This is a genomic window from Deltaproteobacteria bacterium (genome assembly GCA_005879795.1).
In the GTDB taxonomy this organism is placed as follows: Bacteria; Desulfobacterota; Binatia; order DP-6; family DP-6; genus DP-6.
This window is the reverse complement of record VBKJ01000127.1, coordinates 1-91,389: the sequence shown is the minus strand read 5'-3', so window position 1 is coordinate 91,389 and position 91,389 is coordinate 1. Positions and strand designations below refer to the sequence as shown.

Below are 91,389 nucleotides of genomic sequence, written 5' to 3'. Positions count from 1 at the left end.
GCCGCGCTCCTTGCCCGCGATGACCATCACGGTGTCGTCCTTGCGTAGCCGCTGGAGCGCCATGGCTCAGAGCACCTCCGGCGCGAGCGAGATGATCTTCATAAACTTCTTGGCGCGCAGCTCGCGCGCGACGGGGCCGAAGATGCGCGTCCCGACCGGCTCGCGCGCGTTGTCGATCAGCACCGCCGAGTTGGTGTCGAAGCGGATGTAGGAGCCGTCGGTGCGCCCGACCTCCTTGGCCGTGCGCACGATCACCGCCTTCATCACGTCGCCCTTCTTCACCTTGGCGTTGGGGATGGCTTCCTTGACCGACACGATGATCACGTCGCCGATCGAGGCGTACTTGCGCCGCGTGCCGCCCAGCACCTTGATGCAGAGCACCTTGCGCGCCCCGCTGTTGTCCGCCACGTCGAGGATGGTCTCGGCCTGGATCACGTCGGCACCTCGGTCCCGACCAGCGCCTCGCCCGCCCCCTCCTCGCGCCCGAGGATCGCCTGCACGGCCCAGCGCTTGTCGTGCGAGAGGGGGCGGGTCTCGATGATGCGCACCCGGTCGCCCACCTGGCACTGGTTCTTCTCGTCGTGCGCCTTGTAGCGCACGCGCTGGGTCAGGTACTTGCGGTACTTGCCGTGGCGGACGAGCCGGGCGACGACCACCACGACCGTCTTGTCCATCTTGTCGGACACGACCACGCCGTCGCGGACCTTGCGTCGGCCGGCGCTCATGGTTGCCCCCGCTCGTGGAGCAGGGTCTTGACGCGGGCCAGGTCACGCTTGGTCTGGCGCACCTTCATCGGGTTGGGGAGCTGCGACGTGGCCCGCTTGAGGCGCAGGTGGAAGAGCTCGTCGGCGAGCTCGCGCTCGCGGGCTTGCAGCTCGGCGTCACTCAGGTCACGTACGTCCTGGGCTTTCATCTAACTCTCCCGGGGGCCCGTCCAGTGCTCGGGCGCGGCGCGCCCTGCGCGCTTCCGCTGCCCCCGGGCCAACTCCCGTGCGGCTCCCGCCGCGCGCAGCCCGAGCGCGCGCGGGCTCGGCTCCCTCCCTTTCGCAGCTCTCTTCCCTTCATGCGGCGACTCCCGCGTGCCGCTCGCGCGGCTGGGTGGCGAGCGAAAGCTTGGCGGCCGCGAGGCGCAGCGCCTCTTTCGCGTTGGCCGGGTCCACCCCCTCCATCTCGAACAGCATGCGCCCGGGCTTCACCACCGCCACCCAGATCTCCGGCGAACCCTTGCCCTTGCCCATGCGGGTCTCGGCCGGCTTCTTGGTGAGCGGCTTGTCGGGGAAGACGCGCACCCACACGCGCCCACCACGTTTGATGTAGCGCGTGAGCGCGATGCGGGCCGCCTCGATCTCGCGCGCCGTGAGCCAGCCGCGCTCGACGGCCTGCAGGCCGTAGTCGCCGAAGGCGAGCGTGGCGCCGCGCCAGGCCGTGCCCTTGCGGCGCCCCTTCTGCATCTTGCGCCACTTGACCTTCTTGGGAGCGAGCATGACGGGTCCTCAGACGCCGAGGGCGGCGCGCTGCTCCTCCTCCTGCCGGGTCAGGACCTCGCCGCGGAAGATCCACACCTTGATGCCGATGACCCCGTAGGTGGTTCGCGCCTCGGCGACGCCGTAGTTCACGTCGGCGCGCAGCGTGTGCAGCGGCACACGGCCCTCCCGATACCACTCCGTGCGCGCGATCTCCGAGCCGCCCAGCCGCCCCGCCGACTGTATGCGGATGCCCTGCGCGCCCATGCGCATGGCGCGCGCCACCGCCTCCTTCATGGCGCGGCGGAACGCGACCCGCCGCTCGAGCTGGAGGGCGACGTTCTCCCCCACCAGCTGCGCGTCCAGGTCCGGCCGCCGCACCTCGTGGATGTTGAGGAAGCTCTCCTTGCGCGTCAGCTTGGAGAGCTCCTGCTTGAGCTTCTCGATCTCCGCGCCCTTCTTCCCGATCACGATGCCGGGGCGCGCGGTGTGGATGTTGATCTTCGCCTTGTTTGCCGCGCGCTCGATCTCGATCTTGGAGACGCCGGCGTGGTAGAGGCGCTTCTTCAAGAAGTTGCGGATCTTGGTGTCCTCGTGGAGCAGATCCGCGTACTCGCGCCGCGCGAACCAGCGCGAGTCCCAGTTCTCGATCACGCCCAGACGGAAGCCCTTGGGATGGACCTTCTGACCCACGCTCACGCCTCCTCGCCCGCGCCGCGGGCGTCCACGACCACGGTGATGTGGCTCGTGCGCTTGAAGATCTTGGTGGCCCGGCCGTGCGCCCGGGGCAGGAAGCGCTTGGCCGTCGGGCCCTCGTCGACGAAGGCGCGCTTCACGTAGAGCACGTCGACGTCGACCTTGTGCGCCACCTCGGCGTTGGCGACCGCCGAGCGCAGCGTCTTGAGCACCGTGCGCGCCCCGCGCTTGGGCGTGTACTCGAGGAGCGCAATCGCCTTCTCCACGGGCTTGCCGCGGATCAGATCGACCACCAGGCGCGCCTTCTGCGCGGTCAGGCGGACGAAGCGGCTGGTCGCGCGCGTCTCCACTCAGCAGCATCCTTCGCTTACGCTCATCAGTATTCTTCGCTCACGCTCATGCAGCTCCCGGAGCCTTGCGCGGCGGTGGCGCGGCGCCGGGGGCGGTGCGCGGCGCGGCGCCCGGGGCGCCCGGCGGCGCGCCCGCGGCGACACCCTCCACCCTGCCCTTGCGGTCGCCCGAGTGACCGTGGAAGGTGCGCGTGGGCGCGAACTCACCGAGCTTGTGGCCAACCGCGTTCTCCGTGATGAAGACGGGGATGAACTTCCGCCCGTTGTGCACCGCGAAGGTGAAGCCCACCATGTCGGGCGTGATGGTCGAGCGGCGCGACCAGGTCTTCACCACCTTCTTCTCGCCCGACTCGAGCATGGCGCGCACCTTCTTCATGAGATGCGCGTCGATGAACGGGCCCTTCTTTACCGAGCGTGCCATGGCCTAGCGCACCTTCCGTCGCTGCACGATCCAGCGCTCGGTGCGCTTGTTGTGCCGGGTCTTGTAGCCCTTGGCCGGCTGGCCCCAGGGCGACTGCGGGTGGTTGCCCTTCGAGCGTCCCTCGCCGCCGCCGTGCGGATGGTCGACCGGGTTCATCGCCATGCCGCGCACCTTCGAGCGCCGGCCGAGCCAACGGATGCGGCCGGCCTTGCCGAAGGAGATGTTCTCGTGCTCGAGGTTGCCGACCTGCCCGACGGTGGCGCGGCAGGCGAGGCGCACCCGTCGCAGCTCGCCCGAGGGGAGTTTCACGAGCGCGTAGTCACCCTCCTTCGCCATCAGCTGGATGGCGGCGCCCGCACTGCGGCCGAGCTGGCCCCCGCGCCCCTCGCGCAGCTCGACGTTGTGGACCATCGTGCCGAGCGGAATCAACGAGAGGGGCAGGCTGTTCCCGGGCTTGATGTCGGCCTTCGGCCCGGCCTCCACCCGATCCCCGACCCCGAGCCCGATCGGCGCCAGGATGTAGCGCTTCTCACCGTCGGCGTAGTGCAGGAGCGCGATACGCGCCGAGCGGTTCGGATCGTACTCGATGGCGGCCACCCTCGCCGGCACGCCCATCTTGTCGCGCTTGAAGTCGATCACCCGATAGAGGCGCTTGTGGCCGCCGCCACGATGGCGGATGGTCATGCGCCCGAGGTTGTTCCGCCCCCCGGATTTGCCGAGCGGCGCGGTCAGCGACGGCTCCGGCCGCGCCTTGGTGATCTCGGCGAAGTCGTAGCCGGTCTGGAAGCGGCGTCCGGGCGAGGTCGGGCGGTACTGGACGGTCGGCATCCCCTACGCTCCCTCGAAGAAGTCGATCCGGCTGCCCTCGGCCAGCGTGATGTAGGCCTTCTTCCAGTCGGGGCGCCGCCCCTGGTGCCGGCCGACGCGACGGACCTTCCCGAGCTGGCGGCTCGTCCGCACCTTCTCGACCTTCACCTTGAAGAGGGTCTCGATCGCATGGCGGATCTCGACCTTGTTGGCGTGCGGGTGGACGCGGAAGACGACCTGGTTCCCCTGCTCGTTCACCAGCGTGCCTTTCTCGGTGATGATCGGGCCCTGCACGACGTCGCCGGGGTTCACGCGCTCCCTCCGAGGCGGCCGGCGACCGCTTCCAGCGCCGCCCGCGTCAGCACGAGGTGGGTGTGCCCGAGCACGGAGTAGACGTTGAGCCCCTCGGCGACGAGCACCTTCACGTGCGGCAGGTTGCGTGCCGCGCGCTGGACCGCGGCGTCCGCCCGGGCGAGGACGATGAGGACGCTCGCGCCCTCGAGGCCGAGGCCGCGCAGGCACTCGACCATGCGCTTGGTCTTGGGCTCGGGCAGGCTGAGTCCGTCCACCACCAGCAGCGTCCCCGCCGCGTGCCGGCTCGCGAGGGCGGCGCGCAGCGCCGCCTTGCGCGCCGTCCTCGGCAGGCGGTAGGCCCAGTCGCGCGGCTGTGGGCCGAAGATGGTGCCGCCGCCCGCCCACAGCGGCGAGCGGATGCTGCCGGCGCGGGCGCGCCCGGTCCCCTTCTGCCGCCAGGGCTTCTTGCCCCCGCCGCTCACCAGCCCCTTCGTCTTGGTCGCCACCGTGCCCGCGCGGCGCGCCGCGAGCTGGCTCCGCACGGCCTCGTGCAGGAGGTGCTCGCGGACCGGCCCCGCCACCACCGCGGCCGGCACCTCGACCTGCCCGGCGGGGGCCCGGCTCTGCGAGACGACGGGAAGCGTCACCGTGCCCTCCGCCACGGCCTACGTCCGGACCCCGGGGCCCTTGCGGACCACGACCGTGCCGCCCCGCGCGCCCGGCACGGCGCCGCGCACGAGGAGGAGATGATCGTCCGGGCGCACCCCGATCACCTCCAGGTTGCGGGTCGTCACGCGCTCGGCCCCGTAGCGGCCGGCCATGCGCTTGCCCTTGAACACACGGCCGGGGAAAGAGCGGTTTCCGATCGAGCCGCCGTGGCGGAAGTACTCGTGCGTGCCGTGCGAGCCCGGGAAGCCGCTGAAGCCGTGGCGCTTGATGACGCCCGCCGTGCCGCGCCCCTTGCTCACGCCGGTGACGGCCACGCGCTCGCCCACCTTGAACACGTCGGCGACCTTGACCTCGCTCCCCACCGCGGGCGGCTCGCCGTCGCTCAGGCGGAACTCGCGCAGCGCCGCGAAGGCGCCGGTCCCCGCCTTGGCGAACTGCCCGGCGAGCGCCTTCGTGAGGCGCTGCGCCTTGGCGGGCGCGAAGCCGACCTGCGCAGCGACGTGGCCGTCACGCTCGGCGCTGCGCGTGGCGATCACCGCACACGGCCCCGCCTGGATGACGGTCACCGGCACGAGCCGGCCCTCCCGCGTGTAGACCTGCGTCATGCCGAGCTTCCGTCCGATGAGGCCGCCGATCACGATTGCTGTCCTTCGCCCGCGCTCACGCCCGCCTACTGGAGCTTGATCTCCACGTCGACGCCGGCGGCGAGGTCGAGCTTGCCGAGGGCGTCGATCGTCTGCTGCGTCGGCTCGAGGATGTCGAGCAGCCGCTTGTGGGTGCGGATCTCGAACTGCTCGCGCGACTTCTTGTCGACGTGCGGCGAGCGGTTGACGGTGAAGCGCTCGATGTGGGTGGGGAGCGGGATCGGGCCGGCGACCCGCCCCCCCGTCCGGCGTACGGTGTCGACGATCTCGCGCACCGACTGGTCGAGCAGCCGGTGGTCGTACGCCTTCAGGCGGATGCGGATCTTGTCGTTCATGCCGTCGCTTACTCGAAGATCTTGGTGACCACGCCCGCGCCGACCGTCTTCCCGCCCTCGCGGATGGCGAAGCGGAGCCCCTCGTCCATGGCGATGGGGGTGATGAGGTCGATCTTCAGCTGCACGCTGTCGCCCGGCATGACCATCTCGGTGCCCTCGGGCAGGGTGCACACCCCGGTCACGTCGGTGGTGCGGAAGTAGAACTGCGGCCGGTAGCCGTTGAAGAACGGGGTGTGGCGGCCGCCCTCCTCCTTGGTGAGGACGTAGGCCTCGGCCTGGAACTTGGTGTGGGGCGTGATCGAGCCGGGCCGGGCCAGCACCTGCCCGCGCTCGACCTCCTCGCGCTTGGTGCCGCGCAGGAGACAGCCGACGTTGTCGCCCGCGATGCCCTCGTCGAGGAGCTTGCGGAACATCTCGACGCCGGTCACGACCGTCTTCTGCGTCGGGCGGATGCCGACGATCTCGACCTCCTCGCCCACCTTGATCTTGCCCCGCTCGATCCGCCCGGTGGCGACCGTGCCGCGGCCGCTGATCGAGAAGACGTCCTCGACCGGCATGAGGAAGGGCTTGTCGACCTCGCGCTTCGGCTCCGGGATGGCCGTGTCGATCGCGGCCATGAGCTTGTCGATCGAGCCCTTGCCGAGCTCGCCCGGGTCGCCCTCGAGGGCCTTCAGCGCGCTGCCGCGGACGATCGGGATCTCGTCGCCCGGGAACTCGTACTTGGAGAGCAGCTCGCGCACCTCGAGCTCGACCAGGTCGAGGAGCTCCTTGTCCTCGACCGCGTCGACCTTGTTCATGTAGACGACGACGGCCGGCACCCCCACCTGGCGGGCGAGCAGGATGTGCTCGCGCGTCTGCGGCATGGGCCCGTCGGTGGCGGCGACCACCAGGATGGCGCCGTCCATCTGGGCCGCACCGGTGATCATGTTCTTGATGTAGTCGGCGTGGCCGGGGCAGTCGACGTGCGCGTAGTGGCGCTTCTCGGTCTCGTACTCGACGTGGGCGGTCGCGATGGTGATGCCGCGCTCGCGCTCCTCGGGCGCCTTGTCGATCTGGTCGAATGCCACGAACTGGCCGAGGCCCTTCGCGGCCTGGATCTTGGTGATGGCCGCGGTCAGCGTCGTCTTGCCGTGGTCGATGTGCCCGATCGTGCCCACGTTGACGTGCGGCTTCTTGCGCTCGAACCTTGCCTTAGCCATGGCGGTGGTCCCTCCGTCGCCCTCTTAGCCGGCCTGTGAAGCCTGCGCGAAGCGCTCGCCGCCCTGGCGAAGCGCCTCGGGCCCGATGCCCTTCGGCACCGGCTCGTAGTGCGAGAACTGCATCGTGAAGGTCGCGCGCCCCTGGCTGCGCGACCGGAGATCCGTGGCGTAGCCGAACATCTCGGCGAGCGGCACCACGGCGGCGATCACCTGCGTGGTGCCGCGCGGCTCCTGGCCGGCGATGCGGCCGCGGCGGCGGTTGATGTCGCTGATGACGTCGCCCATGAACTCCTCGGGGGTCACGACCTCGAGCGACATGATGGGCTCCAGGATGACCGGGGCGGCCTTCGCCATCGCCTCCTTGAACGCCATCGAGCCGGCGATCTTGAAGGCGATCTCCGAGGAGTCCACCTCGTGGTAGGAGCCGTAGATGACGGTCGCCTTCACGTCCACCACTGGGTAGCCGGCGAGCACGCCCGACCCCATCGCTTCCTTGACGCCCTTCTCGATCGCCGGGATGTACTCGCGCGGGATGACGCCGCCCTTGGTGCCGTCGACGAACTGGAAACCGCCGCCCCCCTTGAGCGGCTCGACCCGCAGCACGACGTGGCCGTACTGGCCGCGGCCGCCCGTCTGGCGGATGAACTTCGACTCCTGCTCGACCGCCTTGCGGATGGTCTCCTTGTAGGCGACCTGCGGCTTGCCGACGTTCGCGTCGACCTTGAACTCGCGCAGCAGGCGGTCGACGATGATCTCCAGGTGGAGCTCGCCCATGCCCGAGATGAGCGTCTGCCCGGTCTCGGGGTTGGCCGAGATGCGGAAGGACGGATCCTCGGTGGCGAGCTTGTGGAGCGAGCCGCCGAGGCGCTCCTGGTCGGCCTTGGTCTTGGGCTCGATCGCGATCGAGATGACGGGGTCGGGGACCTCCATGCGCTCGAGGACGATGGGCCTGCTCTCGTCGCAGAGGGTGTCGCCGGTGGTCGTGTCGCGCAGCCCGACCGCGGCGGCGATGTCGCCCGCGTAGACCTCCTTGATCTCCTCGCGCTTGTTGGCGTGCATCTTGAGGAGGCGCCCGACGCGCTCCTTCTTCCCCTTCACCGAGTTGTAGACGTAAGAGCCCGTCGTCATCACGCCGGCGTAGACGCGCAGGAACGTGAGCGTGCCGACGTACGGGTCGCTCATGATCTTGAAGGCGAGCGCCGTGAACGGCTCGCCGTCCGAGGCGAGGCGCTCCTCCTCGTGACCGCTGTTCGGGTTCGTGCCCCGCACCGGGGGCACGTCGAGCGGCGAGGGCAGGTAGTCGACCACGGCGTCGAGCAGGAGCTGCACGCCCTTGTTCTTGAAGGCGCTGCCGCACACCACCGGGACGACCTTCAAGTGCAGCGTCCCGGCGCGGATCGCGGCGCGCATCTCCTCCTCCGCGATCTCCTCGCCGTTCAGGTACTTCTCCATGAGCCGCTCGCTCACGTCGGCGAGCCCCTCGAGCAGGCGCTCGCGCGCAGCGTCGGCCGCCGCGCGCTCCTCGGCGGGGATCTCCTCCTGCCGGTAGCGGGCGCCGAGGCTCTCGTCCTCCCACACGATCGCCTTCATGCTGACCAGGTCGATCACGCCGCGGAACGCCTCCTCGCGCCCGAGCGGGAGCTGGAGAACGAGCGGGGTCGCGCGCAGGCGCTCGCGGATCTCCCGCACGACCCGGTCGAAGTCCGCCCCGACGCGGTCCATCTTGTTGACGAAGGCCACGCGCGGCACCCGGTAGCGGTCGGCCTGCCGCCAGACCGTCTCGGACTGCGGCTCGACGCCGCCCACGCCGCAGAAGACGGCGACCGCGCCGTCGAGCACGCGGAGGCTCCGCTCGACCTCGATGGTGAAGTCGACGTGCCCGGGCGTGTCGATGATGTTCACGCGGTGCTCGCGCCAGAAGCAGGTGGTCGCGGCCGAGGTGATGGTGATCCCGCGTTCCTGCTCCTGCACCATCCAGTCCATCACCGCGGTGCCCTCGTGCACCTCGCCGATCTTGTAGCTGATGCCCGTGTAGTAGAGGATGCGCTCGGTCGTGGTGGTCTTGCCGGCATCGATGTGCGCCATGATGCCGATGTTGCGCGTCTTCTCGAGAGCAACCGGGCGGGGCATGATGGGTGCGCGGGCCGGACTGCCTACCAGCGGTAGTGGGCGAAGGCTTTGTTGGCCTCGGCCATCCGGTGCGTGTCCTCCTTCTTCTTGATCGCCCCACCCCGGCCGCTGGCGGCGTCGTGAATCTCGCCCGCCAGCTTCTCGACCATCGACTTCTCGGGACGGGCGCGCGCGTTCTGCACAATCCAGCGCATGGCGAGCGAGACGCGGCGCAGCGGACGGACCTCGACCGGCACCTGGTAGGTGGCGCCGCCCACCCGGCGGGAGCGCACCTCGACCAGCGGCTTCACCTGCTCGAGGGCGCGCTTGAAGACGCCGAGGGCCTCCTCCTTGGCGCGCTCGGCGACCAGCTCGAGGGCGTCGTAGAAGATGCGCTCGGTCAGGCTCTTCTTACCGTCGTGCGTCATCGAGTTGATGAACTTGGTGACCATCCGATCGTGGAATTTCGGATCGGGCAGGATGTCCCGCCGCTTGACCTCACCCTTGCGTGGCATGCTGGTCCGTAGACGGGCCCGTCCGCGGCCGAGGCGCCGATCGGCCGCCCCCGCCGCGCCGGGCCCTCCTCACTTCGGTCTCTTGGCTCCGTACTTCGAGCGGCCCTGCCGGCGATCCTGCACCCCGATCGAGTCGAGCGTGCCGCGGATGATGTGGTAGCGCACCCCGGGGAGGTCCTTCACGCGCCCGCCGCGGATCAGCACCACGGAGTGCTCCTGGAGGTTGTGGCCGACGCCCGGGATGTAGGAGGTGACCTCGATGCCGTTGGTCAGCCGCACGCGCGCGACCTTCCGCAGGGCCGAGTTCGGCTTCTTCGGGGTCGTGGTGTAGACCCGGGTGCACACGCCGCGCTTCTGCGGCGAGCCCTGCAGGGCGGGCGCCGCCTGCTTGGCGCGCTGCCGCGCGCGTCCGTGCTTGACCAGCTGGTTGATGGTCGGCATGCGATGCTGTTCCCGAGTCCCCCTAAGCTGTTATCCCAGAAGCGAAATCGAACCTTCTACGCAGCTCGCTCACGAGTGTCAAACGACGCATCTCATCCGACCGCCTCCGGCGTCGCGCCCGGCGTGGCCTCCTCGGCCCCCTCCGGCTCGTCGGTGACCGCCTCCATCCCGCTGTACTTCGTCACCCCGCTGCCCGCCGGGATGAGCCGGCCCATGATGACGTTCTCCTTGAGCCCGACCAGGCGGTCGACCTTGCCGTTGATGGCGGCCTCGGTGAGGACCTTGGTGGTCTCCTGGAAGGAGGCCGCCGAGATGAAGCTCTCGGTCGACAGGCTCGCCTTGGTGATGCCGAGGAGCAGCGGCTCGGCCACCGCCGGCTGCCCGCCCTCCGCGGCCACCCGCTGGTTCTCGTCCTCGAAGCGCCACTTCTCCACCTGGTCGCCGATCAGGAAGTCGGTGTCGCCCACCTCCTTGATGCGCACGCGGCGGAGCATCTGGCGCACGATCACCTCGATGTGCTTGTCGTTGATGCGCACGCCCTGCAGGCGGTATATCTCCTGCACCTCGTCCACCAGGTACTTGGCGAGCGCCTTCTCGCCGAGGATGGTCAGGATGTCGTGCGGGTTCGAGCTGCCGTCCATGAGCGCCTCGCCCGCCTTCACGTAGTCGCCTTCGTGCACGCTGATGTGCTTGCCCTTGGGGATCAGGTACTCGCGTGCCTCGCCCACCTCGGGCGTGACCACCACCTTGCGCTTGCCCTTGGTGTCCTTGCCGAAGGAGACGATCCCGTCGATCTCGCTGATGACCGCGAACTCCTTCGGTTTGCGCGCCTCGAAGAGCTCGGCGACGCGCGGGAGGCCGCCGGTGATGTCCTTGGTCTTGGTAGTCTCGCGCGGCATCTTGGCGATCACGTCGCCCGCCGAGACCGTCTGCCCCTCGACGACGTTCAGGTGCGCGCCGACGGGCAGGAGGTAGCGCGCCTCGCCGGCGCCGATCCTCGCGGTCTGCCCGCTCTGGTCCTTGATCGACACGCGCGGCCGCTTGTCGACGTCCTTGGTGTCGACGATCACCTTGGTCGAGAGGCCCGTCCGCTCGTCGAGCTTCTCCTCCATGGTGACGCCTTCGAGGATGTCGCCGAACTTCACCGCGCCCGCCGACTCGGTGAGGATCGGGATGGTGTAAGGGTCCCACTCGGCGACCATCTCGCCGCTCTTCACCTTCTGGCCGTCGCGCTTCTTGAGCTTGGCGCCGTAGACGACGGGGTAGCGCTCACGCTCGCGCTCGCGGTTGGGCTCGGGGTAGTCGACGATCGCGATCTCGCCGTTGCGCTTGCTCATCACGATGAGATCGCCGTCCTTGCCCTCGACCGCCGCCAGGTTGATGAACTTGATGAAGCCCTCGTTGCGCGCCTCGAGCGTGGTCTGCTCGGCGCGCCGGCTCGCCGTGCCGCCGATGTGGAACGTCCGCATGGTCAGCTGCGTGCCCGGCTCGCCGATCGACTGCGCGGCAATCACGCCGATGGCCTCGCCCAGGTTCACCATGTGGCCGCGCGCCAGGTCGCGCCCGTAGCACTTGACGCACACGCCCTGGCGGGACTGGCAGGTGAGCACGGAGCGGATCTTCACGCGCTCGAGCCCGGCGTCCTCGATCTCGGCGACCTTCTCCTCGTCGATCTCCTCGTTCACCTGCACGATGACGCGGTTCGAGAACGGGTCGCGGATGTCCTCGAGCGCCACGCGGCCGAGCACGCGGTCGCCGATGCCCTCGATCACCTCGCCGCCCTCGACCAGCGGCGTCATCTCGATGCCGTCGAGCGTGCCGCAGTCCTCCTCCTGGATGATCGAGTCCTGCGCCACGTCGACCAGCCGGCGCGTCAAGTAGCCCGAGTTGGCGGTCTTGAGCGCCGTGTCGGCGAGCCCCTTGCGCGCGCCGTGGGTGGAGATGAAGTACTGCAGCACGGTGAGACCCTCGCGGAAGTTGGCGGTGATGGGGGTCTCGATGATCTCGCCCGAGGGCTTGGCCATGAGGCCACGCATGCCGGCCAGCTGGCGGATCTGCTGCGCGGAGCCGCGCGCGCCCGAGTCGGCCATCATGAAGATCGGGTTGAAGGACGGGATGCGGCGCACCTTGCCGGCCTGGTCGGGCACCTCCTGGGTGCCGAGCTCGCGCAGCATCTCGTCCGCGATCTGGTCCGTCACCTCGGCCCAGATGTCGACCACCTTGTTGTAGCGCTCGCCGTCGGTGATGAGGCCCTTGTTGTACTGGTCCTCGATCTCGCGCACGGCCGTGTGGGCCTCCTCGAGGAGCTGCTGCTTGCCGCCCGGGATGACCATGTCCTTGATGCCGATCGAGATGCCGGCCAGGGTGGCCTGTTCGTAGCCCAGGTCCTTCAGGCGGTCGGCGAAGATGACCGTCGCCTTGTTGCCGGCGCGCCGGTAGGCGAGGTCGATGAGCCACCCGAGCTCCTTCTTCTTCATCACCTTGTTGACTTCGGCGAAGGGGATCTCGTGGGGAACGATCTCGTAGAGGAGGACCCGGCCGACCGTCGACTCGACCAGCTGCCCGTTGCCGCCGGCGGCCGCCGGCACGCGCACCCGGATACGGGCCTGGAGCTCGAACTCGTCCTGGTCGTAGGCGATGCGGACCTCGTCGAAGTTGGAGAACGCCCGCCCCTCGCCCTTCGCGCCGAGCTTCTCGCGCGTCATGAAGTAGAGGCCGAGGACGATGTCCTGGGTGGGCACGATGATGGGCTTGCCGTGCGCCGGGGAGAGGATGTTGTTGGTCGACATCATGAGCGCACGCGCCTCGACCTGCGCCTCGACCGAGAGCGGCACGTGGACCGCCATCTGGTCGCCGTCGAAGTCGGCGTTGTAGGCGGCGCACACGAGCGGGTGGAGCTGGATCGCCTTGCCTTCGATCAGGATCGGCTCGAAGGCCTGGATGCCGAGCCGGTGGAGGGTGGGCGCGCGGTTCAGGAGGACCGGGTGCTCGCGGATCACCTCGTCCAGGATGTCCCACACCTCGGGCCGCTCCTTCTCGACCATCTTCTTCGCGCTCTTGATGGTCGTGACGAAGCCGCGCTCCTCGAGCTTGTTGTAGATGAAAGGCTTGAACAGCTCGAGCGCCATCTTCTTGGGGAGCCCGCACTGGTGGAGGCGGAGCTCCGGGCCGACCACGATCACCGACCGGCCCGAGTAGTCGACGCGCTTGCCGAGGAGGTTCTGGCGGAAGCGGCCCGACTTGCCCTTGAGCATGTCGGAGAGCGACTTGAGCGGGCGCTTGTTCGGACCGGTGATCGCCCGCCCGCGGCGCCCGTTGTCGAAGAGGGCGTCGACCGCCTCCTGCAGCATCCGCTTCTCGTTGCGGATGATGATGTCGGGGGCGTTGAGCTCCATCAGGCGCTTCAAGCGATTGTTGCGGTTGATGACGCGCCGGTAGAGGTCGTTCAGGTCCGAGGTGGCGAAGCGGCCGCCGTCGAGCGGGACGAGCGGCCGGAGATCGGGCGGGATCACCGGGATGACCTCGAGGATCAGCCACTCCGGCCGGTTCCCCGAGTTCTTGAAGGCCGAGATGACCTTCAAGCGCTTCGAGATCTTCTTCCGCCGCGCCTCGCTGGTCGCCTCCTTCATCTCGACGCGCAGGTCGACGAAGAGCTTGTCGACGTCGAGCTTCTTGAGCAGCTCGCGGATCGCCTCCGCGCCCATGCCGGACCGGAAGGCGTCGGGCCCGTGCTCCTCGACGAGTTTGCGGTAGCGGGCCTCGGAGAGGAGCTCGCGCTCCTGGAGGGGCGTCGTGCCCGGGTCGACCACGACGTAGGACTCGAAGTAGAGGATCTTCTCGAGCTCCTTGAGCGTCATGTCGAGCAGCGTGCCGATGCGCGACGGCAGGCTCTTCAGGAACCAGATGTGGGCGACGGGCGTGGCCAGGTCGATGTGGCCCATGCGCTCGCGCCGGACCTTCGACTGGATGACCTCAACGCCGCACTTCTCGCACACCACGCCGCGGTGACGCATGCGCTTGTACTTGCCGCAGTTGCACTCGTAGTCTTTGGTCGGGCCGAAGATCTTGGCGCAGAAGAGGCCGTCCCGCTCCGGCTTGAAGGTGCGGTAGTTGATGGTCTCGGGCTTCTTCACCTCGCCGTGCGACCAGGAGCGGATCTTGTCCGGCGACGCGAGCGAGATCCGGATGGCGTTGAAGCTGAGCGGGTTCTTCGGCTTCTCGAAGAGACTGAACAGATCTTCCATCATTGTTTGACTCCCCTGGGGGCCCGTCCAGTGCTCGCGTGACTGACGCCGCGCTGCGCGCTTCCGATGTCCCCAGACCGACTCCCGCGCGGCTCCCGCCGCAGGCAGCTCGAGCGCTCTCGGCTCGGCCTCCCCATCATTCCAATGTTCACGAGCCGCGGTCCTCGGGGCGGTCCTCGGTCAGCTCCATGTCGAGCGCCAGGCTCTGGAGTTCCTTCACCATGACGTTGAAGGACTCGGGCAGCCCCGGCTCGAGGACGTTCTCGCCCTTCACGATCGCCTCGTACATGCGCGTGCGGCCTGCCACGTCGTCGGACTTGACGGTCAGCATCTCCTGCAGCGAGTACGCGGAGCCGTAGGCCTCGAGCGCCCACACCTCCATCTCGCCGAGGCGCTGGCCGCCGAACTGGGCCTTGCCGCCGAGCGGCTGCTGGGTCACCAACGAGTAGGGGCCGGTCGAGCGCGCGTGGATCTTGTCGTCGACCAGGTGGTGCAGCTTCATCATGTACATCATGCCGACCGTCACCTCGTGCGCGAACGGCTGGCCGGTGCGGCCGTCGTAGAGGCGGGTCTGGCCGTTGGCGGGGAGGCTCGCACGCGCGAGGAGCTTGAAGATCTCCTCCTCGGAGGCGCCGTCGAACACGGGCGACGCGACGTGGATCCCCCGCGAGGCCTTGCGCGCCAGCTTGACGACGTCGTCGTCACCGAGCGCGTCGACGAAGTCGCTGGCCTCCCTCGCGCCGTAGAGCTCCTTCAGTTTCTTGCGCAGCGCCTCGACGTTCGGCCGCCCGTTCTCCTCGAGCTCCTGCGCGATCTGGCGCCCGAGCTCCCGCGCCGCCCAGCCGAGGTGGGTTTCGAGGATCTGGCCGACGTTCATCCGGCTCGGCACCCCGAGGGGATTGAGCACGATGTCGACCGGCGTCCCGTCCGTCAGGTACGGCATGTCCTCCTCGGGCAGCAGGCGCGAGAGGACGCCCTTGTTGCCGTGGCGGCCGGCCATCTTGTCGCCCACCTGGAGCTTGCGCTTGATGGCGACGAACACCTTCACCATCTTGATCACGCCCGGCGGGAGCTCGTCGCCGCCCTTGAGCCGCTCGATCTTCTCGCCGAAGGCAACCTTGATCAGATCGATCTGCTCCTGCATCCCCTCGACCAGGCGCGAGAGGTCGTCCTCCACGCGCTCGTCGCCGACCTTGATGTCGCCCCAGTAGTTGGGCGGCATCTGCGCCAGCACGTCGGCCGTGACCTCGACGCCCTTGTTCAGGAGGACCTTGCGCGAGTCGTCCGTGAGCCGCACCGCGGTCTGCTTCCCCTGGAGGAGCTCGAGCACCTTCCGGCCCGCGCTCTCGCGAATGATGCGGATCTCGTCCTGCTGGTCCTTGCGCAGCTTGGCGATCTCCTCCTCCTCGATCACGCGGGAGCGCTCGTCCTTCTGGATGCCCTTCCGGGAGAAGACCCGAGCATTGATGACCGTGCCCTCGACGCCGGGCGGGACGCGCAGACTCGTGTCGCGTACCTCGCCCGCCTTCTCGCCGAAGATGGCACGCAGGAGCTTCTCCTCGGGCGAGAGCTGCGTCTCGCCCTTGGGCGTGATCTTGCCGACCAGGATGTCGCCCGGCTTCACCTCCGCACCGATGCGGATGATGCCGGACTCGTCGAGGTCCTTGAGTGCCTCGTCGCCGACGTTCGGGATGTCGCGCGTGATCTCCTCGGGGCCGAGCTTGGTGTCGCGCGCCACGCACTCGAACTCCTCGATGTGGACCGAGGTGAAGAGGTCGTGCTTCACCACCCGCTCGGAGATGAGGATCGAGTCCTCGAAGTTGTAGCCGCCCCAGGGCATGAAGGCGACGAGCACGTTGCGCCCCAGGGCCAGGTCGCCGAGCTCGGTCGAGGGGCCGTCGGCGATCACGTCGCCCGCCCGCACATGGTCGCCCACCACCACGATCGGGCGCTGGTTCATGCAGGTGTTCTGGTTCGAGCGCTGGTACTTGACGAGGTTGTAGATGTCGACGCCGGGGTCGCGGCCGTCCTGGGCGGGCCGGTCGGCCTTGACCACGATGCGCGTCGAGTCGACCTGCTCGACGACGCCGTCGCGCCGGACGACGACCGTGACGCCGGAGTCGCGCGCCACCACCCGCTCCATCCCCGTGCCGACCAGCGGCGCGTCCGTGCGCAGGAGGGGCACCGCCTGGCGCTGCATGTTGGAGCCCATGAGGGCGCGGTTGGCGTCGTCGTTCTCGAGGAACGGGATGAGCGAGGCCGCCACCGACACGAGCTGGTTCGGCGACACGTCCATGAACTCGACCTGCTCCGGGCGCACCATGGTGAACTCGCCGCCGATGCGCGACGAGATCAGGTCGGCAGTGAAATGGCCCCGCGCGTCGAGCGGCGCGTTCGCCTGCGCGATCGTGTGCTCCTCCTCCTCGAGCGCCGAGAGGTAGACGATCTCGTCGGTCACCCGCCCTTCCTTGACGCGCCGGTACGGCGTCTCGACGAAGCCGAACTCGTTCACGCGCGCGTAGGTCGAGAGGGACGCGATGAGGCCGATGTTCGGGCCTTCCGGCGTCTCGATCGGGCACACGCGGCCGTAGTGGGTGGGGTGCACGTCGCGCACCTCGAACCCCGCGCGCTCGCGCGTGAGGCCCCCCGGGCCGAGGGCGGAGAGGCGGCGCTTGTGCGTGATCTCGGAGAGCGGGTTCGTCTGGTCCATGAACTGCGAGAGCTGCGAGGACCCGAAGAACTCCTTGATGACGGCCGATACCGGCTTGTAGTTGATGAGCTCCTGCGGCATCAGCGTCTCGATGTCCTGCAGGCTCATGCGCTCCTTGATGGCCCGCTCCATGCGCACCAGGCCGATGCGGTACTGGTTCTCGACCAGCTCGCCGACGGCGCGCACGCGGCGGTTGCCCAGGTGGTCGATGTCGTCGATCTGGCCGTTGCCGTTCTTGAGCTCGATGAGATAGCGAACGACCTCCAGGATGTCCTCGCGCCGGAGCGTGCCCTGGTCGAGGGGGACGTTCAGCTTGAGCTTGTGGTTGAGCTTCAGCCGGCCCACGCGCGAGAGGTCGTAGCGCTCGGGATTGAAGAAGAGGTTGTTGAAGAAGGCGGTTGCCGTCTCGGGGGTGGGCGGGTCGCCCGGGCGGAGCCGGCGGTAGATCTCGAGGATCGCGTCCTCGGGCTTCTCGATCTTGTCCTGGAGGAGCGTGTTGCGGAGCGAGGGGCCGATGTGGGTGTCGTCGAGGAAGAGGACCTCCACCTTGCTGATGCCGCGCTGGCGGAAGAGCTCGAGCTTCTCGTCGGTGATCTCCTCGTTGGTCGCGAGCAGGATCTCGTTCGTCTTCGGGTCCTTGACGTCGTGCGCCGCGACCCGACCGAGCACCTCCTCGAGGGCGATGGGAATCTGCTCGATGCCGGCCTGCTCCATCTGGCGGAGCGCCGCCCGGGTGAACTTGCGGCCCTCCTTGACGATGAGCTCGTTGCTCTGCGGGTTGCGGAGGTCGCGGGTCGCCTTCACGCCCACCAGATGGTCGGGCACGAAGCGCTTCGCGGCCTTGCGGCCGTCGAGGATGATGGTGTCCTTGCGGTAGAAGTAGTTGAGCAGGTCCTCGGCGGTCATACCGAGCGCGCGCAGGAGCACGGTGGCGTGGAACTTCCGCCGCCGGTCGATGCGCACGTAGAGGATGTCCTTGGGGTCGAACTCGAAGTCGATCCAGGAGCCGCGGTACGGGATGATGCGCGCCGAGTAGAGGAGCTTCCCGCTGGCGTGGGTCTTTCCCTTGTCGTGATCGAAGAAGACGCCCGGCGAGCGATGAAGCTGGGATACGATGACCCGTTCCGTGCCGTTGATCATGAACGTCCCGTGGCGGGTCATGAGCGGGATCTCGCCGAAGTAGACCTCCTGCTCCTTGACGTTCTTGATGGAGCGAACCCCGCTCTCCGGGTCGACGTCCCAGATGACGAGCTGAACCGTGACCTTGAGCGGGGCCGCGAACGTCATCCCCCGCTGGTGGCACTCCTCCACGTCGTACTTGGGCTCGGAGAGCGTGTAGCTCACGAACTCGAGGGAGGCGGTTTCGTTGAAGTCCTTGATCGGGAAGACCGACTTGAAGACCGCCTGCAGCCCCTGGTCCTTGCGGGCCTCGGGGGCCACGTCCTTTTGCAGGAACTCCTCGTAGGAGCGCTTCTGGATCTCGATCAGGTTCGGGATGTCGATGATCTTCTTGATGCGCCCGAACGTCCGCCGGAAACGGAGGTTGTTCGGAACGCGGGACACTGCCGACGCCGTCGTGCTCATCGCGTCTCCTGGCTCGCTCACTTCAGCTCCACGCTGCCGCCCGCGTCTTCGAGCTTCTTCTTGATCGCCTCGGCCTCGGCCTTCGGCACGCCCTCCTTGACCGGCTTGGGCACCCCGTCGACCAGGTCCTTTGCCTCCTTGAGGCCGAGCCCGGTGAGCTCGCGCACCACCTTGATGACCTGGATCTTCTTGTCGCCGGCCCCGGCGAGGACGACCGTGAAGTCCTCCTTCTCCGGCACGGCGGCCGCGGCGCCGCCGGCCGCGGCCGGCCCGCCCGCGGCCACCGCCACCGGGGCCGCCGCCGACACGCCGAGCTCGGACTCAAGCTCCTTCACGAGCGTAGCCGCGTCCATCAGGCTCATGTTCTTCAAGAAGTCCTTCACCTGCTCGCGCGTCACTTCCATCGATTTGCCCTTCCCTCCGGCTGGAGCCGTTCTCCGCGCCGCCCTACGAGGCCGCGCTTGCGTCGGACACGCCCGGCTGGGCGCGCTTGCCTATCCGATCCACGAGCCGCGCCAGGCGAGCCGCGGGCTCGTTCAGGGTGCGCAGGAGCTGGACCGCCGGCACCTGCAGGAGGCCCAGGAGCTGCGCCAGCACCACCTCGCGCGAGGGCAGCGTCGCGAGCGCCTTCACCTCGGACGGCGGCAGCACCAGACCGTCGAGCACCGCGCCTTTGATCGCGAGCTTGGGAGCCTCCTCCGCGAACCTGACCGTCAGCTTGGCGACCACGACCGGGTCCTTGAAGCCGAGGATCAGCGCCAGCGGGCCCTGCAGCATGGGCCCGAGCTTCTCGTAGCGCGACGCCTCGACCGCCCGCCTGGCGAGCGTGTTCTTCGCCACCCGACAGCGGCCCTCCGCCGCCCGCACCGCGCGCCGGAAGCGGTCGAGCTGCCCCGCCGTCAGCCCGCGGTACTCGGCCAACACGGCCACGGTCGCACGCCTGAGGTCGTCCTCCAGCTCGTGCACCCGGTCGATCTTCTCTGCCCTCTTCATGCTCCCGTCCTCACGCCGCGGCGCGCACGGTCGCGGGATCGATGCGGATGCCCGGCCCCATGGTGGTGGAGACCGCGACGGACTGCATGTAGTGACCCTTGGCGGCCGCCGGCTTGGCGCGCAGCAGGCTCGTGAGCAGCGCCTGCGCGTTCTCGAGCAGGCGCTCCGCGCCGAAACTGCGCTTGCCGATGGCCACGTGGACGATGCCCGCCTTCTCCACCCGGAACTCGACCTTACCCGCCTTGACCTCGCGCACCGCTCTTCCGATGTCGAAGGTGACGGTACCGACCTTGGGGTTGGGCATGAGACCGCGCGGGCCGAGGATCTTCCCGAGGCGGCCGACCACGCCCATCATGTCCGGGGTGGCGATGGCGGTGTCGAAGTCGAGCCACTGCTCGTCCTGGATCTTCTTGGCCAGGTTCTCGGCGCCGACGTGGTCCGCCCCGGCGGCCTCCGCCTCCTTGGCCTTGTCGCCCTTGGCGAACACCAGCACGCGGACGCTCTTCCCGGTGCCGTGCGGCAGGACGACCGTCCCGCGCACGTTCTGATCCGCCTGGCGCGGATCCACCCCGAGCTTCACCGCCAGCTCGACCGTCTCGTCGAACCTGGCCGCGCCCTCGGCCGCCAGCAGCGCGCGGATCGCCTCGTCGAGCGGATAGCGCCGCGCGCGGTCGATGCGCGCGGCGGCCGTCTGGTAGCGCTTGCTTCGCTTCGCCATCGTCGCCCCTAAACCACGTCGAGGCCGAGGCTGCGGGCGGTGCCCTCGACCGTCTTGATCGCCGCCTCCAGGCTGGCCGCCGTCAGGTCGGGCATCTTGATGCGCGCGATCTCCTCGACCTGCTGGCGGGTCACCTGGCCCACCTTCAGCTTCCCCGGCTCGCTGGAGCCCTTCTCGATCCCCGCCGCGCGCTTCAGGAGCACCGCCGCCGGCGGCGTCTTGGTGATGAAGGTGAAGGAGCGGTCGGCGTAGACCGTGATGATGACCGGGATGACGAGCCCCCCTTGGGCCTGCGTCTGAGCGTTGAACGCCTTGCAGAACTCCATGATGTTCACGCCGCGCTGCCCGAGCGCCGGCCCGACCGGCGGGCTCGGGTTCGCCTGCCCGGCCGGGATCTGGAGCTTGATCTCCGCGATGACCTTCTTGGCCATGGGTCGTTCTCAGGCCTTCTCCACCTGCACGAAGTCGAGCTCGACGGGCGTGGCGCGTCCGAAGATGCTGATCAGCACGCGCAGCTTCCCCTTGTCCGGCTTGACCTCCTCCACCACGCCGTTGAAGTCCTGGAAGGGGCCGTCGATCACCTTCACCTGCTCGCCCTGCTCGAAGAGGACCTTGGGCTTCGGCTTGACCGCCCCCTCGGCCATCTGCTGCGTGATCTCGCGCACCTCGGCCTCGGAGATGGACGGGGTCGAGCTCGGATCGGTCGCGCCGCCGAGGAAACCGGTCACCTTGGGCGTCGACTTGACGATGTGCCAGGTCTCGTTGTTGAGCTTCATGTTGACGAGGATGTAGCCGGGGAAGAACTTGCGCGACGAGGTCTTCTTCTTCCCCTTGACCAGCTCGACCACCTTCTCCGACGGCACCAGGATCTCGCCGAACAGCTCCGGCTTGCCGAGCCCGCGGATGCGCTCCTCGAGCGCCGCCTTCACCTTGTGTTCGTAGCCGGAGTATGTGTGCACCACGTACCAGCTCCGCTCGTCCTCTGCCGTCATGACGGCTTGAGCGCCCATTGAACGAGCCAGGCAAGCGCCGCGTCGACCACCCCGAGGTAGAGCGCGACGATGACCACGCCGATGATGACGACCACCGTCGCCGCCTGCGTCTCCTTGCGGTTCGGCCAGTGCACCTTCTTGAGCTCGATCCAGCACTCCTCCAGGAACTGGCGGGAGCGCGTGACCGGTTGCTTGAGCGATTCGAGAGCGTTCATGGCGTCAGGACGCGGGTCAGGCAGGATTCGAACCTGCAACCCCCGGATTTGGAGTCCGGTGCTCTAGCCGTTCGAGCTACTGACCCGGCAGGCCGGGACCGCCGCCCGGCTCGCGCTCCTAGACCTTCCCCTCCTTGTGGAGCGTGTGGCTCCGGCACGCCGGGCAGAACTTCTTCAGGGCGAGCTTGTCCGTCGTCAGCTTCTTGTTCTTCGTGCTGGTGTAGTTCTTCCGCTTGCACCCGTCGCACACGAGCGTGATCAGATCGCGCATCTAGCTCTCCCGGCGCCCGAAGCCCACGACCGGATTCGAACCGGTGACCTCTTCCTTACCAAGGAAGTGCTCTGCCGCCTGAGCTACGTGGGCAAGCGGGAGACGGGAATCGAACCCGCGACCCCGAGCTTGGAAGGCTCGCGCTCTACCACCTGAGCTACTCCCGCGCCGCATGTTCTCGTCGTTCTGCCGTGGCGAATGGAGAGGGGAGGATTCGAACCTCCGTAGGCATTCGCCGGCAGATTTACAGTCTGCTCCCTTTGGCCACTCGGGTACCTCTCCGCATCGGCTCCGACTCCCGCGGCTGGAGCCGATGGTCGGAGTCGAACCGACGACCTGCTGATTACAAGTCAGCTGCTCTACCCCTGAGCTACATCGGCGGGCCACACCACCCCTCCGGCGCGAGCCAGCGTTCCAGAACTTTCCCGCGCAACCTCCTTGGCCGCGTCCCGGGCCGTGCGGCGGGACCCGGCAGTGGCGGGGAGCACGCCCCCGTCCGTGAATGACCGTAAACGCGCATTCTTACTCTCGGCAAGAAAGGCTGTCAAGGAACGAACGCGCGGAAACGGAGTTATGAACCGCGCCGCCGAGCGGTCAGCTCGTAGAGCGCGATCGCGACCGCCACCCCGACGTTGAGCGAGTCGATGCCGGGCGCCATCGGGATGTACGCCATGAAGTCGCAGGTCCGGCGCACGAGCGGTCGGAGCCCCTCGCCCTCCCCGCCGGCCGCCAGAGCGGGGCGGGCCGGAGGCTCCAGGCGCGCCAGCGGCGTCCCGCCCCGGGGCGAGAGCCCTACCAGCCAGAAGCCCGCCGCCTTGAGCGCCTCCATGGCCCGCACCAGGTTGGGGACCTGGACCAGCGGGAGCCCGAAGAGGAGGCCCGCGGACGCGGCGGCCACCACCGAGGTGACGCCGGCGCTCCGATCGCGGGGCAGGACGACCCCACCCACGCCGAGGGCGCGGGCCGTGCGCAGGATGGCCCCCAGGTTGCGCGGGTCCTGGATGCCGTCGAGCACGAGGGCGCTCGTGCAGCTCGGGGCGAGGAGCCGCTCGAGCGGCGCGTAGACGAAGGGAGGCGTGACCGCGACGGCCCCCTGATGGTGCGGCGAGCCGGCCAGCCGCTCGAGCGCCGCCCGCTCCCCGGTCTCCACCCGCACGCCGCGCGCCCGCGCGGCGGCGGAGACCTCGGCCTCGCGCGGCCCCCGTCCAAGACAGAGACGATCGACCGGCCCGCCGCTGCGCAGCAGCTCGAGCACCGCGTTCGCGCCGTAGACGACCAGCGGCGCCTCGGGCCCGCTTCGGGTTGTCCGGGGCCGGGTCATCGGCTACACGGCGGTTGTGGGAAAGATCGTCCACCGCTACGTCTTCCGCGAGATCCTGGTGCCATTCCTCTTCGGCCTCTCGCTGTTCACCTTCACCCTGCTGATCGCCCGCCTGCTCAAGCTGATCGAGCTGGTCGTGACCCGCGGGGTCCCGGTCCTGAACATCTTGAAGCTGCTCAGCTACATCATGCCGGCCTTCCTCGAGGTCACCGTGCCGATGGCGATGCTGCTCGCCATCCTGGTCGCCTTCGGCCGTCTCTCCGCGGATTCCGAGATGGTGGCGCTGCGCAGCTCGGGGTTGAGCCTCTATCAGCTGATCGCACCGGTCGCCATCTTCGCGCTCCTCGCCACCGCGGCGACCGCCGCGCTTTCGCTCTGGGCCCGGCCGTGGGGCAACCGCGCGCTCAAGACGGCCCTCTTCGACCTGGCCCGCGCGCGCGCGAGCGCGGGCATCAAGGAACAGATCTTCAACGACGACTTCCCGGGGCTGGTGATCTACACCGAGCACACCGACGCGACCAACGACCGCCTCCGGCACGTGCTCATCTCCGACGAGCGCGACAGCACCCAGCACAACACGATCTTCGCCCGCGAGGGGGCCATGGTCTCCAACCCGGCGACGCAGGCGGTGACGCTCCGCCTGCGCGACGGCTTCATCCACACCACCGACGGACGCGCGGGCACGGAGTACCAGACCCACTTCCAGTTCTACGACGTCAACCTCGACCTGCGCCAGATGATCGAAGGCGCGCGCCAGCGCGAGCGCGACCCCAAGGAGCTGACGCTCGCGCAGCTCGGGCGATCGATCGTCGCCAAGCGCGCGGCCGAGCTCCCGTTCATCCCGGAGCTGGTCGAGTACCATCGCAAGTTCTCGATCCCCTTCGCGTGCATCGTGTTCGCCCTGGTCGCCGTGCCGCTCGGCGTGCAGCCGGTCCGCGCCGCCCGCTCGCGCGGCTTCACCCTGAGCCTGGTCATGATCTTCGCCTACTACGTCCTCCTCTCGTTCGGGCAGGCGCTGGCCGAGCAGGCGCTCGTGTCCGCGGCGGTCGGGCTCTGGCTGCCGAACGCGGTCTTCGCGGCGCTCGGCGCCTACCTCTTCGAGCGCGCCGCCCGCGAGCGGACGCTGGACCAGCTCGAACGCTTGCAGAGCGGGCTCGCCGCCCTGCGCGACTGGCTGCTCGGGCGCCTCGGCGCGGAGGCCGCGCCGTGAGCGCGGCCCGGCGCCTCCTCCTCCCCGTCGTGGGCCGCCATCTCGTGCGCGAGTTCCTGGCGCCGTTCGCGCTCAGCCTGGCCGGGTTCGTCGTGATCTACATCACGGCCGAGTTCTTCGACCGCCTGGACAGCTTCCTGCGCCACGACGTCGGCAGCGGGGCGATCGTGCGCTACTTCGTCTTCAAGCTGCCGCTGGTGGTGACGCAGGTGACACCCTTCGCCGTGCTGGTCGGCGCCCTGGTCGGCCTGGGGCTCCTGGCGCGCCAGAACGAGTTCGTGGCGCTCCGGGCCTGCGGCGTCAGCGCCTGGCAGATCGCGACGCCGCTCCTCGTCCTCGCGGCCCTGATCAGCGCCGGCGCCTTCACCTGGAACGAGATAGTCGTGCCGTACAGCGCCCACCGCTGGCACGAGATCGAGAACCTCGAGATCAAGCGGCGCGGCCCGGCCAGCGTATTCGCGGGCCGCGAGATCTGGTTCCATGGGCGCGCCGGCTTCTACAACATCGACCGCGTGTCGCCGCGCAAGAAGACGCTCTGGGGCCTCGCCGTCTACCAGCTCGACCCCGATTTCCGGCTCACGCGGCTGATCGAGGCCGACTCCGCCACCTGGGACGGCACGCGCTGGCAGCTGAGCGGTGCGCGCACGCTCGAGTTCACCGCGGACGGCACGCGCCAGCGGCAGGCCGCGCCGCCCGGCTTCACCATCCCCGAAACGCTCGAGGACTTCCGCGCCGTGTCGGTCGAGCCGGAGGAGCTGAGCTACGGAATGCTGCGCCGCCAGATCAAGGACCTCCGCCGCAAGGGGGTCGACACGCACGAGAGCCTGGTCGATCTCCACCTGAAGCTCGCCTTCCCCGCGGCGAGCCTCATCATGATGTTGCTCGCCGTGCCCCTCGCGGCGGCCGGGACACGCGTCACCAGCTTCGCCGCGAGCGTCGGCCTCGGGCTGGCCGTCGGCTTCGCCTACTTCTTCCTGGTCGCCTTCACCCGCCCGCTCGGCCAGACCGGCTCGCTACCCCCCGCGCTGGCGGCGTGGACCGCCAACGTCGTCTTCGCGCTGGTCGGCGGCTTCTACCTGCTCGGCACGGAGTGAAGGAGGCCCACTGGACGGACCCCCGGACCCGTTGGGGACGGCCCGAGAGGCCTCACGGCACCAGCGCGGGCGCCTCGAGCCCCGTGGTCTCGGGGAGGTCGAGAATCACGTTGAGGCACTGCACCGCCTGGCCCGAGGCTCCCTTGCCGAGGTTGTCGATGGCCGTCACCACGATCGCCTGACCCGAGGCGCCGTCCCAGCGCCAGCCGATGGCGCAGCGGTTGGTGCCGCGCACGTCCCGCAGCTCGGGCGGCGCGTCCTCGCCGCGCAGCACGACGAACGGCTCGCCGTCGTACGCGCCCTGGAAGAGCTCCGCGAGCCGCGGCCGCGCGCCCCCGGTGCGGACGTACATGGTGCAGAGCAGGCCGCGGCTCAGCGGCAGCAGGTGGGGCACGAAGAGGGCCCCTCGGGCGGCCCCCGCTGCGCGCAGCTCCTGGTCGATCTCTGGCCCGTGGCGGTGCTCGCCGATCGCGTAGGGCCGGAAGTTCTCGTTCACTTCGGCGAAGAGCTGGTCCACCTTCACGCCGCGTCCGGCGCCGGTGGTGCCGGACTTGGCGTCGATGACGACGGGCTCGCGCAGCAGTCCGGCCCGCGCCAGCGGCACGAGCCCGAGGAGCGCGCCGGTGGGATAGCAGCCGGGACAGGCCACGATGCGGGCCGCGCGCAGACGCGCCCGGTACAGCTCGGGCAGGCCGTACACCGCCTCCGCGAGCAGCTCGGGCGCCGGGTGGGGCGTGTACCAGCGCGTGTACACGGCCGCGTCGCGCAAGCGGAAATCGGCGGAGAGGTCGATCACGCGGCGGCCGCGCCGGACGAGCTCCGCCACGACCGGCGCGGCCGCCCCGTGCGGCAGCGCCGTGAACACGATCTCGGCGGCGGCCGCGACCTCCGCAGGCTCGGGCGCCCGCAGCGGCGTTTCCACGATCCCGGTGAGGAAGGGGTAGACGTCCGCGGCGCGCCGGTCGCGGTACTGCTCCGAGGAGAGGAAGGCGAGCTCGACGGCGGGATGCCGCGCGAGCAGGCGCAGCAGCTCCACGCCCGTGTAGCCGGTCGCGCCGAGCACGGCGACCGGCACGCGCGTCGCCGGCGCCCGGCTCGCCTCCATGGCCGCGCACAGTATGCGACGAGGGCGCCGGGCGCAACGACGCGCGCGGCCGGGCGGCGACTCAGCGCTTCGAGTACTGCGGCCGCTTGCGCGCCTTGTGGCGCCCGTACTTCTTGCGCTCGACCTCGCGCGGATCGCGCGTGACGAAGCCGGCCTTCCTGAGCGGCACGCGCAGCGCGGGGTCGGCCTCGAGCAGCGCGCGCGTGATGCCGTGGCGGATCGCCACCGCCTGCGCCGACACGCCGCCCCCCTGGACGCTCACGTCGACACGATACTGGCCGGCGGTCGAGGTGACCTCGAAGGGCTGGTGCACGATCATGCGCGAGGTCTCGCGCCCGAAGTAGGCCTCGAGCGGGCGCGCGTTCACCACGATCTCGCCTGCCCCCGGCTGGAGGCGAATGCGGGCGACGGAGGACTTCCGCTTGCCGGTCGCCCAGATGACGGAGGCTCGGTCGGGACTCATCGGCTTCTCACCTGCTCTCGGGCATCGGCACCGGCTTCTGCGCCTGGTGCGGATGGTCGGGACCCGCGTAGACCTTGAGCTTGGTCGCCAGGCGCCGGCCGAGGCGGTTCTTCGGCAGCATGCCGACGACAGCGTCGCGCACGAGGCGGATCGGATGCCGGGCCAGCACCTCGCCCGCGCGCGCCCGCCGCACGCCGCCCGGATAGGTCGTGTGACGGATGTACTCCTTCTTCTCGAGCTTCTCGCCCGTCAGCCGGATCTTGGCCGCGTTGACGACGACCACGAAGTCGCCCGCGTCGAGGTGCGGCGAGAACCCCGGGTTGGTCTTCCCTCGCAGCATCGACGCGACCCGGGAAGCGAGGCGGCCGAGGACCTTACCCTCGGCGTCGGCGACGTACCAGCGGCGCGCGGCGCGCGCCGCCTCGGTGCTGAGGCTCCTGGTGGTTCGGGTGAGGGACATCGGCGTCAGGCGCAAGGCAGCGACGGGACCCGCGGACAACCGTCGCTGCCGGGGTCCCGCCGCAAGTGGCGGGGCCGACGAGACTCGAACTCGCGACCTCCTGCGTGACAGGCAGGCGTTCTAGCCAACTGAACTACGACCCCGTGAATCCCGCAGCTCGGCACCGGGTGCTCCTAGCGTAGTGCCGGGCGTCTTGCAATCGGCGGCCGCGCCCACGGTGGCGTCGCGCCGCCGCGTCTCGCGACGGCAGGTTGAGCCAGCCGCGGTCGTCGCGCTAGAAGCGACCGGAGCCGGCCGAAACGTGCTCGGATGACCTGCCCGCGCTGCCAGCACCTGAACCGCCGGGAGGCTGCGTTCTGCGCGGAGTGCGGGGCGAGGCTCGCGATTGTCTGCCCCGGCTGCGGCGGGGCGCTCCAACCGGGCGCGAAGTTCTGCGACGCCTGCGGGAAGCCGGCCGCGGCGCATGCAGACGTCGCCGCGCGTAGCCCTCGCACCTACACCCCGAAGCACCTCGCCGAGCGGATCCTCACCTCGCGCGGCGCCCTCGAGGGCGAGCGCAAGCAGGTGACGGTGCTCTTCGTCGACGTGCAGGGTTCGATGGAGCTGGCGGCGCAGGTCGATGCGGAAGAGTGGCACCGGATCATGGACCGCTTCTTCACCGTCCTTGCGGAGGGGGTGCACCGATTCGAGGGTACGGTGAACCAGTTCACCGGCGACGGGATCATGGCGCTCTTTGGCGCGCCGCTCGCCCACGAGGATCATGCGCGCCGCGCCTGCTACGCGGCGCTGCATCTGGCCGAGGCGCTCGGGCGCTATGCCGGCGAGCTGCGTCGGAAGGGAGGCCTCAACTTCACCGTGCGCATGGGGCTCAACTCCGGCGAGGTGGTGGTCGGCAAGATCGGCGACGACCTCCGCATGGACTACACGGCTCACGGTCAGACCGTGGGGCTCGCGGCGCGCATGGAGCAGCTCGCCGAAGCCGGGCGAATCTACCTCTCGGAGCACACGGCCCGCCTCGTCGCGGGCCTGTTCCGTCTCCGGGACCTGGGAGAATTCACCGTGAAGGGCGTCCCCGCGGCGCTTCGCATCCACGAGCTGGAGGGTGTCGGCCCCTTGCGAACGCCTCTCGACGTCTCCCGCGCGCGCGGGTTCTCGCGCTTCGTCGGCCGCGACGAGGAGCAGGCGATGCTCGAGGCGGCGCTCGGGCGAGCACTCGCCGGTAGCGGCCAGGTCGTCGGCGTCGTAGCCGAGCCGGGGGTCGGCAAGAGCCGACTCTGCCACGAGTTCGCCGAGCGCTGCCGGGCGCGGGGCATCCCGGTGCACGAGGCGCACGCCGTCGCGCACGGGATGATGGTGCCGTTGGTCCCGGTGCTGGAGTACCTGCGTGGCTATTTCGGCATCGCCGGGCCGGACCCGCCCCAGGTCGCGCGCGAGAAGATCGCCGGCCGGCTCCTCCTGCTCGACCCCGAGCTGGTCGATGGCCTGCCGCTCCTCTTCGACCTCCTTGGCGTCCCCGATCCCGAGAATCCCATCCCGCCTGGCGACGCGGAGGAGGAGCGGCGCCGGCTCTTCTCGGCCCTGCGGCGCGTGGTGCACGCCCAGAGTCACCGCGAGCCGGGAGTGAGTCTGATCGAGGACCTGCACTGGATCGATGACGCGAGCGAGGCCGTCGTGGAGAACTGGGTCGAGGCAGTCGGTGGGACGCGCACCCTCCTCGTGGTGAACTTCAGGCCCGGGTACCACGCCGGATGGATGCAGCGGTCATACTACCAGCAGCTTTCGTTGCTGCCGCTCGGGCCGGAGGCCATGGCGGAGATGCTCCGTGAGCTGCTCGGCACGCACCCATCGGTGGCGGACGTCGCGCGGAGCATCCGCGAGCGTGCCGCCGGGAACCCGTTCTTCGTCGAGGAGATCGTGCAGGCATTGGCGGAGACGGGGACCGTGGTGGGCGCAAAGGGGGCGTACCGCCTCGCCGGCTCCACGTTTGCGCTCGCGCTGCCGGCCACGGTCCAGGCCGCGCTCGCGGCTCGTATCGATCGTCTGGCGGAGCGCGAGAAGGAGGTTCTCCAGACGGCTGCGGTGATCGGCAAGGAGTTCCCCGAGCCGGTCCTGCGACATGTGGCCGCGCTGTCCGAGGCAGATCTCGCGGCCGCCCTGCGGGCGCTGGTCACCGCCGAGTTCATCCACGCGACGGCGCTCCACCCCGAGGCCGCATACGCCTTCAAGCACCCGCTGACCCAGGAGGTGGCGTACCACTCGCAGCTTGGCGACGGGCGTGCCCGGCTGCATGCCGCAGTGGCCGCCGCCCTCCAGGAGCTGCGCTCCGACCGACTCGGCGAGTCCGCCTCGCTCATCGCGCATCACTGGGAAGCCGCGGGCATGCGCTTCGAGGCGGCACGCTGGCACCGTCGCGCCGCCCTCAAGGTGTCGAGCATCCGCGTCGGAGGCTGGCGGCGGACCCGGGACGGGTGACCAAACCCGGCAGGCGCGCGTTATCGACCACCACCATCAGCCCGGTGCGGCGGACCTGACCGCTCGGACCGGACCAGCAGTGGGCGGTGCCGGGATCGAACCGGCGACCCCCGGCTTGTAAGGCCGATGCTCTCCCGCTGAGCTAACCGCCCATACCCCTTGGATAGGCGCAGTTACCGGCATCGGTCGCCGATCGCAAGCGCGCTTCTCCGCTGGCGTGTCAGGGGCAGCGGCACCACCTTGCGGCGCGCTCCCGGGTTGCGCACGTACGTGCGCGCGGCTGCGAGGCGCTCGCGGAGCTTCTCGACGTCGGCCAGGTTGTGATTCTGCCTCGCGCTCCCCCTTTGCTTTTCAGCTGGTCGGCGTTAGAACCCGTGCCGCGCGTGCCGAGCAAGCCCGTCCAGGTGCCGAGAGCGGCGCTCCTGATCGCGCTGGTCGCCTTCTTCGCGGGACGCCCCGCGGCGGTGAGCGCGTCGCCCGAGGCCGTCACCATCGTGCGGGACGCCTACGGCGTGCCCCAGAGCCGGTGGCGGATGCCGGCCCTCCTCGAGAGCTACCGGGACCTGGGCGCGATCAGCCCGCTCTTCGGGCCCACCATGATGGAGCGCGAGAATCGCGGCTCCTTCAACCTCGTCACCGAGCTCGGCCAGCCGGTGCGCGGCGAGATCATCGTTCCTCCCGGCGAGTCGGCGACATTCACCGGGGCGGACCTGGGACACGAGCCGCCGCACCTGCGCGACCAGCTCCCGCTGTACGAGGCGTTCCAGTACCGCCGGCAGCCGTTCACGGAAGCGGACCTCGAGGCGCCGCTTGCCATGGAGACGATCCCGGTAACGAGGCGCCGCTGATTGCGGCGCGGGGCGCTCACGCGCCTTGCCGATGCTCCGCAGTCGGCGGCGAGGCGCGCGGCCTGCGGTGGGAGGCCGATGCTCCCCCGCTGGGCTGACCGCCCGCGGTCGGTGTGCGCGTGCCCGCCCGGCGGGCCCGCGAGCGTGTCAGTTGAGCTGGTCCTTGAGCGTCTTGCCGGCCTTGAACTTCGCCGACTTGGAAGCCGCGATCTGGATGGTCTCGCCCGTCTTGGGGTTGCGGCCGGCGCGGGCCTTGCGCGCCGAGACGGCAAACGTGCCGAAGCCCGAGATGTTCACCTTGTCGCCGTTGCGGAGGGCGGCGACGATGTCGTCGAAGATCATGTTGACGGCCCGCTCGGCCTGGCCTTTCGGCAGGTCCAGCTTGCTCGCCATTCCGTCGATCAGGTCGGCCTTCGTCATGCCCCCTCCCCTAAGTCCGGCCCTTGCGCGCCGGCCGCTTTAGCAACCGACCTGTGCGGTGTCAATGCGTGACGATGTCGGGCGCGTCGGGCGATCCCGCCGCCTGGAAGGTCGTCGGCATCTCCTCGGCGGGCGGTGTCCCGGGCCTCTTCGGGTAGTTCTCCGGGTCCGCGAGCACGAGCGCCTTGCGCAGCACCTGGTCCATGTGCTCGACGAGCTCGATCTCGATCGACTTGAGGATGACGGCCGGTATCTCCCGGACGTCCTTCTCGTTTTCCACCGGGATGAGGACCTTCTTGATGCCGCCCCGGTGCGCCGCCAGGACCTTCTCCTTCAAGCCGCCGATGGGCAGCACGTTCCCCCGGAGCGTCACCTCGCCCGTCATGGCGAGGTCGTGCCGTACCGGGATGCGGGTCAGCGCGGAGACCAGGGCGGTCGCCATGGTGATGCCCGCCGACGGCCCGTCCTTGGGGATGGCGCCCTCCGGGATGTGAATGTGAATGTCGATCTTCTGGTAGAAGTCGCGCTCGAGCCCGAGCTCCTCGGCGCGTGAGCGGACGTAGCTCATCGCCGCCTGCGCCGACTCCTGCATCACCTCGCCCAGGCGGCCGGTGATCAGGAGCTTGCCCTTGCCGGGCATGATCTGCACCTCGGTGGCGAGCAGCTCGCCGCCCAGGTCGGTCCACGCCAGCCCGGTCGCCACGCCGATCTTGTGCTCGACCTCCGCCTTCCCGAAGCGGTAGCGCGGCGGACCGAGATAGGTGGACAGGGTCTTCGCCGACACGCGGATGCGGGCGTTGCGGTCCTTCTTCACCACCTCGACCGCGACCTTGCGACACACGCTGGCGATCTCGCGCTCGAGGTTCCGGACCCCCGCCTCCTTCGTGTAGTGGCGGACGATCGACATGAGCGCCGAGTCGGAGAGGGCGATGTTCTCGGGCTTCAAGCCGTTCGCCTCCTGCTGCTTCGGGATCAGGTAGCGCTTGGCGATGTTCAGCTTCTCGAGCTCGGTGTAGCCCGCGATGCGGATGATCTCCATCCGGTCCTGGAGCGGGCGCGGGATGCGCTCGAGCGTGTTCGCGGTGGTGACGAACATGACCTTCGAGAGATCGTAGTCGACGTCCAGGTAGTGGTCGTTGAAGGTGCTGTTCTGCTCGGGGTCGAGGACCTCGAGGAGGGCCGACGACGGATCCCCCCGGAAGTCGGTGGACATCTTGTCCACCTCGTCGAGCAGGAAGACCGGGTTGCCCGAGCCGGCGCGCTTCATGCACTGGATGATCTTGCCCGGCAGCGCGCCGATGTAGGTGCGGCGGTGGCCGCGAACCTCGGCCTCGTCGCGCACGCCGCCCAGTGACACGCGCACGAACTTCCGGCCGGTGGCGCGCGCGATCGACTTGCCGAGCGACGTCTTGCCCACCCCGGGGGGCCCGACCAGGCAGAGGATCGGCCCCTTGGTGTGACCGACCAGGCTCTGCACCGCGAGGTACTCGAGGATGCGCTGCTTCACCTTGTCGAGGCCGAAGTGGTCGTCCTCGAGGACCTTCTCCGCGTCCTTGATGTCGAGCTTGTCCTCCGTGTACTCGTGCCACGGCAGCGAGATGAGCCAGTCGATGTAGTTGCGGACGACGGTCGCCTCGGCGGACATGGGCGACATCATCTTGAGCTTCTTCAGCTCCTTCTCCACCTTCTCGCGCGCCTCCGCCGACATCTTCTTCTGCTTGATCTTCTCTTCCAGCTCCTGGATCTCGTTCTTGAACTCGTCCTTCTCGCCGAGCTCCTTCTGGATCGCGCGCATCTGCTCGTTGAGGTAGTACTCCTTCTGGGTCTTCTCCATCTGCTTCTTGACTCGCGTACGGATGCGCTTCTCGACCTCGAGGATCTCGATCTCGGACCGCATGAACCCGAGGACCTTCTCCAGGCGCTCGGCCGGGTTCGTCATCTCGAGGAGCGTTTGCTTGTCCTCGAGCTTGATGCCGAGGTGGGCGACGATCGTGTCGGCGAGCCGCGCGGGATCGTCGATCGAGGAGACCGACATGATCATCTCGGGCGGGACCTTCTTGTTGAGCTTCACGTAGTTCTCGAAGGTGGCATTGACGCTGCGGATCAGGGCCTCGACCTCGGTCGACTTGGTGCAGACCTCCTCGATGGCCTCGGCCTCGACCAGGAAGTACTCGGCGTTGCTCAGGTAGCGCGTGACGCGCGCCCGCTTCTTGCCCTCGACCAGCACCTTGACGGTACCGTCGGGCAGGCGCAGCAGCTGCACCACGGTGCCGAGCGTGCCGACCCGGTAGATGTCGTCCTCGGTGGGATCGTTGGTCTTGGCGTCCTTCTGCGCCGCGAGGAGGATGAACTTCTGCTTGTTCATCGCCTCCTCGAGGGCGCGGATCGACTTCTGGCGCCCGACGAAGAGCGGCACCACCATGTGCGGGAAGACGATGATGTCCCGCAGCGGCAGGAGCGGCACGCGGAGCCCGGCCGTCTGGGGCTGCGGCTCGCGCGGGTCCCGTTTCTCGTTCCGGAAAAGCATTCGTCCCCCGTTCCCTTACGCGGTCTCGGCCGCCTTCTGGAAGAGGATGATCGGCTGCTCCTTATTAGTGACGACCTCTTCCGAGATGAGGACCTCCTTGATGTTCGGCTGGGATGGGATGTCGTACATCACGTCGAGCATGATGTTTTCCATGATGGCGCGCAGCCCGCGGGCCCCGGACTTGCGCTTGAGCGCCTCGCGCGCGATCGCCGCGAGGGCGCCGTCGGTGAAGCGGAGGTGCACGCCCTCCATCTCGAAGAGCTTCTGGTACTGCCGGGTGAGGGCGTTCTTCGGCTCCTTCAGGATGCGGACCAGCGCCGTCTCGTCGAGCTCCTCGAGCGTGGCGATGACCGGGAGCCGCCCCACGAACTCGGGGATCAGCCCGAACTTGAGCAGATCCTCGGTCTGCACCTCGTGCAGGAGGTCGCTCATGCTGCGCTCGTCCTTGCGGCGTATATCGGCACCGAAGCCCATTCCCTTGACCCCGATGCGCCGGCGGATGATGTCGTCGAGCCCCACGAAGGCCCCCCCGCAGACGAACAGGATGTTGGTCGTGTCGACCTGCAGGAACTCCTGCTGGGGATGCTTGCGGCCGCCCTTGGGCGGGACGCTGGCGGTCGTCCCTTCGATGATCTTGAGCAGCGCCTGCTGCACGCCCTCGCCAGACACGTCGCGCGTGATCGAGGGGTTGTCGCCCTTGCGCGCGATCTTGTCGATCTCGTCGATGTAGACGATGCCGCGCTGGCACTTCTCGACGTCGTAGTCCGCGTTCTGGAGGAGCGAGAGGATGATGTTCTCGACGTCCTCGCCGACGTAGCCGGCCTCGGTCAGGCTGGTGGCGTCGGCGATCGCGAACGGCACCTGGAGGAAGCGGGCAAGCGTCTGCGCCAGCAGCGTCTTGCCGCAGCCGGTCGGCCCGACGAGCAGGATGTTCGACTTCTGCAGCTCGACGTCACCCGTCACGAGCTGCGAGTCGATGCGCTTGTAGTGGTTGTGGACCGCCACCGCGAGGATCTTCTTGGCGCGCTCCTGCCCGATCACGTACTGGTCGAGGACCTTCTTGATCTCGGACGGCTTCGGCACCGCCGAGGTGGAGGAGAGAGTCTCCTCCTGGTCGACCTCCTCCGCGATGATGTCGTTGCAGAGGTCGATGCACTCGTCGCAGATGTAGACCGTGGGGCCGGCGATCAGCTTGCGGACTTCGTCCTGGCTCTTGCCACAGAACGAGCAGACGAGGTTGCCCGTGCGATCGTCACCGTGCTTCGCCATGAGGCCCCCCTACGCCTTCGTGAGCTTGCCCGGCCGGGTCACGATGACCTCGTCGACGAGTCCGTACTCGACCGCCTGCTTGCCGGTCAGGAAGAGGTCCCGGTCGGTGTCCTTCTCGATCTTCTTGAGGCTCTGCCCGGTGTGCTTGACCAGGATGTTGTTCATCTGCTCGCGCAGCCGGATGATCTCGCGCGCCTGGATGTCGATGTCGGCCGCCTGGCCCTGCACCCCGCCGAGCGGCTGGTGGATCATGATACGGGCGTGGGGCAGCGCGAAGCGCTTGCTCTTGGTCCCCGCCGCGAGCAGCCACGCGGCCATGCTGGCCGCCTGCCCCACGCACAGGGTCGCCACCTCGGGCTTGATGTACTGCATGGTGTCGTAGATCGCGAGGCCGGCGGTCACCGAGCCCCCCGGAGAGTTGATGTACATGTAGATGTCCTTCTCCGGGTCCTCGGACTCGAGGAAGAGGAGCTGGGCCACGACCAGGTTGGCGAGGTCGTCCCCGATCGGGGCACCCAGGATCACGATCCGGTCGCGCAGGAGGCGCGAGTAGATGTCGTAGGCCCGCTCGCCGCGACCGGTCTGCTCGATGACGATGGGAACGAGATTGGCGTGCATGGGCGGGGCCGCTTCGTCGCTGCTAGCGCGGATTGTACCGGGTTTGGTTTTCATGGGCAACGCTTTCCGCCGGTGATGACGGCATGACTCTTGCAGCAGCGAGCACCCCTGCAAGGGCGCGATCACGCACCAGCTTCGCCCGCAGCGCGGCGCGCGCCTCGGGACGCTCGTAGAAGGCGCGCACGCGCTCAACCACCTGCCGCTCGCGCGCCGCGATGCCATCGACCTCCGCATGGAGCTCGTCGTCGTTCACCGCGATCCCGTCGCGCGCCGCGAGCGCGTCGAGCAGGAGCTCGGTCCGCACCTGCCGCTCCGCGCGCGGCCGGAGCTGCTCCCGGAGGCGCGCGAGCGCCTGCTCGCGCTCCGCGCCCTCGGGCAACCGGAGGTCGAGGGTCTGAAGGAGCGCCTCGGTCCGGCGCTCGACGAGCGTCGAGGGCACGTCGAAGGTGTGGCGCGCGAGCAGCTGATCGATGAGCGCCTCGCGAACGGCGGCGTCCGCGCGCGTCGCGGCTTCCTGCTCGAGGTCCGCCCGCACACGCGCGCGCAGCGCCGCGAGCGACTCGCACTTGCCGTGGTCGCGGGCGAAGTCGTCGTCGAGCGGCGGCAGCTCCTTCACCCGCAGCTCCTTGACCTCCACCTCGAACTCGGCGGTCTTCCCGGCGAGCCCCGTGTTGGGATGGTCCGCGGGATACGGGACGCGCAGCGCGAGCCGGGCGCCGCGGCTCTGGCCCACGAGCTGGCGCTCGAGGGCGAGCGGGAAGCTGCCCGAGCCCGCCTCGAGGAGGACGCCCTCGCGGCGCACGGGCTCGCCGCCCTCGAGGCGGCTGGTCAGGTCGACGAGCACCACGTCCCCCGCTTCGACCCGTGCGCGGTCCTCCACCGGGCGGAGCTGGGCGACGGACTCCCTCAGCCCGCCGATGGTCTGCTCGACGTCCGCGTCGCTCACGCGCGTCGCGGGCCGCACGACCTGAAGGCCGCCCAAGTCGCCGAGCGCGATCGCGGGGCGCACCTCGACGGTGGCCGAGTAGCGCAGCGCCGCGCCCGGCGTGATCGGCTCTGCGTCGATGTCGGGGGTGCCGACGACCGCCAGCCCGTGCGTCTCGACCGCACGATGAAAGGAGGCCTCCACCAGCCGCCCCAGCACCTCGCGCCGCACCTCCTCGCCGAACGCGCGCTCGAGCACGGGGCGGGGGGCCTTGCCCGGGCGGAAGCCGCGCAGCCGCGCCCGCCGACCGACCTCGTGGAAGGTGCGGTCGAGCTCGGCCTGCACCGCGGCCGCGGGCACCTCGACCTCGAGGCGCTTGCGGACCGGGGTCAGGTCCTCGAGCGTCGCCGTGGACTGGTCCATCACGTCACGCGCACCGGGGTCTCGCGTGCGAGAGGGGGGACTCGAACCCCCACGGTTGCCCGCGAGATCCTAAGTCTCGTGCGTCTACCAGTTCCGCCACTCTCGCGTCCGTGGGCCCACCCATAACAACGGCCCCGGGCCGAGACAAGCTCCTTCGCCCGCCCTCCTATTCCGATGGTATGCATCGCATCGTCCATGCGTGCGCTGCGCTTCGTGCTCGACCCCTCGCTCACCGAGCTCGGCTACCGCTGCTACCCCGATGGCTGCCCGCGCGGCCGCACGTGCTGCGTCGGGCTCGTGGTCGAGGTCTCGAGGCGCGAGGTCCGCGCCATCGACACGCTGATGGACGAGCTCGCGCGTCTCGCACCGGGGCTGCGCGACGGTCAGGGCTTCGAGAACGTCTTCGTCGACGATCCTCCCGACATGCTGATCGAGTCCCGCGCCGACGGCAGCTGCCCGTTCCTCTTCCGCACCCGCGCCCACGCGCTGTGCGCGATTCACAGCGTGGCGCTGCGCACGGGCCGGCGGGTGGCGGCCTTCAAGCCCTCCGCCTGCCGCCACTGGCCGATCGTGCTCGAGCCCGACGGTGAGCGCGTGCGCATCACGGTCGAGCGGGCGGCGAGACGCATGGGCTGCGTCGCGCCCGTCGCCGAGCTGCCGGGTCAGCCGACCGTGCTCGCGGCGTTCCGGAGTGAGATCGCCGCGCTGTGCGGGGAGGACGTCCTCCTACGCGCGTTGCCCCCGGGCGGCACCCGATGACCCGATCCGAAGACACCCCGCCGCGACGCACCGCGATCGGACCCCGGCACGAGCATTGCTTTTCGCGGCGGCAGTCGAATGGGGACTTGCCGCCCGCGCAGGCAGACGGGATTCGAGCGACAAAAAGATGACGATCGCCGCCGCGAAGACGCCGCCCGTCCGAACCGAAGCGGGCGGGTCGGCGGACGACCGGAACTTCGATCATCTCCACGCTCGCGGACGCGCCGGTCTCTGGGCCTTCTTCGTCGCGGTCACGGTTCTGACCATACAGGACTTCCGGCTGCCGAACGGCGGACCGGTATCCTTGCATCTCGTCCGTCTCGTCGAGTTCCTGCTCATTGGCGGCGGCGCGGTGGTGAACCGGCGGCGCCCGCCCCCCCGCCCCGCCATCGCGGTCGGCGTCACCCTCGTCAGCGGCATCTACATCACCTCCGCGATCAGCGGCTATCTCCGCAACGACGCCCAGACTCAGCTCGTCACCGATCTCGCAATCGCGTTCGCGACGGCGACGACGATGCCGTGGGGCCCCTGGTGGCAGCTGATCACACTCCTGGCGGCGGGTCTCTCCGCCGCCGTCGGGTGGCTCCTGGTCTACGGCACGTTCGGCAACGTGAGCGTCCATCTGCTGACCGGGATCGCCATCGCGTACCTCGTGTCGATCTACATCGCGTATCAGCTGCAGCACTACCGCGCCGAGCGAGACGACGCCGAGGGTGCGCTGCGGGCCAGCGAGGAGCGCTTCCGGGCGCTCATCGAACGGGGCTCGGATACCATCACGATCGTCGATGCCGCCGGCAGCATCCTCTACGAGAGCCCATCGATCGAGCGCGTGCTCGGCTACCGGCCGGGAGAGCTGATCGGCCGCCCTGTGCTCGATTATATCCATCCCGACGACGTCGCACGCGTTCGCTCACTCGCGCTCGGTGCCCGCGAGACGGCCTCGATGGAGTGTCGCTCCCGGCGCAAGGACGGCACGTGGTGCGACATCGAGGCCGTCGGGAGAAATCTCCTCGACTACCCCGCCGTCCGCGGCATAGTCATCAACTGGCGCGACGTCGGCGAGCGCAAGCGCGCCGAGCACGAGCGGGCCGTCTACATGCGCGATCTCGCGGAGGCGCGCGATACGGCGCTGGCGGCGACTCGGGCGAAGTCGGACTTCCTCGCGAACACGAGCCACGAGATCCGGTCGCCCATGCACGTCTTCATCGGCATGACCGACATGGCGCTCGACACCAACCTCGAGCCGGAAGCCCGGGAGTATCTGGGGCGCGCACGCTCCGCGGCGGTGGCACTCCTCGCCATCATCAACGACATCCTCGATCTCTCGAAGATCGAGGCAGGCAAGCTCGGGATCGAGAGCGGCCCGCTGGATGTCGGCGCAACGATCCGCGAGATCGCCCACCTGCTCGAGCCCTCCGCCGCCGCGAAGGGTCTCGCGCTCGCCTGCCGTGTCGATGCGGGCCTGCACCGCGAGCTCGCCGGTGACGCGGGTCGGCTCCGGCAGGTGCTCACGAACCTCGTGGAGAACGCGATCAAGTTCACCGAGCGCGGCCAGGTCGCGATCGAGGCCCGCGCAGTCCGCGAGACCCCGTCACACGTCGCCGTTCTGTTCGCGGTGCGCGACACCGGCATCGGCATCGCGCCCGAGCGCCAGACCGCCGTGTTCGAGAGCTTCACGCAGGCCGACGGCAGCACGACACGGAAGTACGGCGGAACGGGTCTCGGACTCACGATCTCGCGCCGGCTGGTAGAGCTGATGGGCGGTGAGCTCCGACTGGAGAGCACGGTGGGCCGTGGCAGCACGTTGTCGTTCACCCTGGATCTCACCCGCGGGCCCGAGGCGAAGGATGCCGTCGGCGAGCAGGGGGCAGTGCCCTCCTTTTCTACTTGTTCTTGTGGATCGGGTTGTTTGGGGGTATAGGGCCGTGCTCGGCTGGTCGGCCGATCCGTTCGCGCGGCTCCCCTGAGCGGCGGCTCACGCCCTGCACTCACGTAAGGAGCCCGTGAGAGGTGGGGTGATGAGTTTGCGGAGCGAAATCACGGAGGCGCAGAACGCCCGCGCGCGCCGACTACCTCGGACCGTTTCCTACCTCGTGGCCGTGTCCGCCGCGCTTGTCGCCGCCTTCGCCCGCTACGCGCTGGACCCGATCTGGGGCAGCAAGCTCCCCTACATGATGTTCTACCCAGCCGTCGCCTTGGCGGCGTGGTTGGGTGGGCTCGGTGCCGGGCTGGTCGCGACCGCCGTGTCGGCGGTGTGCGCGCTCCTGTTCCTCCCACCGCTCGGTTCGTTGCGGGTGGATGACCCCAGCGACTTCATCGGGCTCGCCGTCTTCAGCCTGATGAAGTCTCCGCGATCCTGACCTGGGCGCGAATGCTGCAACAAGGCATCCTCGGTTCCGACAGGGTTGCCCATGGGATGGAAGTGATCGAGCGGAGTGCGCGCAGCCAGGCGCAGCTCATCGAGGACCTCCTCGACGTATCGCGCATCGTCGCGGGGAAGATGCGCCTGGACGTGCGGCCGGTGATGGTCGCGCCGGTCATCGAGAAGGCGGTGGACATCGTGCGGCCGGCCGCCGACGCGAAGGGCGTTCGGCTGGAGATGGTGGTCGACACCGGGGTCGGCGCGGTTCTGGGCGACGCCGAGCGGCTGCAGCAGGTCCTTTGGAATCTGCTCTCGAACGCGATCAAGTTCACGCCGAAGGGCGGTCGCGTTCAGGTCGTGCTGGAGCCGGTGAACTCGCACATCGAGATCGCGGTGAGTGATACCGGGCAGGGCATCGACCCGGCGTTCCTGCCCTGCGTGTTCGAGCGGTTCCGACAGGCCGAGATGGGACCGAGCCGCGCACACGGCGGCCTCGGCCTCGGGCTCGCCATCGTCCGGCACCTCGTGGAGGCGCACGGCGGAAGCGTCCACGCGGAGAGTCCCGGCCCGGGCCAGGGTGCCGTGTTCACCGTGAAGCTCCCGCTGATGATGGCGCGGACGGCGGGCGAGGCGGAGCGCCGCCATCCGACGGCTGGGGTTGCCGGGAACGGGCCTCTGCAACGGCTCGATGGGCTGCGAATCCTGCTTGTCGATGACGAGCCCGACTCGAACGAGGCCGTGGGGAACTTGCTCGCGTCCTGCGGCGCAGACGTTCGAGAGGCCGCCTCCGCTGAGCATGCCCGCGACATCCTCGCCCGCTGGAAGGCGGACGTGCTCGTGAGCGACGTTGGTATGCGGCCCGCGGCCACAGCTACTTCTCGCCCGCCGTCGCTCGCCTGCTCGCCAACCGTGTCGTCGAGGGTGGCGAACAGAGGACCCTCCTGAGCGCCCGTGAGCGGGAGGTTGTCCAGCTCATCAGCGAAGGGAGACGGCTCCAGGAAATCGCGGCGAGGCTCTTTGTGAGCATCGACGACGGTGAAGACCCACCGGGCGAATGCGATGCGCAAGCTCGGTACCCGTACGACGGCCGAGCTGGTCCGCTACGCCATCAGAAGCGGTCTCTCCTCGTTCTGACACGGCTGGTCGTGCCGCGAGTCCGCGGCCGTCGGTCCGACCCCCTTCTCCGCCCGACCCCGGTGATGGCGCGGTGCACGTAGAGGTTCCTGGCGCGGAGACTCGTCGCGCTCGAGCTGGCCGACGATGACCGCGACTCGGGGCGGCGGCGCGTGGTCAGCAAGGGGAATCGCGAGCGCGCCGTGTTCGTCGGCAACGGGGCGCGCGATACCTTGCACGCCTGGCTGCGGCTGCGCGGCGCCGCAGCCCGCAACCACGTGATATTCCTGAGTGGGCCGCCGCGGATTCGAACCGCGGACCCGCTGATTAAGAGTCAGCTGCTCTACCAACTGAGCTAGCGGCCCAAAGGGACGAAGGACCGTCGGCTAGCCGCGGCCCTCCGACCGGCGCCTGGGGTGAGTGAAGGGACTTGAACCCTCGACCCCCGGGGCCACAACCCGGTGCTCTGCCAACTGAGCTACACTCACCATGGTTTCCATCTTCGTGTGCGGTCACCGACGCGCGCCAGAGAGGATTCGAACCTCTGACCCACGGCTTAGAAGGCCGTTGCTCTATCCACCTGAGCTACTGGCGCCGGTGTTCCATGTCGGGGCGAGCCGATTCGAACGGCCGACCACCTGCGCCCAAGGCAGGTGCGCTTCCAGGCTGCGCTACGCCCCGTCAAAGGTGATCCGACTCCCTAACACGGACTCCCGGCTCCACGCAACGTTGCGCGCTCACGACAGCGAGTCGGGCGCCGAGCGCCCGCGCGGCGCGTGCCCGGTGGCTGACGCGCTGCTTGTCCGCAGGCGAGGCCGCGGCGAAGGAGCAGCCGAGCTCGTCGGCGACGAACACGGGATCGTAGCCGAAGCCGCCGCCGCCGCTGGGGGCGGTCGCGATCCAGCCGCGGCACGTGCCATGGGCGGTCACCGCGTCGCCCCCCGGCCAGGCGAGGGCGAGCACGCAGCGGAAGCAGGCGCGGCGCGCCGCCCGCGGCACCGAACCGAGCGCGGCCAGGAGACGGGCCACGCGCGCGGCGTCGGTCGGCGCCCAGCGCGCCGAGCAAACCCCGGGCGCACCGCCGAGGGCCTCCACCTCGAGCCCCGAGTCGTCGGCGAGCGCCGGGAGGGCGGTCGCGGACGCCACGGCCCTCGCCTTGGCGAGCGCGTTCTCCAGGTAGGAGCCGCCCGTCTCCTCGGCGCCGACGACGCCCGGGAAAGCGGCGAGCGAGAGGGCCTCGACCGACCCCCATTCCGCCACCAGCGCGCGCAGCTCCTCGCCCTTGCCGCGGTTCGCCGTGGCGAGCACGAGCCGCGGCGGAATCATCCGCGGTTCGCGAGGACGACGCCCGCCTCGCGCAGCGTCGCACCCTGGAGCGCGGTCAGCTCGCGCACGCCCGCGCGCGCGACCCCGAGCAGCCGCGCGAGCTGGCTCTCGGTGAACGGCTTCCCCTCGGCCGTGCCCTGGACCTCGACGTAGCGGCCGGCACCGGTCATGACCACGTTCAGGTCGACCTCCGCGCGGCTGTCCTCGGCATAGGCGAGGTCGAGGAGCACGCGGCCATCGACGATGCCGGCGCTCACCGCGGCGACGCTGCCGGTGAGTGGCAGCCGGCGCAGCTCACCGGCGGCGCGCAGGCGCTCGAGCGCGAGCACGAGGGCCACGTAGCCGCCGGTGATCGACGCGGTCCGCGTCCCGCCGTCGGCCTCGATCACGTCGCAGTCGATCAGGATCGAGCGCTCGCCGAGGGCGGTCAGATCCATGACTGCCCGCAGGCTCCGCCCGACCAGACGCTGGATCTCGTGGGTGCGCCCGCCCGGACCGCGGCGCTCGCGCTCGATGCGCTCGCCCGCGCTGCGCGGCAACATGGCGTACTCCGCGGTGACCCAGCCCCGCCCCTGGCCGCGCAGGAAGGGCGGCACGCTCTCCTGCACGGTCGCCGTGCACACGACCCGCGTCGAGCCCATCTCGATCAGCACCGACCCTTCGGCGGGCGGGAGGAAGCCGGGCGTGAGCCTGACCGGTCGGAGCGTCCCCGCCCGGCGGCCGTCCGCACGGCGCCCGCCGCGCAGGCCCTCAACCATTTGGCTCGCTCGGCCGATATAGCAAGCGACGACGTCCCGGCACAGCGGAGCGCATAACATGTGCCGGCAAGGGCTGCCACGTTGATTGAGACCCGGGAGAGCGCCTGTTACTTTTTTAGCACACTGCCGATAAGGACGTCGTGAGCCCGGTCAACGGCAACCCAGAGGGTCATCCCTACCTGATCGGCGAGCACCCGCTCATCCAGAAGATCGGGCTGCTCGTCAAGAAGGTGGCGGTGACCGACGCCACCATCCTCATCTCGGGGGAGAGCGGCACCGGCAAGGAGCTGGTCGCGCGCGCGATCCACGCCGCGAGCCCCCGCGCCGATCGCCCCTTCATCCCGGTCAACTGCGGCGCGATCCCTGCCGAGCTGCTCGAATCCGAGATGTTCGGCCACGAGCGCGGCGCGTTCACGGGCGCGATCGGGCAGCGCGCCGGCATGTTCCAGCTCGCCAACGGCGGCTCGATCTTCCTGGACGAGGTGGGCGAGATGAGCCCCACCCTCCAGGTGAAGCTGCTGCGCGTGCTCCAGGACCGTGAGGTCCGCCCGGTCGGCGCCGACCGCGTGCTCAAGGTCGACGTGCGTGTGATCGCTGCCTCCAACAAGGAGCTGGCGGTGGAGGTCGAGACCGGGAACTTCCGCGAGGACCTCTTCTACCGGCTGCAGGTGATCCCCATCGTCATGCCCCCCCTGCGCGAGCGGCGCTCGGACATCCCCCTCCTCGTCCGCCATTTCCTCGACAAGCACAACCGCAAGCGGCCCGGCCGTCCCGCCGAGATCGCCGAGGAGGCGATGGCCCACCTCTGGGAGTACGACTGGCCAGGCAACGTGCGCGAGCTCGAGAACCTGCTCGAGCGCCTGGTGATCCTCTCCGAGGACGGCCGCATCGCGGTCGAGCACCTGCCGCCCAGCATCCGCTCCTTCATCTCCGAGAAGAAGATTCCGCGGCCGGCCCTGGGCGAGGACGGCCTCGATCTCAACAGCGCGGTCGAGGAGTTCGAGAACCGCCTGATCGAGGAGGCCCTACGCCGCACCAAGGGCAACAAGCAGGCCGCGGCACGCCTCCTCGGACTCAAGCGCACCACCCTGGTGGCCAAGCTCCGCCGCCGCCGGGGCGCCGCCGAGATCGACGACGAGCCGGAGGTCTCCGAATGACGACTACCACCGCGGAGGCGACCATCCTGGTCGTCGACGACGACGCCGACTGCCGCACGATCCTGGGCCACCTGCTCGAGCGCAGCGGCTACCACACCCGGCGCGCCGCCTCCGGCGAGGAAGCCGTGCGCATCGCCCTCGCCGAGCCGATCGACGTGATCCTCCTCGACGTGATGATGCCCGGCATGGACGGCTTCGCCGTGTGTGAGGCGCTGCACCAGGCGGGCAAGCGCATCCCCATCATCCTGCTCACGGCCCGTGACGACATTGACGTGCGCCTCGAGGGTATGCACCGCGGCGTGAGCGAGTTCCTGACCAAGCCGATCAACCGGATCGAGCTCCTCGCCCGGGTGCGCGCGCAGCTTCACATCCGCGACCTGGCGCGGCAGCTCGAGAGGGTCGAGGGCAACCTGCAGGCGCTCGGCCACCGTACGGCGCCCCGCTCCTAGCCAGGAGGCCGACCCCCGCCCGCGCGTTTGCGGCAAGCCCCCTTCTAAGTTAAATAGCTCTTCGTCGCGCCCGAGCGCGCGACCCAGGAGGTCCCGGGGTCATGGCTAAGGAAGACGACGTGCTCATCCAGCTCGCGACCCGCATCCCCAAGGGCCTGCACCGCGAGATCAAGCTGTTCTGCGTGCAACACGGCATCTCGGTCATGGAGTTCGTGGCCGCCGCCTTGGAGGAGAAGCTGCGCAAGAGCACGGTGCGTGCCGGCCGGCGCTCGCCCGCGCGGGGCTAGCGCAGGAACACCGGCCCGAGCCCGCGCGCGACGAGCGCCTCGGCGATCCGCGTCTTCACCGCGATCGTGCGGATCGGCATGTGCGGCACGATCGCCTCGAGGGCGAGGTGCCTGCGCAGCTCCTCGCCCTCGAGCTCGTTCACCAGGAGGCGGCGGGCGCCATCGATGACGCGCTCGTTGGCGGAGGAGACGAAGACGTTGGTCATGGCCAGGCGGAGCCCGTCGTCCTCGGGGCTGCCGTGGCCGGCGAGCAGCCGGGTGCGGTTCACCACGCTGTCCATGGCGTAGCAGTCGATGATCATGTTGGCGAGGATCTCGAGGTGCTGCTGCTTGTCCTTGAGCGAGGCGAGGTCCCGCTCGATGAGCACGCGCGCAGTGTAGGCGATCACCCGCTTCGCCACCTCCGCCGCGCGCAGCTCGCGCTCGAGCGGGCCCTTCACGGCGGGCGGCCAGCTCGCGCGGTCCGCGATCTCGCGATCCACCTGCTGAAAGAAGTCCGCGTACGGCAGCCGGCCCTGGCCGATGCGCTTCACCAGCGTCGCCGGGATGATGAGGCGGTTGATCTCGTTCGTGCCCTCGAAGATGCGGTTGATGCGCGCGTCGCGGTAATGCCGCTCGACCGGATACTCGGCCGTGAAGCCGTAGCCGCCCAGGATCTGGAGCGACTCGTCGGCCACGAAGTCGAGCGTCTCGGTGCCGAACACCTTCAGGATCGAGGCCTCGATCGTGTACTCCTCGACCGATTCACGCACCAGGCGCTCGGCGTAGTCGGCCCCCGACGGGTCCAGGCGCTCGGCCGCCGCGTCCATCAGGCCGGCCGTCCGGTAGCTCATGCTGTCGGCGACGTAGATGCGCGTCGCCATGTCGGCGAGCTTGCGCTGGATCATGCCGAAGCTCGCGATGGGCCGGCGGAACTGCTGGCGCTCCTTCGCGTACTGGAGGGCGACCGCCAGGCAGTCCTTGGCCGCCCCGACCGAGCCCGCGCCCAGCTTGAAGCGGCCGATGTTGAGGATGTTGAACGCGATCTTGTGCCCCTGCCCCACCTGGCCGAGCACCTTGTCGGTGCCGGCGCGCGCGTCCTCCAGGATCACCTGGCGCGTCGACGAGCCGCGGATGCCGAGCTTCTTCTCCTCGGGGCCGGTCGAAAGCCCGGGCGTGGCGCGCTCGACCAGGAAGGCGGTGAAGTGCTCGCCGCCCACCTTGGCGAAGACGGTGAAGAGGTCGGCGAAGCCGGCGTTGGTGATGAACTGCTTGGTGCCGCTCAGCCGGTAGCCGCCGTCCTCGGGGGTGGCCACCGTGCGGGCCGCGAGCGCGTCGCTGCCCGAGCCCGGCTCAGTGAGGGCGTAGGCGGCGAGCCACTCGCCGGTCGCGAGCCGCGGCAGGTACTTCTGCTTTTGCGCCTCGGTCCCGTAGTAGACCAGCGGCAGGGTTCCGATGCCCGTGTGGGCGCCCCACGAGACGCTGAACGAGGCGCACAGCGCTCCGTGCTCCGAGACCAGCATCGAGGTCGTCTTGCGCAGCCCGAGCCCGCCGTACTTCTCCGGGATGTCCACCATGAGCAGGCCGAGCTCGCCCGCACGCTTGAGCAGTGCCGGCATGACGCCCGCCTCCTTCGCCTCGATCTCCTCCAGGCGGGGCAGGACCTCGTTGCGCACGAAGTCCTCGGCGGTCTTGGCGTAGAGCCGGTCGTCGTCGGTGAAGTCGGCGCCCGTGAACTGTGGCACCGAGCCGACCGCCGCCACCAGCCAGGTCGCCCCCGCCACCTCGCCCGTCGCCTGCGTCTCGTCACCCATGTCCCGATCCCTCGCCCGTCACAGGCAGCGGGCGCGGGGCCGCCGCTCAGTCCGCGGCCGACAGCTCGGCGTCGGACGCCTCCCCGAAGACCCGTTGGCGCAGCCGGCCGGCATCGATGCCGAGCGCCTCACAGATGTTCTCGAAGGCGAACACGTCGCTGCGGTCGTCGGTGGTGAGCCAGGTGAGCGCCTCCCGCCGCAGGTTGAATGCTCGCCCGTGGGTCGCGCGAGCGTTCTTGAGGAAGGTCCGGATGCCGTCCTCCAAGACCGCCAGCAGGAGCCGGCGCTCGCCACAGGCCGGCTCGGCGCGCCGGTAGACGGCCTCGTAGCGCACGCAGATCTCGCCGTCGAAGCCGGACATGTCGGTTGCCGCGTGGCCCGCGTGGCTGAGCGCGGCGCGCCGGCGCGTCGTGGGGGCCGCGGGGCGCGCAGGAATCGCGGCGGGGGGCAAGGGGCTCGCCGCGCCGCGCCCGCCGTGGGCTGGGGTCCGACCCGCCCTCCGTGTGGCCATCCAACCCTAATAGTGCCGCGACGAGCGCCCGGGGGACAATCGTCGCCCTCGTGTATTTCGCACCCCAAAAGGTGGTGAGAAATCACGAAAATTCCATGCTCCGAAGGTCGGATGCGACCCGGAGGGGCGCTCCCGTGAGCTCCCGGACGCGCTCGAGCGGCACCCCGGGGGCCAGCTCGCGGAGGAGGAAGCCCTCGGGCTCGACCGTCAGGTAGGCCAGGTCGGTCACGATGTCTCGCACGCATGCAGGCGCGGTGAGCGGGTAAGTGCACTGGCGGACGAGCTTCGGCTCGAGGGCCCGCGTGGTGTGGTAGGTGACCACCAGCACACGCGCCCGGCCGGCGGCCAAGTCCATCGCGCCCCCGATCCCGCCCTTCCCGCTCGCCGGCACGTTCCAGTTGGCGAGGTCGCCCTTCTCGGAGACCTGGAAGGCGCCGAGCACGACCGTCGTCACGCGCCCGCCGCGCGCCATGCCGTGCGCGTAGAGGCTGTCGAAGAAGGATGCGCCCGGCAGCAGGCTAACGAGCTGCCCGCTCGCGTTGTAGAGGTCGACGTCCTCCTCGCCGTCCTCCACCAGCGGCCCGAAGCCGAGCATGCCGTTCTCGGAGTGGAGCACGATGTCGCGCGCGGCGCTGACGTGGTTCGAGACGAGCGTGGGCAGCCCGAGGCCGAGGTTCACGTACTCGCCGTCGCGGAGGAGGAGCGCCGCGCGACGCGCCATAAGGTCCGGCGGCAGGCCCCCCAGGTCCCGGCGCGGCGCCACGTGCACCGCGCGGCCGTAGCGGCGCGAGAGGGCGCGGATCTCCTCCACGTCGAGGGGGTGCTCGGTCCGCACCACACGGTCCACGTAGATACCGGGAGTCACCACGTACTCGGGGTCCATCGCGCCCGCGGGGACCACCTCGTCGACCTCGGCAAGCGTCACGCGACCGCCCGTTGCGAACACGGGATGGAGGTTGCGTGCGCCGCGCCGGTAGAGGAGGTTCCCGTGCCGGTCGGCGCGGTGGGCGCGCACGAAGGCGTAGTCGGCGGTGAGCGCGGTCTCGAGGATGTACTCGCGTCCGCCGAAAGTCCGCCGCTCCTTGCCCTCGGCGACCAGCGTGCCCACGCCGGTCGGCGTGTAGAAGGCGGGAATCCCGGCGCCGCCGGCCCGCACGCGCTCGGCGAGCGTCCCCTGCGGCACCAGCTCGAGCTCGATCCTGCCCGCCTTGATCTGCTCCTCGATCGGCGTCGGCCGCGTCGGGTAGGCGGCGAACGAGGCGATCACTCTTCGGATCAGCCCTGCTTCCGCGAGGAGCTGCGCCGAGAGCGGCCCCACGCCCGGCGTGTTGAAGATCACGGTCAGGTCGCGCGCGCCGTGGTCGCGCAGCGCGAGGAGCAGGCTGTTGGGCCAGCCCTGCACGACGCCGAAGCCGCCGAAGAGCAGCGTCGCCCCATCCGGCACGTCGGCCACCGCGGCGGCGGCGCTCTCGGCGACCTTGTCCATCGCGGCGGCTTCTGGTGTGCTGTCCACACTAGCCCGGCGGCCCCACGCGCGGCAACGGCCGCGCCTGGTTGACCCGCGTGCCGGCGCCCGGCTGATATGGCACCCTGCCACGATGGACCTTCAGGCGGCCATCGCCGAGCTCAAGCGCTCGAGCGACACCTTCGGCCCCTTCATCCGGGCGCAGGCCGAGCGCATCCCCGACCAGGTCGCGCTCAAGTTCGAGGACGAGACGGTCACCTACGGGGCCTACGACCGGGCCGTGAACCGGATCGCGGCGCGGCTCGGCCGCGAAGGCGTCGGCGCCGGCACGCCGGTCGCGATCCTCGCCCAGAACAGCCCGCTCTTCCTGGCAGCGCTCGGGGCGGTCGCGAAGCTCGGCGCCATCGGCGCGCTCATCAACACGCACGTCGCGGGCGCGGGGCTGACGCACGTGCTCGGTGTGTCGGGCGCCCGGACGGGCGTCTGCGACGCAGCCGCCCTCCCTGCCCTCGCGGCGGTAGCCGGCAGCCATGTCGTCCGGTTCCTCGCCGATGCGCCGCCGGGCACGGGGCTGCCCCGCGATGTCCGCCCGCTCGAGGAGTGGCGCGCAGGCCCCGAGGCGCCCGAGCCCGGGATTCCCGACCTCCGGGGCGGCGACGTCTTCATCTATATATACACGTCCGGGACGACCGGGTACCCGAAGCCGGCCATCGTGCGCCACCTCCGCTTCACCATGGGCGGGATCACCCTGGCCGGGCTCCTGGGCGTCGAGGCGGGCGAGACCATCTACGCGCCGCTGCCGCTCTACCACGGCGAGAGCCTCTTCGTGGGCTTCGCGCCCGCCTTCCGCTCGGGCGGCGCCTTCGCGTCGCGCCGGCGTTTCAGCGCGAGCGCATTCCTCGACGACGTCCGCCGGCACCAGGCGGTCGCCTTCGTCTACGTGGGCGAGCTCTGCCGCTACCTCCTCCGCCTCCCACCCACACCGCGCGACCGCGACCACCGCCTGCGCGTCGCCGCGGGCGCCGGCCTCCGCCCCGACATCTGGACAGCGTTCCGGGAGCGCTTCGGCATCGCACGGATCATCGAGATGTACGGCGCGACGGAGGGCAACGTGGCCCTGCACAACGCCGACGGACGCGTCGGCTCCGTCGGCAAGCCGCACCCGCTGCTCGAGGACACCGTCCGGCTCGCGCGCTTCGACCTCGCCCGCGGCGCGCTCGTACGCGGTCCGGACGGCTTCTGCATCGCATGCGCGCCGGGCGAGGCGGGCGAGCTCCTCGGCAAGGTCGGCGGCGCCATGGAGTACGACGGCTACACCGACCGCGCGGCGAGCGAGCGGAAGCTCGTGCGCGACGCCTTCGCGCGCGGCGACGCCTGGTTCCGCACCGGGGACCTGCTGCGCCAGGACGCCGATGGCTACTACTACTTCGTCGATCGCATCGGCGACACCTTCCGCTGGAAGGGCGAGAACGTCGCCGCGCAGGAGGTCGCCGACCTGCTCGCCGGCGCCCCCGGGGTGACGGAGGCGAACGTGTACGGCGTGCCGGTGCCGGGCGAGGACGGCCGCGCCGGCATGGCCGCCCTCGTCCTGGCCGAGGGCGCCCGCTTCGACGGCGCGGCGCTCTACGCGCACGCCGAGCGGCACCTGCCGGCCTACGCCCGCCCCGCCCTCGTCCGCCTGGTGTGCGAGATGGACGTGACCGGTACCCTGAAGCAGCGGAAGCTCGCGCTGGCCGCCGAGGGCTACGACCCGGCGCGCGTTGCCGACCCGCTCTTCGTGCGCGACGACGCCGCGCGCACCTACGTGTCGCTCACGCCCGCCGTGCTGGCGGAGATCCGGGAGGGTCGCCGGCGGCTCTGACCAGGCGCGCCGCCTCGGCGCGCAGCGCGGACTTGTCCACCTTGCCGCTCGCCTTCTCGGGCAGCTCGTCCTCGCGCCGGAGCCAGAGGTGGCGCGGGACCTTGTAGCTCGAGAGCCGGGCGCGGCAGTGGGCCAGGAGCTCGTCGGCGGCGACGGCCGACTTCGCGACCACGAAGGCGGCGACGTTCTCGCCGCGCGTCGGATGCGGAACGCCGACCACGTGCGCCGCGCCGACCGCCGCATGCGCGAGCAGCGCCGCCTCGACCTCGGCCGCGGCGACGTTGACGCCCGCGGTCTTGATCACGTCCTTCAGGCGCCCGAGGAAGTGGAGCGCCCCGCGCTCGTCGAGCCGTCCGAGGTCGCCGGTGTGGAAGAAGCCCTCGGGGTCGAAACACTCACTCGGCTCGTGGCGGTAGTAGTGCGCGAAGAGCGTCGGCCCGCGCACGCAGATCTCCCCTTCGCGCCCCGCCGGCAGCGCTTGACCGGTCTCGGGGGCGACGATACGGATCTCCTTCCCGCCCACGGGCGGGCCGTGGCTTCCGGCGCGCAGCGCGAGCGGTGCGTCCCACGGCCAGGCGGTGCACAGCGGCAGGGTCTCCGTCATGCCGTAGGTGCCGACGGCGCGGTGGTCGGGCGGGTAGAGCGCCGGCGCCCACTTGGTGTTCGCGCCGACCCCCTTCGTGAGCGCGAGGCGCGTCGCCGCAAAGCGCGGGTGCGCGATCAGCGCCTCGGCCTGGTGCGGCCAGGCGAAGAAGACCGTGCAGCGCTCCGCCTCGAGGAGCCGGAGCGTCTCACCCGGCTCGAACACGTCCTGCATGACGACCGCCCCGCCGCGCGCGAGCGTCGCCAGCGCGACCGCCACCAGGCCGCCGGCGAAGAAGAACGGCAGGTAGCCCCAGGTGCGGTCCTCGGGGGCGAGGCCGAGCACGGCGGCGATGTCGTCCGCCGCCCGGCAGAGCGCCCGGTGCACGTGGACCACGCCCTTCGGCTCGGCCGTCGTCCCCGAGGTGAAGAAGACGGTCGCCGGGTCGTCGGGCGCGACGGACGCCGCGGGCGGCGGGCCCGGCAACCGGAGCGGTCCGAGATCGACGGCGCCGCCCTCCGCCGCCGGCGTGAGCCACACCACCTCGCGCAGCGCCGGCAGCCGGGGCGTGCTCTCCTCGAGCCCCGCCACGTAGTCGTGGCGGAGAAAGCTCCGCACCGCGACCAGCACGCGCACCTCGGCGTGCGCGAGGCAGTACGCCAGCTCGCGCGGGCGGCCGAGCGTGCTGAGCGGCACGAGGAGGCCCCCCGCGCGCCACACGCCGAAGGCGGTCGCGATCCACTCCGGCCAGTTCGGCACGAGGAGGCCGACCCGCGTCCCGCGCTCCACCCCGCGCGCCGCGAGCCCGCGGCCGATGCCCGCCGACTCGGCCGCCAGCCCCGCGTAGGTCATGCGCCGGCGCTGCGAGACGAGCGCCTCGCGCGCGCCGAAGCGGGCGGCGAGGCCGTCCAAGAGGGCTGGGAGCGTCACCGGCTCATGCGGTCGCGCCCCCGTCGACCGGGAGGGCCACGCCGGTCACGAACGAGGCGTCGTCCGAGACCAGGAAGAGCGCCGCGGCGGCGATCTCCTCGGGGCGCGCCAGGCGCCCCATCGGCGAGCGCGCGGCGAGGGCGGCCATGCCGGCTTCCGGCACCGGCGCGCTCGCCACGAAGCCGCGCAGCATCGCCGTGTCGGTGCCGCCCGGGCAGAGACAGTTGACGCGGATGCCCTCGGGCGCCAGCTCCCGGGCGAGCGAGCGCGTCAGCAGGACGACGCCCGCCTTGGCGGCGCAGTACGCCTCGTTCATCACCTGGCCCTGGAGCGCGGACTGCGAGGCCAGGTTGAGGATCGCCCCGCCACCGCCCCGGCGGAGCGCCGGCAGCGCGTGGCGGCAGCCCAGGTAGACCGCGCGCAGGTTGACCGCCAGGAGCCGGTCCCATTCGGCGGGCTCTAGGCGCTCGAAGGGCACGAAGCGCCCCGCTCCGGCGTTGTTGACGAGGATGTCGAGCCTCCCCAGGCGCTCGACCGCGCCGCCGATCATGGCCGTGACATCCGCCTCACGGGTGACGTCGGTCGCGATGAACTCCGCCTGCCCGCCGCGCGCGCGGATCGCGGCCGCGGCCGCCGCACCCGCCTCGGCGGCGACGTCGGCGAGCAGCACCGCCGCCCCCTCGGCCGCGAAGCGCTCGGCGATGGCGCGGCCGATGCCGTTCGCGGCGCCGGTGACGATCGCGACGCGCCCGGCGAGCCGGCTCATGCCGCGAGCGGGTGGCGGGCGAGGAAGCGCAGCACGCGCTCCGCGAGGGGCTTCGGGGTCTCGAGGAAGCAGGCGTGGCCGGTCGCCGGCAGCACCGCGACCTCGCCGCGCGGCAGCGCCGCGGCGAGTGCGCGCGCGTAGCGCGGCGGCGTCAGGATGTCGTCCTCGCCGACGAGGACGAGGCTCGGGGTGCGCAGGAGGGACAGCAGGCCGAGGGCGTCGTGCGCCAGGCACGCGTCCACCTGCCGCTGGTAACCGGCCACCGACCTGAGGAACCCGCCCTCGCGCGCCGCCGCCTGGAGCGCCGCGACCTCGGGGGGCGGCGCCTCGAGGCAGCGGTAGGTGAAGGCCCAGGGCGCGAGCGCGGCCAGGAACTCCTCGGGCGAGAGCCGCTCGACCACCAGCCGCCAGGTGGCGAGGATGACGGCGAGGAAGGCGTCGGTCCGCCCCCAGGTGCTGATGAGCGTCAGCGTCGCGACGCGGGTGGGCGCCTGCAGCGCCAGGTGCTGGGCGATCGCGCCACCCATCGATGCGCCCACCACGTGCAAGCGCTCGATGCCGAGGTGGTCCATCACGCCGAGCGCGTCGGCCGCCATGTCGGCGGTGCCGTAGGACGCCTGCGCCTCGTCGCTCGCCCCCGCGTCGCGGTTGTCGAGGAGCACGAGGCGGTGGCGGCGCGCGAGCTCGCGGCGCACGGCGCCCCAGGCGTGGTGATCGCCGCCCAGCCCCATCAGGAGGAGCACGGGCTCCCCCGCGCCGTCGGTCTCGTGGAAGAGCTCGAGCTGGCCGATCCGCACGTGCGGCATGAAGCGACGAGTGTCGTCCAGCCGCCGCGCTCAAGTCAACCGGCGTGCGCTTCCGTCGGCTCCGGCCCGATGCTATGGCCGCGCCATGCAGGAGAAGTTCACGGCTCTCACACCCGAGCTCTACGAGTACCTCGTGGCCCACAACCCGCCGCCCGATCCGGTGCTGCGCGACCTCGCGGCCGAGACCGCCGCGCTGGGCCCGATCAGCGTCATGCAGATCGCGGTCGAGCAGGGCGCGTTCCTCACCTTCCTCGCCCGCGTGCTCGGCGCGCGGCGCGCGGTCGAGATCGGGACCTTCACCGGCTACAGCGCGATCTCGATCGCGCGCGGCCTCGCGCCGGACGGCACCCTCCTCTGCTGCGACCTGAACGAGGAGTGGACGGCGATCGCGCGCCGCTCCTTCGCGCGCGCCGGCCTCGCCGAGCGCATCACGCTCCGCCTCGCGCCCGCCCTCGAGACCGTGCGCGCCCTCCCGCACACGCCCGAGATCGACCTCGCCTTCATCGACGCCGACAAGACCGGGTACCGCGCCTACTACGAGGAGCTCCTGCCGCGCCTGCGTCCGGGGGGCGTCATCGGCTTCGACAACGTCCTCTGGGGCGGAGCCGTGATCGACCCGAGCGACACCTCCGAGGAGACGGTGGCCCTCCGGGCGCTCAACGACCTGCTCGCGCGCGACGAGCGCGTCGACAGGGTGATGCTGCCCGTCGCGGACGGCCTCACGCTGGTGCGCAAGCGATGAGCGGCTGTTCGGCTCATGCGCATAGACCCGCACTCGATCGCGCGAGCCGCGTGCTGACGAGAGACCCCTCGCCCTACCGCCGGACGCTCGCGCGCAGCGCGCCGCTCAGCTCCGGGTAGCGCCACTGATAGGCGAGGCGCTCGGCGATGCCCGGGAGCACACGCTGGCCGCTGAGGAGCAGCTCGGCCATCTCGCCGAGTGCGAGGCGTAGCGCGAAGGCCGGCGTCGGCAGCCAGACGGGGCGCGCCAGCGTCCGGCCGAGCAGCTTCGCGAAGTCGCGGTTGGTGACCGGCTGCGGCGCGGTCGCGTTCACCGGACCGTGGTAGCCGTCGTTGGCGAGCGCATCGACCACGATGCCGGTCACGTCGTCGCGGTGGATCCAGGACATCCACTGCCGGCCACTCCCGATCGGGCCCCCGACGAAGGCGCGGAAGGGCGGCAGCATGCGCGCGAGCGCGCCGCCGTCCGCCGCCAGCACGACCCCCAGGCGGAGCCGCACCACGCGGAGCCCGAGGTCCTCCGCCCTGAGCGCTTCCTGCTCCCACGCCCGGCACACGTCGGCCAGGAAGCCCGCTCCGGGGCCAGCGCTCTCGTCGAGCGGCTCGTCGTCGCGCGGCCCGTAGTAGCCGACTGCGGAGGCGTTCACCAGGACCCTCGGTCGCGGCTCGGCGCCCGCGATGGCATCCACGAGCGTACGGGTCGCGAGCACGCGGCTCTGGCGGATGAGCTCCTTCTGCCGCACGCTCCAACGCCGGCTCCCGAGGGGCTCGCCGGCCAGGTTGACGAGCGCGTCGGTCTCCCGGACGGCCGCGCTCACCCGCTCCCAGCCGATCGCGGCGGCGGCGATGTGCGCCGGATCGCGCGTGACCACGGTCACCGCGTGCCCCGCCCCGGTGAGAGCATGGCAGAGGGCAGCGCCGATGAAGCCCGTCCCTCCCGTCACCAGGACTCGCATCGCGCCCGCTTCTATCGACTGACGCCGCGCGGTCAAGCGTGGCCGCGCCCTTGACTCCGCGACGGTCTCCTCCTTTAAGGGAGCGCTCGTGAGCCGGTACCGACTGGCCGTGCTGGGGGGAGAGGTGACCCGATGACGCCGAAGGCGAGAGGGACCGTGCGCGCGCTGGCGATCGGGATCGCGCTCGCGTCTGCCATGGTGCGCCCGGCCTGCGCGTCCTGGTCCTGGTACGAGGACAGCGCCGGCTACCAGTATACGGTCCGCCGGCAACGCTCGGACGGCGGCCCCGTGCTGATCTACTTCCGCACCGACTGGTGCCCGCACTGCCGCACGCTCGACCAGCTGCTCGAGTCGGGCGAGGTGACCTCGCGCCTGAAAGACTACCTGAAGGTGCGCATCAACCCCGAGCACGGCGCGGCCGAGCGCCGGCTCGAGAAGGATTACGGCTCGCGGGGCTACCCGGCCCTCTTCCTGCAGGCCGAGGGCCGCTCCGCGAGACGCCTCTCGACCGAGGGTCCGGCGGCGCACTTCCTGGCCCAGTTCCCGCGCTGAGCCGGCGCGCAGGACGGGCGCGGGGCCCGCCCTCCTGGACGCTCGCGGAGCGCTCAGAGGGTGTGCGTCGAGCGGAAGAGGCGGTTTCGCGCGCCCGCGAAGAGCGCCAGGTTGTTCAGGAGCATCTTCCCGCGGAACGCCGGGAAGTCGCGGAAGAAGCGGCTCCGCCGCGCCGCGCGCGGGTCGTAGTAGAGCTTCACGCTCTCCCACAGCATGGCGCGCGCGATCTCGGCGCTGGTCAGGTGGCGCGTGCGCACGTTCACCATGTAGCCGTTGTAGCGCGTGAGATCGTCGGGGTTCGTCACCAGCCCCGCGGCGAGCAGCTCCGCCCGCATCTCGGTACGCGGGTAGGGCGTGAGACACTGCACGATCGGGAAGTCGAGCCCGAGCCGGCGCGCGTAGCGGAAGGTGCGGCTGATGGCGGCGCGGTCGTCGTCCGGGTTGCCGACGATGAAGCCGCCCACCGCCTTGATGCCGTTCTCCCGGAGGAGGCGGACGGCGCGCGGCGTCTCGTTCTCGCCCCGGCCGAGCTTCGGCCGGATCTCGAGCGCGGCCACGTTCGCGTCCTCGGCGTTCTCGATGCCCATGAAGACGGTGTCGAAGCCGGCGCGCGCCATGGCGGGCGCCAGCGTCGGGTCCTTGGCGATGCCGTGCACCGAGGCCTGCACGACGTAGCGCAGGTGCGAGAGGCCCGCCGCCACGATCTCCTCGCACAGCTCCTTGAAGCGCGGCACGTCGATCGTGACGTTGTCGTCGACGAAGAAGACGCCGCGCACGGCGCGGCGGTCGAGCGCGCGCAGGTCCGCGATCACGCGCGCGAGGGGGAACCTGCGGAACGTGCGCCCGTACATGCGGCGGATGGAACAGAAGGTGCACGGCAGCGGGCAGCCGCGCGTCGTCTCGGCGACGTCGAAGCTCCGGTCGAAATAGAACGCACCGTCCCACGCCCGCGCCGTGCGGCGCGGGAGCGGCAGCGAGTCGAGCGCCAGCAGCTCGCCGGCGGGGTTGTGGCGCCAGCCCCGGGCCCCGCGCCACGAGAGCCCCGGTATCGCGGCCAGGTCGCCCCCGCCGACCAGCACGTCGGCGAGCTGCCGGAAGGCGCGCTCGCCCTCGCCCCGCACGATGAAGTCGAAGACCCGGCCGTCCCGCGCCGCGACCCGGTCGGCGAGCACGGTGGCGTGGTAGCCGCCCAGCACGTGGAGCGTGCCGGGCGCGGCCGCGCGCACGGCCTCGGCCAGGATGCGCGCCGTCTCGTACTGGAACGACATCGCCGAGTAGCCGACCAGGTCCGGCTGGAACGCGGCCACCTCCTCGAGGACACGCCGCCGCACGCCCCGGGGGTGCAGCACCAGGTCCAGGATGCGCACCTCGTGCTCCGGCACCTCGGCTGCGATCGTGCACAGCCCGAGGTTCGGGAACTTCATCACGCGATCGAGCGAGGACGCGGTGTCCGGCATGGCGAGGAGGAGGATGCGCATGGCCGGGCCTATGGACGGAGCCTCCCGGCGTGTCAATATGTCGCTCGCCGCGTGGCTCCCCCGATCCTAGTCGAGGCGCTCCGCAAGAGTTACGGTGCGCAGCTCGCGCTCGGCGGCGTCTCCTTCGAGGTCGCCGCGGGCGAGATCGTCGGGCTCCTCGGCCCCAACGGCGCCGGCAAGTCGACGACGCTCGGCGTCCTCGCCACCCTGCTCCGCTTCGACGCGGGACGGGTCGCGGTGGCGGGCCACGCGCTCCCGGCCGGCGCCGCCCGCGCCCGCCGCGCGCTCGGCCTCGTCCCGCAGCAGGTCGCGGTCTACCCGACGCTCGGGGCGCGCGAGAACCTGCGCTTCTTCGCGCGCGCCTTCGGGCTCGGGAGAGCGGAGGCGGCGCGGAGCGCGGCCGCGGCGCTCGACCTGGTCGGCCTCGCCACGCGCGCCCACGAGCCGGTCGCGTGGCTCTCGGGCGGGATGCGTCGGCGCCTGAACCTCGCCTGCGGCATCCTCCACCGGCCTGCGGTCGTGCTCCTCGACGAGCCGGTCGTGGGCGTCGATCCGCAGTCGCGCGAGCGCATCTTCGAGGCGATCGAGACGCTCGCACGCGGCGGCGCGGCCGTCCTCTACAGCACGCACCAGATGGAGGAAGCGGAGCGTCTGTGCGCGCGTGTGGTGCTGCTCGACAGGGGTCGCGTGGTCGCCGCCGGGACGCCGGCGGCGCTGGTGGCGGGCGCGGGCCTGAGGCCGATCCTGCGCCTGCGCACCGGGCGCCCGTTGCCGCCCGGGTGGCTCGCGGGCGTCGCGGGCGCGACGCTCGCCGACCCCTCCGCTCCCGAGACCACCATCGCGGTGACGGACACGGCGACCGCGCCGGCGATCCTCGCCGCCGCGCTGCGCGCCGGCGGCGACGTCCTCGAGATGGCGCTCGTCCGCCCGAGCCTCGCCGACGCGTTCTTCGCGCTCACCGGCCGCGCGCTCCGCGACGAGGACGCGCCGGCCGCCTCCGCCTGATGCTCGCCGGCCTCGCCGCGGCGCTCGGGAAGGACCTCCGGTTGCTGGCGCGGGACCGCGTGGGGCTCGTGTTCCTGACCGTCGCCCCGATCGTGGTGATCTCGGTCGCGGGCCTCTCGCTCGCAACGCTCTATGGCGCCGAGCCGCGCGGCGGCACGGCACCCGTCCTGCCGGTCGCCGACGAGGACGGCGGCTGGGTCGGGCGGGCGGTGCGCGAGCGACTCGCGGACGAGCCGTCGGTCCGGGCGCGCCCGGTCGCGACGGCCGAGGCGGCGCGCGCGCTCGTGCAGGCGAAGCGGGCGGCGGCGGCGCTCGTCGTCCCCGCGGGGGCGTCGGAGGCGGTCGGCGGGGGGCGCGCCGCGGCGCTCGTCCTCCTGACCGACCCCGTGAAGACGGTGGACGTCGCCTACGTGCGCGCCCTGGCGCAGGAACTGCGCCACGGGCTCGAGGCGGCTGCGGTCGAGCGCGCCCGGCACGAGCTCGACGCGGCCCGCGCCCAGGCGGCGGACGCGCGGGCGCGCTTCGTGCACGCCGCCGACGACCTCCACCGTGCGCTCGACGATCTCGGCGCGCGCCTCGAGGCGATGCGGGCAGACGCCGAGCGGCGGAGGGCCGCTGCGGAGCGCGAGCTGCGCGCGGCGCTCGCGGAGCGACAGGCCGCGGCGCGCGCCCGCCTCGCCGCGGCGCTGGCACCGCTGCGCGCGTTCCTGGCCGAGCTGGCCGCCAAGCGGCAGGCCTTCGCCGAGTGGCTCGCGGCCGTGCGCGAGCGAGCCGGGCATTTCGCCGACCGCGTCCCGCCGCCACCCGAGCCGCCGCGGGTGCCGCCCGCGCTCGAGGAGCTGGCGAGCGCGGACCCCGATGCGGTCGCGGCGCGCCTGGTGGCCCCCGACGGCGCGCCGGCGCTCCCGCCCCTGGCGCCGCCGGCGTTGCCGGCCGCGCCCTCGCTCGACCTCCCGGCGCTCCCCGAGCCGCCTGCCGGCCGCCTGCCCGGGCCCCTCGCGCTCGAGGAGACCAGCGTCACCGGCGCGCCGCGCCGGCTCAACACCTTCGATCAGAACGTGCCCGGGTTCGGCGTCACCTTCCTCCTCCTCGGCGTGCTGCTCGGGGTATCGCTCGGCCTTCTCGACGAGGACGAGTGGGGCACGCTCGAGCGCGTGCGCACGACGCCGATACCGCTCACGGCCGTCCTGGTCGCGAAGCTCGCGGCGCGTGCGGCGGTGGGGTTGGTGCAGATGGCGCTCCTCTTCGTCGTCGGGCGGCTCGCCTTCGGCGTCTCGCTCGGCCCCGAGCCATGGGCGCTCTTCCTCCCCACCGCGGGCATCGTGTTCGCGGGCACCGCCTTCGGCCTGGTGGTCGCCGCGGCCGCGCCGGGCCGCGAGGCGGTGCTGCCGCTCGGCTCGATCGCGATCATGACCATGGCCGCGGTCGGCGGCTGCTGGTGGCCGATCGACCTCGAGCCCGACTGGATGCGGCGGGCAGCGCTTGCCTTGCCGACCACCTGGGCAATGGAGGCATACAACGACCTGATGATCCGCCGGCAGCCGGCCGGCGCCGTGCTCGGCGCGACGGCGGTGCTGCTCGCGCACGGGGCCGTCTACCTGGCGGTGGGCCTGCTCCTCTTTCGGCGCCGCGTGCTGCGGGGCAGCTGAGCCGGCTTGCCAGCCGGCCCGGGGGTGTGCGAGGAGCCCGCCCGGAGGTCATTCGCGATGCCCATGCCGCTCGAAGGGACCCGGGTCATCGACTGGACCATCTGGCAGCAGGGGCCCGTCGCCTCGGTCATGCTCGGCGACCTGGGGGCCGACGTCATCAAAATCGAGGAGCGCGTCGGGGGCGACCCGGGGCGCGGCGTGCTGAAGGCGCAGGGCCTCGATCTCCGGGACCGGCCGAACTTCTACTTCGAGGCCAACAACCGCAACAAGCGGAGCCTGACGGTCGACCTGAAGAAGCCCGCGGGCGTGGCGCTCGTGCAGCGCCTGGCCGAGCGCGCCGACGTGTTCGTGCAGAACTTCCGCAAGGGGGTGGCGGCGCGCCTCGGACTCGACGCGGCCACGCTCCGCGCCCGCAACCCGCGCCTCGTCTACGCAAGCGCCAGCGGCTACGGGCCCGAGGGCCCCGAGAGCGGCGCGCCGTCCTTCGACTACCTCGGCCTCGCGCGCTCGGGCATCATGTACTCGGCGGGCGAGCCCGACGACGAGCCGCTCGCCATCGCGGGCGGCATCGCCGACCAGATGGGCGCGATCATGCTCGCCTACGGCATCGTCACAGCCCTCCTCGCGCGCGAGCGCTCCGGCCGCGGCCAGGAGGTCGACGCCTCGCACCTGGGCTCGATGGCCTGGCTCCAGGGCCTGGGGCTCTCGGCGCGCCTGATGCTCGGCCGCGCGCTTCCCCGCCAGCCGCGGCGCTACGCTACCAACCCGCTCTGGAACCACTACAAGTGTAGCGATGGCCTGTGGCTCGCCCTCAGCATGCTCCAGCCCGACCGCTACTGGACCCGTTTCTGCGCGGTGCTCGAGATCCCCCAGGCGGCGGCCGACGCGCGCTTCACGACCATGCTCGATCGCATGATGAACGCGGGCGAGTGCATCGCGCTCCTCGACGAGGTGTTCGCGCGCCGCCCGCGCGCGGAGTGGATCCGTCGCCTCGCCGAGGGCGGCGACTTCATCTACTCTGTCATCAATTCGGTCGATGACCTGCCGGATGACCCGCAGATGCAGGCGAACCGGTACGTGACGGCGTTCAAGCACCCGGCCTTCGGGCCGACGCAGGTGGTCGGCCTCCCCGTGCGCCTCAGCGAAACCCCCGGGTCGATCCGCCTCCCTGCCCCCGAGTTCGGGCAGCACACCGAGGAGGTCCTGACCGAGGTGCTCGGCTACTCGTGGGAGGAGATCGGGCGGCTGCGGGAAGAGGAAGTCATCTAGTATGGCTTGACTCGGCGCGCGCCAGAGCCCATCTAGGGAGGCGACCTCATCGTCTCGTTCGGGGGGCCGCATGTGGCGCGTGGCGGGCGTTCTCGTGTTGCTGCTCGCGGTGCTCGGGCACGGAACCGCGGAGGGGGAGATCGACGACCGCGCCTCGGGGCCGGCGTCCGGCGCGCTCACGGTCTCGGTCAGCGAGACCCCGGACGCGGTCCAGCTCCGCATCCGCGCGCGCCGGGACGTCGAGCCCGGGTCGGTGGAGGTCCGGTTCGCGGGCCGCAAGGTGGTCGTGCTCGCGCGCGACACGGAGGGCCGGCCGGTCCGCTCCCGAGCCCTCCGCCTGCCGGAGCGCGTGATCGAAGAAGGGCCGACCGCCGAGTACGACACCGACGATGCGCTCGTGGTGACGCTGCGCAAGCAGGTCGCCGCCGGGGACCTGAGACGTCCGCCCCGCCCGCTGAGTGCCACCCGCTGACGGCTTGACGCCTCCGCCGATCGGCCACTTCGGCACCGCGCGGTCGTCCGGGGTTCCGATGGGAGTGTAGCGGCACCATCCCTCCAGCCGGCTCACCCGAGCATGATCATCCCGCCGTCCACCGGGATCACCTGTCCGGTCACCATCTTCGCGTCGTCCGAGGCGAGCCAGACCGCCGTACCGGTCAGGTCGTCGGGATCGAGTGCGCGATGGATCGCCATCTGGAAGTTGATGATCATGTCCAGGAAGTGCGCGGGGACGCCCTGCCGGGTGGCCTCGGTCATCGTCGGGCCGGGGGCGATCGCGTTCACGCGGATGTTGTACCGGCCGACCGAGCCGGCCATGTAGTGCGTCATCGCGTTCATGGCCGCCTTGGTGACGCTGTAGTGGAACGAGGGCAGCTCGTTCTCGATCGGATACTCGGGGTGCACGTAAGCCGCGCCCGAGGACTGGTTGATGATCGAGCCGCCCCCGCCGTCGCGCATGTGCGGGAAGACGGCGCGGCACATGAGCCAGGCGCCGAAGTAGTTCACGTCGAAGATCCTGCGCAGATACGCGTAGCTGGTGTTCTGGTTGTCGATGCCGAAGAAGATGGCGGCGTTGTTGATGAGCACGTCGATGCGCCCGAACCGGTCGGCGACCGCCCGGCAGAGGCGCTGGGTGTCGTCCTCGCTCGACACGTCGACGCGCTCGAAGACGTGCCCGAGGTCACGCGCCACGGCCGCGCCCTTCTCGGCGTTGATGTCCGCGACCACCACGCGGGCACCCTCCTTGGCGAAGCGCCGGGCGTAGGCCTCACCGATCCCCTGCCCCGCGCCGGTGATGATCGCGACCTTGTCCTCGAGCCTCATGCGAGCCCTCCCGTGAACGAGATGGCGGTCTCTACCGCCCGCCGCCGCGCGAGGGCAAGCCGTCCGGGAAGGCGCTCAGGTCCACAGCGCACGGAAGCGCGCGATCGCGCGCGGCAGCACTGCCTCGTAGCCCTCCGCCTCGATGGCGGGGCCGAGGAGCTCGATGTCGTACCAGCCGTCGTAGCCGGCATCCGCGAGCGCCCGGCAGAGGCGGCGGAGCGGGATGTCGCCGTCGCCGATGACGACACGCTCGCTGGCACACATGGTGCCCACCTTGAAGTCGCTCACCTGCACGATGGCGATGCGTCCCGCGCGCCGGCGGATGTTCTCGTAGAGGCGGCGCTCGATCCAGGCATTGTTCAGCTCGAGGACGACGCCGAGCCAGGCAGAGGCGAAGGCGTCGGCGAAGTCGAGCGCCTCGTCGAAGGAGTGGAGGAAGCCGAGGTCCATGCGCAGCTGGCTCACCGGCTCGAGCGCGAGGCGGACACGCGCCCCCTCCGCCTCCGGCAGGAGGGCCTCGACGAGCGGACGGGCACGGCCCGCCGCCTCCTCCCAGGAGAGCGCGCCCGGCGGTCCGGGCAGCACGAAGAGGGTGCTCGCGCCCAGCTCGGCCGCGGCCGCGAGGTGCACGCGGGCACGCTCGAGCGCGCGGCGCTCGCCCGGCGGGTCGCCGAGCGGGAACAGGCCCGACGAGGTGAGGCACGAGACGGCAAGGCCGGCCTCGCGGATGAGTCGCGCGGCGCGTGTCACCCCGACCGCCTCGAGCTTCCGGACGGACACGCCGATCCCGGGTGCGCCCGCGGCCGCGAACGCCTCGACGTCCCGCTCGAAGGACCAGCCGAGGGTCGTGATCTCGCTCATCGAGAAGCGCACCACGGGGGCGATACCCGCCGGCGGGCGCGAGCGTCAAGCCGGCCCGAACCCCCACCCTCACCTCGACCTCCTGGCGTCGGCCTCGTCATTGGTCCGACCCCGGGCGGCACGCTATATTGTCTGAGTGATGGCCGACGACTTCCTCGACGTCCGCTCCCACGGCTTCGCCCGCGTCGCGGTCTGTGTCCCCGAGGTGCGCGTCGCGGATCCGGCCTTCAACACCGAGGCGCACCTCCGGCTCCTGGAGCAGGTCCACCGGGACGGCGCGCACTACGCCCTCTGCCCCGAGCTCGGCCTCACCGGCTACAGCTGCGCCGACCTCTTCTTCCAGGAGACCCTGCTCGCCGCGGCGCTCGCGGCGCTCGCACGGGTGGCGGAGGCGGCGGCGGAGTGGAACCTGATCGTGTCCGTCGGCATGCCACTCGTGGTCGACGACCTCCTCTTCAACTGCGCCGTGACCCTCTTCCGCGGGCGCGCCGTCGCGGTCGCCCCCAAGGCCTTCCCCCCCAACTACCGCGAGTTCTACGAGCGGCGCTGGTTCCATCCCGCCGCCAATGCGCGCTCGACGGAGATCCCGCTCCTCGGCGAGCGCGTGCCGTTCGGCACGGACGTGCTGGTCGCCGCGCCGCGTCTGCCCGGCTTCGTCCTTCACACCGACATCTGCGAGGACCTGTGGACGCCGGTGCCGCCGGGGACGCTGGCCGCCCTCGCGGGCGCGACCGTGCTCGCAAACCTCTCGGCCTCGAACGTGACCGTCGGCAAGTGGGAGTACCGGCAGGAGCTGGTCCGCTCCTCGGCGGCCAAGAACCTCGCCGTGCAGATGTACAGCGCCGCCGGCTTCGGCGAGTCGACCGCGGACCTGGCCTGGGATGGCCACGGGCTGGTCGCCGAGCGCGGCGAGCTGGTCGCGGAGACCGAGCGCTTCGCGCTCCACGGCGCCGCGGTGGTGACCGACGTCGATCTGGTCGCGCTGCGCGAGGACCGCATGCGGCAGACCTCGTGGGGCGAGAACGCGGGCCAGCACGGGCGCCCCTTCCGTACGGTCGCCGCTGCGGGGGCCGAGGAGCGCCGCGGCGCCGCCGTCTACCGCGAATTCCGCCGCACGATCGCGCCGCTTCCCTTCGTACCCGCCGATCCCGCCCGGCGCGACGCCCGCTGCCGCGAGATCTTCCTCATCAAGGCGACCTCGCTCGCGCGGCGGCTGCTCGCGCTGCCGGAGGACGGGCGGCGGGCGGTGATCGGCATCTCGGGCGGCCAGGACTCGACCGAGGCGCTCCTGGTCGCGGCGCACGCCATGGACCTCCTCGGGTTGCCCCGCACGCGCATCTTCGGCGTGACCATGCCCGGCTTCGGAACCTCGCGCGGGACCCACGACAACGCCCGCGCGCTGGTGCGCGCGCTGGGCGCGACGCTGCGCGAGATCGACATCACGAAGATCGCCGACCAGGTGTTCGAGGCGATCGGCCACGACCCCGCGCGGGAGGACCACACCTTCGAGAACGTGCAGGCATGGACGCGGAAGTTCCTCCTCTTCGCGCTCACCTCGCGCGAGGGCGCCATCGACCTCGGCACCGGCGACCTCTCCGAGCTGGCGCTCGGCTGGGCGACGTACGGCGGCGACCACATGTCGCACTACGGCGTAAACGCTGGCGTGCCGAAGACGCTCGTCTCCGAGCTGATCCGCTGGGCGGCGGAGGTGATCTTCGGGGACGAGCCCGAGGTGGCGCGCGTGCTGCGCGCCGTCCTCGCCACGCCGATCAGCCCCGAGCTCCTGCGCCTCGGCCCCGGCGGCGAGATCGCGCAGCGCTCGGAGGAGCTGATCGGCCCCTACGAGTTGCACGACTTCTTCCTCTACTACTTCCTGCGCTTCGGCTTCGGCCCGCGGCGCATCGCGCGCATGGCGCTGCACGCCTTCGGCGGCCGCTACCCGGTGGCCGGGATCCGGCGCTGGCTCCTCGTCTTCCTCGAGCGCTTCTTCGCCAACCAGTTCAAGCGCGACTGCGTCCCCGACGCTCCCAAGGTCGGCTCGGGCGGCTCCCTCTCCCCCCGCGGCGACTGGCGCATGCCCTCGGACGCCTCGGTCGCCGCGTGGCTCGCCGAAGCGAAGGCGATCCCGGAGAGCCTCGAGCGCCCCCGCGCGGTCCCGCGCGCCACACGCGCGGCCAGCGACCGTCGTACCCGGTAGCAAGCGACGGAGCGGGGCGCCGCCGGCGCCCCGGCGCCCGCGTTACCCGCCGCGGAAGACGATCAGCCCGTGGGTGGGATCGTAGGGTGACACGGCGATGGTCACCCGATCGCCGGGAATGACGCGGATGTGGTAGCGACGCATGCGCCCGCCGATCTTGGCAAGGAACTCCATCCCGTTGTCGCCCTTCACGCGGTAGTTCCCCCCGGCGAGCGCCTCGGTGATCGTGCCCTTGATCTGGATCAGATCGTCGCGAGCCAAACGCCCTCCTCGAAATCGAGGTTGACTAGCACAGGGTCGTGAGCCCGGCAACGCGCGGGGGCGACGGTGCGGGCCGGTCGCCCGCGCGACGCGCGCGTGGTGGCGCCGCTCGCCGGGCCCCGGGTCGAGTCCGGCTCGCGGCGGGGTGGCTACACCCGCGGCAGCACTTCCTCCCCGAGCCGCCGGAGCACGTCGTCGCCGCGGTAGGCGAAGATCGTCTCCGTGACGTCCCACTCCCGCGCCCGGCGCGCGAGCTCGGCGACGCAGTCCTCGGGGGTGCCGATCAGGCAGAGGGGCGAGCGGAGCACGGCCTCCGGACCCTGGCCGAGCATCTTGCCGAAGTTCTCGGCGATCGCGCGCGTGGCCTGCGGGGCGTCGGTCAGGATGAGGGTGAAGATCGTCTGGCTGATCCGGATCGACCTGCCGTCGCGGCCGTGGCGCGCCGCCTCCTCGCGCGCGAAGCGGACCTTGGCGCGGAAGCTCTCGTCGGTCAGCTTGCTCACCTCGGCGAGCGCGATGTAGCCCGTCTTCCCGGTCGCACTGATGATGTTGAGCTCGTCGGCGTGCTTGGCGGCGAGACGCAGGAGCCCGCGGCCGCTCCCGCCCACGAGGAACGGCGGGTGCGGCCGCTGCGCGGGCTTGGGGAAGAGCGCCGCGTCCCGGAAGCGGTAGAACTCGCCCGCGAAGCTGAACGCGTCGCCGCCCCAGAGCCCGTGCAGGCAGGCGAGCGCTTCGTCGAGCATGCGGAGCCGGGTCGTCACGTCCGGGAACGCGATGCCCGTCATCCGGAACTCGCTCTCGGTCCAGCCCGCGCCGAGCCCGGCGACGAGACGGCCGCCCGAGAGCTCGTCGAGCGTCGCGAGGCTGCGGGCGGTGACGGCCGGATGGCGGAAGAGGTTGCAGAGGACGAGATGGCCGATGCGGACGCGCCGGGTCGCCTCGACCGCCACCGCCGCCTGCACCATCGGGTCGTAGGCGGGATGGTCGTCGCGCTGGCGCTCCGGTCCCTCGTGCACGAGGTGGTCGGGGAAGTAGATCGAGTGGAAGCCGAGGGCCTCCGCCGCCTGCGCCACGTCGCGGAGCTGCCTCCAGTCCGGGAAGCCGACCTGCAGTCCGAACCTCATGACGCGAACCTCGCCAGCTCGCGGCGCGCAATGGTCTGCTTGTGCACCTCGTCGGGGCCGTCGGCGAGCCGGAGCATGCGCCCGTCGCGCCACATGCGTGCGAGCGGCGTGTCGTCCGACACGCCGAGCGCGCCGTGCACCTGAATGGCACGGTCGAGCACGTTCATGAAGACGTTCGCCGCCACCACCTTGATCATCGAGATCTCCTGCCGGGCCTCCTTCTTGCCAACCGTGTCCATCTTCCAGGCGGCGTGGAGGCAGAGGAGGCGCGCCTGGTCGATCTCCATGCGCGAGGTGGCGATCATCTCCTGCACGAACTGCTTCTTGGCGAGCGGCTCGCCGAAGGCGATGCGGGAGTTGGCGCGCCGGCACATCATCTCGAGCGCGCGCTCGGCGCCGCCGATGGCGCGCATGCAGTGGTGGATGCGCCCGGGCCCGAGGCGCGCCTGGGCGATCATGAAGCCGGCGCCCACGGGACCGAGCACGCTCGCCGCCGGCACGCGGCAGTCCTCGTAGCGGATCTCGCAGTGCCCGCCGCCGCCCGTGTGGCCCATGACCGGCACCGGGCGGATGATGTTCAGCCCCGGGGTGTCGATCGGCACGACGAGCATGCTGGCGCGGAGATGCGGCGCAGCCTCCGGGTCGGTGACCGCCATCACGATCGCCACGCTCGCGCCGATGGCGCCCGAGGTGAACCACTTGTGGCCGTTGATGACCCAGTGGTCGCCGGTGCGCACGGCGCGGGTGCGGAGCAGCGTCGGGTCGGAGCCGGCGACCTCGGGCTCGGTCATCGAGAAGCAGCTCCGGATCTCGCCCTCGAGGAGCGGCTCGAGCCAGCGCTTCTTCTGCTCGGGCGTGCCGAACTCGGCCAGGATCTCGATGTTGCCCGTGTCAGGCGCCGAGCAGTTGAAGGCGACCGGCGCGGCCAGGCTGCGGCCCATCAGCTCGCAGAGGATGCCGTACTCCCAGTTCTTGAGCCCGGCGCCGTACTGCTCGTCGGGGAGGAAGAGGTTCCAGAGGCCGGCCGCCCTGGCCTTCTGCCGGATGGGCAGCAGCGTCGGCGGGTACGGCACGCCGGGCCGGACCAGGTCGGCCTCGGCCGCGATCTCGGCCTCGGCGGGATAGATGTGGCGGTCCATGAACTCCGCGATGCGGTCCCGGAGCTCGCGCACCCTGGGTGACGGCTCGAAGTCCATGGCAGACCTCCTCGGCTGTGGCGGCGGGCACGCTACGTCGGCGTGCGCGCCGAGTCCAGATAGCCGCTCACCGCAACCCCAGCGCCTCGAACGGCGGGCGGCGGCCCGTGAGGGCGTCGCGCACGCCGCGCATCTTCAGCACGACCTCGCCCGCGCGCCCGCGCGGCAGGTTCCAGAGGAGCTGCAGCGGCAGCGTGCCGACCAGGAAGCAGGCGAGCTTCGCGCGTTGCACCGGGCTCGCGTGGCGGCGTGCGTAGAGGACCATGTTCCGGGCCGTGAAGTACTTGCGGACACGCACCGACGCGGCGGCCTTCGACGTCCCCCGTCCCCCGTGCGTCACCACGGCGTCCGGGCAGTAGACGACACGCCATCCCGCCGCGCGCGCCCGCGCGCACCACTCCACCTCCTCGTGGTAAGCGAAGAACTCCTCGTCGAAGAGGCCGACCGCGGCGAGCGCACGGGCGCGGAGCCACATGGCGCACCCCGCGATCCACTCCACGTCCCGCTCCTCGGCGTAGGCGGGCCCGTCGAGCTCTCCTGCCCCGCAGAGGGCGACGAGGCTCTGCCGGTACGTCACCCGGCCCCACGCGAGCCAGAGCCGCTGCGGATCCTCGCGCGCGAGGACCTTCGCGCCGACGGCCGCGACGCGCGGATCCCGGTCGAGCACGCGGAGGGCTGAGCACGCCGCGCCGGGATGAACGCGCACATCGTCGTTCAGGAGGAGGACGACCTCTGCGCGGCGGGCGAGCGCGTCGCGGATGCCGAGGTTCGCGCCGCCCGCGTAGCCGCGGTTCTCCTCGCTCCGCACGCAGCGGACGCCGGGCGGCACGGCGAGCGGGTGGCGCGAGCCGTTGTCGACAACCAGGACGTCGATCTCGGGCTCCCGGGCGAGGCTCGCGAGGCAGGCGAGCGTCGCGGCCGGGTCGCGCCAGTGGACGACGACCGCGCTGATGCGGCTCACGCGACCTCCCGGTAGACGGCAAGCGTCTCCGCGACCATGCGTGCGAGCGGGTAGCGCCCCGCCGTCTCGCGTCCGTTCGCCGCCATCTCCGCGCGCCGCTGCCCGTCGGTGAGGAGCACGAGGAGCCGGTCGGCCAGGGCGGCGACGTCGCCGGGCGCCACCAGGAACCCGTTCCAGCCGTCGCGCACCAGCTCCGCGCTCCCCCCCTCCGTGCTCGCGATGACCGGGACGCCCGAGTGCATCGCCTCCATCAGCGTGATGCCGAAGCCCTCCACCTCGGACGGAAGCGCCAGCACGGCGGCCCCCCGATAGAGCGCCGCCACGTCGGCGCGAGGAAGGAAACCGTGGAAGATCACGTGCTCCGCGAGCCCGAGTTCGCCCGCGAGGCCTTCCATGTGGCGCCTGGAGGGGTGGTCGCCCGCGACGTGCAGGTGGACGTCGGGCACGCGCTCGCGCACGCGGGCGAGCGCGCGGAGGAGCCCGGGGAGCCCCTTCCGCTCGAAGTTGGCGCCGACGAAGAGCACGTCCGAGCTCGGCGAGCCAGCCGACCGCGCCTCCCAGCCGAAGCGGAAGCCGTGGTAGATCGTGCGCAGCGCCCGGGGCGGCAGCGCGTAGGCCGCCCCCACCTGGCGCTCGACGTAGCGGGAGTTGGCGATCAGCGCGTCGAGCTTGCGAAGTGCCGCTCGCTCGAGACGGCGCGCCAGCCGATGGTAGGCCCAGCGGCGCACCCAGTCGCTGTAGCGGCTGCGCCAGTACGAAAGGTCGGGGGACGCGGCGGCGAGATAGCAGTCGTGTACCGTCCCGACGAGCGAGGCGCCGTCGGCGCGCCGCGCGAACAAGGCCTCGCGGGCATCGAGGAAGTGGACCACGTCGAAGGCGCGCGCGCCGCCGAGCGCACCGAGCCGGCGCGCCGCGATCCAGGCGAAGGAGAGCCAGCCCTCGGGCGTCGGGTCCCTCGGCACCGCGGGCACCGGGTGGTGGTCGACGTCCTTCCAGCCGGGTGCTCGCCCTCGGGCGACGAGCGTCGTTCGGTGACCGGCTTCCGCCACCGCCGGGATGAGCTCGTTCGCGTACATGCCGACCCCGGTGCGGATGTCCGCGACCTGCTGGCTCACGAAGCAGATCCTCATGGACCCGCCGGGGTCCGCCGGCCCCCGACCGCGGCCCGCAGCCCGTGGAGGGCGCCGCGCGCCAGCGCGCGGCTGATGTCGCCGCGTCCGCGGACCGCGTAGAGCGTGGCGCTCGCGCCGATCATCACCAGGTACGTCGGCACGAACGTGAGCCACGTACCCGGCCCGCCACGGCGCCGCACGAGGAGCCACGGATTGCGCGCCTTCAGGAACGCCGCCCACGGCGTGAGCCCGGCCACGAAGCCGCGGAACCCATCGTGGTACACGACGGCACCCGGCTCGACGACGGCGCCGAAGCCGCAGGCGCGCGCGCCGACGCAGAAGTCGACGTCCTCGTAGTAGACCTCGATCTCCTCCGAGAAGCCGCCGACCGCCTCGAAGCACGCGCGCGTCACGAGCATCGCGCAGCCCATCACGCCCTGGACCGGATAGGCCCCGGTCGCGCCGCCGGGTCGATGCCGGAGGAGCGTCCGCGGTACGCAGAGGAGCGGAAGGAGATGGCGCTCGCCGGCGCTGAGGATGCGGCCCGGCTGGTCCGCGTACACGACCAGCGGGCCCGCGATGCCGGCGGCCGGCGCCGCGTCGAGCGCCGCCCCGAGCCGGCGGAGCGCGTCGGGCGCGAGGACCGTGTCGTTGTTCAGCAGCAGGACGCGCTCCGCACCAGCCGCGAAGGCCGCGCGCGCGCCTGCGTTCAGTCCGCCCGCGAACTGCCGGTTGTCATCGAGGAGGATGAGCCGCACGCGGGCGCCCCAGACCTCGCGCAGCCTCGCCCGTTCGGCCTCACTCGAGGCGTTGTCGACGACCAGCACGGCGTCCGGGGCGCTCTCCTGCGCTAGCAGCGACCCGACGCAGCGGTCGGTCGTCGCCCCGCCCTCCCAGCTGACGACGACGGCTGCGGTGAGCGGCCGCCCGGCGGCGCTGGCCTGGTCATGCGACACCGCCATGCCTACGGGCTATCCGGGATTGAACCCGGGGTGGGGCTGTTCGAGGCGCTGCAGGTTGGTCCGGTAGAGCGCGTTGTCCGGCTCGAGCTCGAGGGCTTTGCGCAGTGCGGCAATCGCGCCCTGCCGATCGCCCATGAGGTACGCGACATTGGAGCGATACTGGTACACGAGAGCGTAACGCGGCGCGATGCGCGCGGCCTCGTCGAGCGCCTTCAGGGCCGCCGGATAATCCCCCCGGCGGGCCGCCTGGCTCGCCTGCTCTGCGAGCGCGGCGGCGAGCTTCTCCGCGTCGGTCTGGGGCTGGTTCACACGCGCCGATCCCGTCAGACGGATGAGCGCCTCCCGCGACGGCTCGTACTGCGGATTATAACGAAGGGCCGTGCGGTACTCCTCGCTCGCCGCCTCGCGCTTTCCCTGCCGCTCGAAGATGACCGCCCGGTTGTGGTGAGCCTCGGGGTTGATGGGGTCGAGCCGGAGCGCCACGTCGAGGTGCTCGAGGGCCTCATCGAGTCGTCCGAGCGCCCCGAGCGCGCCCGCGAGGCTCGTCTGCAGGCCGCTGTCCTCGGGGTGCTGGCGCACCAGGCCTTCGTACGCCTCCACGGCCTCGGCATAGCGCCCGGCCTCGAAGTGCAGGGCAGCGAGGTTGCGGTCGCCCTCCGGTGAGCGCGCGCCCAGGTAGCCGAGGCTGCGCAGCCGCTCGAGGATGGCGGGATCGACGGCCGCGTCGGTCGCGCCCTCACCCCCGCGGGACCGTTCTGTCTCGTAGCTGGCGACCGACGGCGGCTCCGCGTTCACGTCGAGCGCTTCCGTCCACACCCGGCCGGGCATGTCCCGCGCGGGTGCGAGGCCGGCGAGCGCGAGCAGCGTCGGCGTCACGTCGAGCTGCCTCGGCTGATCGAGGCGGCCGCGGGGCCTCACGCGGTTCCCGTAGAGGTAGACGATGCCTTCGCGCCGATGATAGCGCTCGCTCACGCGGCGCATGTCGCGCGTCTTGCTGGGATCATCCGGCACGGCGCCGAGCTCGAAGCCGTGATCGGACAGCACGACGAGGGTCGAGCGGCGGTCGAGCACCCGCGTGAAGTCGCCGACGAGGCCGTCGGCGTAGCGGTACATCTCCTCGACGGTCCCTCCGTAGTGCTCCTGCTGCGCCGCGAGCTCGCCCGCGAGTCCCGAGGCGCGGAAGAGGTGTCCGAACAGGTGCGACGTCGAGTCGACGCCCTCGACGTAGACCATGAGGAGGTCCGGTCGCTCGCGCTCCCAGAGGTGCAGGCCGATTCGCCGGTAGCTCTCGGCCGTCGCCAGCGCCCACCTGAACTGGCTCAGGTCGTCGCTGAAGGCGAAGGGACGGGCGAAGGCCTCCGCGCCGACGTGGACGAAGCGCGCCGCCTCCGCGAGCGTCACGTCGCCCGGGCGGCGGATCAGGGGGGCCAGCTCGGCCTGCGCCTCGGCCGGGAACGTGATACCGGGCGCGCGCCCTTCCTCTGCGGCCCCGTCGCTCAGCAAGAAATGATAGCAGACGTGGTCGCTGACGATCGTGCCGCGTACGGTCTCCGCCGGCCACGTGGCCCACCAACCGACCACGGCCACGCGCCGGCCGGCGTCGGAGAGGATGTTCCAGATCGCCTTCACTCGGCGCATCTGGCTGGTCACGGGCAACTGCTCGCCGGTCTTCTCGTTCACCGCCACGAAGTGCCCGATGCCGTGCTCCTGCGGGGGCTTGCCCGTCGCGATGGTCGTCCAGAGGATCGGGCTGAGCATCGGCTCGCTGCTGAGCAGGCGCCCGTAGGCGCCCTCCTGCCGGAGCCTGGCGAAGTTCGGCATCTTGCCTTCGGCCATCAGCAGATCGACGATCCGCGGGTCGACGCCATCGAGGCCGAGCACGACGATGCGCTCCGTCGAGGGGTTCGCGCCGCAGCCGAGGGCGAAGGAGGCGAGCGCGGCCAGCACCAGGAGGTAGCGCATGCCCATCGCACTCCGGTAGGACGAGGCGCGGAGGCGGTCAAGCACCGGCGTCGATCTCGAGAGCCTTCAGGCGGTGGCCGTGCGCGGCCAGGGGCTCGCCCTGCCGCTCGAGAAGCGTCGCCAGCTGCCGGTGATAGGCAGGCGTGTCGGGTGCGAGCGGGAGGAGTGTCGGGTCGCGGACCAGATCCTCTTCGATCGCCTCGAGCCGTTTCTCCTCGGCCGTGAGCTCCGCCACCCGGTCGGTGGCACGTGGCCGTCTCTGGCTCGCCAGGTGCCGGGGGTTGATCGCGTGCGAGCGCCGGAAGGCGGCGAGAGCGTCCTCGAGGAGCCCGTTGCGCTGGAAAACGAGACCCAGGTTGTAGAAGAGCACGTCGTCGTCGTCCGCGGTCGCGCCGGCGAGCGCGAACTCGCGCCGGGCGCGAGGCCAGTCGCCGCGCGCGAAGGTGACCCCGCGCATGTAGTGGAAGTGGCCGATCAGGCTTCGCGTCAGATCGTCCTTCGGCACCCGCGGATCGCGCTCGCCGTCCAGCGCCTCCGCAGTGGCCGCCGCGGGCGGAGGCGGCCGGCGGGCTGGCCACACCCGGAAGACGAGTCCCACGGGCACGACGTCGAGCAACGGATGATCCCAGTTGGGGTGATGGGTGAAGAACAGCGGGTCGTTCTCCGGATCGAAGCGCAGCGGCGGCAGTTCCATGCCGCCCACGCCCTGCATGATGAGGTCCACGTCCGGCCGCCGCCGCTCGACGAGGTGAAGATACATGAGGGTGAAGAGCACGTTGTCGTCCGCCCCAGCGAGGTGAGCGCCCGGGGGTAGGGATTGGAGGACCGCGGTGCCGAAGTCCTCCGCGATCCGGTAGCGGCTCCGGTCGAAGGTCCGCCACCCCAGCGCCAGCAGGAGAGCCGGGACCAGCAGCGGAAGGAAGCGGAGCATCGCAGGCAGCCGCTCGAGCACTACCTGGGCTCCGAGCCCTGCGAGGAACGCCGCCATCACGTAAGACGGGATGTAGTAGCGGTGCCACGTGAAGAGGTCATGACGCGAGCCATGAGCGGCCAGCAGCCCGAAGTTCCCGGCCATGACGAGCCCGGGAAGCAGCACCGGCCAGCGCCGGCGGCGGCCGGCCGCCGTCCCCACCAGCGCGAGGGCGACGCCGGCCCAGGTGAGCTCCGCGCGGAAGCTCCCGAGGTAGTTCGCCGCGATGACCGGCAGGTCGGCCGGACCTTCCAGCCACGCACGGCCCCAGAACTCCCGGCGCGAGACCACCCTGAAGAATCCCCCGAGCGTCTGCGGGTCGCCCCAAGCGAGCGGCGGATGCGCCCGCGCGCGCAACGGCAGGTAGAGGTAGGGAAGCAGCCCGGCGCAGAACGCGCCGCCCGCCGCCACGACGCGCCGCGGCGAGCGCAGGATGGCCGGCTCCGCCGTGAGTACGAGACCGCCGAGGGCAAGTGCGTAGACGGCCATGAAGGCATGGTTGGCGGCCCCGAAGCCGCACAGGAACGATGCCCACGCGAGGCTCGTCCCGTCCCGGCGGACCTGCCAGCGCCAAGCGGCCGTCGTGGCCAGTACGACGAACAGCGCCCCCAGGCCGTATACCCTCTGGACGTTCGCCTCCGACCAGAAGCTCGGACTGAACGCCAGGACGAGCGCCGAGAAGGCCGCCGCAACCGGGTGGAGCGCCAGGCTCCGGCAGAGCCGATACAATGCCCCGCAAGCCGCTGCGGCGCAGACGGCGCTGAAGAGGCTCATCCGCCAGGCCACCGTGCCCACGGGAATTAGGACCGACCAGAGCTTGCCGAGGAGCACGTAGAGCGGGTAGCCGGTCGGATGCGGGATGCCCAAGACGTGAACCGCGGTGACCAGGTCGCCGCTGTCACCGACATAGATCGTGGGGCAGGCGCCGGCCGCGTAAACGGCGAACACGATCCCGGCGAGCGCGGCGGCGGCGAGCATCGCTTTGCCACACCCCCGTAGTCGAAACGGGTCGAGAAGACGAGGTCGCGGAGGAGCGCCTTGCACCCTCTATGGCCTTCGCCACCGCCCTCCCGTCTTTGTTCGATTGACGGGCGCGAACAGCCCGCGGTAGACGAGCACCTGTCGGTGCGCGGGTGACCGGGCGGTTTCCAGGAGACGCCTGGGGCCGGGGGGCCTGCGCCCAGGAGATTGCGATCGAGGACGCTCAAGCGGATGCGAAGACCCCCGCCGAGCTTGGCGTAGCGAGCCGAAGGCCGTTCCCTGGGGGACGATCGGAGAGCAGATGAGGGACTGGACTGCGGCCGCGACTCTGATCGTTCTACTCGGCGTCCTTGAATCGCCGCGGCCGGCCTCCGCCGTGGGCGGGCCCGACAACGCGGGCTGCTACAGGTTCTCGGACACGATCGCGCCGCTCGACGCCTATGCGCCGACGTATTCCTTCGTCGACATCTCACAGACCGGCACGCTCCTCGTGCTCCGCGACGATGAGGAAAGCGCCGCGCTGCCGCTCGGCTTCACCTTCAATTACTACGGGATCAGCAATTCGCAGGTATTCGTCTCGAGCAACGGGTTCATCACCTTTGGCGGCGAAGGAAGCGCGCCGACCGGCCAGACTCCACTCCCGAGCCCAGGATGCCCGAACGTGGACGTCGCGGGGCTCTGGGCCGATCTCGACCCGAGCAGTTTCGGAGCCATCTACTACCAGACGCTGGGCACCGCCCCCAACCGGCGCTTCATCGTCGAGTTCGACCGTGTGCCGCTGTTCACGGGCAATCCCAAGACAACCTGGGAGATCATCCTCTACGAAAGCCGCCACGAGATCCAGGTCCAATACTCGAGTGCGGGGAGTGGCGTACAGACGGCGGCTGCCGGAATCGAGAACGCCGACGGTACGGTCGGCGTGGGGTGGAGGTTCGGCAACCCCACGAGCCCCTTTACGCTCACCAATACGGCGGTCCGCTACTTTGCCGTCGGCGGCGGGGACACGGACGGGGACGGTGTCGCCGATTGCATCGACAACTGTCGCTCGATCCGGAACCCCGACCAGGCGGACACCGACCATGACGGCATCGGGAACGCCTGTGACACGTGCCAGGACTCGGACGGCGACGGCTTCGGCGATCCAGGCTTTCCGGCGAACACGTGTCCGCTGGACAACTGCCCGAACGTCTACAATCCGAGTCAGGTGGATAGCGATCACGACGGGGTGGGAGACGCGTGCGACGGCGGGTCCGTCCCCGCCGGCCCCGAATTTCAGGTGAACACGTATACCACCGGCGTGCAGGGCTATCCTCAGGCCGTGGCGGCCGACGCGACGGGCAACTTCGTGGTGGTATGGAGTGGCTCAGGCAATGGCGACGGGTACCCGAGCACCGGTATCTTCGGCCAGCGCTACGACAGCACCGGGACGCGGCAGGGTACCGAGTTCGCGGTGAACACGTACAAGACGGGCTATCAGGACAACCCTCGCGTGGCGCGGAGCCCCGGCGGAAACTTCCTGGTGGTGTGGGACGGAGCCGGCCCGGGCGACGCCGCCGGCGTCTTCGGCCAACGGTACGACAGCGCGGGCACCCCGCAGGGCAGCGAGTTCCGGGTCAACACCTACACGACCGGGGTGCAGCAGACTCCGGCGGTGGCGGTGGACGGTCTCGGCAACTTCAAGGTGGTCTGGGCCGGCCCCGGCGCGACCGACAGCGCCGGCATCTTCGGCCAGCGATACAGCAGCGCGGGGGCCCCGCAGGGTGGTGAGTTCCGGGTGAACACCTACACGACCGGCGTTCAGGGTTCCCCTGCGGTGGCGGCCGACGGCGCGGGCAACTTCGTGGTGGTGTGGCACAGCGCCGCACAGGACGGCAGCGGCTACGGCATCTTCGGGCAGCGCTACGACAGCGCGGGGACGCCCAGAGGCGGTTGTAACGCGGGTGAATTCCGGGTGAATACCACCACGGCCTCCAATCAAACGCATCCGGCCGTGGCTGCCGACGGGGCGGGCGACTTCGTGGTGGTGTGGGAGGGTGCGGGCGCGGGTGACGGCGCGGGCATCTTCGGCCAGCGGTACAGCAGCTCGGGGACGCCCCAGGGGAGCGAGTTCCTCGTGAACAGCTTCACCGCGAATCCCCAGAAGGACGCGGCAGTAGCGATGAACTCGGACGGCACGTTCCTCGTGGCCTGGGACGGACCCGGCCAGGAAGCTTGCATCGGGACAGAGGTCTTCGGGCAGCGCTTCGGCGCCCAGGGTGGCCGTCTGGCCAGTGAGTTCCGCGTGAACAGCTACATCATCGAGGATCAGGGACGCCCGGCGGTCGCGGCCGCAGCCGGGAAGTTCGTGGTCGCATGGGACAGCTACGGCCAGGACGGCAACTATCAGGGCGTGTTCGCCCAGCGATTCGGCCTGTGCGGGAACCACCAGGTCGACCCTGGGGAGCAGTGCGACGGCACCTCCTGCTGCACCTCGACATGCACGTGTAACACTGGGGCCACATGCGGTTCGGGCTGCGGGCTGCACTGCCAGCTGAGCGGGTCCACGTGCCTGTGCCAGTAGTCGCGCCCGCAGGTCAGTAGCTGCTCACCTTGGCTCGTGCGCGCGCCCGCGGGCAGGCGAACGTAGGGATCGTCCCCCAAACCGCCCCCTCCGCGAGTCGCTCGGCGTGCGCGGCCGGCGCACCCTGCTCGGACTGACGGCGGGACGGAGGGCCTCTGGCTCCGTCATGCTCGCGCGGCGGCAACTTCACGCGCGGCGCGCGACAACCAACACGTTTCCCCTCTCGCGCAGGCTGGACCGCACCGCGGAAGCGCGCACCAGGTCGGGGGCGGGGTCAGCACCCCGCCCCCGACGGGAGAACGAAGGTAGCTACTCGAGGAACGCGCCCGAGGGCGAAGCGAAAACGCATGCGCTACCGCCGGTGCAGGTAAAGCACCCCGGATCGGCGCACGTGCAGCCGCCTGCCGCGTGCGAGGCTTTGCAAGCGGCTATGGCAGTCTTGAAGCACGCTGCTCTGGCCTTACCGCTGAGGCCGCACTGCCCGACCTCGTCCCCGCATGGGCCATGACCGCACACTGGGGCAGCGGACACCACCCGCGCCGCCGAAACCAACAGACCAACCCCCAGCACGATTCCTGCGAGACCCACGACTAGCTTGCTCATCTAACCCTCCTTTTTCTCCTCGCGACGAAGACATGTCTTCGGAAAGCACCGGTCACTCCCGCTGCGGGCCCCGCGCTCTGAAACTCCACCCTCCCTCACGATCGATTTGTCGCAGCCGCTCATCCCGGAGAAGTGCTCCACGCTGTGAGAGTTAGCAGATGTCACGGACGGTAGGCTATACCGGGTTCAGGTGATGTCTGTTTGCTGTAGACTCTGCGCGAGGGAGCCACCGGAAGAGCGTTCCCGGGAAGGGCGTTCCCGGGTGGAGAGATTCCTCCGCAAAACCGAATGCTTGGTCCTGAAGCATGACCATATGAAGCATGACCATATAAGGATCTCGGCACGGAATGCGCGCCCCCTTGGCTGACTTACCCAGCACGCGGACCAACGTCGACGCGCGCTCGGCGCCCGCGACGGGGCGGCTACCACGGGAACCTCGGCGACGATCGCCCCCGCCCCGTCGCGCGGCTTCTTCGCCCAGCCTCTTCGACTTCTTCACGGGCTGCGCTACGAGGTTAGTTAGTTAGCTGTCAGGGGCGCCTCGGTCTGCGGCGCCGGGCGTGGAGATCCGGTAGAGAAGCATCCGCACGCCGCGGTGGAACGGCGCCGCCACGAAGTAGCCGATCGCCTGCGGCGCGGGAATGTCGGCCGCCTGCTCCACCTGGAACTCGGCGAGCTCGGCGAGCATCTGCTCGCGGTCCGGCTGCGTGAACGGGATGAAGAGATACGGCGGCATACCGGAGCGCAGCAGGAGCGCGGCGGCGTCGCGCACGCCGAGCCGCCAGCGCGTCAGGTCGGTCAGGTAGAGCGCGTGGATGCCGCCATAGTACTCGATGTTCTCGGCCGGACGGCCGACGTCCTCGGTGGTGATGACGACGGCGTGCGGCGGCACGAGTCGCCTCAGGTTCTCCCGCGCGTAGGTCATCTCGGGCTTCTGGAACCTCGCCCGGCGCCCGAGTGTGCTCGTATCGCCGGCGATCGCTGCGGCCGCGAGCACGAGCCCGAGGACCGGGGCGACGAACCCCGCCGCGCGCCGCCGGGGCCAGCCGGCCGCGACGAGGAGGCCGACACCCGCAGCGCCGGGGACGAGCCAGGGGATCGCCCGCACGAAGGCGCCGACATGTGACGACGCCATGGCGGCCGGTGGCGACGTGTGGAGGCTCATGACGACGCCCAGGAGAAGCGCCACGCCGATGCCGCCCGCAAACGCGACCGGCGGCCATTCCTCCCGCCGGCGGGCCATCAGACGCACCAGGTCGAAGGTCCCCATGAGGCCCTCGACCACGAGGACCGGGAGGAGCACGCTCGCGCCGATGAGGTAGCGCATTTGCGGCGTCGTCCAGCAGCTGTAGAGCAGCACCGCGAGCGCCGCGTAAGGCACCGTGAGCAGGAAGACGATCGGCCGCAGCGCGAGCGCGACGCACGCTCCCCACATCGCGAGCACGAGGAAGAGCCGGCCGTACGTCGCCTGGATGAGCTGCCAGTTCTCCTCGAACGTGCGCGGGAAGTTGGCGAGCCTGAGCCCGCCGCCCTGGACGGGCACCGCCGTGCCGCCGTGCCAGCCCTGGGGCGGATAGGCGACCTTGACGCCGCCGGCGTCCGCCATGGCGACCGCGCTGCCCGGGCGGGGCGTCTCGCTGAGAAAATCCTGCGCTTCCATGCTCTGCGTGGCCCGGAACGGGTTCCCCGTCGCGGCCCAGTAGAACGCGAGCGAGGGCGCGACGCCGAGCGCGACGCCGAGGACGCCCGCGGCGAGCGCGCGCGCGAGGGCGCCGCCCCGCGCGCGCTCCCGCCGCCACCGTACGAGAGCGAGCAGCGTCGCCGGCACGAGGTAGAGCACGCCGTCGGGACGGATCGAGACGGTGAACCCGAGCGCCAGGCCCGCAGCCGCGGCGCGGCGCGGTCCCAGTCGGCGGGCGCCCCACGGCACGAGCAGCACGAGCCCGGCGAGCGCGACGGCGTGCGCCGAGATGTCGCGCGTCAGCGTGAGGCCCCAGAGATTCACGTTGCTGCCCGCGAACCCGTTGCCCGCGAACAGCACGAGGAGCGCGCCGCCCATGAGCGCCCGCCACCGCGAGTGGAAGAGCCGGCGCTGGAGGGCGATCACCAGCAGGACGACGGCGACGAAGAGGAGCGGGTTCAGGTAGTGCGCACTGTCGTCGCCGAAGAGCGCGAGCCAGCCGGCGAGCAGGATCGGGAAGCCCGGGGCATAGCGCGAGTAGATTCGGCCGCGGTCCCATACGTAGCTCTGGACGAGGACGTCGGCGCGCGGCGGCAGCCGGCTCTTGAGCGCCTCGCCGGGCGCCCACTCGTGGAAGACACGGCCGCGCAGGAGGTCGTGCGCGAACGTCGCGTACCCGAACTGGTCGACCGCGAGGTACCACGTGATCTTCTGCTCGAGGGCACGCCCCTTCTGCACGAGCAGCACGGCGAGGACGACCCACCACACGGCGGTGAGCGCGATCGGGAGCGGCCGCCGCTGCGCGGCGGAGGCGGGCGGCGGCGCCGCGCGCGGCGCCGCGCGGGCTCCGGGACTGCGACCCGCGGGAGGCACGCGCCTTCTCTACACCGGTCGCCGCGCGCCCGGCAAAGGTAAACCGCCGCCACCGGCCGTGCCGAAATCGCGTCGCCGCGACGACGTGGCCCGTGACTGGACCCGCCCGAGGTCCCCGCCACCGGCCTCAAGGGTGGCGGAGGCCTCGAGCGGCGCGCCAGCGGACGGTCAGACCGCCGGGCGGGGGGGGATGGGGTGTTCCTCGATCAGTGCGATACTGTAGTCCCGACGAACGCTCGCCTGGACGCCCCGCTCGCCGAGCCAGGCAAACTCGTCCCGAAGCAACGCCAGCTCGGTATCGCTGACACTCGACGGCAACGTCATCTCGAGCCGGGCGCCGGGGCCGGCGTGGAGGGCGTGCTCGGCGATCGTCTCTATGGCATAGGGCGTGAGCCAGCCCGCGCGCTGAAGGCTTCTGCTCGAATCGCCCGCAGCAGGGACGACCCTTGCCGAGAAGCGCCCGGCCCGAGTCTGCGGAGCAGCTGCCGCCGTCTCCGGGCCGGGGACGAGCGCCTGCACCACCGCGAGGAGGTAGATGCGCAGGCGCTCGAGGATGGACGGACGAGGCACGACGCGGAACTTGCGCTCGAGGGCGAGTCCCAGCTCGAGCAAACCCAGCGAGTCGGCGGCGGGATCGTCTCTGAGCGACACCTCGGGCGTCACCTCTTCGCGGCTCGAGGGCGGAGGCTTGCCCTTGGCGTTGCGAAACCGAATACCGGTGGGGATCATGAATGTGCGGATGCTATAGAGGGCGTCTCGTGCCCGCAATTCGACTTGCGCGGGATTTCGCTCTCGGCGTTCGGAGGGTTGAGGGTTCGTTCGAAGGAGGAGGATCAGGGCGACGGCCCCCGGCCACCGCCGCGGGCCGCTGGCCTCAGAGGGGCGAGAGACCGCCGCGGATCGCGTAGCGGATCAGGTCGGCCGTCGTGCGGATGCTGAGCTTACGCATCGCATTCGCCCGGTGGCTCTTCACCGTCGCGATGCTGACGAAGAGCTTGGCCGCGATCTGACCGAGCCGTTCCCCTTCGCTGATGAGCTGGACGACCTCCCGCTCACGGGCGCTCAGGAGCGGCCGCTGCCGGGCGCGCTCGTTCAGCCGGTTGACGAGCAGGCCGGCCACGCCAGGCGAGAAGTAACCCTCGCCTCTGGCCACCGCCGAGACCGCCCGCTGCAGCTCCTCGGTGGCCGTTTCCTTCAGCAGGTATCCGGCAGCCCCCGCCGCAACGGCATCCAGGACGACCGCCTCCGCACCGTGAACCGAGAGCACGAGGACCCGCGTCGTGGGGAACTGCCGGCGGATCGCCCGCGTAGCCTCTATCCCGTTCAGCTCGGGCATGGAAACGTCCATCACCACGACGTCCGGACTCAGGGCCTGGACCCGCCGGAGAAGGGTTCGGCCGTCTTCCGCCTCGGCGACGACCTCGATCGTATCGCCTGAATCGAGGATGTGCCTCAGCCCGGCCCGGACGACCGGGTGATCATCCGCCAGGACGACGCGCAATCGACGCCCGCGAGTGCGATCTCTCCCCTCCGGTCCAGGGTATGCGCGCGATGACCCGGGTTCCGCGCGCGCCGGTACTCTCGACGATGAACGCCCCACCGACTTCCTCCAGTCGCTCCTGCATCATGCGGAGACCGAAGCCTCCCCAGCCCGTTCCCAGCTCCTCCGGCCGCAGTCCCTGCCCGTCATCCGAGACCATGACCTCCAGCTTTCGCTCGTCCTGCCAGAGCAGCACGTGTACATTCCGGGCTCGGGCGTGACGCTTGACGTTCAACAGCGCTTCGCGGGCGACTTCGTACAGGCACTCCACCAGCCCCGCCGGGAGCGGTTCGGGCAGATCCTTGTGGACGCGGACCTGGATGCCCGACTGCGAGAGATCCTTCGCCAGGTCGAGGACTCTCCGCCACCGCTCCTGCTCTCCCTCCGTTCGCCTGACGGCGGCGATCACATCTCGCATGTCGTCCAACGCCTTCAACGCATGCGAGCGCACCGCTGATGTCAGCCGGCGCTCCTCGACGCTCTGGAGTCCACGTTCGAGCTCATCGACCGCGAAGACGAGAGCCGTGAGCGTCTGGCCGAAGGTATCGTGCAGCTCGCGGGCGAAACGCCGGCGGTCCGTATTCACCAACGCCCGGGCCTCGGCGACTCCGAGCGCTGCGGACTGCGCCACACCCTCGAGCCCCGCCAGCTCGGCCGGCGAGAAGGGCCGCCTCGTGTCGCGCGCGGCCAGCAGGCATCCCTCCGCGCCCTCCACCCGCAAGGATACCGCCGCCATCACGCGGGCCCCAGCCTGTGCTGCCAGGGTCGCAAGAGCCGCCGGGCCGCCAGGGTCCTCGAGCGAGAGCCTGCGGCCGCCGCGCACCGACCGCGCCACGAGACGAATCAGGCCGCCGGGGAGCGGCGGCAGGCTGCCCTCCCGCTGTATGATCAGTGAGTGCGCACCGGACGCAGCGTCCACCGGGAGGGCGGCTGCCGCACGACTGGCGCCGGTGGTGGTGCGCGCCGCGGCGGCCGCAACCCGGAGAAACGAGACCAGCAGATCACTCGAGCCGGGCGCGGAGCCTGGAGCACTGACGAAGACGCGAGGCGCCCCGTTCCCATTAGCCATCTCCCGAGGCGCGGGCGTCTCCGCACACGAGCGGAGACTCTCCCTTCGGTAATCTTGTGGAGGATCGAGCAATCGAGGCACAGGAGTCGTCCGCTGCCGCAAAAAAGGGGCCGTTTACGTACTCTACTTCCGGCCGCAAATGCAAGGCCCGAGCTGGCGACTCGGCGACCGGCGTCCGGTGCGCCCGCTCACGCCAGCCCGAGCTTCTGCTTCCCGTCGGGGCTGATGCGCGAGGGGTGCCAGGGCGGGTCCCAGACCACGTCCACCGTGACGTTCGGCTGCCCGAGCGCGGCGATCTTCCGCTTCACGTCCTCGGGGATGGTGCGCGCCGAGGGGCAGCCCTCGGAGGTGAGCGTCATGCGGACCGCGACCCGTGACTCGTCGATGTCGACGCCGTAGATCAGCCCCAGGTCGTAGATGTTGAGCGGGATCTCGGGGTCGTAGCACTCGCGGATGGCGCCTACGACCTGCGCCTCGGTGAGGGGGCCGCCCCGATAGCTGATCGCGGCGCCGGCCGGCGCCGACGGCGGCGGCGTGGCCGGCGCCGCTTCCTCGACGCGTACCCCCGGCCAGCTGTGCATGCCGCCGGCGAGGTTCAGGAGACGCGTGTAGCCGCGCTGACCCAACGTCTGGCACGCGGCCGCGCTCCGCCCGCCCGCGGCGCAGTGGACGAGCATCGGCGTGTCCCTGGGTGGCAGCTCGCCGAGACGGTCCTCGAGCTCGTCGATCGGGATCAGGTGCGCGTTCGGGATGTGCCCGGTCGCGAACTCGGCCGGCGTGCGGACGTCGAGGACGAAGAGCCCGGGCGTCTTCTCCCAGAGCGCGAGCGCCTCGGCGGGCTGGATGTCGCGCCAGGGCGCACCGCGGAGGATGACGTCGCGCTCGGGCGGCTCGCCGGCCGCGACGGCTGCAAGATGCGCGCGCGTGACGCCGAGGCCGCGGTCGACCTCGGCGCCGAGCTCCTCGATCTCGCGGCGGAGCAGGCGGAGCTCCTTCACCTGCCGGTCCACGTCGCGCACGCGCGCCGCGAGGCGCCAGAGAGCCACGGCGACGAGGGCGGCCACCAGCAGGACGAGGACCAGCATGGGCTGCCTCGATGCGTACGTGGCTCCCCGGACGAGGTCAAGCCGCGCCCGTCCCGATTGACTCGGACGGCTCGCCTGTGGTGAGCCGTCCCCGATGCGCGCGATCGTGATCCGGGAGCCGGGCGAAGAATCGGTGCTGCAGATGGGCGAGGCGCCCTCCCCCGCCCTCGGCCCGGCCGACCTCCGCATCCGCGTGCGCACGACGGCGGTCAACCGCGCCGACCTGTTGCAACGGCAGGGACTCTATCCGCCGCCGCCCGGCGCGTCGCCGATCCTGGGGCTCGAGTGCGCTGGCGAGGTCGCGGAGGTGGGCCCCGAGGCGCGCGGCTTCCGGCCCGGGCAGCGCGTCATGGCGCTCCTGCCTGGCGGCGGCTACGCGGAGGAGGCGGTCGTCCACCACGGCTCGGCGCTGCCCGTGCCCGAGACGATGAGCGACGAGGAGGCGGGTGCGTTCCCCGAGGTCTTCCTGACCGCCTTCTCGAACCTCTTCATGCCCGGGCTGGGTGCGCTGGCGCCCGGCGAGGCGGCGCTCGTGCACGGGGGCGGAGGCGGCGTCGGCACGGCGGCGATCCTCCTCTGCCGCGAAGCGGGCAACCCGTGCGTCGTCACCGCGGGCAGCGACGAGAAGTGCCGGCAGTGCGTGGCGCTCGGCGCGACGGCGGCCATCAACTACCGCAGCGAGGACTTCGGCGCGCGGGCCCGCGAGCTCACGGGCGGGCGCGGCGTCGACGTGATCCTCGACCACATCGGCGCGGCCTACCTGGCGAAGAACCTGGCCGCCCTGGCGCCCGGCGGCCGGCTCGTGCTGATCGGGCTCATGGGGGGCGCGCAGGGCGAGGTCAACCTGGCGCAGCTCCTCCTCCGGCGGCTCGCGGTCATCGGCTCGACGCTGCGCGGCCGCTCGGTCGCGGACAAGGCGAGGATCGTGGAGGGCTTCCGCGCGCGCTTCGGCGCCGCGCTCGCCGCGGGCCGGCTCCGCGCCCCGATCGACCGCGTCCTGCCGCTCGCCCGGGCGGCCGAGGCGCACCGCCGGATGCAGTCGAGCGCGCACTTCGGAAAGATCGTGCTGCGCGTCGCCTAGAGAGGAGATGGAGCATGGCGGGAGAGACGGACTACCTTGCACGCGGCCTCGAGGTCGCGGGTAAGTTGTGGGGCGCGCGTGCCGGCGGGCAGGAGCTGCCGGCGCAGAAGCTGGCCCCCGAGTTCTTCGGCCTGGTGGCGCAGTTCGTGTTCGGCATGTTCTGGTCCCGGCCGAACCTGGACCTGCGCAGCCGGAGCCTCTGCACCGTGGCGCAGCTCGCCGCGCTCGGGCGCACCGAGGAGCTGAAGCTGCACCTCGCGGGCGCGCTCAACCTCGGCATCAAGCGCGAGGAGCTGATCGAGGTGCTCATGCAGACCGCGTGCTACGCGGGCGTGCCGGCGGCGGTGGGCGCGCTCAACGCGGCGGCGGAGGTGCTGAAGGTGTAGCCGGCCACTCCACGGCCGAGAGCCTCGCGAGCGCGAGCACGAGGGCGTGCGTGCCCTTGCGGCCGTCGCCCTGCGCGGCCAGCGCGAGATAGAGCTGCTCCACCAAGGCGAGGCCCGGCAGCGAGAGGCGCATCCGCTGCGCCTCCGCCAGCGCGATGCCCATGTCCTTGATGAAGTGGTCCACGAGGAAGCCCGGCACGAAGTCCCGCGCGAGGATGCGCGGGGCGTAGTGCGTGAGCGACCACGAGCCGGCGGCGCCGCCCGAGACCGACTGGAGGACGGTGGGCAGGTCGAGTCCGGCCTTGTAGGCGTAGAGGAGCGCCTCGCAGACCGCGACCATGCCGCTCGCGACCAGGATCTGGTTCGCCATCTTGGTGTGCTGCCCCGCCCCCGCGGGGCCCTGGTGGACGATGGTGGTGCCCAGGCAGCGGAGCAGCGGGGCGACGCGCTCGAAGACGTCCCGCTCGCCGCCCACCATGATCGAGAGGTGCGCCTCGCGCGCGCCGATGTCGCCGCCCGACACGGGGGCGTCGAGGCTCGCCACGCCCCGCCCGTGGGCCGCCTCGTATATCTCGCGCGCAAGCGACGGCTCGCTGGTGGTCATGTCCACCAGGATCGTTCCGCGCCCGGCGCCCGCCAGCGCGCCCGCGGGGCCGAGCACGACCTCGCGCACGTCGTCGGGAAAGCCGACCATCGTGAAGACGACGTCGGCGTGCTGCGCGACCGCCCGCGGCGAATCCGCCCACGCCGCGCCGCGCTCCAGAAGCGAGCGGGCACGTTCGCGGGTGCGGTTGAACACGGTGACGGGGTAGCCGCTCGCCATGAGATGCCCGCACATGGGCGCGCCCATGACACCCGTCCCGATCCAGCCGACGCGGATCGCGGTCATCGCTCGCCTCCTCTCGCGCGGCGCCGCCCCCGCCCCGGGCGCGCCACGACGGCGTCGAGCGCCGCCTCGATCGCGGCGAGGTAGGGTTTCACCCGGGCGCCCGGGTCCCACGCCTGCCGCAGGATGAACCGGGCGGTGGTCATGCGGGCGGCGGGAGCCGGAGGGCCACGCCCGCGCGCCGCTCGATCAGCTCCACGAGATCCGTGAAGTCCCGCCCGCCGAGCCCCGCCTCGACCGCCGCAACCAGCGCCTGCGCCACCTCTGCCGCGACCGGCACCGGCACGCCCGCCTCGCGCGCCACCTCGAGCAGCAGCCCCGCGTCCTTCGCCGCCAGCGCGAGCGCGAACTGCGTTGGGCGGCGGCGCTCGTTGATCCCCTCGACCATGCGGTCGGTGAAGAAGTTGCCCGCGCCGCCCGTGCGGATCACCTCGATCATGGTGCGCAGGTTGATGCCCGCCTTGGCGGCCACGGCGAGGCCTTCCAGCGAGGCCCAGGTCGCGGTGAAGGCGAGCAGGCTGTTCACGAGCTTCGCCGTGTTGCCGCTCCCGAGCGGGCCCATGTGAAAGACGGCGCGGCCAAGCTTCTGGAGGATCGGCAGGCAGCGCTCGTAGACGGCGCGCTCGCCGCCCACCATGAAGACGAGCATGCGCGCCTGCGCGCCCGGCGCGCCGCCGGTGAGCGGCGCCTCGAGGAGATGGCGGCCGGCGGCGGCGAGCCGCTCGCCCACCGACCGGATGGTGGCGGGCGAGTTGGTGGAGAGGTCCACCAGCACGGCGTCCCGCGCCGCGCCCGAGAGCCAGGCGTCCGCCACCGCTTCCATGACCGTCGGGCTCGGCAGCGACGTGAAGGTGATCTCGCTCCGCTCGGCGACCGCCGCCGGCGTGTCGGCCCGCACGGCTCCCGCGCGCACGAGCGCAGCGCAGCGCGCCGGGTCGGTGTCGTGCACGGCCACGCCGTGACCGTCGGCCAGCAAGTTGGCGGCGACCGCGCCGCCGATGTTGCCCGCGCCGATGACGCCGAGGCGCTTCGCGGCGGAGGCCATCCTGCGCCGTTAGCACAGGGGGCGCGAAAGCGACAAGATAGCGGGCGATCGGCTATTTGGGCGGCATGCGCAGCGCGCCGTCGAGCCGGATGGTCTCGCCGTTCAGCATGGGGTTCTCGATGATGTGGCGCGCCAGCGCCGCGTACTCGCTCGGCCGCCCGAGGCGCGACGGGAACGGGATCTCGGCGGCTAGCTTCCGGCGCTGGTCCTCGGGCAGCATGGCGAGCATGGCGGTGTCGAAGGTGCCGGGCGCGATGGTGACCACGCGGATGCCGAGCGCGGCCAGGTCGCGCGCGACGGGCAGCGTCATGCCGACCACGCCGCCCTTCGACGCCGAGTAGGCGGCCTGGCCGATCTGGCCGTCGAATGCGGCGGCCGAAGCGGTGTTGATGATGACGCCGCGCTCGCCCTCCTCGTTGGGTGGGTTCTGCGCCATCTGCGCCGCCGCGAGGCGGAGCACGTTGAAGGTCCCGGTCAGGTTGATGGCGATCACCTTGGCGAACAGGTCGAGCGGCATCGGGCCCTGCTTGGTGACCGTGCGCATGGCCGCCCCGACGCCGGCGCAGTTGACGCACACGTGCACGGCGCCGAAACGCTCGACGGCCTTCGCGACCGCCGCCTGCACCTCCTCGGCGCTGGTCACGTCGGCCGGCGCGAAGAGGGCCTGCGCGCCGAGCCGGCGGGCGACGTCCTCGCCCGCAGACCCCGGCCGGTCGAGGATGACGGCCCTGCCGCCGTTCTCGATCACCATCCCGACCGTCGCCTCGCCCAGGCCCGAGGCGCCGCCGGTCACCAGGGCCACCGCACCTGCGATCTTCATGGGCCGTCTCCATAACCAGATCGGCGGGGCGACGCCAGGCGAGGCTTGCGCCAGGGCCGTGCACCGGGGAAACTCGGGCCGATGCGGCTCGACGCCCGCGGCCACCCGCTCCACACGCGCGCCCTCTCCGTCGTCCTCGCGGCGCGCGCCGACGGGAAGCTCGACGTGCACGGCACCGTGCTCGACCTCCGCAAGCGTGGCTTCGTCCCCGTGGCCGGCGACCTCCAGGGCGCGGGCGTCATCCATGACATGCGCCTCGCCGGCACGATCGATCCCGCGAGCGCGACGCTCGAGACGCTTGCCGCCGAGCAGCGGAGCGTCGCCTTCGAGCCCTCGGCGGTGACCGCGGGCGAGAGCTGCCGCGACCCGATCGACCGCATCGCCGCCCTGGCGGGGACGCGGCTCGACGGCGGCTGGGGGCGGCGCCTCGGCGACGCGATCGGGGGACCGCGCGGCTGCTCGCATCTGCTCACGCTCGGCCACCTGCTCGGCTCGAGCGCGGCGTGGGCGCTCGCGCGCGAGCGCGCACTCCACGGGGCGGCCCCCGCCCGGCCCGCCGGGCAGCGCGTCTTCCGGCGCGACGTCGTGATCGACGGGCACGAGAGCGCGGCGGCGCGCGTCCAGCTCCTCGCGCAGACGACCGACCTCCACTTCGCCCCCGCGGGCGCCATCGTGCGCCCCATGGAGCGCTTCGCCGAGCAGCTCGAGGTGCGGCTGGACGCCGAGGTCGAGTTCCCGGCCCTCGCCATCGGCCGCCTCGAGGCGGCCGAGCGCCGCCGCGGCGCCAGAGACCTGGAGCGCGCGGCGTGGCGCGACCGCGGCGAGGCGGTCGCGTGGCTCGGGGGGCAGCGGCTGGGCGCCGGCATCACCGCCGAGCTGCTCGCCCGCCTGGGCGCCGCGCCCGACGACCGCCCGCTCCTCGACACGCTCCTCATGCTCGCCCCCGCGCTCGTCCAGTGCGCAGCCGCGATGTCCGAGGCATGGCCGCTCGCCTTCCGCACCGACTCATCCGTGGTGGCGATGGGCGGCCTCACCGACTCCTGCTACATGTGGCGCCAGGGCGGCGCCCTCGATCGAGCGCGCGCGGCCGAAGGCAAGCGGACACCCTGACGGCCCGAGGAGGGGGCGCCGGGGGGCCCGGCGCCGACGCACGTGGGTTGCCCCGGTGGACCGATCCGGATCTAATCGACGCCGTGCCCCGGCGCGAGACCAAGCACGAGCCCGGCGTCATCACCGAGACCCGGCCCCAGGAAAAGCTGAAGCGGCCCCGCCTCTACAAGGTGCTCTTCCACAACGACGACTACACCACCATGGAGTTCGTGGTCTGGGTGCTGATGAGCGTCTTCCACCACGACGAGGCGACCGCCACCGGCATCATGCTCCACGTCCACAAGACCGGCATCGGCGTCGCGGGCGTCCACCCGCGCGACGTCGCCGAGACGCGCGCCGCGCGTGTCGAGGCCCTCGCGCGCGCGCACGAGTTCCCGCTCCGCTGCTCGGTCGAGGAGGAGGAGTGCGGCTGACCCGGAGCCTCGAGGCGAGCTTCGCCCTCGCCATCCGCGACGCGCGGGCGCGGCGGCACGAGTTCATCGGCATCGAGCACCTGCTGCGCGCGCTGCTCGACGACGAGCGCGTGGCCGAGGTGGTGCGCGCGTGCGGCGGCGACGTGGAGCGCCTGAGGCACGACCTCGCCGCGTACCTCGAGAGCCACATGGAGCGCCTGCCCGCGGGGACGGACGTGCCGCCGCAGCAGACCCTCGGCTTCCAGCGCGTTCTCCAGCGCGCCGCGGCGCACGTGCAGTCGGCCGGACGCGACGAGCTCGACGGCCGCGAGGTGCTGGCCGCGATCTTCCGCGAGCCCGAGTCGCAGGCGGCCTACCTGCTCGCCAAGCAGGGTATCACGCGCCTCGACGTGATCAGCTACATCTCCCACGGGATCCCGAAGGTACCGGAGGCTCCGTCGCCGGCGGGCGACGAGGAGGAGGACGCCGAGGAGGGCGCCCGCCCGGCGCGCGATCCGCTCGGCGCCTTCACCATCAACCTGGTCGAGCAGGCCGCGGCCGGGCGCATCGACCCGCTCATCGGCCGCGAGCGCGAGCTCGAGCGCACCATCCACGTGCTCTGCCGGCGGCGGAAGAACAACCCCGTCTTCGTGGGCGACCCGGGCGTGGGCAAGACGGCCATCGTCGAGGGCTTCGCGCTCCGCGTCCACCGCGGCGAGGTGCCGACGGCCCTCAAGGACGTCGGCGTCTACGCCCTCGACATGGGGGCGCTGCTCGCCGGCACGAAGTTCCGCGGCGAGTTCGAGGCGCGCCTGAAGGCCGTGATCGGCGCCCTCAAGGCGAAGCCGGGCGCCGTCCTCTTCATCGACGAGATCCACACCGTGGTCGGCGCCGGCGCGACGCAGGGCGGCTCGATGGATGCGTCCAACATCCTGAAGCCGGCGCTC

At 71.1% G+C, this 91,389-nt stretch carries 86 protein-coding genes, 12 tRNA genes and 2 pseudogenes; 26 read left to right on the top strand and 74 right to left on the bottom strand.

Annotated elements, in window-relative coordinates:
- Positions 1–66 precede the first annotated feature (66 nt).
- From rplN to rlmB, 31 genes are all read right to left on the bottom strand, one after another.
- The gene (rplN, locus tag E6J59_07060) at positions 67–435 is read right to left on the bottom strand and encodes a 50S ribosomal protein L14 (GenBank protein TMB21030.1); all 369 of its coding nucleotides are present in this window, start codon (positions 433–435) and stop codon (positions 67–69) included.
- Positions 432–725, bottom strand: coding sequence for a 30S ribosomal protein S17 (gene rpsQ, locus E6J59_07055; protein TMB21029.1), 294 nt, complete (start codon positions 723–725; stop codon positions 432–434). Before rpsQ ends, rplN begins: the two co-directional genes overlap by 4 nt.
- On the bottom strand, positions 722–913 hold the full coding sequence (locus tag E6J59_07050) for a 50S ribosomal protein L29 (GenBank protein TMB21028.1): 192 nt from the start codon (positions 911–913) through the stop codon (positions 722–724). The genes rpsQ and E6J59_07050 overlap by 4 nt, the downstream gene beginning before the upstream one ends.
- A 148-nt stretch (positions 914–1,061) precedes the next feature.
- Complete coding sequence (gene rplP / locus E6J59_07045) at positions 1,062–1,484, bottom strand: 50S ribosomal protein L16 (protein ID TMB21027.1); 423 nt, start codon at positions 1,482–1,484, stop codon at positions 1,062–1,064.
- 9 nt (positions 1,485–1,493) lie between these two features.
- On the bottom strand, positions 1,494–2,156 hold the full coding sequence (gene rpsC / locus E6J59_07040; GenBank protein ID TMB21026.1) for a 30S ribosomal protein S3: 663 nt from the start codon (positions 2,154–2,156) through the stop codon (positions 1,494–1,496).
- Between the two features lie 2 nt (positions 2,157–2,158).
- On the bottom strand, positions 2,159–2,509 hold the full coding sequence (locus E6J59_07035) for a 50S ribosomal protein L22 (GenBank protein ID TMB21025.1): 351 nt from the start codon (positions 2,507–2,509) through the stop codon (positions 2,159–2,161).
- A gap of 46 nt (positions 2,510–2,555) precedes the next feature.
- Complete coding sequence (gene rpsS, locus E6J59_07030; protein TMB21024.1) at positions 2,556–2,930, bottom strand: 30S ribosomal protein S19; 375 nt, start codon at positions 2,928–2,930, stop codon at positions 2,556–2,558.
- Between the two features lie 3 nt (positions 2,931–2,933).
- Complete coding sequence (gene rplB, locus E6J59_07025) at positions 2,934–3,758, bottom strand: 50S ribosomal protein L2 (GenBank protein TMB21023.1); 825 nt, start codon at positions 3,756–3,758, stop codon at positions 2,934–2,936.
- A gap of 3 nt (positions 3,759–3,761) precedes the next feature.
- A complete protein-coding gene (locus tag E6J59_07020) occupies positions 3,762–4,049 on the bottom strand; it encodes a 50S ribosomal protein L23 (GenBank protein TMB21022.1) in 288 nt (95 codons plus the stop codon).
- Positions 4,046–4,678, bottom strand: a complete 633-nt coding sequence (rplD, locus tag E6J59_07015) for a 50S ribosomal protein L4 (GenBank protein ID TMB21031.1) — start codon at positions 4,676–4,678, stop codon at positions 4,046–4,048. The genes E6J59_07020 and rplD overlap by 4 nt, the downstream gene beginning before the upstream one ends.
- Positions 4,679–4,696: 18 nt before the next feature.
- Positions 4,697–5,338: a 50S ribosomal protein L3 gene (locus tag E6J59_07010; GenBank protein ID TMB21021.1), complete on the bottom strand. Its 642-nt coding sequence runs from the start codon at positions 5,336–5,338 to the stop codon at positions 4,697–4,699.
- A 32-nt stretch (positions 5,339–5,370) separates the two neighbouring features.
- Positions 5,371–5,679: a 30S ribosomal protein S10 gene (gene rpsJ / locus E6J59_07005; protein ID TMB21020.1), complete on the bottom strand. Its 309-nt coding sequence runs from the start codon at positions 5,677–5,679 to the stop codon at positions 5,371–5,373.
- A gap of 8 nt (positions 5,680–5,687) precedes the next feature.
- Positions 5,688–6,878, bottom strand: coding sequence for an elongation factor Tu (gene tuf, locus E6J59_07000; protein ID TMB21019.1), 1,191 nt, complete (start codon positions 6,876–6,878; stop codon positions 5,688–5,690).
- 24 nt (positions 6,879–6,902) lie between these two features.
- The gene (fusA, locus tag E6J59_06995; GenBank protein TMB21018.1) at positions 6,903–9,008 is read right to left on the bottom strand and encodes an elongation factor G; all 2,106 of its coding nucleotides are present in this window, start codon (positions 9,006–9,008) and stop codon (positions 6,903–6,905) included.
- Positions 9,009–9,031: 23 nt separating this feature from the next.
- A complete protein-coding gene (gene rpsG / locus E6J59_06990) occupies positions 9,032–9,502 on the bottom strand; it encodes a 30S ribosomal protein S7 (GenBank protein ID TMB21017.1) in 471 nt (156 codons plus the stop codon).
- Positions 9,503–9,571: 69 nt separating this feature from the next.
- Positions 9,572–9,943 (bottom strand): 30S ribosomal protein S12, encoded by a 372-nt coding sequence (locus E6J59_06985; GenBank protein TMB21016.1) that lies wholly within the window; start codon positions 9,941–9,943, stop codon positions 9,572–9,574.
- A gap of 92 nt (positions 9,944–10,035) precedes the next feature.
- Positions 10,036–14,187: a DNA-directed RNA polymerase subunit beta' gene (gene rpoC / locus E6J59_06980; protein TMB21015.1), complete on the bottom strand. Its 4,152-nt coding sequence runs from the start codon at positions 14,185–14,187 to the stop codon at positions 10,036–10,038.
- A gap of 148 nt (positions 14,188–14,335) precedes the next feature.
- A complete protein-coding gene (rpoB, locus tag E6J59_06975; protein TMB21014.1) occupies positions 14,336–18,481 on the bottom strand; it encodes a DNA-directed RNA polymerase subunit beta in 4,146 nt (1,381 codons plus the stop codon).
- Positions 18,482–18,498: 17 nt separating this feature from the next.
- Positions 18,499–18,885 carry a 50S ribosomal protein L7/L12 gene (locus E6J59_06970; protein TMB21013.1) on the bottom strand — a complete coding sequence of 129 codons (387 nt, stop codon included), beginning with the start codon at positions 18,883–18,885 and terminating at the stop codon, positions 18,499–18,501.
- Between the two features lie 43 nt (positions 18,886–18,928).
- Positions 18,929–19,474 (bottom strand): 50S ribosomal protein L10, encoded by a 546-nt coding sequence (locus E6J59_06965; protein TMB21012.1) that lies wholly within the window; start codon positions 19,472–19,474, stop codon positions 18,929–18,931.
- 10 nt (positions 19,475–19,484) lie between these two features.
- Positions 19,485–20,192 carry a 50S ribosomal protein L1 gene (locus tag E6J59_06960; protein TMB21011.1) on the bottom strand — a complete coding sequence of 236 codons (708 nt, stop codon included), beginning with the start codon at positions 20,190–20,192 and terminating at the stop codon, positions 19,485–19,487.
- 8 nt (positions 20,193–20,200) lie between these two features.
- A complete protein-coding gene (gene rplK, locus E6J59_06955) occupies positions 20,201–20,623 on the bottom strand; it encodes a 50S ribosomal protein L11 (protein TMB21010.1) in 423 nt (140 codons plus the stop codon).
- Positions 20,624–20,632: 9 nt separating this feature from the next.
- Entirely contained in the window at positions 20,633–21,184 is a 552-nt protein-coding gene (gene nusG, locus E6J59_06950; GenBank protein ID TMB21009.1) for a transcription termination/antitermination protein NusG, read from the bottom strand.
- A complete protein-coding gene (gene secE, locus E6J59_06945; GenBank protein ID TMB21008.1) occupies positions 21,181–21,399 on the bottom strand; it encodes a preprotein translocase subunit SecE in 219 nt (72 codons plus the stop codon). Before secE ends, nusG begins: the two co-directional genes overlap by 4 nt.
- Positions 21,400–21,411: 12 nt before the next feature.
- Positions 21,412–21,485 (bottom strand) — tRNA-Trp (locus E6J59_06940).
- A gap of 32 nt (positions 21,486–21,517) precedes the next feature.
- Positions 21,518–21,670, bottom strand: coding sequence for a 50S ribosomal protein L33 (rpmG, locus tag E6J59_06935; protein ID TMB21007.1), 153 nt, complete (start codon positions 21,668–21,670; stop codon positions 21,518–21,520).
- 20 nt (positions 21,671–21,690) lie between these two features.
- Positions 21,691–21,763 (bottom strand) — tRNA-Thr (locus tag E6J59_06930).
- A 1-nt stretch (position 21,764) separates the two neighbouring features.
- Positions 21,765–21,837, bottom strand: a tRNA-Gly gene (locus E6J59_06925).
- Between the two features lie 32 nt (positions 21,838–21,869).
- Positions 21,870–21,952: transfer RNA gene (locus E6J59_06920), tRNA-Tyr, on the bottom strand.
- Positions 21,953–21,975: 23 nt separating this feature from the next.
- Positions 21,976–22,050: transfer RNA gene (locus E6J59_06915), tRNA-Thr, on the bottom strand.
- A 191-nt stretch (positions 22,051–22,241) separates the two neighbouring features.
- Positions 22,242–22,991, bottom strand: coding sequence for a 23S rRNA (guanosine(2251)-2'-O)-methyltransferase RlmB (gene rlmB / locus E6J59_06910; GenBank protein TMB21006.1), 750 nt, complete (start codon positions 22,989–22,991; stop codon positions 22,242–22,244).
- Between rlmB and lptF the strand changes: the two genes are divergently transcribed.
- Both lptF and lptG read left to right on the top strand, forming a co-directional pair.
- The gene (gene lptF, locus E6J59_06905; protein ID TMB21005.1) at positions 22,990–24,201 is read left to right on the top strand and encodes an LPS export ABC transporter permease LptF; all 1,212 of its coding nucleotides are present in this window, start codon (positions 22,990–22,992) and stop codon (positions 24,199–24,201) included. The two genes, rlmB and lptF, sit on opposite strands and share 2 nt — an antisense overlap.
- Complete coding sequence (lptG, locus tag E6J59_06900; GenBank protein TMB21004.1) at positions 23,877–25,295, top strand: LPS export ABC transporter permease LptG; 1,419 nt, start codon at positions 23,877–23,879, stop codon at positions 25,293–25,295. Before lptF ends, lptG begins: the two co-directional genes overlap by 325 nt.
- Before the next feature lie 52 nt (positions 25,296–25,347).
- On the opposite strand, the gene E6J59_06895 is transcribed toward lptG, so the two are convergent.
- The 4 genes from E6J59_06895 to E6J59_06880 all read right to left on the bottom strand — a co-directional run bounded on the left by E6J59_06895 (position 25,348) and on the right by E6J59_06880 (position 27,466).
- Positions 25,348–26,400, bottom strand: a complete 1,053-nt coding sequence (locus E6J59_06895; GenBank protein ID TMB21003.1) for an N-acetyl-gamma-glutamyl-phosphate reductase — start codon at positions 26,398–26,400, stop codon at positions 25,348–25,350.
- A 61-nt stretch (positions 26,401–26,461) separates the two neighbouring features.
- Positions 26,462–26,863 (bottom strand): 30S ribosomal protein S9, encoded by a 402-nt coding sequence (rpsI, locus tag E6J59_06890; GenBank protein TMB21002.1) that lies wholly within the window; start codon positions 26,861–26,863, stop codon positions 26,462–26,464.
- A gap of 7 nt (positions 26,864–26,870) precedes the next feature.
- Positions 26,871–27,323, bottom strand: coding sequence for a 50S ribosomal protein L13 (gene rplM, locus E6J59_06885; protein ID TMB21001.1), 453 nt, complete (start codon positions 27,321–27,323; stop codon positions 26,871–26,873).
- 66 nt (positions 27,324–27,389) lie between these two features.
- Positions 27,390–27,466: transfer RNA gene (locus tag E6J59_06880), tRNA-Asp, on the bottom strand.
- Positions 27,467–27,632: 166 nt separating this feature from the next.
- Between E6J59_06880 and E6J59_06875 the strand changes: the two genes are divergently transcribed.
- Positions 27,633–29,795 carry a hypothetical protein gene (locus tag E6J59_06875; GenBank protein TMB21000.1) on the top strand — a complete coding sequence of 721 codons (2,163 nt, stop codon included), beginning with the start codon at positions 27,633–27,635 and terminating at the stop codon, positions 29,793–29,795.
- Between the two features lie 80 nt (positions 29,796–29,875).
- On the opposite strand, the gene E6J59_06870 is transcribed toward E6J59_06875, so the two are convergent.
- A tRNA-Val gene (locus tag E6J59_06870) sits at positions 29,876–29,947 on the bottom strand.
- A gap of 231 nt (positions 29,948–30,178) precedes the next feature.
- Between E6J59_06870 and E6J59_06865 the strand changes: the two genes are divergently transcribed.
- Positions 30,179–30,643, top strand: a complete 465-nt coding sequence (locus E6J59_06865; GenBank protein ID TMB20999.1) for a hypothetical protein — start codon at positions 30,179–30,181, stop codon at positions 30,641–30,643.
- A gap of 147 nt (positions 30,644–30,790) precedes the next feature.
- On the opposite strand, the gene E6J59_06860 is transcribed toward E6J59_06865, so the two are convergent.
- The 6 genes from E6J59_06860 to E6J59_06835 all read right to left on the bottom strand — a co-directional run bounded on the left by E6J59_06860 (position 30,791) and on the right by E6J59_06835 (position 36,931).
- A complete protein-coding gene (locus E6J59_06860; GenBank protein TMB20998.1) occupies positions 30,791–31,063 on the bottom strand; it encodes an HU family DNA-binding protein in 273 nt (90 codons plus the stop codon).
- Positions 31,064–31,124: 61 nt separating this feature from the next.
- Positions 31,125–33,590, bottom strand: a complete 2,466-nt coding sequence (locus E6J59_06855; protein ID TMB20997.1) for an endopeptidase La — start codon at positions 33,588–33,590, stop codon at positions 31,125–31,127.
- 15 nt (positions 33,591–33,605) lie between these two features.
- Positions 33,606–34,859 carry an ATP-dependent Clp protease ATP-binding subunit ClpX gene (gene clpX, locus E6J59_06850; GenBank protein TMB20996.1) on the bottom strand — a complete coding sequence of 418 codons (1,254 nt, stop codon included), beginning with the start codon at positions 34,857–34,859 and terminating at the stop codon, positions 33,606–33,608.
- Positions 34,860–34,868: 9 nt separating this feature from the next.
- Complete coding sequence (gene clpP / locus E6J59_06845; protein TMB20995.1) at positions 34,869–35,477, bottom strand: ATP-dependent Clp endopeptidase proteolytic subunit ClpP; 609 nt, start codon at positions 35,475–35,477, stop codon at positions 34,869–34,871.
- Positions 35,478–35,499: 22 nt separating this feature from the next.
- Positions 35,500–36,825 (bottom strand): trigger factor, encoded by a 1,326-nt coding sequence (gene tig, locus E6J59_06840; protein TMB20994.1) that lies wholly within the window; start codon positions 36,823–36,825, stop codon positions 35,500–35,502.
- A gap of 26 nt (positions 36,826–36,851) precedes the next feature.
- A tRNA-Leu gene (locus E6J59_06835) sits at positions 36,852–36,931 on the bottom strand.
- A gap of 89 nt (positions 36,932–37,020) precedes the next feature.
- Here E6J59_06835 and E6J59_06830 point away from each other — a divergent pair.
- The 5 genes and pseudogenes from E6J59_06830 to E6J59_06810 all read left to right on the top strand — a co-directional run bounded on the left by E6J59_06830 (position 37,021) and on the right by E6J59_06810 (position 41,080).
- Positions 37,021–37,584, top strand: coding sequence for a hypothetical protein (locus tag E6J59_06830; protein TMB20993.1), 564 nt, complete (start codon positions 37,021–37,023; stop codon positions 37,582–37,584).
- 127 nt (positions 37,585–37,711) lie between these two features.
- Positions 37,712–39,505, top strand: coding sequence for a PAS domain S-box protein (locus E6J59_06825; protein ID TMB20992.1), 1,794 nt, complete (start codon positions 37,712–37,714; stop codon positions 39,503–39,505).
- Positions 39,506–39,602: 97 nt separating this feature from the next.
- Positions 39,603–39,944 (top strand): DUF4118 domain-containing protein, encoded by a 342-nt coding sequence (locus tag E6J59_06820; protein TMB20991.1) that lies wholly within the window; start codon positions 39,603–39,605, stop codon positions 39,942–39,944.
- 11 nt (positions 39,945–39,955) lie between these two features.
- Positions 39,956–40,801, top strand: a pseudogene (locus E6J59_06815) (response regulator).
- Positions 40,765–41,080 (top strand): annotated as a pseudogene (locus E6J59_06810) (response regulator transcription factor). Before E6J59_06815 ends, E6J59_06810 begins: the two co-directional pseudogenes overlap by 37 nt.
- Before the next feature lie 271 nt (positions 41,081–41,351).
- Here the strand turns inward: E6J59_06810 and E6J59_06805 are convergent.
- From E6J59_06805 to E6J59_06780, 6 genes are all read right to left on the bottom strand, one after another.
- A tRNA-Lys gene (locus tag E6J59_06805) sits at positions 41,352–41,424 on the bottom strand.
- Between the two features lie 47 nt (positions 41,425–41,471).
- A tRNA-His gene (locus E6J59_06800) sits at positions 41,472–41,547 on the bottom strand.
- 33 nt (positions 41,548–41,580) lie between these two features.
- Positions 41,581–41,654: transfer RNA gene (locus E6J59_06795), tRNA-Arg, on the bottom strand.
- A 12-nt stretch (positions 41,655–41,666) separates the two neighbouring features.
- Positions 41,667–41,740 (bottom strand) — tRNA-Pro (locus E6J59_06790).
- Positions 41,741–42,385, bottom strand: a complete 645-nt coding sequence (locus tag E6J59_06785) for a non-canonical purine NTP pyrophosphatase (protein ID TMB20990.1) — start codon at positions 42,383–42,385, stop codon at positions 41,741–41,743.
- Positions 42,382–43,143 (bottom strand): ribonuclease PH, encoded by a 762-nt coding sequence (locus E6J59_06780; GenBank protein TMB20989.1) that lies wholly within the window; start codon positions 43,141–43,143, stop codon positions 42,382–42,384. The genes E6J59_06785 and E6J59_06780 overlap by 4 nt, the downstream gene beginning before the upstream one ends.
- A 140-nt stretch (positions 43,144–43,283) precedes the next feature.
- On the opposite strand from E6J59_06780, the gene E6J59_06775 reads away from it, so the two are divergent.
- The 3 genes from E6J59_06775 to E6J59_06765 all read left to right on the top strand — a co-directional run bounded on the left by E6J59_06775 (position 43,284) and on the right by E6J59_06765 (position 45,036).
- Entirely contained in the window at positions 43,284–44,300 is a 1,017-nt protein-coding gene (locus tag E6J59_06775; protein ID TMB20988.1) for an AAA family ATPase, read from the top strand.
- Positions 44,297–44,749 (top strand): response regulator, encoded by a 453-nt coding sequence (locus tag E6J59_06770; GenBank protein ID TMB20987.1) that lies wholly within the window; start codon positions 44,297–44,299, stop codon positions 44,747–44,749. The genes E6J59_06775 and E6J59_06770 overlap by 4 nt, the downstream gene beginning before the upstream one ends.
- A gap of 101 nt (positions 44,750–44,850) precedes the next feature.
- Entirely contained in the window at positions 44,851–45,036 is a 186-nt protein-coding gene (locus E6J59_06765; protein TMB20986.1) for a hypothetical protein, read from the top strand.
- On the opposite strand, the gene E6J59_06760 is transcribed toward E6J59_06765, so the two are convergent.
- From E6J59_06760 to E6J59_06750, 3 genes are all read right to left on the bottom strand, one after another.
- Complete coding sequence (locus E6J59_06760) at positions 45,033–46,829, bottom strand: acyl-CoA dehydrogenase (protein ID TMB20985.1); 1,797 nt, start codon at positions 46,827–46,829, stop codon at positions 45,033–45,035. The genes E6J59_06765 and E6J59_06760 overlap by 4 nt on opposite strands.
- 46 nt (positions 46,830–46,875) lie before the next feature.
- Positions 46,876–47,190 carry a hypothetical protein gene (locus E6J59_06755; protein TMB20984.1) on the bottom strand — a complete coding sequence of 105 codons (315 nt, stop codon included), beginning with the start codon at positions 47,188–47,190 and terminating at the stop codon, positions 46,876–46,878.
- A gap of 232 nt (positions 47,191–47,422) precedes the next feature.
- Positions 47,423–48,826, bottom strand: coding sequence for a 3-oxoacid CoA-transferase subunit A (locus E6J59_06750; protein TMB20983.1), 1,404 nt, complete (start codon positions 48,824–48,826; stop codon positions 47,423–47,425).
- A 112-nt stretch (positions 48,827–48,938) separates the two neighbouring features.
- Between E6J59_06750 and E6J59_06745 the strand changes: the two genes are divergently transcribed.
- A complete protein-coding gene (locus E6J59_06745; protein ID TMB20982.1) occupies positions 48,939–50,666 on the top strand; it encodes a long-chain-acyl-CoA synthetase in 1,728 nt (575 codons plus the stop codon).
- Here the strand turns inward: E6J59_06745 and E6J59_06740 are convergent.
- Genes E6J59_06740 through E6J59_06730 form a run of 3 tightly spaced genes read right to left on the bottom strand, consistent with a single transcriptional unit; the run spans position 50,617 to position 53,751 of the window.
- Complete coding sequence (locus E6J59_06740; GenBank protein TMB20981.1) at positions 50,617–52,179, bottom strand: acyl--CoA ligase; 1,563 nt, start codon at positions 52,177–52,179, stop codon at positions 50,617–50,619. The genes E6J59_06745 and E6J59_06740 overlap by 50 nt on opposite strands.
- A gap of 4 nt (positions 52,180–52,183) precedes the next feature.
- Positions 52,184–52,945, bottom strand: coding sequence for an SDR family oxidoreductase (locus tag E6J59_06735; GenBank protein ID TMB20980.1), 762 nt, complete (start codon positions 52,943–52,945; stop codon positions 52,184–52,186).
- On the bottom strand, positions 52,942–53,751 hold the full coding sequence (locus E6J59_06730) for an alpha/beta fold hydrolase (GenBank protein TMB20979.1): 810 nt from the start codon (positions 53,749–53,751) through the stop codon (positions 52,942–52,944). The genes E6J59_06735 and E6J59_06730 overlap by 4 nt, the downstream gene beginning before the upstream one ends.
- Before the next feature lie 85 nt (positions 53,752–53,836).
- Here E6J59_06730 and E6J59_06725 point away from each other — a divergent pair, with 85 nt between their 5' ends.
- Positions 53,837–54,493: an SAM-dependent methyltransferase gene (locus E6J59_06725; GenBank protein TMB20978.1), complete on the top strand. Its 657-nt coding sequence runs from the start codon at positions 53,837–53,839 to the stop codon at positions 54,491–54,493.
- Between the two features lie 73 nt (positions 54,494–54,566).
- Here the strand turns inward: E6J59_06725 and E6J59_06720 are convergent, their stop codons facing one another.
- Positions 54,567–55,448, bottom strand: a complete 882-nt coding sequence (locus E6J59_06720) for a TIGR01777 family protein (protein ID TMB20977.1) — start codon at positions 55,446–55,448, stop codon at positions 54,567–54,569.
- Positions 55,449–55,580: 132 nt separating this feature from the next.
- On the opposite strand from E6J59_06720, the gene E6J59_06715 reads away from it, so the two are divergent.
- Entirely contained in the window at positions 55,581–56,000 is a 420-nt protein-coding gene (locus E6J59_06715) for a hypothetical protein (GenBank protein ID TMB20976.1), read from the top strand.
- Between the two features lie 53 nt (positions 56,001–56,053).
- Here the strand turns inward: E6J59_06715 and E6J59_06710 are convergent, their stop codons facing one another.
- Positions 56,054–57,478, bottom strand: coding sequence for a B12-binding domain-containing radical SAM protein (locus E6J59_06710; GenBank protein ID TMB20975.1), 1,425 nt, complete (start codon positions 57,476–57,478; stop codon positions 56,054–56,056).
- Here E6J59_06710 and E6J59_06705 point away from each other — a divergent pair.
- The 4 genes from E6J59_06705 to E6J59_06690 all read left to right on the top strand — a co-directional run bounded on the left by E6J59_06705 (position 57,341) and on the right by E6J59_06690 (position 61,873).
- Positions 57,341–58,483 (top strand): ABC transporter ATP-binding protein, encoded by a 1,143-nt coding sequence (locus E6J59_06705; GenBank protein ID TMB20974.1) that lies wholly within the window; start codon positions 57,341–57,343, stop codon positions 58,481–58,483. The two genes, E6J59_06710 and E6J59_06705, sit on opposite strands and share 138 nt — an antisense overlap.
- Positions 58,483–60,132 carry a hypothetical protein gene (locus E6J59_06700; GenBank protein TMB20973.1) on the top strand — a complete coding sequence of 550 codons (1,650 nt, stop codon included), beginning with the start codon at positions 58,483–58,485 and terminating at the stop codon, positions 60,130–60,132. Before E6J59_06705 ends, E6J59_06700 begins: the two co-directional genes overlap by 1 nt.
- Before the next feature lie 57 nt (positions 60,133–60,189).
- Positions 60,190–61,401: a CoA transferase gene (locus tag E6J59_06695; GenBank protein TMB20972.1), complete on the top strand. Its 1,212-nt coding sequence runs from the start codon at positions 60,190–60,192 to the stop codon at positions 61,399–61,401.
- A gap of 70 nt (positions 61,402–61,471) precedes the next feature.
- A complete protein-coding gene (locus tag E6J59_06690) occupies positions 61,472–61,873 on the top strand; it encodes a hypothetical protein (GenBank protein ID TMB20971.1) in 402 nt (133 codons plus the stop codon).
- A 92-nt stretch (positions 61,874–61,965) separates the two neighbouring features.
- On the opposite strand, the gene E6J59_06685 is transcribed toward E6J59_06690, so the two are convergent.
- Together E6J59_06685 and E6J59_06680 are read right to left on the bottom strand one after the other, a co-directional pair.
- Positions 61,966–62,724 (bottom strand): SDR family oxidoreductase, encoded by a 759-nt coding sequence (locus E6J59_06685; protein ID TMB20970.1) that lies wholly within the window; start codon positions 62,722–62,724, stop codon positions 61,966–61,968.
- A gap of 75 nt (positions 62,725–62,799) precedes the next feature.
- Positions 62,800–63,600 (bottom strand): sugar phosphate isomerase/epimerase, encoded by an 801-nt coding sequence (locus E6J59_06680; protein TMB20969.1) that lies wholly within the window; start codon positions 63,598–63,600, stop codon positions 62,800–62,802.
- 124 nt (positions 63,601–63,724) lie between these two features.
- Between E6J59_06680 and E6J59_06675 the strand changes: the two genes are divergently transcribed.
- A complete protein-coding gene (locus tag E6J59_06675) occupies positions 63,725–65,782 on the top strand; it encodes an NAD(+) synthase (GenBank protein ID TMB20968.1) in 2,058 nt (685 codons plus the stop codon).
- Between the two features lie 42 nt (positions 65,783–65,824).
- On the opposite strand, the gene infA is transcribed toward E6J59_06675, so the two are convergent.
- The 8 genes from infA to E6J59_06635 all read right to left on the bottom strand — a co-directional run bounded on the left by infA (position 65,825) and on the right by E6J59_06635 (position 75,308).
- The gene (gene infA, locus E6J59_06670; protein TMB20967.1) at positions 65,825–66,043 is read right to left on the bottom strand and encodes a translation initiation factor IF-1; all 219 of its coding nucleotides are present in this window, start codon (positions 66,041–66,043) and stop codon (positions 65,825–65,827) included.
- Positions 66,044–66,192: 149 nt separating this feature from the next.
- Positions 66,193–67,167 (bottom strand): LLM class flavin-dependent oxidoreductase, encoded by a 975-nt coding sequence (locus E6J59_06665; GenBank protein TMB20966.1) that lies wholly within the window; start codon positions 67,165–67,167, stop codon positions 66,193–66,195.
- Positions 67,164–68,363, bottom strand: a complete 1,200-nt coding sequence (locus E6J59_06660; GenBank protein TMB20965.1) for an acyl-CoA dehydrogenase — start codon at positions 68,361–68,363, stop codon at positions 67,164–67,166. The genes E6J59_06665 and E6J59_06660 overlap by 4 nt, the downstream gene beginning before the upstream one ends.
- Before the next feature lie 67 nt (positions 68,364–68,430).
- Positions 68,431–69,324, bottom strand: coding sequence for a glycosyltransferase family 2 protein (locus E6J59_06655; GenBank protein ID TMB20964.1), 894 nt, complete (start codon positions 69,322–69,324; stop codon positions 68,431–68,433).
- The gene (locus tag E6J59_06650; GenBank protein ID TMB20963.1) at positions 69,321–70,454 is read right to left on the bottom strand and encodes a glycosyltransferase family 4 protein; all 1,134 of its coding nucleotides are present in this window, start codon (positions 70,452–70,454) and stop codon (positions 69,321–69,323) included. The genes E6J59_06655 and E6J59_06650 overlap by 4 nt, the downstream gene beginning before the upstream one ends.
- Positions 70,451–71,398, bottom strand: coding sequence for a glycosyltransferase family 2 protein (locus E6J59_06645; GenBank protein ID TMB20962.1), 948 nt, complete (start codon positions 71,396–71,398; stop codon positions 70,451–70,453). Before E6J59_06645 ends, E6J59_06650 begins: the two co-directional genes overlap by 4 nt.
- 9 nt (positions 71,399–71,407) lie before the next feature.
- Positions 71,408–73,405 carry a tetratricopeptide repeat protein gene (locus E6J59_06640; GenBank protein TMB20961.1) on the bottom strand — a complete coding sequence of 666 codons (1,998 nt, stop codon included), beginning with the start codon at positions 73,403–73,405 and terminating at the stop codon, positions 71,408–71,410.
- A complete protein-coding gene (locus E6J59_06635; protein TMB20960.1) occupies positions 73,398–75,308 on the bottom strand; it encodes a DUF2723 domain-containing protein in 1,911 nt (636 codons plus the stop codon). The genes E6J59_06640 and E6J59_06635 overlap by 8 nt, the downstream gene beginning before the upstream one ends.
- Positions 75,309–75,612: 304 nt before the next feature.
- On the opposite strand from E6J59_06635, the gene E6J59_06630 reads away from it, so the two are divergent.
- Entirely contained in the window at positions 75,613–77,871 is a 2,259-nt protein-coding gene (locus tag E6J59_06630) for a hypothetical protein (protein TMB20959.1), read from the top strand.
- 1,126 nt (positions 77,872–78,997) lie between these two features.
- On the opposite strand, the gene E6J59_06625 is transcribed toward E6J59_06630, so the two are convergent.
- From E6J59_06625 to E6J59_06605, 5 genes are all read right to left on the bottom strand, one after another.
- Entirely contained in the window at positions 78,998–81,028 is a 2,031-nt protein-coding gene (locus E6J59_06625) for a hypothetical protein (GenBank protein TMB20958.1), read from the bottom strand.
- Positions 81,029–81,196: 168 nt separating this feature from the next.
- Entirely contained in the window at positions 81,197–81,757 is a 561-nt protein-coding gene (locus E6J59_06620) for a hypothetical protein (GenBank protein TMB20957.1), read from the bottom strand.
- A 145-nt stretch (positions 81,758–81,902) separates the two neighbouring features.
- Complete coding sequence (locus E6J59_06615) at positions 81,903–82,628, bottom strand: response regulator transcription factor (protein TMB20956.1); 726 nt, start codon at positions 82,626–82,628, stop codon at positions 81,903–81,905.
- Entirely contained in the window at positions 82,507–83,304 is a 798-nt protein-coding gene (locus E6J59_06610; protein TMB20955.1) for a hypothetical protein, read from the bottom strand. Before E6J59_06610 ends, E6J59_06615 begins: the two co-directional genes overlap by 122 nt.
- Positions 83,305–83,825: 521 nt before the next feature.
- Positions 83,826–84,911 (bottom strand): DUF59 domain-containing protein, encoded by a 1,086-nt coding sequence (locus E6J59_06605; GenBank protein TMB20954.1) that lies wholly within the window; start codon positions 84,909–84,911, stop codon positions 83,826–83,828.
- Here E6J59_06605 and E6J59_06600 point away from each other — a divergent pair.
- Complete coding sequence (locus tag E6J59_06600) at positions 84,817–85,803, top strand: NAD(P)H-quinone oxidoreductase (GenBank protein TMB20953.1); 987 nt, start codon at positions 84,817–84,819, stop codon at positions 85,801–85,803. The genes E6J59_06605 and E6J59_06600 overlap by 95 nt on opposite strands.
- A 14-nt stretch (positions 85,804–85,817) precedes the next feature.
- On the top strand, positions 85,818–86,189 hold the full coding sequence (locus E6J59_06595) for a carboxymuconolactone decarboxylase family protein (GenBank protein ID TMB20952.1): 372 nt from the start codon (positions 85,818–85,820) through the stop codon (positions 86,187–86,189).
- On the opposite strand, the gene E6J59_06590 is transcribed toward E6J59_06595, so the two are convergent.
- From E6J59_06590 to E6J59_06580, 3 genes are all read right to left on the bottom strand, one after another.
- A complete protein-coding gene (locus E6J59_06590) occupies positions 86,158–87,078 on the bottom strand; it encodes an NAD(P)-dependent oxidoreductase (protein TMB20951.1) in 921 nt (306 codons plus the stop codon). The two genes, E6J59_06595 and E6J59_06590, sit on opposite strands and share 32 nt — an antisense overlap.
- A 139-nt stretch (positions 87,079–87,217) precedes the next feature.
- A complete protein-coding gene (locus E6J59_06585; GenBank protein TMB20950.1) occupies positions 87,218–88,120 on the bottom strand; it encodes an NAD(P)-dependent oxidoreductase in 903 nt (300 codons plus the stop codon).
- Positions 88,121–88,172: 52 nt separating this feature from the next.
- Entirely contained in the window at positions 88,173–88,940 is a 768-nt protein-coding gene (locus tag E6J59_06580) for a 3-hydroxyacyl-CoA dehydrogenase (GenBank protein TMB20949.1), read from the bottom strand.
- Positions 88,941–89,021: 81 nt separating this feature from the next.
- Here E6J59_06580 and E6J59_06575 point away from each other — a divergent pair, with 81 nt between their 5' ends.
- The 3 genes from E6J59_06575 to E6J59_06565 all read left to right on the top strand — a co-directional run.
- Positions 89,022–90,050, top strand: coding sequence for a DUF2889 domain-containing protein (locus tag E6J59_06575; GenBank protein ID TMB20948.1), 1,029 nt, complete (start codon positions 89,022–89,024; stop codon positions 90,048–90,050).
- Positions 89,921–90,463, top strand: a complete 543-nt coding sequence (locus tag E6J59_06570; GenBank protein TMB20947.1) for an ATP-dependent Clp protease adaptor ClpS — start codon at positions 89,921–89,923, stop codon at positions 90,461–90,463. The genes E6J59_06575 and E6J59_06570 overlap by 130 nt, the downstream gene beginning before the upstream one ends.
- A partial coding sequence (locus tag E6J59_06565) for an AAA family ATPase (protein TMB20946.1) occupies positions 90,454–91,389 on the top strand: 936 nt, incomplete at its 3' end. The genes E6J59_06570 and E6J59_06565, both read left to right, overlap by 10 nt.

Bases quoted from the DNA above. Each gene is read 5' to 3' on its own strand.
- rpsQ (TMB21029.1), bottom strand. From the start codon at position 725: ATGAGCGCCGGCCGACGCAAGGTCCGCGACGGCGTGGTCGTGTCCGAC.
- E6J59_07050 (TMB21028.1), bottom strand. From the start codon at position 913: ATGAAAGCCCAGGACGTACGTGACCTGAGTGACGCCGAGCTGCAAGCC.
- rplP (TMB21027.1), bottom strand. From the start codon at position 1,484: ATGCTCGCTCCCAAGAAGGTCAAGTGGCGCAAGATGCAGAAGGGGCGC.
- rpsS (TMB21024.1), bottom strand. From the start codon at position 2,930: ATGGCACGCTCGGTAAAGAAGGGCCCGTTCATCGACGCGCATCTCATG.
- rplB (TMB21023.1), bottom strand. From the start codon at position 3,758: ATGCCGACCGTCCAGTACCGCCCGACCTCGCCCGGACGCCGCTTCCAG.
- rpsJ (TMB21020.1), bottom strand. From the start codon at position 5,679: ATGAACGACAAGATCCGCATCCGCCTGAAGGCGTACGACCACCGGCTG.
- tuf (TMB21019.1), bottom strand. From the start codon at position 6,878: ATGGCTAAGGCAAGGTTCGAGCGCAAGAAGCCGCACGTCAACGTGGGC.
- fusA (TMB21018.1), bottom strand. From the start codon at position 9,008: ATGCCCCGCCCGGTTGCTCTCGAGAAGACGCGCAACATCGGCATCATG.
- rpsG (TMB21017.1), bottom strand. From the start codon at position 9,502: ATGCCACGCAAGGGTGAGGTCAAGCGGCGGGACATCCTGCCCGATCCG.
- E6J59_06985 (TMB21016.1), bottom strand. From the start codon at position 9,943: ATGCCGACCATCAACCAGCTGGTCAAGCACGGACGCGCGCGGCAGCGC.
- rpoC (TMB21015.1), bottom strand. From the start codon at position 14,187: ATGGAAGATCTGTTCAGTCTCTTCGAGAAGCCGAAGAACCCGCTCAGC.
- rpoB (TMB21014.1), bottom strand. From the start codon at position 18,481: ATGAGCACGACGGCGTCGGCAGTGTCCCGCGTTCCGAACAACCTCCGT.
- E6J59_06970 (TMB21013.1), bottom strand. From the start codon at position 18,885: ATGGAAGTGACGCGCGAGCAGGTGAAGGACTTCTTGAAGAACATGAGC.
- E6J59_06965 (TMB21012.1), bottom strand. From the start codon at position 19,474: ATGAAGAGGGCAGAGAAGATCGACCGGGTGCACGAGCTGGAGGACGAC.
- E6J59_06960 (TMB21011.1), bottom strand. From the start codon at position 20,192: ATGGCGAAGCGAAGCAAGCGCTACCAGACGGCCGCCGCGCGCATCGAC.
- rplK (TMB21010.1), bottom strand. From the start codon at position 20,623: ATGGCCAAGAAGGTCATCGCGGAGATCAAGCTCCAGATCCCGGCCGGG.
- nusG (TMB21009.1), bottom strand. From the start codon at position 21,184: ATGACGGCAGAGGACGAGCGGAGCTGGTACGTGGTGCACACATACTCC.
- secE (TMB21008.1), bottom strand. From the start codon at position 21,399: ATGAACGCTCTCGAATCGCTCAAGCAACCGGTCACGCGCTCCCGCCAG.
- rpmG (TMB21007.1), bottom strand. From the start codon at position 21,670: ATGCGCGATCTGATCACGCTCGTGTGCGACGGGTGCAAGCGGAAGAAC.
- rlmB (TMB21006.1), bottom strand. From the start codon at position 22,991: ATGACCCGGCCCCGGACAACCCGAAGCGGGCCCGAGGCGCCGCTGGTC.
- E6J59_06895 (TMB21003.1), bottom strand. From the start codon at position 26,400: ATGGAGGCGAGCCGGGCGCCGGCGACGCGCGTGCCGGTCGCCGTGCTC.
- rpsI (TMB21002.1), bottom strand. From the start codon at position 26,863: ATGAGTCCCGACCGAGCCTCCGTCATCTGGGCGACCGGCAAGCGGAAG.
- rplM (TMB21001.1), bottom strand. From the start codon at position 27,323: ATGTCCCTCACCCGAACCACCAGGAGCCTCAGCACCGAGGCGGCGCGC.
- E6J59_06875 (TMB21000.1), top strand. From the start codon at position 27,633: ATGACCTGCCCGCGCTGCCAGCACCTGAACCGCCGGGAGGCTGCGTTC.
- E6J59_06860 (TMB20998.1), bottom strand. From the start codon at position 31,063: ATGACGAAGGCCGACCTGATCGACGGAATGGCGAGCAAGCTGGACCTG.
- E6J59_06855 (TMB20997.1), bottom strand. From the start codon at position 33,590: ATGCTTTTCCGGAACGAGAAACGGGACCCGCGCGAGCCGCAGCCCCAG.
- clpX (TMB20996.1), bottom strand. From the start codon at position 34,859: ATGGCGAAGCACGGTGACGATCGCACGGGCAACCTCGTCTGCTCGTTC.
- clpP (TMB20995.1), bottom strand. From the start codon at position 35,477: ATGCACGCCAATCTCGTTCCCATCGTCATCGAGCAGACCGGTCGCGGC.
- tig (TMB20994.1), bottom strand. From the start codon at position 36,825: ATGGACCAGTCCACGGCGACGCTCGAGGACCTGACCCCGGTCCGCAAG.
- E6J59_06830 (TMB20993.1), top strand. From the start codon at position 37,021: ATGCGTGCGCTGCGCTTCGTGCTCGACCCCTCGCTCACCGAGCTCGGC.
- E6J59_06825 (TMB20992.1), top strand. From the start codon at position 37,712: ATGACGATCGCCGCCGCGAAGACGCCGCCCGTCCGAACCGAAGCGGGC.
- E6J59_06820 (TMB20991.1), top strand. From the start codon at position 39,603: ATGAGTTTGCGGAGCGAAATCACGGAGGCGCAGAACGCCCGCGCGCGC.
- E6J59_06785 (TMB20990.1), bottom strand. From the start codon at position 42,385: ATGATTCCGCCGCGGCTCGTGCTCGCCACGGCGAACCGCGGCAAGGGC.
- E6J59_06780 (TMB20989.1), bottom strand. From the start codon at position 43,143: ATGGTTGAGGGCCTGCGCGGCGGGCGCCGTGCGGACGGCCGCCGGGCG.
- E6J59_06770 (TMB20987.1), top strand. From the start codon at position 44,297: ATGACGACTACCACCGCGGAGGCGACCATCCTGGTCGTCGACGACGAC.
- E6J59_06765 (TMB20986.1), top strand. From the start codon at position 44,851: ATGGCTAAGGAAGACGACGTGCTCATCCAGCTCGCGACCCGCATCCCC.
- E6J59_06760 (TMB20985.1), bottom strand. From the start codon at position 46,829: ATGGGTGACGAGACGCAGGCGACGGGCGAGGTGGCGGGGGCGACCTGG.
- E6J59_06755 (TMB20984.1), bottom strand. From the start codon at position 47,190: ATGTCCGGCTTCGACGGCGAGATCTGCGTGCGCTACGAGGCCGTCTAC.
- E6J59_06750 (TMB20983.1), bottom strand. From the start codon at position 48,826: ATGGACAAGGTCGCCGAGAGCGCCGCCGCCGCGGTGGCCGACGTGCCG.
- E6J59_06745 (TMB20982.1), top strand. From the start codon at position 48,939: ATGGACCTTCAGGCGGCCATCGCCGAGCTCAAGCGCTCGAGCGACACC.
- E6J59_06735 (TMB20980.1), bottom strand. From the start codon at position 52,945: ATGAGCCGGCTCGCCGGGCGCGTCGCGATCGTCACCGGCGCCGCGAAC.
- E6J59_06730 (TMB20979.1), bottom strand. From the start codon at position 53,751: ATGCCGCACGTGCGGATCGGCCAGCTCGAGCTCTTCCACGAGACCGAC.
- E6J59_06725 (TMB20978.1), top strand. From the start codon at position 53,837: ATGCAGGAGAAGTTCACGGCTCTCACACCCGAGCTCTACGAGTACCTC.
- E6J59_06720 (TMB20977.1), bottom strand. From the start codon at position 55,448: ATGCGAGTCCTGGTGACGGGAGGGACGGGCTTCATCGGCGCTGCCCTC.
- E6J59_06715 (TMB20976.1), top strand. From the start codon at position 55,581: ATGACGCCGAAGGCGAGAGGGACCGTGCGCGCGCTGGCGATCGGGATC.
- E6J59_06710 (TMB20975.1), bottom strand. From the start codon at position 57,478: ATGCGCATCCTCCTCCTCGCCATGCCGGACACCGCGTCCTCGCTCGAT.
- E6J59_06700 (TMB20973.1), top strand. From the start codon at position 58,483: ATGCTCGCCGGCCTCGCCGCGGCGCTCGGGAAGGACCTCCGGTTGCTG.
- E6J59_06695 (TMB20972.1), top strand. From the start codon at position 60,190: ATGCCCATGCCGCTCGAAGGGACCCGGGTCATCGACTGGACCATCTGG.
- E6J59_06690 (TMB20971.1), top strand. From the start codon at position 61,472: ATGTGGCGCGTGGCGGGCGTTCTCGTGTTGCTGCTCGCGGTGCTCGGG.
- E6J59_06685 (TMB20970.1), bottom strand. From the start codon at position 62,724: ATGAGGCTCGAGGACAAGGTCGCGATCATCACCGGCGCGGGGCAGGGG.
- E6J59_06675 (TMB20968.1), top strand. From the start codon at position 63,725: ATGGCCGACGACTTCCTCGACGTCCGCTCCCACGGCTTCGCCCGCGTC.
- E6J59_06665 (TMB20966.1), bottom strand. From the start codon at position 67,167: ATGAGGTTCGGACTGCAGGTCGGCTTCCCGGACTGGAGGCAGCTCCGC.
- E6J59_06660 (TMB20965.1), bottom strand. From the start codon at position 68,363: ATGGACTTCGAGCCGTCACCCAGGGTGCGCGAGCTCCGGGACCGCATC.
- E6J59_06650 (TMB20963.1), bottom strand. From the start codon at position 70,454: ATGAGGATCTGCTTCGTGAGCCAGCAGGTCGCGGACATCCGCACCGGG.
- E6J59_06645 (TMB20962.1), bottom strand. From the start codon at position 71,398: ATGGCGGTGTCGCATGACCAGGCCAGCGCCGCCGGGCGGCCGCTCACC.
- E6J59_06635 (TMB20960.1), bottom strand. From the start codon at position 75,308: ATGCTCGCCGCCGCCGCGCTCGCCGGGATCGTGTTCGCCGTTTACGCG.
- E6J59_06630 (TMB20959.1), top strand. From the start codon at position 75,613: ATGAGGGACTGGACTGCGGCCGCGACTCTGATCGTTCTACTCGGCGTC.
- E6J59_06620 (TMB20957.1), bottom strand. From the start codon at position 81,757: ATGATCCCCACCGGTATTCGGTTTCGCAACGCCAAGGGCAAGCCTCCG.
- E6J59_06610 (TMB20955.1), bottom strand. From the start codon at position 83,304: ATGGCGGCGGTATCCTTGCGGGTGGAGGGCGCGGAGGGATGCCTGCTG.
- E6J59_06600 (TMB20953.1), top strand. From the start codon at position 84,817: ATGCGCGCGATCGTGATCCGGGAGCCGGGCGAAGAATCGGTGCTGCAG.
- E6J59_06605 (TMB20954.1), bottom strand. From the start codon at position 84,911: ATGCGGAGGTCGGCCGGGCCGAGGGCGGGGGAGGGCGCCTCGCCCATC.
- E6J59_06595 (TMB20952.1), top strand. From the start codon at position 85,818: ATGGCGGGAGAGACGGACTACCTTGCACGCGGCCTCGAGGTCGCGGGT.
- E6J59_06590 (TMB20951.1), bottom strand. From the start codon at position 87,078: ATGACCGCGATCCGCGTCGGCTGGATCGGGACGGGTGTCATGGGCGCG.
- E6J59_06585 (TMB20950.1), bottom strand. From the start codon at position 88,120: ATGGCCTCCGCCGCGAAGCGCCTCGGCGTCATCGGCGCGGGCAACATC.
- E6J59_06580 (TMB20949.1), bottom strand. From the start codon at position 88,940: ATGAAGATCGCAGGTGCGGTGGCCCTGGTGACCGGCGGCGCCTCGGGC.
- E6J59_06575 (TMB20948.1), top strand. From the start codon at position 89,022: ATGCGGCTCGACGCCCGCGGCCACCCGCTCCACACGCGCGCCCTCTCC.
- E6J59_06570 (TMB20947.1), top strand. From the start codon at position 89,921: ATGGCCGCTCGCCTTCCGCACCGACTCATCCGTGGTGGCGATGGGCGG.